The sequence below is a fragment of the Mucilaginibacter dorajii genome (assembly GCF_024808255.1).
Taxonomy (GTDB): Bacteria; Bacteroidota; Bacteroidia; order Sphingobacteriales; family Sphingobacteriaceae; genus Mucilaginibacter; species Mucilaginibacter dorajii.
Window position 1 is genome coordinate 57,672 of the sequence record NZ_JANTYS010000017.1, and the last position, 89,693, is coordinate 147,364.

The window sequence follows — 89,693 nt, forward strand, 5'->3', positions numbered from 1 at the left end:
GTTTAATAATGTGCCCGATACTGTGATTTCCCGTTGCTCATAACCCAGGCCGCGGAATAACAATACGGCTCCATTGGCCGCTTTAATAGAAAATTTACCGTTAGCATCTGTAGCGGCACCCTGGGTAGTGCCTTTAACCAGCACCGAGATGCCGGGCAGTGCGGCGCCATCGTCTTTAGCGGTTACGGTGCCCGTAACAGTTTGCTGGGCATAAACACCAGAGATGGATAAGGTTAGCAGGATAAAAGCCAGCCAACAAAATCTTCTCCAAAATTGGAAAGTAGCATTTTGCATATGTATAAGTTTAATTGGTTTGAAAAAAAACTTTTCCTGGTTTAAAAGAAAAGCCATTGGTTTATTTGTACAAATGACAGATAAAAAGCACAAGCCGACTTGTCCAAATCATCATACTTTTGGTGCAAACTGTTATACTTTTTAAGCAAACGATGCTTACCGGACGTTTATAGCTGTATTTTTAACATTTATTAATTATCATTGTATCAGCCAAAAGAAAACCGGTTTTACCAGCCGGTTAAAAATCAATTGTACTGTTACTCATGTTAAAAAAACACCCCGCCCTTTTTAAAAGCGTGGCGATATTAAGGCTTAGCACTTTAATGTTATTGGTAACGTGCGCCGTTTTTGGGCAGGTACCCAAACTTAAATTCAGCCATATTAATAGTTTTCAGGGCTTATCAAACAGTACCGTTGAATGCATTTACCAGGATAGCCGGGGCTTTATATGGTTTGGTACGCGTGATGGCTTAAACCGTTACGATGGTTACCAGATCACTGTTTTTAAAAACAACCCTGCCGATGCCGGCAGTATCAGCGATAATTATATCCGCTGTTTATATGAGGATAAGCGGCAACGGCTATGGGTGGGCACCAGCAACGGGTTAAACCTGTTCAATCCGTTTAAAAACACTTTTGCCCGGTATAAATATGCCGCCACAAACAAGCAAAGCATATCCGGCAATATTATCAATTGCATTTACAACGATAAACGGGGTAACCTTTGGATTGGCACTACCGATGGCTGTTTAAATCTGTATCAGCCTCAAAATAATTCGTTCAGTCATTTTTACAGCACTATCACCGGGGCTGTAAACTGTGTTTTTGAGGATAGCAAAAACACGCTGTGGGTAGGTACCGAAAAGAGCTTAAAACAATTTGACCGGCGTACCCACACGTTTAACACCGCTATTAATTTACAAGATTATAATGAGCTAAACCTGCCGGTAAATGCCATACAGGAAGATCACGCCCATAACCTTTGGCTGGGCATTGAAAACGGCGGCTTAATGACGCTTGATTTTAAATCAAAAACGGTTAAACGCTATCACCACCACCAGGATGCAGATGGCAGCCTGGGTAACGACCAGGTTAAATGTTTACTTATAGATAGAAAAGGAAATATCTGGGCTGGCGGTATCAATGGAGGCCTTAACCTGTTTAACCCACAAAACGGCTTGTTCAGCAACTATCAAAACGTATCTGAAAACCCCAGCAGTTTGTCGCAAAGAACGGTATCCGCCATTTTTGAGGATAACCAAAGCAACTTGTGGGTGGGCACTCACAGGGCAGGCGTTAATTTATATACGCCCAAAGCCAATAAATTTAAGCTACTGCAAAACGAACCCGAGCACAACAGTTTAAGTTATAATGATGTAAGAACATTTTGTGAGGATGAAGCGCACCAGGTTTGGATAGGTACCGATGGCGGCGGAATAAACGTTTATAACCCCGAAAAAAACACCTTCAGGTATTACCGCAACAACCCCAATAACAATCAAAGCCTGGCCGCCGACGCCGTATTAGATATTTACAAGGCCGCAGAGGCTAAAGTGTGGGTAAGCACCTGGGGAGGCGGCCTCAATTGCCTTGACAAAGCCAGTGGAAATTTTAAACGTTTTACAAACAATCCAGCTGATAAAACCACTATCACGTCCAATTATGTGCAGCAATCTTTTAAAGATAGCGAAGGCAATTTTTGGGTGGCCACCTATTACGGCGGACTAAATGTGTTAAACGGGCAAACCCTGCAATTCAGCAGGTTTACCGAAGCGTCCGACAAGAAAACCAGGCTACAGGGCAACAACATAGTAGCATTAAATGAAGACCATAACAAAAACCTTTGGATAGGTACCGATGACGGCGGCCTAAACTGCTATAACCTGCGCAGCAAGAAAATAAGTCACTATTTTAACAACCAGGAAAAACTGCCCGATCTGCGGGTAATTTTCATTGATCACACGGGCAGGGTTTGGCTTGGTCAAAACGGGCTTTACCTGTTCAATCCGGCTAAAAATAAGTTTGAAATTTATACCGATAAAGCCGGACTTGGGACCGACATCGTAAAGGCGATACAGGAAGACGGAGCCGGCAACCTCTGGATCTCGGGATCAAACGGGCTAACCAAATTTAACCCGGCAAGCGGGGCGTTTACGCGGTACAATATTGCAGATGGTTTGCAGGGACAGGAGTTTGAAGCGGGCTCATCGCTTAAAGCAAAAAATGGCAACTTGTATTTTGGTGGCGTAAACGGGTTTAACGTTTTTAACCCCGCTGCTATTAAGGCCAACCCTTATATACCCCCGGTGTATGTTACCGGCTTGCAGGTGTTTGATAAAATTATCAAACCCAATACACAAGGCTCGCCACTCACTGACGACATCAGCCTAACTAAAAAGGTTAAACTATCTTACAAACAATCAAGTATCGGCCTTTATTTTGCCGCGCTTAACTATACCGCTACCGAAAACAATAAATATCAATACCGCTTAGATGGATTTGAAACCGGCTGGCATTTTACCAATGATGGCAAAGCATCTTACACCAACTTAGCCCCTGGTGATTATACTTTTATAGTAAAAGCCGCCAATAACGATGGCTTGTGGAATAACCAGGCTACCTCATTAATTATCGCTATTGCCCCACCGTTTTGGGCAACCTGGTGGTTTCGCGGGTTGGTGGGTTTGCTTTTTTTAGTAACGGTTTACCAGCTACTCCGCTTTAAAAAGAACCAGGACCTGCGTAAACTGGAAGAATCCCGCAGAGAGGAAATGCACCAGTTGCAGTTACAGTTTTTTACCAATATCTCGCATGAGTTCCGTACGCCGCTGTCGCTCATATTAGGTCCGCTGGAGGCCTTGCTGCAAAAAGGCAGGTCAGAGTCGAGCCAGTTTTACGAGGTGATGTACCGCAATGCCAACCGATTGCTGTTGCTCATTAACGAACTCATGGATTTCAGAAAGGTAGAAACAGGCACCTTACAAATAAAGGTGATGGAAGGTAACCTCAATAGTTTTGTGGCCGAACTTGCCGCGGAGTTTAACGAAGTCGCCGGTCAAAAAAACATCAGCCTGAAAATACTGCCGGGTAAACATGCTGCGGCCGATACCTGGTTTGACAGGCAGATACTGGAAAAAATAGTACTTAATTTACTCAACAACTCCATCAAATATACACCCGAAGAGGGCTGTGTAACCGTAGAGGTATTGGATAACCTGCAATCCTTCAAATCACCTCATGAAAATGAATTGATCCTGAAAAACGGCTTCCGCGCCGCCAGGTACGCTTACATTCGCATTTCAGATAACGGCATAGGAATCTCCAAAGAATCTATTCAGCACCTTTTTGAAAGGTACTACCGCATTACCGAAACGCATTTGGGATCGGGCATAGGGCTGGCGTTTGTTAAAAGCCTTACATTACTGCATAAAGGCGATATTTATGTATACAGCCAGCGCCACGCGGGTACCGATATCATCATAGGCTTACCTATTGCCCAAAGCGATTACCATACTAACGAAAAATGGACAGCGGCTTCCCGGCCCGGTGGTACCCGGTTAGAGAGCATCCAGATGGAGCCGCCCCTACCCACAGGACCGCTATACCCATCAAAAGCCGGGCCCGCCGGCAAGCATAAATACAGAATATTGGTTGTGGAGGACAATGACGAGATCCGCGCGTTTATCAAAAACTCGCTTGAAGAACATTACACCATCAGTGAAGCCATTGATGGCAACGCCGGACTGGCAGCTGCCAAAAGTGAATTTCCCGACCTTATCATCAGCGATATAATGATGCCGGGGATGAACGGCATAGATCTTTGCCAGGCCATTAAACAGGATATTGATACCAGCCATATCCCCCTTATTATGCTTACCGCCAAAACCAATTTACAGGCCGAAATAGAGGGAATTGATTCTGGAGCCGATATGTATTTGCCAAAACCTATCAGCATCAATTTGCTTACCCTAAGCATCCGCAACATTTTTGAGCAAAGGCAAAAACTGAAAGACCGTTACCAAAAAGACCATCACATTGAAGCGCGGGAACTTGTACATTCATCAAAGGATAAAGAATTTATTGATAAACTATTGGCCATCATCGACAAAGAGCTTAGCAACCCCGATCTGGATGTTGACAGCCTTTGCGAATCCATTGGCATGAGCCGCACCAAACTTTACCATAAAATTAAAGAGATCTCCGGCCAGGCCCCAAACGAGTTTATCAGGAGCATCCGGCTAAAAAAGGCCATTGAGATTATGACCCATGAGGATGTATTGCTTACCGAAGTGATATACCGGGTAGGCATCCAAACCCAATCATACTTTACCAAAGCTTTTAAAAAGGAATTCGGAAAAACACCCACGCAGTTTTTGCAGGAGCTTTCAACAGAGAGTGGAAAATAGCGGGGCAATCGCTTTTAAAGATTTGCATAGCAAAAGGTAGCTCCTATGGAGCAAAAAAGCATAAATTACTTGTTCTACAAATAGGTAGCCGCTATGCGGCACTCTTCCCGCTTATTAAATATTCGATGCCGCATAGCGGCTACCTGTTTGTAGAAAGAAAGAACCAGGCAAGATGCCGCATAGCGGCTACCTATTGCGCTCATTGAATGATGTTGCCTTATGCCAAAATGTTAAACGCGATTTCCATGCGGAAAGTAGCAGCAGATTGAAACATTAGGGAATTTTTCCTAAAAATAGCGGGAAATAACGAGTGGTAAGATATCCTATCCAAAAAATTCGCCAAAATGCCACAAAATGCCCGATGGATCATGCAAAAAGCACTCTTTGCCCCATTGTTCTACCCGTATCGGGCTTAGTTTTACGTTTTTATAACGGGCGGTAAGGTTTAAGGCTCCAAGCTCTTTCCAATACCGGTCAACATCATCTACCTCTAAAAAGATCATGGTATTATCTACCCAATCTTTCACGTAGGCATCCTGTAAATAAAACGCTATTGCCCCTGTTTTAAAAACCGACATATTATGCGTTAAAACAGTTTCTTCAAAACCCAGGTCGCGGTAAAAACCGCGGGAAGTTTCAAAGTCTTTAGCACCAATAAATGGCCTTATCGATTTAGCTTTATGTTTCATAATACTGTGTTTAGCAACTGTTGGCAAAGCCTGGGATAAGCTATGCTAATGTATATATTATTCAAAGATGCTTTTTAAATTCTTTTGTAGAGACGCAATATTTTGCGTCTCCCGCATGCAAATCGTATTTGCAAGTCAGATTATTTAAATCGAATATGTAAATCGCGTTAGCAAAGCCGCCCTGTATAGCGGGAGACGCAAAATATTGCGTCTCTATATAAAACAAATTTAAACCCATTATCATCTATTCTTCCCTACCCCTTTAAACACTAATGATAGATGTTTGTTCTTGTAGTAAACAATACCCCATCACCCTACATCTTTAAACTCAAAGGATTGGGGTAATTATCGCTTTGGTCTTCGGCTACATTATCAAGGCATTTAAAGTCTTTTTCAATAAGCAGGTACATCTGGCTGTTGTTGTTTTCATAGCCTACCCTATCTGTGCTTGTCCACTCAATGGCCATAGCAGCAGGCATATACATGGTGATAGTATTATCATTAAATTCTGCCGTTAAAACGTTGGTTTTTGAACGTTGCAGTGCGTATTTAAATACCTGCGCACCAAAACAGCTGGTTTCTTCCAGGTAGCCGTCCCTGTCAAAGTTTTCCACATCGGTTTTTGTTAAGCGATAGCGTAATGAATTGCCTTTGATCCTGATTTTCATAGCTTTTTTTAATTTTTAACGTTCACCACATCGCCTATAATAATAATGGCGGGATAAGTAAGCTGATGGTCGGCAGCAATGGTAACCAGGTCTTTCGCCTTTCCCTTTGCCGATTTTTGATTAGGTAACGACGCATGTTGTATAATAGCCGCCGGGGTATCGCCTTTACCGGCTTTTACATAGGCCAGCGCAATCTCGGCCAGTTTTTTCATCCCCATATATATAACAACCGTTGCGTTGCTGTGCATGGCGCAGGTTAAATCGGCAGATAGGCTGCCGTCCTTTTTGGTACCGGTAACCATCCAAACACTTTCACTCACCAGGCGGTGCGTTAAAGGAATATCTTCCAGCCCTGATGCCTGCATGCTGGTTACCCCCGGTATATAATGTGTGGTGATACCCTGCTGGCGGGCGTAAAGGATCTCTTCAAAGCCACGGCCAAATATAAACGGATCACCGCCTTTTAGCCTTACCACATTACCTTTAGTAAAAGCATAATGCTTTATCATTTCATGAATGGTTTCCTGGGGGGTATAATCGCCATAGGGTTGTTTGCCAACATAAACTTTTTCGCAATCCGGGCGGCTAATGGCCAGCAACTCCTTATTGGCTAGGTTATCATATAATATCACATTTGCCTGCTGTAATACCTTATATCCCTTCATTGTCATCAGCTCAGGGTCGCCCGGACCAGCCCCAAGTACAAAAAGTTCAGGATTTTGTATGTTTTTTTGCATATTTTTAAAATTAACGTCAAAAAATCAAGTTATGAGTCATTTTATTTTAGTGATTTTATAAAAATGACAAAATCAATAACATTTAAACATTAAAATAATGATATAAATTATATTAATAACACTAATTTATGAAATAAAACACCAATAAACATGATTTATTTAATATAAAACTAAAATTAAATTTTTATTTGATGTTTTTTTGAGTTATAATTGTGATATAAATGAAATCAGGGTCGCATTTGATTCATTTTAGTTTGAAATTGCTTTAACACTTAAAAAATTCCGACATGTCAAAACCAACCATCATTGTTGTTGGCAACGGTATGGTAGGTTACAAGTTTTGCGAAAAACTTTTAGCCCGATCATCACAGTTCCAAATAATTGTTTTTGGCGAAGAGCCCCGTCACGCTTATGACAGGGTACATCTTAGCGAGTATTTTAACGGCAAAACAGCCGACGATCTATCGCTTTCCACATTATCGTGGTATGCTGATAACGACATCGCGCTACACCTTGACGACCCTATCCAGGAAATAAATCGCGGCGAAAAAACCATCCACTCCTTAAAAGGCATTACCCTTAAATACGACTACCTGGTTTTAGCCACCGGCTCATCGGCTTTTGTGCCCGATATTCCGGGGATTGAAAAAGAAGGCGTATTTGTATACCGCACCATTGAAGACCTGGAATTGATAAAAGCCTGCGCCGCCAATGCAAAATGCGGCGCGGTAATGGGCGGCGGCCTGCTTGGCCTGGAGGCCGCCAAAGCTTTAATAGATTTGGGCATTACAGAAACCCATGTAATTGAGTTTGCACCACGACTGATGCCGCGGCAAATAGATTCGGCAGGGAGCAGCATGCTGCAAATGAAACTCAGTCAGCTTGGTTTACATATCCATTTAAATAAAAGCACCGCGGCCATTGTTGGCGATAAAAAGATTAGCTCATTAAAATTCAATGACGATAGCCTGCTGACAGTTGATATGCTGGTAATATCTGCCGGCATCCGCCCGCGCGATGAACTGGCCAAACTGGCCGGCCTGCACGTAGGCACCCGCGGCGGCATTATGGTGAACGAAAAAATGCAAACCAGCGATGAGCACATTTACGCCATTGGTGAATGTGCTTTATACGAGGGAATGATATATGGTTTGATTGCGCCCGGTTATGAGATGGCTGATGTAGCAGCCGCTCATTTAACCGCGGCCGATAAAGGTTTTTACGGGTACGATATGAGCACCAAGCTAAAGCTCATTGGGGTTGATGTAGCCAGCTTTGGCGACGCGTTTATTACCGAGCCCGATTGCCGCACCATTTTATTTGAAGACACCCACAAAGGCATCTACAAACGCATTAACATTACCAATGACGGAAAAAACCTGTTAGGCGGTATTTTAATTGGTGATGCAGAAGCTTATAATATGCTACTGCAAACCGTTAATAATAAAATTGTACTTCCGCCCGATCCTGAAGATCTGATCTTAGGGTCAAGAGGCGGCGAGGCAAGCGCCGGCGCGGGTGTAATGAGTTTGCCAGATGACGCGCTCATCTGCTCATGTGAGGCGGTTACCAAGGGGGCTATTTGCTCGGCGGTGAACGATGGTGGCGTAACCAACGTCGATGGCATGAAAAAATGCACTAAGGCCGGTACGGGTTGTGGCGGTTGCGTGCCGTTGGTGAAGGATTTGATTGCCGGCACTATGAAGGCAAATGGCCAATATGTTAAAAATGTTATCTGCGAACATTTTGATTACTCGCGCCAGGAGTTGTTTGACCTGGTAAAAATAGGCGGCTTAAAAAACTACGATCTGGTACTTGATCATTATGGCAAAGGCGATGGTTGCGAAGTTTGCAAGCCGGTTGTTGCCAGCATCCTATCCAGCTTATGGAATGATGTTATTGTAAAACAGGAGGTGATACAGGATAGCAACGATCGCTTTTTGGCCAATATTCAAAAAGGCGGCACCTATTCGGTAGTGCCACGTATTCCCGGGGGCGAGATTACGCCCGACAAGCTCATTGTAATTGGGCAGGTGGCCAAACGCTACGGCCTATATACCAAAATAACCGGCGGACAACGTATTGATATGTTTGGTGCGCATCTAAGCGATCTGCCTTTAATTTGGGAAGAGCTTATTGATGCCGGCTTTGAAAGTGGCCATGCCTACGGCAAAGCGTTACGTACCGTAAAAAGTTGCGTAGGCAGCACCTGGTGCAGGTTTGGCTTACATGATAGCGTAACATTTGCCATTGAGATAGAAGACAGATACAAAGGCATCCGCGCCCCGCACAAAATAAAAGGCGGTGTTAGCGGCTGTGTACGCGAATGCGCCGAAGCGCAATCAAAAGACTTTGGCATTATAGCCACAGAAAAAGGCTGGAATTTATATGTATGCGGTAATGGCGGCTCCAAACCACAACACGCCCAGCTATTGGCTACAGATATTGACAAAGAAACACTGGTAAAATACCTGGATAGGTTCCTGATGTTTTATATTAAAACCGCCGATCAGCTAACCCGCACCGCAACCTGGCTCAACAAACTGGATGGCGGCATGAGCTACCTTAAAAACGTAATTGTAAACGATAGCCTGGGCCTGGGCGAACAACTGGAGGAAGAAATGCAAACACTGGTAAACACCTACCACTGCGAGTGGAAAGAGGCGGTAAACAACCCGGCCATGCGCAAGCGTTTTGCCCACTTCATAAACGCCCCTGAAGAAAAAGACCCTACCGCACGGTTTGAGCCAATGCGCGAGCAGGTGAAGGCCAAAGAGTGGTAGGTTTTAAATTCAAAAGTTAAAAATCAAAATTCAAAAAAGGAACATGCGAGCTATCTTAGAGAGGTGCTCGCATGCTTAAATCAATTACAACATGGAAACAGTTATAGCAACAGAATGGATCATGGCATGTTATGTTGATGACGTACCTGAAAACGGAGGCTCATGTATTAAACATGGCGATGAACAAATAGCGATATTTAATTTTGCCCGCCGTAATGAGTGGTATGCAACTCAAAACCTTTGTCCGCATAAACAGCAAATGGCAATTTCTCGTGGGATGATAGGCAGCACCGGCGAAAATTGCGAACCAAAGGTAGCATGCCCTTTTCACAAAAAAGCATTCTCTTTACTTACCGGTGAGTGTATTGGCGAAGAAGAACTGACCATCAAAACCTACCCCGTAAAAATAACCGACGGGATGGTGTTTATCGGTATTGCTTAATTAAGACTGGCTTCCTGGGCAAGTGCAAATAATTTATCATTATCAACAATGCATATCTTTTTTCCATTGGTGGTAACTATATTTTCCTGTAAAAGCTCATTCACTACCCTAAAAACAGTTTCGTAGGTTGCACCGGCAAACGACGCAAGATCCTGCCGGGTAAGTTCAATATCTATATGACCTTCCTGGTTAATACCAAACTGATCTTTTAAGGCAAGCAAAGCATGAGCGACCCTGCCTTTTACCGGCATATGCGCCAGGTTGCGCATCTTATTTTCTGCTTCATGAAGCTCATCGGCAAAAAACAACATGAGCTGATAAGTGAATTGAGGATTAACTTTTAGTGTAGCCTCAAAAAACTCCATATCTATATAGCATATAATGCCGGCCTCTAAGGCGGTGGCCGAAATGGGATAATGCGTTGCATGCTTGCCCAATACCCGGTGACCAAATATAGCGCCCTTGTTTGCAAAACGAATGATCAACTCTTTATCCGCTCCCCATTTTTTGTGAACCTTTACGTTACCCTCATACACAAAGTAAATTCCCGTAACCGGATCGCCTTCGCTGAAAATAACCTGCCCTTTTTTAACGGAAAAGTTTTTTTTGTTGGCAGCAACGGCCGGCAACCACTCTTTAATGCAGCTTTTGCATAAAAAACAAGTCTGATTATCGCACTGAGCGTTTTTTTTCATTTTTTAGATCCAGATTCTCTGATTTTTTAATAAAATCAAAGATATAAATTATATTTTTTACTCAATTGAGGGAATTTTTCTATTTACAATTCAATTGTTTTTGAATTTAAGCCGGCTTTATTACAAAATATTCATTTTAAATCAAGTAAAAAATTATCAAAAACATATTTTGGTAATTTTTATAGATGTAAAATTGAGTTTTTGTTAAAAAATAGAGATTTACATGATTTTAATCATAAAAATTAACTTTAAAACTACATTATTTGCACTTAATCATTAAATAAGTTATATTTATGGTAATTAAATGAATAATTAAATTAAAAAGATACAGCCTATGATGAAAATCAAAAAATTATAAAAAAAGCCCTGCCGGGAGGTCGCATTCCCAGACAGGGTTAAACAGTTTTTAATCGCTTTAACAAATAAAAAACCAACTCAAATGTACAAAAATGTATGTAATCAATACACTATTGGCAAAATTCTATTAATTATATCATGTTTTGTTTCCTACAATGCTTCGGCACAGCTATCTGTAACGGGTCAGCTAAAAACCAGGGGCGAATTACGTGATGGTTATGGAACTTTAGAACCAATAGGTAACAAAAATGCCGCCTTTGTATCGCAACGAACGCGACTTACCTTCAATTACAAAAGCAGCAGGCTTATTTTCCAGGCAGCTGTACAGGATGTAAGGCTTTGGGGCCAGGATGCATCAACTATCACCATTAATGACGGCAACCGTTTAGGTTTACATGAAGCCTGGGCCGAACTCATCTTATCAAACAAAAAAGATACTTCTTTCAAATCATCACCAGTAGATTATTTTGCTATTAAAGCCGGAAGGCAGGAAATAAGTTACGACGATGAACGCCTGCTGGGCGCAACCGACTGGATTCAGCAAGGCCGCCGTCATGATGCTATTGTACTTAAACTAATTCAATCTGGCTGGCAGGTTGATCTTGGTTTCGCGTTTAACCAAAGTTCAGATGCCATTAATTATAATGGTACGTACTATACGCCTGCAAACGTACCTGCCACGATAAAAGATAGCAAAGGCAACCTGGCTAATACCCCGGCAGGCTTTATCCCACTTATTAACGCCGCCGGCATCAGTTCAAAAACTGGCAGCCCTGCATTTTTAAACCCACCCGGCACCAACGGTTTAACTCAAAACTACAAATCGCTACAGTATTTATACTTTGCTAAAAAGATCAATAAAACAAAGATATCCGGCCTGTTCCTAGCCGATCAATTTGGCAAGTATAAACTCGACTCGGTAAAAAATGTATCGGGGACCGATGAGGGTTATATTTATGGCCGTCATTTTAACCAACCCGGCGTAAATACCAGGTATACAACGGGATTATTGGTAAACCCAACCTTTGGCGATAAAGATCAATGGGGTATAAACGGTGGCTTTTACTACCAGGGCGGCCATGATAAAGACGGGCTTGACCTAAGCGCCTATACTTATACCGCGGCCTTATTATATAAAGGTAAAAACTGGGGCTACACAGCAGGCTGGGATTACCTTTCAGGAAATGACGCGCTATCAACCTCAAAAACCAATCACCGGTTTGACCCTTTGTACGGCACCCCACACAAGTTTTGGGGCCTAATGGATTATTTTTATGCAAGCACCGGATCGCCAACGGGTGGCCTGAGCAATCCATACCTTAAAATTAAATATCTATCAGATAACAAACGCTTTAGCACCGAATTGAGCAACCATTATTTTCTATTGGCTAAAGATCAAAAAGGGGCAGATGGGCAAGCTATTGACAAATACCTGGGTACCGAGTTTGATTTAACCAACAACTATAAGCTTAACAAGTTCACCATGGTTGAGTTGGGCTTATCATACATGGCGGCAACGCACAGCATGGAATATGCCAAAGGTTTAACACTGGGAGCCAACAAGCTGCACCCCATGTGGGCATACCTTCAATTGAACATTAAACCCGAATTTTTGAATAAGTAATAGGTGAGCTAAAAGCTGAAGGCGAAAAGCCTAAAGCCATAAAAGATATTATTTAATGACCTGCTTTTAAATTAAACTGATCATGGAAAAACAACTTACTAAACTCAATATATTTTCATTAAAAGGCGTGCAGATGCGCACCTTCCATATTACCTGGCTCATGTTTTTTGTGTGCTTTTTTGGCTGGTTTGGCCTGGCACCATTGATGCCAACCATTCGCGCCGAATTGCACCTAACCAAAGGCCAGGTAGGTAATACCATCATCGCATCGGTGGCGGCAACCATTATTGCCCGCCTTATTATAGGTAAACTTTGCGATACCTGGGGGCCGCGCAAAACCGCGGTTAGGTTACTGCTGGTAGGTTCATTGCCGGTATTTTTAGTTGGGCTGGCACATGACTACACTTCGTTTTTACTTTTCCGCCTGGCTATTGGAGTAATTGGTTCGTCGTTTGTAATTACCCAATTCCATACCTCAATGATGTTTGCGCCTAATATAAAGGGGACTGCCAACGCGGTAACCGGCGGCTGGGGTAACCTGGGGGGCGGGGTAACCAACATGGTAATGCCTTTAATATTTGCTGCCATAGTAGGCGCCGGTTTTACCAAAGCCGAAGCCTGGCGCTATGCCATGATTGTACCCGGTGTACTGATGCTGATAATTGCCTTATTATATTGGAAATATACCAAAGACACCCCCAACGGCAACTACGACGAAGTGGGCTATGCCAAAACCAACCCATCCAAAACCGATTGGTCGATATTGGCCGACTGGCGTGTGTGGGCACTTACTATGGCCTATGCCATGTGCTTTGGCATGGAGATCACCTTTGATAACGTGGCCTCGTTGCACTTTGTTGATACGTTTCACCTGTCACAAAGTTCCGCGGGTTTTTGGGCGGGCATATTTGGTTTCATGAACATTTTTGCCCGTGCATTGGGCGGCATTGTATCTGATAAGGTTGGTGGCAAATTTGGCATGCGGGGCAAAGGCTTGTTGCTTGCCGGCGTGCTGTTGTTAGAAGGCGCGGGGCTCATCCTGTTCGCGCAATCGGGCAACCTTACCGCGGCTATTATTTCCATGTTATCCTTCGCGCTGTTCCTTAAAATGTCAAATGGTGCGACATACGGTATAGTTCCGTTCATCAACAGTAAGAATGTGGGTATGGTAAGCGGTATAGTAGGTGCGGGCGGTAACCTTGGCGGGATGATGTTCGGGTTTCTATTTAAATCAAGCACCATTACTTATGTGCAGGCATTTACTTATATCGGTATAACTGTTATGGTGGTATCCCTGATTGTATTGATCACCCGTTTTCAAAAACAGGCAGAAACAAAAAAGGCAGAAGAGTTGGTGTTGGCGTAAAAGCCTCACCCTGCCCTCTCCAAAGGAGAGGGTTCTGATTAGCATGGTGGTTATTCAAATGCGCTTTTCAAACAAGCAAATCAAAGTCCTCTCCTTTGGAGAGGATTTAGGTGAGGCTAAATATATAATACAAAGCCCTCTCCCCTGGAGAAGATTTAGGTGAGGCTCTCTTAACAATGGCTAACAAACGCGCTCAAAATACAATAAAAAGTACCTGCTGCTATTGCGGGGTGGGTTGCGGCGTGGTACTTAACAAAGAAAAGAACGGCAGCATTACACTTGAGGGCAATAAAGATTATCCTGTAAACAAGGGGATGCTGTGCAGCAAGGGTCTTAACCTGCACTACACAGCAAATGATAAAACAGACAGGCTGCTGTACCCACAAATGCGCTATAACAAAAGCATGCCACTGCAAAGGGTAAGCTGGGATGATGCGTTGGAGCGTACAGCGGCCGTTTTTAAAACTTTCATTAATAAATACGGACCAGATTCTGTAGCGTTTTATGCTTCCGGTCAATGCCTTACCGAAGAGTATTATGTGGTAAATAAGCTGATGAAGGGCTTTATCGGCAGCAATAATATTGATACCAACTCGCGCCTGTGCATGAGCAGCGCGGTTGCCGCGTATAAAATCGCGCTGGGCGAAGATACCGTACCGCTTTGTTATGATGATATTGAACTGGCCGATTGCTTTTATGTTACCGGTGCCAACCCTGCCTGGTGCCACCCTATTTTATGGCGACGGGTGGAAGCGCATAAAGCAGCTAATCCCGGGGTGAAAATTATAGTGGTTGACCCGCGGGTTACCGATACCTGTAGCAATGCCGATTTGCACCTGCAGTTAAACCCCGGTACCGATATCACCCTAAACCATGCCATTGGCAGGGTATTGATAGAAAACGGGGATATCGACATTGATTTTGTAACCAACCACGCCGATGGGTTTGAACAGTACAGCAAACTGGTATTTGAGCGTACGCTGGCCCAGTCATCGGCTATTTGCGGTGTGAGCGAAAGTGATATCCGCCTTGCAGCCAAATACATTGGCGAAGCTAAAGGTTTTATTTCCATGTGGACGATGGGGCTTAACCAAAGTTCTGTTGGGGTAAACAAAAATTTAAGTTTGATAAACCTCAATTTAATAACCGGTAATATTGGTAAGCCGGGTGCAGGCCCGCTATCATTAACAGGGCAGCCCAATGCCATGGGCGGGCGCGAGGTGGGTGGCCTTGCCAACTTGCTGCCCGCCCATCGCAACCTGGCCAACCCGGTACACCGGGCCGAGGTGCAAAAGTTTTGGGGCGGAACAGAAATAGCCGCCAAGCCTGGGCTTACGGCTACCGAAATGTTTGAGGCCCTGAATGATGGTCGCCTTAAAGCCATCTGGATCATGTGTACCAACCCGCTAACCAGCCTGCCCAACGTACGCCTGGCCGAAGAAGCTTTGAAAAAAGCAAAGTTTGTAGTGGTACAGGAAATTAGCAACAAACCCGAAACGTTGGCTTATGCCGATGTGATATTGCCTGCCGCGGCCTGGGCCGAAAAAGAAGGCACCATGACCAACTCCGAAAGGCGCATCAGCTACCTGGGCAAAATACTGGATGCACCCGGCGAGGCTATTCCCGATAGTGAGATCATTTGTCGCTTTGCGCAAAAAATGGGTTACAAGGGTTTCGACTTTAAAAACGCGGCCGAAATTTATGCCGAGCACGCCAAACTTACCGCCAAAACCAATATAGATATCAGCGGATTAAGTTATGAGATCATCAAGCAGCAGGGATCGGTACAATGGCCCTATAAAAAACGGAATACAAGTATAGGCACCCCGCGTTTATTTACAGATAAGCAGTTTTATACCCAAACGGGGAATGCCCAAATAAGTGCTGTACCAGATGCGCATACCAGCGAAATTACTGATAATGATTATCCTTTTATTTTAACCACCGGCCGCATTCGCGATCAATGGCATACCATGAGTAAAACCGGTAAGGTAAACAAACTTAATCAGCACATTAAGCAATCGTTTATGGAGATTAACCCCATTGATGCTGATAACCTGCAAATTAAGGAGGGCGATGTTACTATAATTACCTCGCGCCGGGGCGAAGTACACGTTAAGGCAAAAATTACGGAGCAGATTAAACAGGGCGTTGTTTTTGTGCCGATGCATTGGGGCAAAATCCTCAACAACGATTTACATCGCATTAATAACGTTACCAACAACGCTGTTGACCCCATATCAAAAGAGCCCGATTTTAAGTATTGCGCTGTAAGTGTTCAAAAATATAAAAAGCCTTTTCAGCGGATTATAGTGGTTGGGGCCGGCGCAGGGGCACACGGCTTTGTACGCTCATACCGGGAGTTGAACAAAGATGACGAGATTACCATTTTTAGTAAGGAAGACCATCCTTTCTATAACCGCGTAATGCTGCCCGATTATATTAGCGGCGAACAACGCTGGGAACAACTGGTAAAAATGACCGATGACGAAGAGCCCGAACTTAAAATAAGGCTATTACGCGGGGTAAGCATTGAAAAGATAGACCGCGCCAACAAATACGTACTGGACAGCCGGGGTGTAAAAACGTATTATGATGTGCTGCTGCTGGCCACGGGCAGCCGGGCAGCTATCCCCAAAAATGTGCCAACGTTACAGGGCATCTTTAGCATGCGCAGCCGCAACGATGCCGATAATTTTAAAAAGCACGTCCCCAAAAACGGCCATGTGGTTATTGTGGGCGGCGGCTTACTGGGTTTAGAGATGGCGGCTTCCCTGCGCGAGATTGGGATTACCATCACTATCATTCAGCGTACATCGAGGTTTTTAAACCGGCAGCTTGATGAATTAGGCAGCAGGTTATTGCACGAAGAAATGGTTGACCAGGGGTGTGATATTTTTTATGACGACGAGGTACAGCTGTTTTATGGTCGCAGCAAACTGACCGGCATCGGCCTTAAAAGCGGGCGCAAAATTAATTGTGATGCCATGATATTGGCTATTGGTACCACGCCCAACCTGGAAATTGCCAAAGATTGCGGCCTGGATATCAAACGTGGCGTAATTGTAAATGAACGCCTGCTTACCAGCGACCCAAACATTTATGCCATTGGCGAAATTGCCGAATTTAATGGCACATTATACGGCATAACCGCCGCCGCCGAACAACAGGCCGCTGTAGTTGCCGGCTATATGAACGGCGATATTGCCAGTTACTATAAGGGCAGCCTGTTCATGAACATCATTAAAATTCATGGTTTTGATTTGTGCAGCATAGGTTTATCCGATTGCCCGAATGATAAAGACTATGAAGAAATTGTATTTATAGATAAAGCCAAGCGCTATTATAAAAAATGCATCATACACCAGGATAAGCTGGTGGGCACCATTTTAATTGGCGACAAAGGCGAGTTCCAGGAGTTTAGAGAACTGATTGCCAACAAAACCGAACTAAGTGATAAGCGCCTTAAACTACTGCGCAGTGGTAAAACTGCCGAGCCTGTTTTGGGCAAACTGGTATGCAGCTGCAATAACGTAGGTGCCGATAATATCCGCAATAAAGTAGCTGGTGGCTGCACCCAACTGGCCGATGTTTGCAGCCAAACCGGTGCCGGTACAGGTTGCGGATCATGCAAGCCCGAGGTAAAACGCCTGTTGGAAGAAGTACTTCAACAGCAATTAATGAAAGTATAACAGATGGAAAAGAAGCAGGTTATCAAAATAAACCTTCCCGGCGGCGTAGCTTCTGCCGGTGATTTTTATGAGATGCTCATCATAGCGCAAAACGCGGGTGCCGGGCAAATCCGTTTTGGCAACAGGCAGCAGCTTTATTTTGAAATTGATGCCGGGCAACTGGAAGATCTGGAATTTGACATGTTAGGTGCCGGCATTGATCATGAGATTAACCAGAATGTTTACCCCAACATCACCAGTTCATATATAGCCGATGGTATTTTCAACCAGGAAAACTGGCTTAAAGAAGGTGTTTATAAAGATATCTTCGACCTGTTTGCCTATCAGCCCGAACTAAAAATAAACCTGGTTGACAGCAACCAAACCTTTGCTCCTTTTTTTACGGGTAATCTTAACTATATATCTTCGCCGGTAAGTAATTACTGGTACCAGTATATCCGGTTCCCTAAAACCAATATCCTGTATTGCTGGCCGGTACTGGTTTACTCGGATGATATCCCGACTATGAGCAAAGCTATACAACAGGTGATATTGGCCAACAAGTCGTTGTTTTATGATCAGCCTGAAGTTAATACCGATTTGCTTTACCAACTGGTTACGGCTGGCAATCAATTTGTAATACAGGAAATAGATCAGCCCCTGGCAATACCCGATTTTCAGCTACCTTATTACGAGGGCTTTAACAAACAAGGCAATAAATACTGGCTGGGTATTTACCGCCGCAACGAGCTTTTTGATATCGAATTTTTAAAAGATATTTGTAACCTGTGTATGCAAACCAGGGTAGGGCAGCTATACATCAGCCCATGGAAATCGCTACTTGTTAAAAACATCGAAGCTAAACACCGCCCATTGTGGGGTAACCTGCTCAATAAATACCGCATCAACATCAGGCATGCCTCAAACGAACTTAACTGGCAGGTTGAAGACCTCTGCAGCCAGTGCCTTGAACTTAAGCAGCAACTGGTGCGTGAGTTTGAGGAGGCCGATTTGCGCACATACCGTTTAAGCTTCGCCATCAAGCGGTCGCCAAAATCGGGCATTTACGGTTCTGTTATGATCCGCGAACGTAAACCCAATGAGTTTGAAATTATCCATACCCGCGACTTTAATCACAACACCCGCGAATTTGTAGTTTATAAACAAGGTGTCGCCAAGGCCGATTTAAGCCGACACCTGATAACCCTGTGCGATATGTTTTATGAGCAGCAAAGCAATAATCAACTCCCTTTAAATACTGCTAAAAGCAAAGAAGAAACCAGCGTATCTACCCCAAAAACGGTGCACCAATGCAAAAGCTGCTTCACCATTTATGATGAGCTTTATGGCGATGAATTCAATGAAATAGCCCCCGGAATATCGTTCAGTAATTTGGCCGTTTATGAATGTCCTACCTGTGGCGCTGCAAAGGAAAATTTTGATGAACTCATATTTTCGGCGGTTTAATCGGCCTTAAACATGCAACTGGGATTGATGGATATGAGCTTATTTTTATAGCTTTTAGGTCTGCTACACCCGTTAGTTGTGGGGTCAACCGTCTAATGTTGCAGAAATCATAATTTTATAGGTAAACAACCCATAAAAAATTGATTTCCCCTTTCAAAAGTGCATTTAAAATACTATTATTGCAATAACATCGGTAAGATCTCTTCTTACCAATTGTGATAAGGTTTAGGTTTAAGTCCCCGGCGGCGAGCGCTTAGGGGACTTTATTTTTTTAAAACCATAAATCACTAAAAATTCAAACGTCAAACAACAACAATCTTCCTGAATTAATGAGCAAAATCAAACAAAAGGGTACCTTTCACCGGCTCGCCATTGGCATGGTTTTTCTGGCTTTGAGGCCCCATTACATCTGCCGACTGGAACTTTGTACCGATAGGACTTATCGCATTTAAAAACCCGATGCTACCTTCGGGAAATGCGGGCTCCACATTGTTATTTTTTAGCGCGTCCTGCTCCCGGGCCGGGTGCAGCATTTGCAGGTATGTGTTTTTATCGGTAGTATAAACCGTAAAAGGCGCTTCTTTATTTTCAATTGTCACCCAGTTAACTTCGGCATAGTAGCCTTTAAATTCGGGATATCCCCAGGTTTCGCCGGTGATGGAGTTATTGTAAGCCTTATGCCAAACACCAAACTGCTGGCCTTTTAGCCTGTTTTTCCAAACCCGGTACGGGCCACGGCCAAGCCATTTCATGCCGGTAATTTTTTCTTCAGGATAATTGAACGTGATGCCGGTAAAATCAACATCGCCCGGCTGTTGATATTGGTATTCCAGCTTAACGGGATGCCCGGGGCTAAAAGTCCATTTTATGTGTAATGATCCTGCGCCTTCGTAGTCGGCCTCTACTACATATTGTTCTTTAATCGCTTTATAAGTAAACTGTTTAAGCGTGGTGTTAACGCCCGCTAAAACAGGTCCGCCGGATAAGGAAATCGTGCCGGTTGGCTTAACTACCTTTTGAATGTAACCGGTAGTTTTATCAAAGTAGTAGCTTATGCCATCGCATTTAACGCTAATAGCGCTCCCTTCTTCATTGGCTTTTATTGCAGTTTTAGGCGATGATAGGGCTATATGATTAGCCGGGGCCGTTGGCGATTGGATAGCCCAGCTCCAGGTAAAAATTTCTTTTTTATCGGGGCCGTAAGCAGTTATGTACAAAGCGCCGTTTTTGCGCCATGTTGCGGGTAAGTTTAATTTAAAAATCCCCTTTTCGCCCGGTTTAAGATTGGGCACCACAGGTACACCTCTTGCCTTTACTATTGCACCTGTGGTTTTGTTTTGTGCCGATGGAAAATCGACCAGTTTCCATTTAAATGTGCATTGGCTAAGATTGGTAAACGCATACCTGTTCTCCACTGGAATTTCGCCATTAAAACCGGCACTCAACGGCTGCGGATCAATATATACCGGCGACCAAATCTCTTTTATCGCGTAAAAACTACCCTCCTTTTCGCGGTGCGGACCAACTATGCCATCCGGCGCGTGGTTGCCGTCGGAATCGTAGATCCCGTTTTTATCCGTACGGATCACAGCCTCATCCAGCAGTGCCCATATAAAACCGCCGCCGCCGTGGGGGTGCTTCATCATCTGCGCCCAAAAATCATCGAGCGCGGCACCTGCGCCGCCGTCATAAAGCCCGTGCATAAACTCGGTAGGGAAAAACACTTCCTGCCCGGTAGCAGCTGCTTTAACCATGTAATTATAATCGGGATAATGTTTGGTATCGGTGCCGTTAAACTTTTCCCAGGGATGTAATACGGTACGTTTTTGTGGATCGTATATGGCATAGTCATTATCCAGTCCCCGGTTAAAGCCGCCTTCGTTGCCATTATCCCAAAACAGGATAGATGGATGGTTTACATCCCGTACAACCAGCTCTTTCACCAGCTTACGCCCTACCACGGTATCGTACTTAGCCTGCCATCCGGTTAGCTCATCCAACACGTATACACCCAGGGAATCGCAAACATCCAAAAAATCGGCATCGGGCGGGTAGTGCGACATCCGTACCGCGTTCATGTTCATTTCCTTCATTAACTTTACATCCATCAGGTGTACGCCGTGACTAAGCGTACGCCCACTCTCGGGCCAAAAGCTATGGCGGTTGCAGCCATTCATGATTATTTTAGCACCGTTTACGTAAAGCCCGTCGTTAGTGCGTAGCTCAACGGTACGGAAACCAAACTTTTGTTTAACCTGGTGAATGACGCCCCGCCTGCCTTTTATGCTGATCACAACCTGGTACAGGTTGGGGAATTCGGCGCTCCATAGCAGTGGGCTTTTAAAATCAGCTTTTAATTGCTGGTACTCGCGGGAGGTATCAACTTTAACAGAAAATGGTTTACCCACCTTTTCACCGCTTAGTTTTTGTACCTGGGCTTCAATGGTTTCATTGCCTTTTAAATTGCGGGTATAAATATCGGCAGCAAAAGAGCCATCGGCTTTGGCGTTTATGGCTAACCGATCAATAAATGTTTCGGGAACAATCTCCAGGTAAACCGGTCTGTAAATACCTCCGAAGACCCAGAAATCGCTGTTCCGGCGTTCGGCATCATTTACTGATGAATTTGCCGATGTTTTATCAACGGTAACCTCTAACAGGTTTTGCGCATTGGGTTTTATCAGCCCTGTAATATCATATTTAAAGCGATAAAAGCTTCCCTGGTGAACCGGCCCGGCTTGCTTGCCATTAATGAGCACTTTAGTATCGGTCATTGATCCTTCAAAAACGATATAAACCTTTTTACCCTGCCAGCTACCGGCAGCAAACTGGTGTTTATATAGCCCTTGTTCGTTGCCTTTAACTTTATCGTGCCCATAATTATAAATGCCAAAGCCCTGTAGCTCCCAGTTAGACGGCACAGCAATTTTTGTCCACTTGCCACTATTGCGGCCAGCGGTGCAATAAAAACCCCATTGTACGGTATGATCCTTATCAGTTCCCGATAGGTATTTAACCACAGTTTCCTGCGCAAACGCGCGGAGGCTTATCACCAGGAATAGCAGTTGAAGAAGTATTTTTTTCATAGCAGGCTTGGTTATTGGGTACCAGAAAAGGTTTAATTAACCCGTTAATACAAGATTACCTACTACAACACTACAAAAAAAGGATGTGATTAACTAAAGTTACTTCATCGTTGTAGCAAAACGGTTATACCTGATAGCCCGCAATTAAAATAAGCAATTATTAATTCCAGCCTCTGTCACATTTTTATATCATTTCCCTGCATTAACAATTTGCTAATATCGGCAGGGTAGTTTGGCAGCAACATTTAACTGCAACTACAAATGATTACACATCAACCCCTAAAAACAATTTTCAGGAGTGCGCTAACAATACTTGTCATATTCGGCATCAGCAATAACGTCTCAGCACAATCAACGCACACCAATCCCTGGGAAGTTACGGAGCTTGGTGTATTGCCTCCTATTGCCAGCATGACCGATGGCGTATGGTTAAAAGGTGAGCTGCATGTACACTCCAGGCACAGTAAAGAATCATCAAACAACTCCATAGCCAAGATCATCGCTTTTTCAAAGGCTGTTGGGATAGATTATGTGTGCATTACCGACCATGACAACCACGTAAACGGCGATGTAGCGCATAACACCTGGGCCGATCCGGAATTTAAATCAAATGATGTATTGCTGCTCTATGGTGGCGAATGGACAACCACACGCGGCCACGGCAACGTATTCTCGGCTCGTCCCTATGATCACCAACGATTATATGACGTGCGCGACCAACGCGACGTGGTGATAGGCGCTGTGAAGAAGCAACTAAACATCCATTTATCGGCCAACCATCCCAGTGGTAAAGATCATTTTGGATACTCTTATGATATGGTTAACTCCATTGAGGTATGGAACTCGGCCATATGGTCAAAAAATGCCAATGCGATTATGATTTGGGACGATATGTTATCATCGGGCCGTAAGCTTACCGGCAGGGGCGGTAGCGATGCCCACCATGGCACCCCCGAAGGCGCCGAGCAGCCAACCAAAAACACGTACCAGGCCAAGGCCAATTATGTGGGCACACCAACTACCTGGGTATTTGCCACATCCAAAACTTCGCAGGCCGTTGTTGATGCCCTTACCAACGGCAGGGTTTCTATCAGCTCGAACCCGTATGCGCCGCGCGTTGAGTTTTATGCCGATATTAACCAGGATGGCAAAATGGATATGATGATGGGCGATAACGTAAAGGCCACAGGCAAGCCTGTTAAATTCAGGGTGCAGCTTAGCGGTAAAACCGTTTCAGATTCTACCTATACCATTAACGTTGTAAAAGATGGTAACCCTTTTGGCACTTACCAGGCCAAAGGCAAGCAGCCTGTGGTTGAGTTTACTGATACGCCGGCTTTAATTGGCCGTACGTATTACCGGGTAACGGTTGAAGGCCCATCAACTCCGTATCCGCAGGTGCCTTTGTCCGAAAAACTAAGTGGTAATATGGTAGGGCTTTCTAATCCTATCTTCTTTAATTTTGATCCTAATTTTTAGGGAAGACGAAAGACTTACGAAGTTTTTTAAACTTCGTAAGTCTTCGGTAGTAAAGCCAACAATTCCAACTGAAAGCTTTCGCCTTTATCTTCGTTATACCATTTTTGGAGGGCAATTTTCTTTTGCTCCATCTCTACATGGTCTTGCAGCAATTGATTGCACAACAGTTGGCAGCCGGCTGGTCGAGGGCCCCATATAACAAGGTCAGTTTGGTTTTTATCGGCAATAATCAATTTCGGGATAGATCGGCTTACACCGTTGGTCAAATATTGTTCAATCAAAAATGGCGGCGAATCGCGCAGCTGGTAATCAATAGTAATTAATGGGTTAAGTGCCGAGAGCATGTGCATAAAGGGCAGGGAGTGTGCCGCATCGCCACACCAGGGCTCGGTAATGATAGTCCATAGTTGTGGCTCATTAATATCGGCTATAGCTTTAGCTAAAGCGCTATTTAATACCCCGGTTTTAAACCATCGATGCTGGCGCGACCAGTTGAGCCGCGTGTAATTCAAATAATCGGGATTGCTGTAAAAGCCCTTGGGTTCGGGGTCATTTAAAATATCCTGAAAAGCCTGCTCATACGCCGTAAAATCCATAAATCAGTATTTGCCTGTTTGCTGCCCATTTACAGCGAAACCTAAAAATACAGGAACATTGGCATTTATCCTAAATTAAATAGTGTTACAACAATAGGACGACAAATCAACGTGTTTTAGCTAAGCGTTAGGCATATCAAACCTATCAATAGTGTTCCACCGGAACGGGTGGAACGCTTGGAACACCCCGAACACCTACCCAATTGATAACCAATCAATTAAGCATTGTTAAAAAATCAACAACGTGAAACACCTTAGCGGCTGTATACCAGCCAATTACAACAAAAAACATCATTCCTTTATCTAAATTCGCTCAATTACTGACAAAATAATGTCACCACTATTGAACACGTTTCGGGCAATATTAAAGCTTGTATCGTCCTGCAAAAAGTTTACCCTTTTATTGATTAGTCCTGCGCCTGGTTTACACTTTCTACATCCGTATTTGTAGCAGAAAATACTGTTATTTAATTCCCTCGCCATATATAAATTAAGAACCTTAATTTTGCACCCCATGGAAGAGCAGGTAATATTGGTGGATGCCGATGATAATGTGATAGGGACGATGGAAAAGCTACAGGCGCATCAATTGGGCAGGCTGCACAGGGCATTTTCTGTATTTATTTTTGATACCAAAGGCCGGCTGCTTTTGCAGCAACGCGCCATGGAAAAATACCACTCGGGCGGTAAGTGGACCAATACCTGCTGCAGCCATCCCCGTTTACACGAAACCAATATCGACGCCGCCAACCGCCGCCTGATGGAAGAAATGGGATTAACCTGCACATTAACCCCCGCCTTCAATTTCATTTACCGCTCAGATATCCTCCCCGGTTTAACCGAGCATGAAATTGACCACGTATTTTTCGGCATCAGCGATACCGAGCCGAAACCTAACGCCGACGAGGTAATGCATTTCAAATACATCGGCATGGCAGATTTGGCCGCCGAACTAAAAGCTAATCCCGATACCTACTCATCATGGCTTAACATCTGCTTTGATCAACTGATGATCCATTACAATCAATTTTTTAAAGATCAGGTATAATTGTACAACGTTTTTGGTAGAAACATGAGTTAGAAATCCTGCCTGCAATAACATAATAATTTTTAAAGATTAGGCTAATATAGATTGTGGATCTTTCATCGAAATATGAAAAAACTGATCCTCTTATCCTTACTATTGATAGCTGCCAACCTTACCCAAGCCCAGCAGGCCGACCTGGTATTAACCAACGGTAATATCATCACCCTTAAACAAAAAGGCAACCGCGCCCAGGCCATCGCCATAAAAAACGGCAACATACTGGCCGTGGGCAGCAATGCCGAAATCTCGAAATACTTCGGCAAAACTACCCGCAAAATAGACTTAAAGGGCAAAACCGTAATGCCGGGTTTTAACGATGTACACCAGCACCCGGCGCCCGTTTACGCTTTCAGCGCACCGTATGCAGTGCTTAAACTGGATACGGTAAGTTCCATGAAAAACCTGTTAAGCTTACTTAAACGCAAAGCGGCCATCACCCCAAAAGGCATGCTCATCCGTGGGGTGGGCTATAACGAAACCAAACTGGGCGGACAACCGATCAAGGACAGTTTGGATAAAGCATCTTCAAATCACCCCATCCTCATCTCGCATGTAAGCGGGCACCTATCGGCAGCAAACTCTTACCTTATGGACCATTGCGGCATCACCGAAACCACTAAAGACCCCGCCGGCGGCTTGTTTGAACGTTACCCAGGCAGCAATAAACCCGATGGTATTTGTAAAGAAACCGCGGCAAGCTACCTGCGCAAGGCCAAAAATATTTTATACCCTCCAGAGCCAACACCCACGCAGGAAATGGATGGCTACCGCTTATATTTTAACCAGGTACTGGCAAGCGGGGTAACCAGCATTGGCGATGCCTGGACCACACCCCAAAAAGTAAAGATCTACCAAAAGCTTACTGCCGAAAAATTCCCCATGAGGCTTAACCTTATCATCGGCGTTGATTACCTTAACCAGGTTTTGAGTGGTAAAATCCCCCAAATAAATACTGATTTCCTAAGGATCTCGACCATTAAAGTGATCCATGGCAATTCGTTAAGCGGCAAAACCTGCTGGTTGTATGATCCTTATGATATGATTAACCCGCTTACCGGCAAAAAGGATTATTATGGCATTCCGCCGGCGCGCAGCCAGGCCGGCCTGGATAGTTTGTTTTTAAAAATCCATAGCGCCGGCTGGCAGATAGCCTGCCACTCCAACGGCGACCGCGAGATAGATATGGTAATAGCGGCTATTGAAAACGCCCAAAAAGTAGCCCCGCGCCCCGATGCGCGTCATCGTATTGAGCATTGCAGCATCACCAATCAAGGCATCCTTGACCGCATAAAAAAGGATAGCATTATCCCTGTTTTCCATTGCTATATGTATGAGCTTGGCGAAAAGATGGCCGTTTACGGGCCTGAGCGTTTAAAAATGCTGCACCCAACCCAAACCGCGCAGCAAATGGGTATTGTTTACGCCTTACATTCCGATGCCCCTATTTCGCCATACCCGGCCATGATCAGGCTGGGGAGCGCCGTTACCCGTAAAACCAAAGAAGGGGTTGTTATTGGCGCCAACCAATGTATTGATGCCGAAGACGCCATCAAAGCCTATACCTATGGCGGTGCCTATACCACTTTCGAGGAAAATAAAAAAGGGTCGTTATTGCCCGGCCAGTTTGCAGATATGGTAGTGCTTGATGCCGACCCGACAACTATTAACCCCGATGATATCATGAACATCAGGGTAAATACAACCATTGTTGGCGGCAAAATTGTTTACCAGGCCGGTCGTAAAAAATAGACACTCTTCATTCTTATTATAAAAATTGATACCTTCAACCTGTATAAGCCCCTTTCGTTTTTGAATGGGGCTTAATTTTTGTATGCTTTGCTGTATCACCGTACATTAATAACACGTAATTACACCTGCCATGGATAACGAAAACATTGACGACCTGTTTGATAAGCCGCTAAGTGATGATCCCGAAGAAAACCTGAGGATGGAAAACGAGCTGCTGCACCTGAAATTGCAGGCCGAACTGGGTGTTGATCCGCAGATCATCAATCCCGTTGATCCGCAGATAGAGAACGAGTTTTTGAAAAACATTTTTGATTTTGAGCATAATTATGCCTCATCGAAAAGAGTTAAACTGTTTGAATTACTTGGCGAACCCGATTTTATACCAGCCAATGAACTAAGCGATGACCTATTGGATATTGCTTTGGAGGAACTACACACGCTGATGCAAAGCAAAAGCATTACGGTTGATTATAGCGGCGAATACAACAACCGCACCAAGTACACTTTTATTACCGAGGAATTGTTTGAGCAGGAAGCCAATGATTTTACCATCCCCGGCATGGTGATGCACTTTCATTACGAGGAGTTTCACCCAAACCATAAAATTGATATTGAGGATAGGGCGCAGGAGTTTTTATCAGAATGGTTTAAGCAAAGCTTTAGCGAATTAAGCTGGGAGCTGGGGCGTAGTTTTGTATCGCCAGATAGAAAAACTTATACTAAGGACGAAATTGTGGCGCAGCTTAAAAATATTTTCAGCGCATTTCCTTCTTTTAAAGATGAAGAATATACTATTCACGATATTGGCTTTGAGTTGCAGGAAGGCGGCGGCTTGGGCCATGCCGAGGGCATGGTTAAATACAACGCCGTGTTAGAAAATAACGAGGTGATTCGCTTTGAGGGTCCTTTTAAAATTTACTTATCCCTTGAGCAGGAATGGTGGAGCATTTTTCATATCGTTTTCCCTGGGTTTAGGTATCCGTAGCCAATGAGTTTTTATGTAGAGACGCAACATCTTGCGTCTCCCGCATGCAAATCAAACCCGTTCAAATTCGCTCCTCTTGTTGGAGACGCAAAATATTGCGCCTCTACATAAAGATTTTAAAAACCCCACCTTCATCAAGTATTTCCCGTACTTCATGTAAAATACTATAGCAAAGCATATTGTTTATTTTTTTTTGTGGTGTAATTCAAAAAATCACTAAAAAGATAACAGCATGAAAAATCCTTTTCACCATCATCATGATGATCATTTAGATAACGAAACCAGTGCCGACGGCATTGACCGCCGGGGCTTTTTGGAATGTATGGCCTGGGCCGGTACCGGGGTACTTTGGATGATGACGGGCGGTGTTTTAAAATCATATGGCATGAGCCAGGTGATAGATCAGACTACCGGCGGCATCAAAAAAGACCTGCTGGTACCCAAGTCTGATTTTGGCTTTGTGCAGATCAGCGATAGCCATATCGGCTTCAATAAGGCGGCCAATCCCGATGTTGTGGGTACGTTGAACGCCGCTATTGCCAAAATCAACAACATGCCCACCGCCCCATCATTTGTACTCCACACCGGCGACCTTACCCACCTGGCCCAGGCCGATGAATTTGATACCCTGGAGCAATCGTTAAAGGGCGTAAAAACTGAGAAAATATTTTATGTTCCCGGCGAACATGATGTTACCGATAATGGCAAATTGTACCTGGAACGATATGGGAAAGGAACCCTTGGCGATGGTTGGTATAGCTTTGATTCGCACGGGGTACATTTTATAGGCCTGGTAAATGTAACCAATCACGTAGATGGTGGCTTAGGTTATATCGGCGCGGCCCAGTTAAAATGGTTGGAGAATGATCTGAAACCATTAACCAACAGTACGCCGATAGTTGTTTTCGCACACATCCCGCTTTGGGCCATTTACCCGCAATGGGGCTGGGGAACCGATGATAGCGCCCAGGCTTTGGCGCTGCTAAAACGTTTTGGTTCGGTATCTGTTTTAAACGGGCACATTCACCAAACCATACAAAAGGTGGAAGGTAATATTACTTTCCATACGGCCAACTCAACCGCTTTCCCGCAGCCGGCACCGGGTGCTGCCCCATCGCCAGGCCCGATGAAAGTACCCGCCGAAAAGTTACGCGGACTATTGGGTTTAACCAGTGTAAATTATGTGGAGCATAACCACACCCTGGCCATTACTGATACGCCATTAATGGAAGCAGATAAAACAACCGGTCAGCAATAATGAAAAAGATCATATTACTGGCGCTCATGATTTGCGCCGTAAAATACAGCCACGCGCAGTACAAACCGGTTGAGGATGGCTCGGTACTCAAATTCACTATAAAAAATCTTGGTTTTGGGGTTGATGGTACATTCGGTGGTTTCCAAGGAAATATTAATTTCGATCCTCAAAACCCTGATAAAAGCAGTTTTGACGTAACTGTTAATGCATCTACCGTAAATACAAGTAACAGCTTACGCGATGAACATTTGCGTGCGGAGAACTATTTTGATGTAAAGAATAATCCGCGCATCCGCCTGTATTCCACCAGGATTATCGCCAAAAATGGGGCGTATAGTTTCACGGGGGATTTAACCATCAAGGGCAAAACCCAATTCATCACCTTTCCATTCACTGCGGCGGCTATAACAGATGGTTTCCTTTTTAAAGGATCGTTTAAAATAAAGCGTAAAGACTTTGGCGTGGGCGGCACCAGTACTATTGCCGATGAACTGGAGGTAAGCCTGAGCGTGATCGCCAAAAAGGGATAAACCATGAAGATCAACCGAAAACTGAAGGTGATTGTAGTGCTCGCCGCCGTTGTAAGTATCACGGCGGGTGCCACCATCAACAAGCCCGGGCCGCGGCTTTACACCAATTTAAAAGTGCTGCCCAAAAACATCACATCGAAGGAGTTGCAGGGCATTATGGCCGATGATTTTGAGGATGGCCTGGGTGTAAGCTGCGGCTTTTGTCACGCAGCCAATAAAGACGGGCACGGACTTGATTTTGCCAGCGATGCCAAACCCGAAAAAGAGATCGCACGCGCGATGATGCGGATGACCTTAGGCATCAACAAAAAATACCTGAAGCTAAAACATCCCAAAATTGGCGATGCCACACTTGTAGTATCCTGTACCACCTGCCACAAAGGGCAGGCATTTCCGGATGGTACCGAGCCGAAATAGCTGTTAAAAAAATACTTTATCATACCTTTATGCATAATAACGGAACAATCACTCCAGATCATTGAAAACCAATAAACTCATATACCATATTGCATTTTGGGCACTGGCTTACCTTTTCTGGATCTTTATTTTCAGGAACGGTACGTTGGTTTTAACCCATGCCATCACCATACAGTTTTGTTACCTGGTGTTCATATCGGCCAATTACTATTTTAACGCGTTGTATGCCATTCCGCAACTGCTTAACAAAAAGCGTTACATAAAATTTGGCTTGTGTTTTTTAGGGGGTATTGTTGTTACCGCAGCCATGAGGGTGCCGGTATCAATGGCGGTTATTACCTATGTTTTTAAAATTAAAAACACACAGTTTAATTACTCCGGTATTTTTTACGATTCGTTTGTCAACATTTTTTTCTGGGTTGCCTGTATATTGGCCGCGCACCTGGTTATCGAAAGAATACACTCGCAGATCTATATCGAAAAGATAGAAAAAGAGAAGGCCACCAACGAGCTTAATTTTTTAAGGGCTCAGTTTAACCCGCATTTCCTGTTCAATTCCATCAACTCCATTTACGGGCATATTGATAAATCAAACAAGGATGCCCGCGAAATGCTGCTGGTATTTTCTGAAATGCTGCGCTACCAGTTGTATGAATGCAATGTAGAGCAGATTAGTTTGGATAGCGAAATCAACTACATCCGCAATTACATAGCCATACAAAAAGGGCGCATTGATGATCGCATAGCAGTCTCTTTTTGTGCCGACAATGTAAGCGGGCAAATTAATATTGCCCCACTGCTGTTCATCACCTTTGTCGAAAACGCCTTTAAATTTGTGGGTGTTAACGACTGTAAACAAAACTACGTAAGCATCAACCTTAAATATGATAATGGCAACCTGGTTTTTTATGTTTTTAATACCAAGGACTCCTTTATAAATCAAACAGAAAAATCATCAGGCCTGGGTATTGCCAATACCAAACGCCGGCTGGAAATTTTGTACCCGGGCAAACACCTGCTCAACATTATCAATAACGATGACAATTACCAGGTAACCTTAACCCTGTTTAACGTATGATTTTGAATTGCCTTATTATAGATGATGAACCTATAGCACGCAAACTGTTGCAGGAGTATATTGACGAAATAGATTTCCTGACCCTTGCGGGTATGGCCGAGAATCCGCTAAAGGCAACCAACCTGCTCAACGAATTGGATATTGACCTGGTATTCCTGGATATCAATATGCCCAGGATGAATGGACTACAATTTTTACGCTCGGTAGCCAACCTGCCCATGGTGATCATGACAACAGCTTACGGCCAGTACGCGTTGGATGGCTTTGAAATGGCCGTAGTTGATTACCTGGTGAAACCTTTTTCTTTAGATCGCTTTTTAAAGGCATCGCAAAAAGCATTGGAGTTAAAAACGTTAAGATCAAAACAAGCTGCACCTGCAGAAACATCGCCGGAATATTTTTATGTGAAGTGCGATGGTAAAATAGAACGGGTATTATATGAAGATTTGATTTACGTGGAAGCCATGGCCAACTACGTGGTGCTTTATACCATCCCCAAAAAACTGGTGGTTTACCTCACCATTAAAGGCATCCAGGAAAAGCTACCTGCCGATAATTTTTTGCAGGTTCACAAAAGCTATATCGTGAATACAAAAATGATCAATACCATTGAGGGCAACATGCTTAACCTGGGCAGTGCCAAGATCACCATGGGTACAAGTTTTTATGATGAGGTGATGGAGAAAATTTTAAAGGGCAGATATTTTAAAAGATAAGGCTTTACCGGCTATTTAATTTGTTCTTTATGTAGAGACGCAATATTTTGCGTCTCCCGCTATACAGAGCGGCCATATGACGCAACTTGCAGAACTCAACCTGCGTACCAATTTGCATGTTTGATTTGCATGCGGAAGACGCAAAATATTGCGTCTCTACATAAAAAATTAAATGGTTTCTTAGCGGCTTTGCGTGAAAAAAAACGACCGATACGACTATTTTTATGCCCGTTGAGGCTATTTTAAGTTCATGAGCCTGCCGACATTTGTTATGCAAAAGCAATTAAAAAAAGCATATCATGAACAATATCATATTAGATCCTTACCAACAAAAAGGACTTCAACTAAAAAACCATTTAGTAATGGCCCCAATGACACGCAGCCGCGCCATTGGCAATATCCCCAACAATTTAATGGCCCAATACTATGGCCAGCGTACCGGCGCGGGCTTAATAGTTACCGAAGGTACATCACCATCGCCAAACGGCCTGGGTTATGCCCGCATTCCCGGTATTTTTAATGCCGAACAGGTTGAAGGCTGGAAAAAAATCACAACCGCTGTACATGCCGGCAACAGCAAAATATTTGTACAATTAATGCACACCGGCCGCATAGCCCACCAGGCAAACCTGCCTCAAGGCGCCCAGGTAGTTGGTGTATCAACCATGAAAGCTGCCGGGCAAATGCATACCGATAGCATGGGCATGCAGGATTATCCCACCCCAGTTGCCTTAAGTACCGAAGCTGTTAAAACAACCATTGCCGAATATGTACAAGCGGCCAAAAATGCCGTAGCAGCAGGTTTCAACGGTGTTGAAATTCACGGAGCCAACGGGTACCTGGTTGAACAGTTTTTAAACCCACACATAAACAACCGTACCGATCAATACGGTAGCGACTATAAAGCCCGCGCTTCTTTCGCGCTGGAGGTGGCACAACAAATTGCCGATGCTATTGGTAAAGATAAGGTGGGCATCCGGTTTTCGCCCTTCTCAACACTGGGCGATCTGCAGGAATACGATGCTAAAGAAGTACACAACACCTACGTTTACCTTGCACAAGAGCTAAACAAAATAGGCATCACTTATATCCACATTGGTTTTTCGCCCAAAATTCCGCAACAAACATTTGATGCTATCCGGCAGGCATTTACCGAAACCATTATTCTGTGTAACGGCAACACGGCCGAAAACGCCGCCGATACTTTGGCTAAAGGTTTTGCAGATGTACTTGCATTTGGTCGCCCGTTTTTGGCCAACCCCGATTTTGATATCCGCATCAGTCAAAACGCGCCATTAAACGAAGTTGATTTTAAAACTTTATATACACCAGATGCGCACGGCTATACCGATTATCCTGCTTTAGCCGTAGCTGTTTAATTATTACAAAACATTATCTTTCAATTATCTATTTAAAACTATTTAAAACATAATGGAAAATTCACAGAAAACAGCAACGTTTGTTGGTCCGGAGGATGGACAGGGTATTGCCATGGCCGGCGGCTCGTACCGGGTGGTGATATCGGGCAAACAAACCGATGGTAAATATGCCCTGATAGAAATGATGGTGCCGCCGGGTGGTGGCCCAATTCCGCATTCACATGCGGATGTGCAGGAAAGTTTTTACGTGGCAGATGGCGAGGTTGAAGTAAAATCAGAAGCAGGCAATTATACCGCCAGTAAAGGTTCATTTGTAAACATACCCTACGGGGGCCTGGTACACTGTTTTAAAAACAAAACCGACAAAACGGCCCGGCTGCTTTGTACGGTGATGCCTGCAGGCATGGAAGATTTTTTTGCTGAAGCTGGGCAGCCTGCACCTTTCGGAACTTTTTTACCGCCGCCGGTAATGACCGATGAGCTGAAGCAAAAGATGGGTGTGCTTTCAGAAAAATATGGGCAGAAGCTTTTTCCGCCGGATTATTTGGGTTAACAGGGGTATATCACAATATAAAACCATGTTATTGCGAGTTGTAAAATCCGCGGACCGTGAAGGGGAAAATGACCTAAAAGATTTGTCATCCTGAGTTATAAAATTTCGCGAAAATCTGAAGGTGAAATGACAATATAAAGCTATGTCATTGCGAGGAACGAAGCAATCGCAAACTGTGCAAATTCGCCCTGTAAAGCATGAGATTGCTTCGTTCCTCGCAATGACATGTGGTGGACTTGCCATGGGTAGGAACGAAGGATCTTCTTCGCCCAGCCCATCGCAGACTTTTATAGCGAAGAAGATCCTTCACTATGTTCAGGATGACAAACGTTTTTTACAATACATCATAGGTGGATACGAAGCAATGACGGTCTTTTCTTCCTACATTAACATTAACCATTTATGCCGATAGAATTTGAGTTTGAAATAGATAAAGGTTTTCATTTTGCTGAAGCCTTTGCCGCGCGTTTTGATGCCAATGTAGCCCACAACCGCGCTGTATTACCTAAAGCGCTTGGTGAAGGTTTTATACAGGAGGTTTTCCTGAGCAACGGCCTTTTCCTGTGTATCCACCACTACTGGCTTAACGATGAACTTATTTTACGGAGGATGCCAACATCTTCTTCTGCAATGCTTACCATGAAATTTGATTGCAGGCGCATCCCGGTTGATCAGGCCGAACTACCTCATGAACCTTTGTTTGCCGGTAGCAATGGCTGCGAGGTTGAACTGGGTACAGGCAACTTTTTTACCGAATTGATCGTCCCCGCAAAACAGCATATTAATTTCCTGGTGGTTGGCGCATCGCGTCAAACTATCCTTGGGATACTGGATTTACAGGAAGAGGGATGCCCTATTGAATCATTGCTAAAGGAAAGTCCATCATTTGTACTGCACGAGGTAATGACCCAGGAAATGGAACGCACCTTAAAGCAGTTGAGCCAGGTTGACCAAACCGCTCCATTAGCGGCTCTCCTTTACAAAAACAAAGCCGAAGAACTGATATACCTGTTATTTTCCAAACTGATGCACCGTGCCGAAACGGCCTCTATTACTGTTGACCAGGCCGATGCACAAAAGATCTATAAGCTGCGGGCGGCCATGTTAGCCGATTTGAGTTTAGCACCCGAATTATCAGAACTATCAAGCATGGTCGGCATTAGCCTTACCAAAATGAAGCAGCTTTTCAGGCAGATCTTTGGCGATAGCATTTATAACTATTACCAATCGGCACGGATGAACGAGGCTGCCCGGTTATTGGCCGTTCAGTCCGTTTCAGAAACAGGTTACCAGTTAGGCTTTACCAACCTGAGCCATTTTGGGCGTTTGTTTGAAAAGCATTTTAACATCAAACCCAAAAAGTATAAGGATGGGTTGGAGTTGAGGTGAAATTTGTAATCCAGTCAGCTTACAACTTAAACTCAGTCATTATCCGTTCCTTCACCCTATCCCGGTTTAGTTTAGATACCGGTATTTTGGTACCATCGGTAAGCAACAGTGTGCCCCCATCCTCTTTCAGTAAACTTTTAATGTAGGCGATATTTACCAGGTGCGATTGATGGGCGCGTAAAAAGCCGTAGTTGAGCAGCATATCGGCATATTCCTTTAGTGTTTTTGATACCACCACCTGCTCGCCGTTGCTTAGCACAAAATGGGTGTAGGTATTATCTGCTACACAACGCACAATATCTTTAATATCTACATAGCGGGTTTCGCCAAATAGCGGGAGTGCTATGCGGGGCTGACTTTTGTTGCCGTCTTTAAGGTATTCGAGCATGTATGTTATACGCTCGTTATTTTGTTTCAGATCTATGGCCTTGCGGGCTTTATCAACCGCTGCTTTTAGCTCATCGGTATCAATTGGCTTAAGCAAATAATCTAATGCCGAAAACTTTACGGCCTGGATGCCATACTGGTCATAGGCTGTTACAAATATCACCTCAAAATCAACCTGCCCCAGCTGCCGCAACAGGTCAAACCCCGATTGCTGATGCAGCTGTATATCCAAAAAAACCAACTGAGGCCGATGCTGCGTTATCGCTTTAACGGCATCAGCCACATTACCGGCGGTAGCGCAAACCTGCACATCGGGTGTGTAAACCTGCAACAGTTGTTGCAGGTTCTCCAGGTTTGATAACTCGTCATCTATTAGCAGTGCCTTCATTTTTACAACCAGTTTTTAAGCTCGATGGTAATTAAAGTACCGTTATTTTCGCGCCCTTTATGCAGCAATATAGTGGTATTTTTGTAGATGCTATTGAGCAATTGAATCCTTTTTTCGCATAGCTTAATGCCCATACCAGTAGTGGCGGCGGCTTCAAACCCATTTCCGTTATCCCAAACAGTTAACAACAGGGTGTTATCATTTTTAACAACATCTACCCTGATCATACCAGCATCCTTCATGGCAGATATGCCGTGTTTAACCGCGTTTTCTACAAAGGGCTGTAACAGCATGGCCGGTATTTCTACCTGCTGATCAACAGCAGCAGCATTGGTATTTATGCTGAAAGCAAAACCAAAGCGCATTTGTTCCATCTCCAGGTAATCCTTTAGCAGGTCCGTTTCGTGCTGAATAGAGGTAAGCTCCTTATTCCCTTCATCCAGTACATTGCGGGTAATGCGGGCAAAACGCACCAGGTATTTGTTGGCTTTTTCCATCTCGTTTTTATTTACCAGGTTTTGGATGCCGGCCAACGCGTTAAATATAAAATGCGGATTCAACTGTGCCCTTACCGAACCTAATTGCAGGTTAATGATCTCCTTACTCTGCGCCTGCTGCAACAAGATATGCTTTTGACGGCTGCGGTAATAAACTATTACCAGTGCGGCTATTAATAACACACTTGCCACTATGATTACAAGCCAGGTTACTGATACCACGTAGCGCCTATCAGCCGGAGGTAAAACCGTAAAACTAATGCTTGTAGCCAGGTTTCTTAACAAATAAATGGGCTCCCCCCCATGGCGGTGTATTTTAGGTGTAAAGGTAATCTGGTATTTACCGGGAGTTTTCCAAAATTCTTTGTAGAGTTCAAAGCTACTGTTGCTTTCGCCAAGATTAATACTGTCTTTAAGTCCGGTCGCATTCCTTTTCAGTGAAACTTTATAGTTGTATATGCGTTGGCCGTTGTCAATAACAAACGTCATCTTTTGCAGGGAATCTGCAAACCTTAACCTCAGATCCTTTGAGGAGATCGACTTAATGAAGTCTAAAGCCGGTGGAATAATAGGCACTTCCTTTCCCTTCACCAAGGCGGTATACTTTTCCATCGGGTAAAATGGTCTTGAAACCGCTCCGTTATCTGCAATAGGAAAGCCACGGCTCCAATAATCAACCGTTGCCGAAACCTTTGCAGCTACAACTTTTCGCCAGTCGATAGTTACTGCATCCTGTTCATTATACTTTTGTGTATTATAAATCTCCACGCGTAGTATTTGCTCTGGCTGATAGGCAAATTTACCCAGCCAGGCATACTGATATTTCCCATCAGCAGTTGTTTTAAATTGCGATGGCTTCGTCCAGCCCACCAATTCGCGCTCGTTATTTTGAATAACCCTGTACAAATAATTGTTAGCATTATGGGCGTTTACCTCTTGCGCTATAAACTCCACAGATGCTTTGCCATCAATTAATATGCTGGTAAAATCCTGGTCTGGTATTTTGTCTCTCAATCCCTCATATAATTCGCTTTTTTTATCAAAACGGACGCCCAGGTTCTGCACTCCCATATCATTTAACAAAAAGTGTTCGTGGCTTAACTGCTTAATGCGTTCAAAACGGATAAAGTAGCCTCTCATTTCGGGTGTTAAAGGCGTTTTTGTGGTGTCTATTGCTTTCTCCTTAAAAATAACAATATGAGGATACAAGTGTCTCCATTGTCCGGTTTGAGCCTGCGCCGTCATATAGGATAATATATACAAAAGGGCTATAAAAGCTGATCTGATAAAGGTTGTCATGATGTTAAAATTATACTTTAAATCGGTTTATTTGATTTAAAGTTGCATCGGTTTACATCCCTAATCAAGCATCAAACAGTAAACAGCCTTATTGGCTTAGTATGTGGATGATATTGAAGCTGGTTGAAAATATCGACATAACTGAAACAGCATAAAAAACGCCGCCGGGATTCCAAACCGGCAGCGTAACCAATATATTTCAATTTTAAACAAGAAACGTTTTATCTGTAGTTCTCTTTCGAAAGACTACTTGTGGTGTTAAGAATTACTTCTTATTGAACAAATAAGTATTAACATTATATATTATGTACAAACATAATATATCAATAATTAAAATGCAAATTTTCCGGCAATTTTATTTCAATAAAATTGTTACCATTCGAAGCAACGACCGCCACATAATTTAACCTTACGTTAACATAGCGTCATTTGCTATTCGATATCTTGGTGCTTTTAATTAGCCCCCATGAAACGCAGAGACTTTGTTAAAAACGCCACACTTACCGCTTTAGGTGCCACTCTTATTAGCCCTTTAGAGGCTTTGGCCGCCGATAAGGTAACTCATTTTGAAAGTGATGATCTGTCGCCAAGCGCATCGTTAAAAGACGATTACGCGGTGCACTTTTTAGCTATTGGCGATTGGGGCCGCAACGGCGAATATGACCAATTGGAAGTAGGCAAACAAATGGGCCAATGGGCTGCAAGCCACCCCAACGATTTTGTGATCTCGGTAGGCGATAATTTTTACCCCCGCGGCGTGGTGAGCGAAATGGATCCGCTTTGGCATTATTCGTTCGAGAACGTTTACACCGCCCATTCACTTCAATGTGATTGGTATCCCGTTTTAGGCAATCATGATTATGGCTCGGACCCCGACGCCCAGGTGCGTTACAGCAAAGTTAGCCGCCGCTGGAACATGCCTGCCCGTTACTACACCAAAGAGGTTGCCTTAAGCAAAAGCACTAAAGACAAGGTACTTTTTGTGATGATAGATACCGACCCTTTCCTTTTTGAAAGCCATAAAGATTACTGCGCCAAACAAATGGAATGGCTAAACACCACGCTAAAAAACGCATCGGCAGATGTAAAATGGAAGATTGTAGTTGGCCATCACCCATATTACACGGTTGGTCCGCGTGTTGCCAATATTGATACGCTAACCATGCGTGCTGCGTTCGGTAAAACTTTTGAGGATCATAAGGTAGACATTTATCTGTCTGGCCATGACCATTCCCTGCAGCACTTAAAGCCCGAAGGTTTTACCCACCAGTTTATTTCAGGTGCAGGGTCGGAGTTGACAGGAATAACCAAAGGCATAGCGTATAGCAAATTCGAAGCTTCGGAACACGGCTTTATGTACTTTTCGATAAACCCTGATAAGCTGAACGTTAAAGCCATTAATTTAGATGGAACGGTATTGTATGATACGGTGTTGAGTAAGTAATTCGGCATAAATTACTCCCTTTTCAGCGCAATAAAAGCGGCAGTTTCCACACGGGGCTGCCGCTTTTTTATTGTTAACAATTTGCATTACTTTCGCGTAAACTAAACCAGCAATATAAATTTCAGATTTTTTGTAAGGTAATTGTCGTTCCTGCTACTAAGAAGCAAAACATAGATAGCTATTCTTTTTTTTTATATATCGATATGCTTTAAAAAACATAACCAAAATACATGTTAAAAAAACTACTCCTTTTTACTGCCGCCACGGCACCATTTTTTATTTCGGGCATTAAAGCACAGGCACAAACCAAACAAAGCATTAAAGATACCACCCTTAGTTTAGATAGTGTTGTGGTGCGCGATAGCCGCTCAAAACATTTACCAGATGTTATCGGCACCTACATTTTTGCGGGCAAAAAAACCTTTGTGATATCGCCCGATGCAGGCAAGGCCAATTTATCAAACAGTAATATCCGTACCATATTTGGCACTATACCGGGTGTTAACGTTTGGGAGCTAAGTGGAAACGGTTTCCAGGTAAATATCGGCACCAGGGGCACCGATACGCACCGCTCCAATGAAACTAACGTGCGCCAAAACGGGTACAACACCAATTCAGATCTGTTTGGCTACCCCGAGGCCCATTATGTACCGCAGTTTGCCGCGGTAGAGCAAATCCAGATCGTTCGCGGATCGGCGGCTTTGCAATTTGGCAGCCAGTATGGCGGCATGGTAAATTATAAAGTAAAAGAAGGGGATACCAGCAAGGTATTCAGCATTCAAAGCGAGCAATCGGCAGGGTCAAACAACTATTTTAACTCGTTTAACGCTGTAGGCGGCAAAAGCGGTAAATGGACTTATTACGCTTACTTTGCCAATCGTACCGGTGATGGCTACCGTAGCAATTCGGCATTTACCGGGCAGTGGTTTTATGCCAACGTTAAATACCAGTTTAGCGCCAAAGGCAGCCTGGCCCTGCAGTTTTCGAGAGTGAATTTTAAAGAGAAAGATGCCGGCGGTTTAAACGATGCCCAGTTCAATGCCGATAGCAGGCAGGCTACCCGCACCCGTAACTATTTCGATCCGGAGATCAACATCCCCGCCCTATTGTTTAACTATAACCTAAGCAATCGCACTAAGCTGGAAGTTACATCGCACGTAATATCCGGTCAGCGCAACAGCGTACAGTTCCTGGCCAATCCCGGCGTGGCCGATACCGTGAATAAAAAACTCAACACTTTTAACCCACGCCAGGTTGACCGTGACTTTTATCTTGGTTTTACCACCGAAGCCCGCCTGCTTACCCGTTATAAACTGGGCAATTTAACCAGCACCTTCACATCGGGCTTAAGGTATTTTACCGAAACCACCACCCGCGACCAGAAGGGTACCGGCTCAACAGGTTCCGATTATGATTTGCGCCTTACTATTCCTTATGGCATCGCCCTTAAATTGCGCACCCACAACTACGCCGCCTTTGCCGAAAACTCTTTTCAAATAACGCCCAAACTGTCCATTACACCAGGGGCCAGGTATGAGATCATCAACACCAATCTTGATGGGGTTATTGATAACGCTAAAGACCATGTATCGTACGGCAACAAACGCCACTTCCCGCTTTTTGGAACGGGCATTCAATACCAGCTTACCAATAGCAGCCAGTTTTACGGCAATATTTCGCAGGCGTACAGGCCTTTTTCTTACGCCAATATTATACCGGGCAATGATCTGGCCGTGGTTAACCCAAATTTGAAAGATAGCCGCGGTTACAGTACAGATCTGGGTTATCGTGGTAACATTAGTACTGTTTTTAATTACGATCTCGATTTTTATTATGTTTATTATGGCAATAGGATAGGCAACTTAACAGAACTTAACTCGGCTAAGCAAACCTATATTTATACCACCAACATTGGCAATGCGTCAGCCAAGGGTATCGAGCTTTATACCGAGGTTTCGTTGCTACGGTCGTTTGATAAAACATCGGTAAGCGACATCCGGTTGTTTAACTCCTTCAGTTATGACCATGCCCGTTATACCAGCGGCTCGTTAAGCGCCGGCAATTCCAATATCAGCCTTAAAGGAAACTGGCTTGAAGGTACTCCCCAATGGATCAACCGTACTGGCTTAAGCTATTTAAACGGCCATATAACCACTACGCTGCAATACAGTTACGTAGGCAAAAACTTTACCGATGCAAATAATACCGTTTTTAACCCAACCGGTTTAAGCGGCATTGTTCCGGCTTATCATGTGTTCGATTGGTCGCTTAATTACAGCTTTTTGAAACAGTATCATATTTTTGGCAGCATTAACAATGTGCTGAATGCCAAGTATTTTACCAGGCGCATTACTATTTTGCCCGGCCCCGGCATATTACCTGCCGATGGCCGAACGTTTAATGTAGGTTTCGGTATTAAAATATAGTTATACCCCTTTAAAGAAAAATGTCATTTCGAGCGAGCATGCGTAGGGGATAGTAGGGATGCGAGGAGAAACTCTCTCTTGAGCGCAGCGAAAAATCTTCGCCGCCATGCAAGTCCGAATGTCCACTTTTACAAGATTTCTCCTCACCACCAACGCACAATCCCCTTAGGGTTCGTTCGAAATGACAAACATTTTTATTTCAATTGGTTTAAAAGGATATCAAACCCTACGGATCTAAAGGCTCCAGCGGGTTGATCTGTAAGGATGCGATATTAGGCATTATCTCCTGCTCGGTATTTGACAAGCGCCGGCCAAGGGTATAAGGCACATAACCCAGATCGGCCTCGCAGCGTTTTTGCATGTAGGAAATATAATAGCTTTGAATTTTATTGGTTGATACGATAAATGGCTTGTTAAATGGCATCCCATATCTGAAAATGAGTCGGGCACAATTGCGCAGATTGGTGGTGGTATGTCGGGCCTGGGGTTCAATCAAAATAGCATTTTCGGGGATACCTAATTGGTTCATCAAATACTTCTTCATTTGTTCGGCCTCGCTAAAGTTAGTTTTAAAAGGATGTACCTTACCGCCCGATGCCATCACGAAAGGAGCTACACCTTCTTTAAATTTTATCGCGGCTATTTTACACCGGGCTATGCTCCCCGGACTAATGGAAACGCCGGGTCTATCAGGCCCTTCACCAGGGATCAATATAAGGGTGTACATATACTTTTTCCAATCGATGGTTTTTATCCTATTGTAAGCGGCTTTATTGGCATTTAATTGCATCGGCTCGTCGTTACCGGCATCGTTGCGGCCATTAATATCCAGGCTGTGCAATGCGTAGCTTACCGATGGTAAAAAGAAAAGCCTGGTTGCGCCATATCGCTTAACAATATCATTTGCCCCATCGGTAATCGCTTTGGAATACGTTTTACTGTAAATATTAAAATTGATAGAATCTATATCCGGGAAACCGGGCTTTTTTCCATCAGCATAAATTTCGATGGTATGGTTGATGGCATGGGCATCCTGCTCCCAGGCCTTTACCAATAACTTAACATTCGAAAGGTTATCGTATTGAATATAAAAACCCGATGGAATGAGATGTTTTGTTACTAATACACCCAGAACATTGTTAGGCTTGTACAACGAAACAAGCCGTGCACCGGCGGTTTTTATTTCTGCCGCGCTAAACTTAAGCGATCTGGTGATGCTCATGAACCCTTTGTTAGCTTTAAGCGAATCCTGTACCGTTTTCATTTTAGCTTGTGCCAGTTTTGTTAAAATAGGATCGCCGCTTACCAGTTTACTTGCAGCGGGGTAATTTTGTAGCAGGTTTAACAGGTAATAATTTTTGATGAGCACGTAGTTGTTCCCTAACTGTTGATAGCGCTGATTGGCAGTTTGTGCCCGTAAATAAAGTGTTGCAAAGCTTAAGAACAGGATAACAAGAACTCTCTTCATAAATAGACAATAGGGATGCGCCGGGGGTAAATTTCAAATACTGTTTTGTGCGAAGTTATTTCGGCTCAAATTTTGATCAATCCGCTATTCTCCTCCAAAAAACTATTAAATTTTTGCTGAAACAATTTAAACTGTTCAATGGCCTGTAATCCTTTTGGGGTAAGCTCGGCACTACCTCCTCCTTTACCCCCACGGTGCGATATTACTACCGGCGAGCTAAAATGCTCGTTCATGTAGCCCACCATATCCCAGGCTTGCCGGTATGACATTTTCATTTGCATAGCGGCCTGCCTTAATGATCCCGAATCTCTTATTCGTTCCAACAGTTCTACCCTCCCATGCCCCAATAGTTTGCCATCGGCGGTTTCAAACCAGATTCTGCCGTTTAAGTTTACCGCCTTATCCATTGTTTTATAATCATATAGCTAATGATGCACAAATATATTACTAACAAGGGCTTAACGCTGCCTGTTTAAAAGGTTAGTTTCAATCATCAACATCCTCTGGCAGCTAAAAATAAAAAAGACGTAAATAAGCATCCCCGTATCAAATACAGGAATGTTCATTTACATCGTATAATAAAGGGGGTAATGCTATAATGCTAAGTCCTTGGCCTTTTAGGGTTAAAGGCTACCAGGTAATTCAAATCCTCGGTTAAAGGGTTCCGTTCATCAATTCTTACCGCTTCTTTCTGAAACGATTGGTTGAGCCTTGTTTTAATGGTATGGAATACCTGCAACAAAATTTCGGGACCAATTTTGCTGGCAATGGTTGGGAAGTAATCCCGTTGCAATTTGATCCTATCGGTATTGGTAACCATGCTCAGTTCCCAGCTGTCTTCGGCCTTAAAACCAAACTCTTTGGCGGTGTTCAGCAGGTCGTACATATACATACGGGTTTCGGTTTCAATGGCGTCTTTTGCAGCTATCATTTGATTGTTTTTTACGGTTGTTGCAGCCTGTAGCAGGCTGGTATTATGTTAAAGCTTAACTATCACCGTGTAAGAAAATGGCAATGCCTAAGGTATGCGGTATTGTTTTGGGATGGAATTTCTTAAAGATACCCTTAATTTACCGTAAACCACTATCTGTTAAATAATAATTAAAAACCGGTGGTGCGTTTAGTGGTAGTTGATCGCGCTTTTGCCCATAAAAAATGCGCACCGGTTCTCACCCGGTGCACATCAGCACAATTATAATTAAAAAAAACAATATTAAAGAGGTATAAACTTAAAGCTGTGGATCACTATTTCCATACCCTTACCATCTGATGGTGCCTGGCCGTTATACAACCAAAGGTTTATATACACCGGCATCGGTTCGGTACTGATAGATGATGCCGGGCTTTTAAATGTTTTGGAATCGAAAACATTATTATCATTATCAACAAAGCCGTATAAGCTTTTAAAGGTCACACTTTTTGCCTTGCGGATAAAGCGCTGGGTAGTATAAGTACCGCCGGGCATGGTAAAATTGGCTGTATAATAAGCTTTGTTCGTTCCTTTATCAACCGGCCATATGGTGTAATTTAAATGCGGGTTATTGCTATCGCCCCATTGGGCAAATTCCATATCCATTTCATCAAACCCATCCCTGCCCGAGTAATTAAATAAGCCCAGCACTATGTTTTTATCCAACGTTGCCAATGGCCCTTCTACCTGCCATTGGTAAGTACCTTCGCCAAATTTCTCGTTGGTTGAAACTTCGGCGCATTCCCATTTACCGGTTGCCGCGTTTTTTGACAGTTTAAGGTGCAGGGAACCTTCGTTATCTACATAAACATTAGCCGCGCTCCATACATTAGGCCCCGGTCCCTGGGGTTGTTCTGGGGCTTTAACATTCCAGGTATACCCGCTGAAAGATATGGTTGCTGCAATTTGCTTTTTTGAAATAACTATTCCCGAATCGATACGGACAGTTGCCAAACAATTGTTACTGTAAATTGCGGCAAGTGCTGTAAAAGTTATTAGGTGATAGATCTTTTTCATCGTTATCATTTTTTAAAGTTCAAACAATACCATCCCCTGCCCTAATGTGTTAATCGTTTTAAACAGTTAACACATCGGGGACAAAGAATCGTATTTAAAAAAATTGATTAGTTATTTAAGGGTATTATAAATGGCTGCTCCTAAAGAACTGGTACCTGTAGCATCGTAATCTGCGGCCCAAAGGTATGCGCCTTTGAAACCGTTGGCTTTAAGATAGGCAGCTTTTTTGGTTACCAGCGGTACACCATTAAAGTATACGCCCTGGGCAATGGCAGCTTTCTCTTTGCCCGCATTTGCAGGGTCGGCGGCTATAATATCTTTGTAAGTCATGTAATCATATGACCCCCAGCTGGCGTTATTGCCTGCCGCGTTCAATGCGTTATAACGCAAGCCAAAAGCAGGCATACCAACTACCAGTTTATTGGCCGGCAGGTGAAAGTTTGTCCAGATCTGTGTACCTGCTACCATAAAATCGTAGCTCGATGACTGTCCAACCGGTGCATCCGGACCAATATGGATATTATCCTCAAAAGCGTGAATATTTACCCACGATGCGGCCGAAAGATCGGGGTATTCCCAATGCTGGTAGTTTACTGTAGCGGTTACTGTAACTAAAGCCGTGGCGGGTAAAGCCGCTTTTAACGCGGTCAAAAACGGACCAATCGCATGAATATTTGCAGGGGCATTATCTGAGTTAATATCTTCCATATAAATATCTACCCCATCCATTTTTTTGGCGGCTACATAAGCCTTCACACTTGCCACCAACGATGCCATTGCTGCCGGGGTGCGGATGGCTGTACCAAAATCATCGCTGCCATAAAGCGCCCAACCGTCAATGCCAGATAGGTGACCTGTAAGGCCCATGATCACCGGTACGCCGGCAATGTGCGCACGGGCAACAATTTCATCGGCATGCTGGGCAACAGTTCCTTTTGAAACATCAAGGCTGCCATCGGCAGATACTTTGCCTACCTGGTATTCCAGGTGTGTAATATTACTCCAAACCACATCGGCAGCGGTACCATCTTCAGTTAAGTTAGCCAGCACCACACGAGTATAGGGTTTAAAGGTATAGGTTGATGGATTAACCAATACCTTGGTTTGCCTTGAGGTGGAATCGCCGTTGTAGGTAACATCTACTTTAATGGTGTACTCGCCACCGGCAGTTGGTTTAAAAGCAAAGGCCGTATCTGTCGACATTTCTTTCCCGTTCACTTTCCAGCTGATCTTTACTTTACTGGCCGGCGAAAACTGCAAACCATTAAAGTTTGCTGTTGCCCCTTCATTAATGATTTGCGGTGCCGATAGCTTACGCAGGTTATCAAATATGCGCGGAAAGTACGGGTTGGCATCCTCCTGGGTTTTAACCTCATCCTTTTTACAGCCCGCAAATACCATAAGCATAACCAGCACCGGTAGTGATGTGTATTTAATCTTTTTCATGTTTAAATATTTTAATTGTTTTCAATTGATCAATTGGTATGTGATTGTATCACCGTGTTGATGGTGCCCAATAATGAGTTTGGCCCTTTGGCATCCTGGCGCAATTGCCATATCATAATGCCGCCGGCTTTTTCAAGCGCCAGCTGGGTTTTACTTTTTATTGTGGGGATGCCGTTGTAATAAACAATACCGCCGCCGGGCACGGTCACCTGGTCCTGGTTTTCAGCCCCCGGGTAGGCCGCCACTATGGCCGAAAAGGTAAGGTCGGCAGGTGCGTTGGTACCAAAACCATAGCCATAAAAAGGTACGCCCAGGCTCAGCTTTTCTTTGGCAATGCCACGTGTACCGCTCCAATAAGCCAAGTCCTCAACCGCCATAGTATAGGGCGAATGCTGACCGGGATTCTCCGGTTTCCAAGGCCCCGTTTTATCGTACGACATTACGTTGATAAAATCAAGACTGGCCAAAGCTTTATCCGTGTAACTGGTGGCATAAACCGTGGCAATAGCAGCAGTGGTAAGTTTTCCTTTGGCTTTTAGGGCCGCAGCTAAGCCGGTAACAAATGATTCGTAATTGCTATTGATAAGGCTTTGCTCAATATCCACATCTATACCATCCAGGTAATTATCCTGTGTAAACTTTACCAGGTTGGCTATAAATTTTGCCTGCATGGCCGGCTCCATCAGCTTGCTAAAATAAGTCGGCGGTAAACCACCTGCAATAGCCGCCAGGATTTGCACTTTATGGCTGTGCGCTAATTGGGCTACCTTTTGCAGGTTGGCATCGGCAGCAAAATTGCCGTCGGCATCGGGATTGATAAAGGCCACGTTAAGGTGAGTTATTTTACTCATATCAATGGCGTTTGCCTCATCAAGCAGGTTATCTTCATAACGTAAATAACCCACCACCCTGAATTTGGCAGCTGTTGCAGTTTGCGTGCTATCAATCCCTTCGGCCTTAACCGTACTTTTTTTGCAGCCAACTATGGTTACCAGTATAAAAACGGTAAGTGTTAACAGTGCCTTATTTTTAAAGATCTTCATTTGTTATTGTATAGCTTGTTATTGTTTATCCCACCAAACATGTGCTGTCCAGGTATCTTTACCGCCAAGGGCCGCAATAGCTACCGCTATATTGGTCGAGTTTTGTTCGCGCTCGGTTAAAGGATACTCAAACCTGCGTGGTATAGTTGTCACGTCCGATTCGGCAGTTACTCCCGGTACCAATACAGGAAAACCCGTACGACGCCAGGTTGAATAAGCCTCGGGGCCATTCATCAGCTGGGCAACCCATATCTGCGTATCAATTTGCTGTAACTCCTTGCCCGGTGCAAGCTGGTTATCCTGTTTAAAATTCTGTATTTCGGTTGCCGATAAAGTAGGCCCGGTTGGGTACAGTGCCAGTTGCTGGCAGGCCGCCTCCAAACCGTTCTCGTAATGTTGTTTGGCAGTACCACCAAGGGCTAAACCCCAACGGGTATTGGCTTCGGCCAATAAAAACTCTACCTCGGCGTAGGTCATGTGGAAGTATGGGGCATCGCTGCGCACTATAAAATCGGCCAGTTGCACTTTTTGCCCACCGTTTGGCACAGATAGCGTACCACGACCGGGGTAATCAATATTGATAGCGCCTAAAAAGTCATCATAATTATATTTACCCGGACCAACGCCTATTATCCCAACCTGAGCCTTTACCTGCGCGGTAACATCAAGCCTGTCGGTCAGCTTATCGGGGTTCACCCAGTAATCCCGGGCAATGTAATTTAAACGCGGATCATTAGATGCCTTCATCTGGTTAATCAACGTTGAGCAAATGCGTGGACGGCCATCATCCTGGTATTGGTTAATCCCCACCGATACACCATTGCCACGAATTTCTGCATAACCATTGGTGATGTTGGTATAATCCAGCTTGCAGATATCGTCATTACTGGCAATCAAACCGGCGTTAAAGGCATCTGTAGCTTCGGCTTTGGCAGTAGCTTCATCAATTTTAATTAAACGCATAGCCAGGCGCAAGCGCAAGGAGTTGGCAAACTTTTTCCACTTGGTTAAATCGCCATGGTAAAAAAGCTCGGTACTTACGGCGTCTTTTGATGCATCAAGCTGGGCAGTTGCTGCTTTTAATTCCTTAAAAAAATCGGTATAGATATCCTTCTGGGTGTCAAACTTGGGGCGTACCGTACCGGCAATGTACGCTTTACCTGCTTCTGTGTAAGGGATATCGCCATACATATCGGTAAGGCGGGCAAATACGTAAACCTTCATAATGCGGCAAATGGCATTCAGGTTGGGCTTGGCGGTGGTACGGGCAACAGCGTCAACAATGTTTAAAACATCGTTAGGGTAGCCCAGTTCCCAAAGCTCGCTCATGTATTGCCTGTCTTCAATATAAGCGCTGCCGTAGCGGGTGTAATACGCGCCGCCTATTTGCTGCGCCATAGGCATGGTGAGTATAATACTGGTACGCTCATTAATGGTTACATCGCCGCCAAAGCGTAACTCCACATAATTGAGTTGGTTAATGGGATCAAGGTTTGCCGATTTGGTTGGATCGGTGTTTACATCTCCAAACTTTTTGCACGAAAACAGCAGTAACGGCATCAGGAGTGTAACCAACTTATATTTATTTAAAGTTCTTTTCATCTTGTTCGTTCTAAAATTATACATCCTATTAAAATCTGAAGTTTAAGTTAAAGCCCCAGCTTTTTCTTGATGGCAATGAGCCATACTCCAGTCCCTGTCCGTTACCATTGTTATAGTTGGAGTCGGGGTCAACATTCGGAACGTTTTTGTGAATAATAAAAGGGTTACGGCTTACCACGGCAATGGTTAGGTCTTTAATCCCCAGTTTTGAGGTTGAACCTGCCGGGAAACGGTAGCTTAAAGTGATCTCACGCATTTTGATATAGCTTGCATCATAAATGAATGGGGTAGCTACACCATTACCATCGCTGTAAAACTGCGACCAATAATTTGATGGATCAACCGCGGTTGTATTTTTTGTATAGATAGGGTTTCCGTTGGCATCAGTACCAGTCTGTACCACACCTTGTGGCGTATAACCCTGTACTTTACCGGCTGCACGCCAGGCCTCAATAGTAGCACCAGCACTTTGGCGTTCCTCTTCAGATTTTATCCACTCGGCCCTGCCGGGTAGGGTTGATACATGGCTGCCACGGATAATGGCAAACATATTGGTCATCGAAAACAGATCGGCACCATGTTTAATATCAATTACGGTGCTTAAGCCCCAGTTTTTGTAATGGAAGTTGTTGGTTAAACCGCCGGTCCAGCTCCAGGTACCTTTGCCTAACACGCTACGCTCTTCGGCTTGCTTTGGGGCTAAGGTTTGCGGATCAAGTACGATATTGCCCTGCGTATCGCGCTGGTAATCGAACCCTAAAATAGCGCCATATGGCGAACCTGGTTTAGCCACAACAGATACACCTAACCAGCGGGCATCTGATAGTGACAGATAAGGAATCCCCTCGGCTAATGAAATTACCGTATTGGTATTTTTAGCAAAGTTTACGTTAACATCCCAGCCAAAATCTTTGGTTCGTAGGGGCGATCCGTTCAGTGCTATCTCCACACCTTTGTTGCCAATTACACCGGCGTTAACCAGTTGTTGTGCAAAGCCCGATGAAAGCGGGGCAGGCACCAGGTTAATCTGGTCGCGCGATTTCGAGGTGTAGTAAGATACATCCAGGCCTAATCTTTCGCCAAAGAATTTCAACTGCGTACCAATCTCGTATGATTTGGTGCGGGTTGGCTTTAAATCTTTATTAGGCAAAATGGTGCTGGCAATGCCGCCCACCGATGTACCGTTAAAAGTTTGCGGATACAGGTTATAGTTTAAGTTTAACAGGTATGGGTCGGTATCGTTACCAACTTCGGCGGCAGATAACCTTAATTTACCAAACGATAATATCGATGGATCGATCTTGAAAAAGTCGCTGAATACAAAGCTGGCTGCCACCGATGGATAAACATAGGTATTATTGTTTGCCGGCAGGGTTGAAGAAGCATCTTTACGCACACTTGCATCCAGGTACAAGTATGATTTATAGCCGATGCTCAACAAAGCATAAGCACCGTTATTGCGTTTGCGGTAATGGTTTTCAACTACCGATTTATCCGAAAAGCTATTTGGGCTAATTACATCCGGTACGTTCAGGTTAATAAACGTAGATGTTGTACCAGGGTTATCAACGCGCGAAAAACTGGCACCCACCCTTAAAGCTAAATTAAGCGATGGCGTTACCTGTTTTTGAGCGGTTAACAAAGCGTCGCCCTCGGTAGTGCCCAATTTTTGATCAAACTGGTCAAGTTCACCGGCTAAAGCACCCGGGGTAGTACGCGGACTGAATTTGCTATAGTTTAAGTAAGTAAAATCGGTTGAGATCCGGGCTTGCAAATTAAGCCAGCTGGTAATTACATAGTTGCCCTGTAAATTACCGATAAACCTGTTTTTACGGGTTTCGTTCTTCATTTCGTTAATTACCCAATAAGGATCTAAACGGTACTGGCCGCCGCCCCAATCAACATAATTCCCCTCCGAATCTTTGTAACCGTTTTTAAAGTAAGACTGATCAACATTATTTGCCAGGCCAACAAACGCATTACCAATGTTACCCGGATCATCGGCCAGCGCGGGGCGGTTAATCACATCCTCATTAAGGTACATCACCTTGGCCGATATGGTAATCTTACTGCCAAATTTGGAACTGCCGTTAAAGTTGAAAGTACTGCGCCGCATGTTACTGCCCGGTACAATATCGCGGCTGCGTAAATCGCCTATGGATAAACGGAACGATGATATATCGTTTGAGCTTGCAAATGCCACATTATTGGTGGTGGTTGCTCCTGTACGAAAAAAGTTATCGATATTGTTTTTTGCCAAGGCGTATGGGCGGTATTTACCGTCAAAGCCAATTACCTGCAAATTAGGATCAAGCCTTGGGCCAAAATTATTAAACAGGGTATTTTTTGCCTGCGATGGATCAACCACCAATTGCTCGGCAGTACCCTGGCCGTAAATGTACTGGTAATCGTTATAGTGGGTAAGCTGGTTTTCTATCGATGTGGTACTGTTTACCTCAATACCCAATTCCTTTTTGGCATTGCCCTTTTTAGTGGTGATCAATATTACACCGTTACCCGCACGGCTGCCATAAAGCGCCGATGCCGAAGGGCCTTTTAGCACCGAGATCTTATCGATATCATCGGGGTTAATGGCCGATATCGCGTCACCAAAATCAAAACCGCCAGAGTATTTATCACCGCCCACCTGGCCGTAGTTGGAGTTATCAATAGGCACACCATCAACCACATAAAGCGGCTGGTTATTACCGGTAATACTGGTATTTCCCCTGATAATTACTCTTGACGAGCCGGCAGGGCCGCCCGCTGTACTATTGATAATTAAACCCGGCACTTTACCCGCCAGTGAATTGATCACATTGGTTTCGCGGGCTTTTTTAAGGTCGTTACCATCAACTTCGGCAGTGGCGTAGCCTAATGAGCGCTCTTCCCTTTTAATGCCCAAAGCAGTTACCACTACGGTATTCAGTTCAGTAGCTTTGGTTTTAAGAGTGATCTTTACCGTTTTGGCTTTATCTGTAGCAATGATGGAGGTAGTTTCATAACCTATCATGCTAAAGGTGATCACATCGCCATTGTTGGCTAATATTACAAAGCTGCCGGTTTCTGTAGTGGCAGCGCTACGGTTTTTGGTGGTGTTAACAATGGTTACGCCCGGCAATGGCAGGTTCTGATCATCGGTAACCTTGCCGGTAAGGTTAAAATCATCAACCACCTGTGATGTTACCTTGGCTGCCGGCTTTTGCGACTGGATCATTACCGTTTCGCCAACAATTTTGTATTGGGCATGCAGCTCCTTGGTAATAAGGTCAATTACTTGCTGCAGGCTTTGTTTGTTAATTGTTAGACTGATCTTTTTTTGCAGGTCAAGATCCTTGGGGTTGTATGAAAAATGCACATTGGCTGCTTTTTCAATCTGGGTAAAAACAGCCGGAACCGGGGTATTTTTCCAGCTGAATGAATACACGTTGGGGGTTGATGACTGCGCGTACCCGGATAACGACATGATCAACAATACCGACGGAATCATCCGCAGCAGTATCCATGATCGTAATCGTGAACTAAGTAATAGTTTTTGCATATAGTTTTGGTTTTGAATAGTTTAAAAATTAGAGCCTGTTAATATTTTAAAATTGTAGCTGCACGGTGCTGCCGCTTTGTTTGTAAGTGAAATGATTGGTGAAGCCTATGGCATCCAACACCTCTGTAAGATCTTTTCCAATAAACTCGCCGGTAAAGGATACCTCGTCACCTGTTTTATCTTTCGGAACGATGATCACACCATAAACTGTTTTTAGTTTAGCCGCGATCTCTTTCAGGTCGGCACCTTTGAATACCAGTTTCCGGTCTATCCAGTTTTGCAGGTCTTTGGCGTAGAAAGTGGTTTGGGTAAAGGCCTTATCGCCATTATATAAAGCCGCTTTTTGCCCGGGGATAAGCATTACGTCTTCTACCTTCAAATCGGGCTGGGTGCACTCTACTTTAACTTTACCGGTTGAGAGCATTACACTGGCAACCTGGGCGTTGTTATAGCTTTCTACCTTAAATGAGGTACCAAGCGCCGTGGTGGCTGTTTTTCCGGTGATCACCACAAATGGTTTATGCTTGTCTTTGGTAACCGAAAAGAAAGCCTCGCCGCTTAACAACAGGTGGCGGTTGTTTTCATTATAGTCTTTAGCTATTTTAAGGGTGCTTGATCCGTTAAGGAGTGCCAAACTACCGTCGGGCAATTTGATCAGCTTACGGTGACCAAAATCTGTTTTGCCTATCAGCTTATAATTGGCATCGGTAGCAGCACTGTACAAAGCGGCTCCGCTTGGGTTGGTATTGTTGATTTTGTAAACCGCGAAGGCCCCCGCCATGATAAGCAGCGACGCCGCGATAGCTACCCATTTGGTGAAATAATTACGAATACTGATGATCCTGCTCTCCGGCTCAACATCACCGACAGCAGTGATGGCCTGTTTCAGCCGCTCCAGGGCGATTGCCTTTTCGGCCGGACTTACCTTGATAGCCAACAGCAGGCAAAGCTCGCGGGCTTCACTCATTTTGGGAGCCAATGCCGGGTTTTCGGCAAGGATATTTTCCCATTTTGTAACGGCAGCATTATCATCGTTATAGCAATAAGCAATAAAGCTGTCGTCGGTTAAAAAATCTTCTATTTGGTATGAAGAATAGTCCATGTTAAGTATATATTGAAACTTTTATACACAAGTGCAGTAGATTATTCTTTTTTACCAATGTTTTTCCAAATAAATTTCACTTTTTAATTTTTAACTGTATTATTGTATAATTCAATAAGTTACAGTTAGTTTTAAAATTATTTTAAAAAGTAACCACATTTTGTAATTGCCCTATTAATTGCCAATCTTTAATGGAAGTGTCAAAAACAGTATTCATGGGTCCTAAAAACAAGGACATCAATAAAAACTGGCGATTGCTTGCGGAAGGCGACAAGCAGGGACTTTACGAGTGCTTTAATCTTTTTTATAACGACCTGTACCGCTTTGGCCTTTCGCTTTACAAAAACCCCGAGTTGGTTAAAGAAGGCATCAACAATTTATTCCTGGAGCTGTGGAAAATAAAGCACAAACTGGCCGATGTGCAAAACGTGCAGCAGTACACGCTTACCATTTACAAACGCATCCTTTATAAAACTTACCTGCAATTATCAGAGGCCACCCAAACCGGTGGATTGATTGATGATATTAGCGTCGGAGATACGCCTATAGAGCCCTCTTATGAGTCGATATTGATTGCCAGTCAGCATGATGAGCATATGAAAAAGCGGCTTCAAAAGGCCCTTAACCAGCTATCGCCCCGCCAAAAAGAAATCATCCGCCTGCGCTATTTTGATACGGTGGCCTTTAAAGATATTGCCGACCAAACCGGACTGAGCGAACGCACCGTTTACAACACCCTGCACAATGCCATTAAGGTATTAAGGGATGTAATTTGCGTAACTGTATTTTTCAGGCTTTTGGGCGAGGGAAAATAAGTTTCCAATTCCCACCTATCCTATCTCTCAAACTTATTCTGTTTCAAAAGGTTTATGTATTACCATGGCCAAAAAACCATTACTTGAATTTACGGATAGGGGCATTTACTGCGCGCAGGGCAAATTTTATATTGACCCCTGGAAACCGGTAGACGACGCCGTAATTACCCATGCCCATGCAGACCATGCCTATGTTGGCCATAAGCATTACCTGGCGCATTATTTATCCAAGGAAGTATTGCTGTACAGGCTTGGCGAGATCCAGCTGCAAACGGTAGCGTATGGCGAAACGGTCATGAAAAATGGTGTTGCTATATCGTTGTACCCGGCCGGCCATGTAATCGGTTCGGCACAGATCCGGGTAGAATATAAGGGCGAGGTTTGGGTAGTATCCGGTGATTACAAGGTAGAGGATGACGGTATCTCCACGCCTTTTGAGCCGGTACAATGCCATCATTTTATATCAGAATGCACCTTTGGCATGCCTGTTTATACATGGAAACCACAAGTTCAAATTTTTGAGGATATCAACAACTGGTGGCGTTCTAACCTGCACAACGGACTGGCTACTGTTTTGGTAGGCTACTCATTGGGCAAAGCGCAACGCATCCTCCAAAACCTCGATCTGTTTAACGGCAAGGTTTATACCCATGGCGTAATTGAAAACACCAATGAGGCTTTGCGCCGTAACGGGGTGATATTAAATCCCACAGAAAGGATTACCCAGGATTCTGTAAAAGAAGAAGTGCGTAAAGGCATCATTATTGCACCACCTTCATCGGTAGGTACACCCTGGATGCGCAAGTTTGGGCCGTATAGCTTTGGCTATTGCTCGGGCTGGATGGCTATCCGTGGTGCCAAACGCCGCCGCGCCGCCGACAGGGGTTTTATCCTCTCAGACCATGCCGACTGGGACGGCCTCGTCAGCGCCATTGACGCCACGGGCTGCGAAAGCGTTTACCTAACGCATGGTTACACCGCCACCTTTGCAAGATATTTAAACGGAATTGGGTTTGACGCGCATGAAGTGCATACGCTGTATGGCGGCGAGGAAGAGGCCCCCTCCCAACCTCCCCCGGAAGGGGAGGAGTTAAAAGAAACCGAGGAGAAAATTTTTGAAGTCTCCCCTACCGGGGGAGATTTAGAGGGGGCTGGGACCACCTCATGAAAGCCTTCGCCCAACTCTTCCTTTCTTTAGATGAAACCAACAAAACCAATGAGAAGGTTAAGGTTTTAAAGGAGTATTTTAATGCCGTACCCGATACTGATAAGATGCACATGTTGGCCCTGTTTACCGGGCGCAAGCCTAAGCGGCAAATCAACTCCACGCTGGTGCGTACCTGGGCTATCGAGGCATCTACTATCCCGGCATGGCTATTTGAAGAAAGCTACCATGTAGTGGGCGACCTTGCCGAAACCATGGCCCTGCTGATGCCGCAAAGTGATGTGAGCAGCAGCAAAACTCTGACTGAATGGATAGCCGAGATCAACAACCTCAACGATAAAACCGAAGAGCAGAAAAAGGAATGGCTGTTAGCTTCATGGGCCATGTTAGATAACCAGGAACGCTTCGTTTTTAACAAACTGCTCACCGGCAGTTTCCGAGTTGGGGTATCGCAAAATTTAGTGATTAAGGCTTTGGCCGATATTTCGGGTTTGGAAGCGGCTGTATTGACCCACCGCATTATGGGCAGCTGGCTGCCCGAAACTTTCCAGTTTGCACAACTGATGGAGGAACAGGACGCTGCCGAAAATATTTCAAGACCATACCCTTTTTTCCTGGCCTACCCTATCCAGGAAACATCCGAGAAACAAAAAACACCTGAGGAAGTAGGTGCCACGCTTGGCAATGCTGCCGACTGGCAGGCCGAGTGGAAATGGGATGGTATCCGTGCCCAAATGATTAAACGTAATGGCGAAATTTTTATCTGGAGCCGAGGTGAGGACCTGGCTACCGAAAAGTTCCCCGAGTTACACCCCTTTTTGAAAGCCCTGCCGGATGGTACCGTGATAGATGGCGAGATCCTGAGTTTTCAAAATGGTTTGCCCATGCCTTTTAATGTGCTGCAAACCCGCATCGGCAGAAAAAACCTGAGTAAAAAGATATTGGAAGAAAGTCCGGTTGCAGTCATCGCCTATGATTGCCTGGAATATAAAGGCCAGGACATTCGCGCCAAAACACAAAGTGAAAGGCGGCTGATATTAGAAGAGTTACAGGCCGCTACTGCTTATCCCGAAGTCTTCCGGATTTCGGCATTGATTAAATTTGATACATGGGACGAATTAGGGCAAATCAGGGAACAATCGCGTGCTATGATAGCCGAAGGAATTATGCTTAAACGCAAAAGCGCCGCTTACCAGGTTGGCCGGAAGCGGGGCGATTGGTGGAAATGGAAAATTGACCCGCTATCGGTAGACGCCGTGATGATCTACGCCCAAAAAGGCCATGGACGCCGGGCAGATCTCTATACCGATTACACTTTCGCCGTTTGGGATGGCGATAAACTGGTACCCTTTGCCAAAGCTTACTCGGGCCTGACCGATGCCGAAATCAACAAGGTAGACTACTTTATTAAACGTAACACCATCGAAAAATTTGGCCCGGTGCGCACGGTAAAACCCGAACTGGTTTTTGAAATAGGGTTTGAAGGGATCAATAAATCTACCCGGCATAAATCGGGCATAGCCTTGCGTTTCCCACGTATCCTGCGCTGGCGGCAGGACAAACCCAAAGAGGAAGCCGATACACTGGAAAGTTTGAAGGCTTTGTTGGGCGAATAAGGGTAAAACATCTAAATTGGGTTAACATAACTTAACACATTTCAAACAAATAAGCATGTAAATATTTGAAAATCAATATTTTATATTTTAACATGGTTAACACTAAACTGGTTGTTTTAGTAATTTAAATGCATCTAATATTTATGCCTGTTGTTGGCTAAATAGGTTCAGGAGAGAATTGATTTTTAACCATGGCAAAATTCCGTTTGATGTTATTTATACGCGTTTGCATTGATCGGGAGAATGAGTGCAGTAATGCTGCAAACCTAAAAAATTGTAACTTCGCCATCTTTAACAATAAACTGACCATCAAATGTTAACCATTAATAACTTCGCGGAATTTGAAGCACAGGTAGGTAATGACCTTGGCGCTTCGTCATGGTACAAAATAACCCAGGAGCAGATCAATAAATTTGCCGATGCAACTTTAGATTACCAATGGATTCACACCGACCCGGAAAGAGCTAAAACCGAAAGCCAGTTTGGTGCTACCATCGCCCACGGCTATCTTACCCTATCGTTGGTACCCTATTTATGGAAAGAAATTGTAAAGGTTGAAAACTTGAAAATGGAGATCAATTACGGCATCGAAAACCTGCGTTTTGGCCAGGCGGTATTGGTTGATAGCGAAGTACGCCTGAAGGTAAAATTAGCCGGTCTGGTAAATTTGCGTGGCAACATTAAAGCCACCATGGCAACCACCCTTGAAATAAAAGATCAAAAGAAACCTGCGTTTACAGGTGAGATTGTGTTTATATATAATTTTACGGCGTAACTCCTAACGTAGAGACGCAATATTTTGCGTCTCCCACCAGACAAGCGAATTTGCAACAGCGATTTGCAAAAGTGATTTGCAAGAGTGATTTGCATGCGGGAGACGCAAAATATTGCGTCTCTACATAGACCAAACCTTATTTTTTATGGAGGAGAAATTCAATAATAAATTCCGAATTCCGGCAGCCCGCTTATCAAACTGGGATTATGGCTCTAACGGTTTATATTATATTACCATCTGCACAAAACAAAGACTCCATTATTTTGGCGATATCGTTGCATCAGTCGACGAAAATCAAGTTTCATTAAATAAAACCACTATTGGTGAAATAGCTTATACTAATTGGATTGAAATTCCCATCCATCACCCATTCATAGAATTAGATGAATTTATATTGATGCCCAATCATCTGCACGGAATTATTTTCATCAACAGGCCAGATAAAATTGACTGGCAGCTTAATAAATTTGGCGCGCAAAGTAAAAATTTAGCTTCGGCCATGCGCGGTTACAAAGCATCGGTAAAAACCTATGCAACAACTAATGAAATAGAGTTTTCATGGCAGCCACGATATTTTGATCGGGTGATTCGCAATGAAAAAGAATATCAAAATGTAAGGGAATATATCTTTAAAAATCCGGAAAACTGGCTGGCTAACGGAGATAACGAAGACAATTATTTCCCAATGTAATTGGGTTTCCATAAACGTAGAGACGCAACATTTTGCGTCTCCCGCTGTACAGAGTCGCTTTGCCGAGGCAATTTTTGAGGTTTTCCACAAGTAGAGACGCAACATTTTGCGTCTACTGCTGTACAGAGCGATTTTACAGAGATGATTTAAATTTGACGGCGAAATTTGCATGGGTGATTTGCATGGGTGATTTGCATGCGGTGATTTGCATGCGGGAGACGCAAAATATTGCGTCTCTACAAAAAATACTCATAAAACAGCAAAGGCCTCATCACTGAGGCCTTTGCTGTTTTATCATGTTCCGTATTCCGGGGTGGTTACTTCGCTTTCTTCAAACTCGTAATCGGTTAATGGCGGGCATGAACATATCAATGTTCTATCGCCATAGGTATCATTAACCCGGCCTACTGATGGCCAGAATTTGAATGCGGCCACGTATGGTAGCGGGAATGCCGCTTTTTGGCGGGTGTATGGATGCTCCCAATCGTTGCCGGTAATTACGGTTACGGTGTGTGGTGCATTTTTTAAAGGGTTATCTGTTTTATCTAACACACCGCTTGCCACATCAGCAATTTCATGGCGGATAGCGATCATCGCGTCGCAGAAACGGTCAAGCTCATGCTTAGGCTCAGATTCTGTTGGCTCAACCATTACGGTACCCGCAACCGGGAACGATACAGTTGGCGCGTGGAAACCATAATCCATTAAACGTTTTGCAATATCGGTAACTTCGATGCCGAATGATTTAAACGAGCGGCAATCCAGGATCATTTCGTGAGCACAACGACCATTGGCACCGGTGTATAATACCGGGAAGTGATCCTGCAAACGGGTTTTAATATAGTTGGCATTCAGGATGGCGTAACGGGTTGCATTAGTCAAACCTTCGCCGCCCATCATGGCTATATAAGCGTGTGAAATGATCAATATAGATGCCGAACCCCATGGAGCAGCAGATACCGCGTGGATAGATTTACCCCTGTCGATATCAACCACAGCATGGCCTGGCAAATAGGGAACCAGGTGCTTAGCCACACCAATCGGCCCCATACCCGGGCCACCGCCACCGTGAGGGATACAGAAGGTTTTATGCAGGTTAAGGTGACAAACGTCGGCACCAATATTGGCCGGGCTTGTTAAACCAACCTGCGCGTTCATGTTGGCACCATCCATATAAACCTGGCCACCATTTTCATGAATGATTTCGCAAATTTCGATGATCGATTCTTCAAACACACCGTGGGTAGATGGGTAGGTAACCATTAAGCATGAAAGCTCATTTTTATATTGCTCTGCCTTGGCTTTCATATCGGCAACGTCGATATTGCCGTTGTCGTCGCATTTAACTACCACTATTTTCATACCGGCCATAGCTGCAGATGCAGGGTTGGTGCCGTGTGCTGATGATGGGATTAAAGCGATGTTACGGTGGGTATCTCCCCTATCATGATGATACGCGCGGATCACCATTAAGCCCGCGTACTCGCCTTGAGCGCCTGCATTTGGCTGTAAACTCATGGCCGCAAAGCCGGTGATCTCGCTTAACCAGTTGTTGATCTCATCAAACAGCTGCATGTAGCCACCAACCTGGTCGGTTGGTGCAAAGGGGTGAATTTTACTGAAATGGCTCCAGGTAACCGGGACCATTTCTGTAGTGGCATTCAACTTCATGGTACATGAACCCAAAGCAATCATTGAGTGGCAAAGTGAAAGATCTTTTGCCTCTAATGATTTAATATAACGCAGCATTTCATGCTCTGAATGGTGCGAGTTGAACAGCGCGTGTGTTAAATAAGCAGATGTACGCTGCAATTCAGTTGGAATAACAGTTTCCAAACCGGCTTTCAATCCGTCGAAATCAACATCATTAACGCTTTTGCCCAATACTTTGGCAAAAAACCTTACTATGGTTTTGATATCCTCGGCCGAGGTGGTTTCATCAACAGAAATAGTTACAACAGAGCCATTGTAACTAAAGTTCATTTCGTTGTTTAACGCCTCTGAATGAATCGGGCCGGCTAAATGTGCTACGTCAAACTTCAGGGTATCAAAATAGCTTTCATTCAGTTGCTCGTAACCTAATTCGCCAAGGGCTTTAGCCAATAGTATAGTTAAGCCATGAATCCTTTCGGCAATTAGTTTAACTCCCTGCGGACCATGATACACCGCATACATACCGGCCATAATAGCCAATAAGGCCTGCGCGGTACAAATATTTGAGGTTGCTTTATCCCTGCGGATGTGTTGCTCGCGGGTTTGCAAAGCCATACGCAAAGCGTAGTTGCCCGCGCTATCAATAGTTACACCAATGATACGACCCGGGATGGAGCGTTTGTATTCTTCTTTAGTAGCAAAAAATGCCGCGTGCGGACCGCCAAAGCCCATTGGTACACCAAAGCGCTGAGTGGAGCCAACCACAATATCGGCGCCCCACTCGCCCGGGGGCGTTAGCAGCACCAGGCTCATGATATCGGCAACAACGGTTAGTTTAATGCCTTTTTCGTGGCCCTTAGCGGCAAAATCTGTATAGTTATAAACAGCACCATTACCGGCAGGGTATTGAACTATAGCACCAAACATACTGTCGGTGAGTTCAACAGTGCGGTGGTCGCCTATTTGAAGTTCGATGCCATAAGGCTCAGAACGGGTTTTTAAAATATCGATAGTTTGCGGGAACAGTTCTTCAGATACAAAGAACACGTTAGCAGCCGTATTTTTGCGTAAGCTGTATTGCATAAACATAGCTTCGGCAGCGGCTGTACCCTCGTCTAATAATGATGCGTTGGCAATTTCCATACCGGTAAGGTCAATTACCATGGTTTGGAAATTTAATAAGGCCTGTAAACGTCCTTGGGCAATTTCGGCCTGGTAAGGCGTGTATTGGGTATACCATCCCGGGTTTTCGAGGATGTTACGCTGAATAACCCCAGGCACAATCACGTCATAATAACCCTTGCCGATGAATGATTTAAAAACCTTGTTTTTTAAAGACGTTTGCTTTAAAGTAGTAAGGTAATCAAACTCGCTTTTTGCGGGAGGTAAATTGAGTGGTTTTTTAAGCCTGATCCTGTCTGGTACAGTTTGCGCTATCAATTCATCAAGTGAGTTAACACCGATGGTTTTTAACATTTTTGCCGTATCGGCCTCATTTGGAGCAATATGCCTCGATTGGAATTGTTCCTGGTAATCTGCGTTAAGCTTCATGAAGTAGTCGTCCCCTTAAATTTACCGCAAAGGTACGGTTTTACAATATGAGTAACAATTGCGTAATATGATATTGACAAAGCGTTTACAGGAAAAAAATGTATTTTAGTTGCTAACTATTATGTACCGTTCACTACTGCTGGCCTTATCCCTATTATTTATCATAACTACCACAAAGGCAGCTGTGTTTGTAGTAACCAGTAATGCCGATAGCGGGCTGGGCACTTTACGAGAGGCTTTGACTTTGGCTGCGGCTAATGGTAGTGCAGAGAAAGATTATATCAACTTTAATTTACCGGATTTAAGTGAGACGGGAAGGACAATAACAATATTGACAGACCTACCGGAACTTTCATCTAATTTAATTATAGACGGAAGCACACAGCCCGGTGAAAAAATAGGAGTTAGTGATGCCAAAATCACCTTAAAAACGTACCGCAGCACGCAAAAATTAATTTTATTTAAAGGCAGCGGGTTAAAACAGGTGGAGTTTTATGGATTTTACTTTTTTGACACCACAGATCCTTGCATTTCAGACCCTGATGGTGCTGAAAAAATTGGGATACAAATCACTAATTCAGAAGATATAATATTTGGAGCCTTTGGCAAAGGCAATATAGACAATGGATACAAAAATAATTTTATAGACTTTGACAATGTAAAGCGGGTTACTATTGCTGGCAACATATTTGGGCAATTCCCAAAACTTTTAGAGCCAGTTTGTAGCGGTTTCATATCGTTAACTAATGCCATTGATGTTACTTTAGGAAATGCAGCGGCAGGTAATACATTTTTCTCGGGCATTGAGATAAGAGTTGCCGATGGAGATCAACCTAACACTATTACTGTAACAAATAATAATTTTGCGGTTGCAACCGATGGCGTAACAGTAATCCATTATATTTCAGGCAACCATTTAACAATACTTTCAAATGCCACTGATCCTTCATCGCCCAAGCCCAAACCCAAGATCACGTTAAATATTTCCGACAATTTGTTTTCTCATTATGGCGAATCATTTGGGGGATTGATTATTTCTTCAATTGCCGGCGCAGTCAACATTAAGCATAATTGGTTTGGAACCGACAGAGCAGAAACCCTTGCACTAAATTTGAAGCAGGCACATCCTGGAGATGGTACATGTATATATCTTGAAAACATTACCGGCGATGTAGTTGTGGGCGATGCCGACCCTGCACTCGGCAATAAATTTGCTTACTCAACAACTGGAATTTCTGCAAACGGCTGTCAAAATGTTAAAGTTATCAGGAACTCTTTTAAGTGTATTAGCAGTAAAGAATTCACAACTAATTCGTCTATTCCTCAAATTGCCGTAAATTCAACAACCACGCAGTATATTCAAGGCACTTCTACACCTAAAGCGCTTGTTGATTTATTTGTGAGCGACGATTGCGTAAACTGTTCTCCGCAAACCTATATAGGTTCAACAAATTCAGACGAAAACGGCAACTGGAAGTATACGTTTACCAAGCAATATACAAATAGTATTATTGCAAATGCGCATGTTGGCAAACAATCATCTGATTTTACCAAACCTCAAATTAATTTATCAAACCTTCAGGTAATGGGCGTTGATTGCGGTCATGGCGGAAAAATATCCGGGGTAACTGTTATAAATACGGAAACTTTCAAATGGGTAGATGATCAAGGCAATATTGTATCTACCGAATTAGAATTAAAGGATGCAAAACCGGGGAGATATAAACTAATAGTTGGTAAGTATTGCACTGTCGAATCTGATTTTATAAGTTTAGACGATCTCAGTCCGCATATTTACGATGACTCTAAGAATATAATTAATCCATCATGTAATGAAAGCAATGGCAGTATATCTAACTTATTTGCTTACACTTTAAATAATCAAAGTTTAACTTATTTATGGACGGATCAGAATCAAAAAGATGCAGGTCATTCAATCAATGTAACGGGTTTACCGCCTGGAAAATACACTTTAAAAGTGACGTCAACTTCGGGTTGCTCTGCTTATTATGGTCCAATAAGTTTAGCAAGTGCAGCCAGCCCTAAAATAGATGATTCAAAACCAGCTATCACCAATACCACCTGTGCCCAGTCAACGGGCTCTATAAAAAATATCATAATTACCGGCGGCACTGGCACACGCCACTTTACCTGGAAAAATGAGCAGCAACAGGAAGTAGCCTACACACAAGATTTAACCGGGCAGCCAGCCGGCAAATACACCCTACAGGTAACCGATGATACACAATGCGGACCTGTTTACAGCAAAGAAATTGAAATAGCGGAAGTTAACGGCATAACCCTTACAGAATCTACCACGCCCACAACACCGGCCAGTTGCGGCAAAGCAAATGGAGCAGTAAGCGGCGTTACAGCAACCGGAGGTGTTAAATACGAATGGCGCGATGTTAACGGCAACGTGGTGGGTAACAACATTGATTTAACAGGTGTGCCGGGTGGTGGCTACCAGCTAACGGTATCCAATGCTTTTTGCCAAAAGCAATCGAAGGTTTACCAGGTTTTGGAGCAATCGGGCACCGTGTTCCCATCAACCTATACGGTCAATCACATAGATGCCTGCTATGGGGTACCCGATGGCGCATTACAGGTAAACCAGGATGTACTCATCAAAGCTGTACGCTGGGTAAATAGCGCAGGTGTGGATGTAGGTATGCACAACGGGATAACCGGTTTACCGGTGGGCAGTTATAAACTCTATTTAACAGATCAAAACGGTTGCGAAAGCTATTATAACACCTACCAGGTTGCACAACTGCCTGAGTATACCGTTGCAGACCGGGGCCAAATTAACGATGAAACATGTGGCCTCAAAAATGGCTATGTACATAATGCAACCATTACCGGCGGCCTGCCGCCCTATACCTATAAATGGCTTAACGCCAACGGGGAACAGATAGGATCAACCAACAGTATCTCAAACCTTGCCGCCGGCGATTATACATTAAACGTTGTTGATAGTCGTTGTGGCGACGTTTATATACCTTATACCATTCAAAATATCCCCCAGGACCTGCCCACGCCATCGGTAAGCGACCTGCAGGTTTGCAGTCCGGGCGATGCTTTGTTTTTTGTGAATAGCCCGGTATCCAACGGGACTTACCGTTTATATGACCAACTAAACAGCCCATCCCCATTGGCAGAACAAGCCGGCGGCAGTTTCAAAATTGGCGTAACCAGTAACCGAAGCTTTTTTGTAAGCCAGGTAAACGGCACTTGTGAAAGTGCCCGAAGCGAGGTAAAAGTATCCGTAGGTTTATCTGCCATCAACATAGCCAACACCTTTAGCCCCAATGGAGATGGGCATAATGATTACTGGAAAATTGATGGGATAGAAAGCTATCCGCAAGCCGTGGTGCAAATTTTTAACCGCAATGGGCAAAAGCTTTTTGAATCAAAGGGGTACGGTACACCTTTCAACGGCACGTATAAAGGAAAGCCCCTGCCAACAGGCACTTATTTTTATATCATAAATCTTAACAAAAATTGTAACTTGCTATCGGGCAGTTTAACTATCATCAGATAATACCAATTAGCTGCGCCAAATATTCATTTTACTATTCTTCAAAGCAATTGATGAGCCATGTGGTGCAGGCAATTTATGCTTACTTTGTTTTTGGCGTTAGCCTGTTGCTTAAAGGCCTTGCCCGCGGTATTTGTGGTAAGCAGTAATGCCGATAGCGGCAACGGCACCTTGCGCGATGCTTTGACCCAGGCGGCAGCCAATGGTAGTGCCACCCAGGATGTTATCAATTTTAACTTGCCCGGCTCGGGTACACAGGCGCTCACTATAAAACTATTTACCCAACTGCCCGAGGTTACCTCAAACTTAATTATAGATGGCAGCAGTCAACCGGGGCCAAAACTGGGCAACAGCGATGCTAAGGTTTATATCATCCCCGATGTAAGCTACACCTTCCCTGGCACAAAGGCAGCCGCCCTACTCATGACCGAAACATCAAATGTTGATATTTATGGGCTTTGCATTAAGGGGTACGATAGTAAGCTTGCCAACTTTAACGGCAACCTGCTTTTTACAGCTATATCGGCCTATGATTGTGTTAATGTTACTATTGGCAGTCCAGGCAAAGGCAACGTTTTTGCTGATAACATTTATGGCATTTACGGGGGTACAGCCTCGTTAACCGATTCAAAAAACAACACAAATTTTATCATCGAGTCGAATTTTATAGGGTACGATGAATCGGGTACCAATGTAGTTGAATTGGGTTATGCCATTGATCTTACAGCCGATAATTCTTTTATAGGAGGCCCTGATCCGCTCGACAGGAACTATTTCGCAAAAAACATCACCATCACAGGATCGGGCAACAGCCTCGTAAACAATTCATTATCGCTCGATATTCATCAACATGATATGAGGGAAAGCGGGGCATCGGTGTTAGTAAAATTCAACGGCTCAAATGCGCAGGTAAGAAACAATGATTTTTGCGCTACATTATTCCAATTCATTTCGGTAAGCCAATTTTCCTTTACCGGCAACAGGCAAAGTACCATACCCGGTAGTTGTTCTCTATATATTTCAAATTGCAGTTCGGGCTATATTGGTGGTGATAACGATGCTGATATGAATTATTTCAACAATGATGGCGGAGCGATATATTCCACAGAGTCATCAGGTATCCGGGTTCTAAAAAACAGTATAGCTTGTAATAACAAAGCTTATACCATATCAAACGGCTTTGGCTTACCGGATATTAATGTGTTAGTTAACACCAGTACCGAATTTTCGGGTACAGGATCGCCGGGGGCTAAAGTTTATATCTACAACGATAATACCGGTTGCTCAATTTGTAACCCGGTGGAGTTTTTGGGCACCTTAACTATTGACCCTACCGGAAACTGGAAAATAACAGGAGATTTCAGCAATAAAAAACTGGTAGCTAATGCCTTGTTAAATGGCTACTCATCAGAGTATACCCAACCTGTTATATCATCAGAGGAGGCCGATCATGATATTGTGCAACCCAGTTGCAACCTTAACAACGGATCTATCACACTTAAAAACCTGAAGAATATAAACCAGGTATCCTGGTACAACAACAACGACCAGTTTATAAAAAATGGCAATAGCTTAGATGGTGTAGGTCCGGGTGTATATTATGCAAAATGCTTTAGCGGCTCGTGCAGCGCGCGATCAATGAATTTTACACTGACCAATTTCGACCTGGAAATTTCTGATTATAACCTTAGCAAAAAAAATGCCCATTGTGGTTTAAAAAATGGCAGTATTAAAGGCCTTGCGGTACCTAATGTTCCTGGTGCCACTTTTAACCCGGTATGGACTAATCAGGATGGAACTATAGTAGGCAACACCATGGATTTGGATAACCTTGGCCCCGGCACCTATATGCTATCGCTTAATGTAAACCAGTGCAAAATCCCTTACGGACCCGTTGTAATTACAGATGCCCCTCTTGTAATTCCCACACCATCAATAAATAACACCAGGTTATGCGCACCCGGCGAGGCAAGTATCGTAGTTAAAAACCCTTCTGCCGAAGGCGTTTACCGGCTTTATGACAGTGAAAACACGATGAGTCCGCTACAGGAGCAAGCGGGTGGAATATTCAAGGTAGAACTAACTAAAAACACAAGTTTTTATATAAGTCAATACATTGACGGCTGTGAAAGCGATCTCACAAAAATTGATATAACCGTTGGCTTATCGACCCTGAATATTGCCAATGCAATTACGCCAAACGCCGACGGAGTTAATGACTACTGGCAAATTACCGGCATAGAGAATTACCCGAAAGCTGCAGTATCCATATTTAACCGCAACGGGCAGTTGGTTTTTGAATCAAAAGGGTACGCCAAGCCATTTAACGGCACGTACAATAACCAAAAGTTAGCCTCGGGCGTATATTATTACATCATCAGCCTTATTGCCGGCTGTGCTGTGCTTTCGGGCAGCTTAACCCTGATCAGATAGGGCAAGTTGCCTTAAATAAAGCTGAATGGTATTCTCCAGTCCATAATATAAAGCATCGCTAATCAGGGCGTGCCCTATGCTCACTTCATCTAAACCGGGAACATTTTGAGCAAAATATTTGAGGTTATTCAGGTCAAGATCATGCCCGGCGTTTATACCCAGGCCTAAACTTTGGGCTGTTTTTGCAGCTTCAATATAAGGTGCAACCGCCAGTTCTTTTCCCTGGTGATAGTGCGTGGCATACCCCTCGGTATAAAGTTCAATCCTATCGGTACCGGTTTTGGCCGCACCTTCAACCATGGCAACAACAGGATCAACAAAAATGGAAACACGGATGCCGGCCTCTTTAAAAACAGCTATTATATCTTTTAAATAATGATAGTTGGTGATGGTATCCCAGCCATGGTTTGAGGTAATCTGCCCTAAAACATCGGGTACCAGGGTAACCTGCTCGGGCTTGTTGGCCAATACCAGGTCAATAAACTTTTGCTCCTGGCAATTGCCTTCAATGTTAAACTCGGTTGTAACAATCTGCTTCAGGTCAAAAACATCCTGGTAGCGAATGTGACGTTCATCGGGCCGCGGGTGCACCGTGATTCCCTGCGCGCCAAAACGTTCGCAATCTTTAGCAACCTGTACCAGGTTAGGATTATCGCCCCCGCGCGAATTACGCAGCGTAGCTATTTTATTGATATTGACAGATAAACGGGTCATTACTGATAATTACTTTTACTTCGGCAAATATCACTATTTACTTAGCTAACATTAAAACAATTATTAATTGATTTATTTGCAATAATTATGAAAATAACTCTCAAAGTACTATTGCTCAACTTTATACTATTAGCGATATCTCACTCCATGTTTGCCCAGGCCAACTATCGTAAAATAGAAAACTACAAAGTGTTTTATGGCTGGGCGCATCATTTTCCGCAGGATTGGATGATTTTGCGCCAGTTTGAAAACGAGGGCAAAGCATACTATATGCTGCTGAACCCGCAAACGCTGGCAACCAAAATTGATGAGCGCAGTTTTTACGAAGTAAAGCCCATGAGCATCACCGAAGCACGAAACTATTTCAGGAATACGCCCTACCAAAAAGCCATTACCAGGGCTGAAAAGCAGTCCCTATCCATACAGGACGCGGGGATTGAAAGCGGTGTTCCTAAAGAAACCGGAATTAGCTTAACGGCAGATCTTTGTCCTTCGCACCGGCCGCTGGATAAGCGCATCTTTACCGATATTTTTAACGAGTTTAAAAAGGTAGAGCAACCTGTACCCGTGGCCTTATCGGTAACCGGCATCTGGATGCGCCAGCACCCGCAGGATTTGGAATGGCTTAAGCAGATGCAGGCTAAACATGAGATCTACATCACTTGGATAAACCATTCGTTTAACCATCGCGTGAGCTTAAAAGCGCCCCTTAAAGAAAATTTTTTACTGGAACCGGGTACCGATATCAGTTACGAAGTATTGGAAACCGAGAAGGCCATGCTCAAAAACGGGTTGTTACCCTCGGTATTTTTCAGGTTCCCGGGCCTGGTTTCAGACCAGCAATTGGTTTACAAAATAACCGATTTTGGGCTGATCCCCGTTGGTACAGATGCCTGGCTGGCCAAGGGGCAACAGCCGCAAGCAGGTAGCATTGTGCTCATCCACGGCAATGGCAACGAGCCTACCGGCGTAAATGATTTTATTAAACTGCTGCAATCAAAAACCCAATCCATAGCCAAAAAGCAATGGCTGCTATATGACCTGCGCGAAAGTGTGGATGAGGAATTTCAAGGACAATAAGTTTATCCATGTGAAATTTTCAAAAAGGATAAAAGTCTTTTGTCCAAAAGTCCTTTATCTTTTATCCAAAAATCTTTATTCCGCTTACCTTTGCCGGTATGGAAACCATCACCTGGCAAAATTTTGAACAAGTAGAACTACGGGTAGGCACCATTTTGGAAGTCATCGACTTTCCCGAAGCCCGCAAACCGGCGTTTAAGGTGAGCGTTGATTTTGGCGAATATGGCATCAAATGGTCGAGTGCGCAGATCACCAAACACTATACAAAAGAACAATTAACAGGCCGGCAGATAGTTGGCGTCATCAACTTTCCTAAAAAACAGATAGGTAAGTTCATGTCGGAGTTTTTGGTTACCGGCTTTGCCGATGAAAATGGCGATATTGTTTTGGCCGCTGTTGATAAACCCGTGCCAAACGGCAGTAAACTGATATAAATGAGGTATATAAATTTCGAAAGCGAGCCGGAAATATCGCCGGATGATTTCTTTATGAACGAGGCGCTAAAAGAGGCCCGCTACGCGCTGGAAGAAGACGAGATCCCGATAGGTGCTATTGTAGTACACGGTGGCAAGATCATCGGCAGGGGGCATAACTTAACTGAGCGACTGAGCGATGTATCTGCCCACGCCGAAATGCAGGCCCTTACGGCTGCAGCAAACTCTATGGGGGGTAAATACCTGCAAGGCTGCACATTATATGTAACGATGGAACCCTGTGTAATGTGCGCTGGTGCATCGTACTGGTTCCAGGTGAGCCGGATAGTTTTCGGCGCTTATGATGCCAAACTTGGTTTTGGCAGGCTCAATCAAAAGATAACCCACCCTAAAACCGTAATAACCGGCGGCATCAAAGAAAACGAATGCTCAGAGCTGGTGAAGAATTTTTTCAGAAGTAAGAGGAAATAGGTTAATAGATCATGGTTCATGGCAGCCGCAATAAAGAATGTTCATAGTTAATGGTTCATAGATCATAGCAGCTGCAAAAGATTACTGACATGGTAAATCCAGCCATGATCTATGAACCATTAACTATGAACTCCTTTCTATGAACCATCAACCATGATCTATGAACTTCTAACTTCCTACACAAACTTGACATTAAATTAGAACAAAAAGCAAATTCTACTCTTATATTTGTTCATCACAATCATTAAACTTTAAAATTGTAATTATGGCATTTACACTACCGGCGTTATCCTACGCTACCGATGCATTGGAACCGCACATTGATAAACTGACTATGGAAATTCACCATGGCAAACATCACCAGGCTTACGTTACTAATTTAAATAAGGCCCTTGAAGGTAAACCAGAAGCTGACAGCAGCATCGAGGATATCATCAAAAATATTTCAAAATTCGCACCTGCTGTACGCAACAACGGCGGTGGTCACTACAACCACTCCTTATTCTGGACTTTGTTATCACCAAATGGTGGTGGCGAGCCTACAGGTGCTTTAGCAGCAGCTATCACCAGCACTTTTGGTTCAATTGCCGATTTAAAAACCAAGATCAACGAAGCCGGTGCAACCCGTTTCGGATCGGGCTGGGCATGGTTGGTTGTTACTGCCGATAAAAAACTGGTTGTATCATCAACCCCTAACCAGGACAACCCGTTAATGGACATCGCCGAAGTAAAAGGTACCCCAATTTTAGGTATCGACGTTTGGGAGCACGCGTATTACCTGAAATACCAAAACCGTCGTCCTGATTACCTTGCGGGTATCTGGAGCGTGATCAACTGGGCGCACGTAGCCGAACTTTATACAAAAGCTATCGCTTAATTCAATTAAGCTTATAAATTTGAAGCGGCAGGATGCAACCCATTCTGCCGTTTTTTTGTAATATATATGACTGCCGGGATACTCAAACTAAAGCTCGAAAACATCAAATGGGAAACGCCGCATACGGCTACCTTTTACCTGAGTAATACAGATAATGAACCTATTAACTACAAAGCCGGGCAGTTTATCACCCTGATATTCAACCACCGTAACGAGGAGATCCGCAGGTCGTATTCCCTAAGCTCATCGCCGGACGAGGGTTTGCTTGCCATCACCATCAAGCGCATCAGCAACGGCGAGATCTCCCGCTTCATGCTCACTAAGCTACAACCCGGCGATATTCTTACTGCCCTGCCTCCCGCGGGTAGGTTCACCATAGCTAACTACCAGAAAAACAAGGATATACTACTTTTTGCCGGTGGCAGCGGCATTACCCCAATATTCTCGCAGATCAAGTATATATTGAACCGGTCGGGCAACAGCAGGCTTACGCTTATCCATAGCAACCAGGATGCAGCATCCATACTATTTAAGACTGATCTTGAGCAACTTACAGCGCAACATCCCGACAGGCTCACCATTCATTACCTGCTCAGCAGCGAGGCTAACCGCCTTAATCCCGACCGGGTGGAGGCCATTACCAGGCAGACTGTCAACAACTTAAGCACCGCCGAATTTTACCTGTGCGGACCATTCCCCTACATGCGCATGATCCGTTTCGCGCTGGTGTATATGGGCGTTGACCCGGGACAGATCCGCAGGGAAAACTTTGTGATAGAGACAGTTGCAGTAACAGCCAGCACCATTAACTTCCCGCCCCGGAACATCAGGATCACCCATGCCGGGGAGGTGCACAACCTTGTGGTGGGCGAAAACCAAAGCATCCTACAGGCGGCATTACAGAACAATGTGCCCCTGCCTTACAGCTGCCGCAACGGGGTATGCTCAACCTGCGTGGCAAAGTGTACTAACGGCAAGGTAGAGATGGTAAAAAACGACGTACTCACCGACGCCGATATCGCCGAAGGCTGGGTGCTCACCTGTACCGGTCACCCGGTAGATGACGGGGTACAGATCAGTTTTTGATCAGCATAAATTATTGGCAAAAAAGAAGCAATCAACAGAGAAAAATCAGAGAACTTTAAGATATTTTTTAGCGAGTAACTGATAAATTCTGATATATCCTCCCTAATTTGCTTTTCGACAAGCCAAAATGCCGGGCCAATCACCAGAAAAACCAACCGGTATTTTTCAAATTGACAAATGTTCTCACCTCTTCCCATCTTATCGTGTACCTATCTTTTTTATTAGAGGAAATGTCATTTCGATAGAGCGAAGGTAGGATACGAGCGTGGTGCGAAAGAGAAATCTTCGACGCCCTGCATGGTCGAATGTCCGCTCTTACAAGATTTCTCCTCCCCCGGCACGCAATCCCACCCCTTGTTCGTCGAAATGACAATTGTTTTTATTGGGAGAGTAAGTTTAACAAGATATGGGTACACAGTAGCCCTCACTCCGGTTTGGCCGACATCCACAGTTCCAGTTTACCGCCTTTTACAATATCTTTAAAACTGATGAACCGCTCCTTCAAAACCTTGCCATTCAATTTGGCCGATTGGATGTAAATGTTCCTCGCCGAGTTGTTGTGCGCCTGGATCACAAACTGCCTGCCTTTAAAGTACCGAGGGTTAAGGTTGATACGGGCCGACGTAAACAGCGGACTTGTCAGATCAACCCTTAAATCGGGCGAGGTGCCGCCATTCATCTCGAACAGGCCCAGCGAGCTCATCACAAACCAGGCGCCCATCTGTCCCTCGTCCTCGTCGCCATTCCAGCCCACGTAGGGCGATGCGTCGTAAAACACATCCAGGATGCGGCGGGTGTAGTACTGGGTAAGCGAAGGCCTGCCTGCGTAGTTAAACAGGTAGGCCGCCTGCATGTTCACCTCGTTGCCCTGGTTAATGTAGTACTCGGCCGATTGGCCCATGGTCCTATCCAACGCGTGGGCGGCAAACTTTTGGGTTTCGGATTTCTGGAAGCCGGTTTCCAGCCGCTTCAAAAACGTTTCGCGGTGTAGAAAGTTTACCAGGCCTGGAATATCATGCGGTACGTAAAACGAATACTGCCAGGAATTACCCTCCACAAAATGGCTTACCGAAAACAGGTCGAAATCCGAAATTAGATCGCCATTCTCCTTCTTAGGCACCACGTAGCGGCTCACCGGGTCGAAAACGTTTTTCCAGCTGGATGACCGTTTTACAAAAAAATCATAATCCTTATCCTTGTGCAGCAGGCGGGCCATCTGGGCCACGCACCAGTCGTCATAAGCATAGTCGAGGGTTTTGGAGGTGGCACCTTTTTCAACAGGCACGTAACCCAGGCGGGCATACTCGCTGATCTGCGGGTTACCGGGATAACCGCCGCAGGCCGTGCCGGGCTCCACCTCCACATTTTTTTTCATGGCGGCATAGGCTATATCGGCATCTTTGGTAACAATGCCCTTAAGGTAAGCGCTGGCCATCAAAGCCATTTCGTGTGAACCTTCCATAATGCCCGAGTACTCAATACCCGCCGGCCCTTTGGATAGCCAGCCCGTTTTCTCGTACATTTCCAGCTGGGTATCTATTAGTTGCTGCACCACATCCGGCGCGGTGAGGGTCCATAACAGGTTGAGGTTCCAAAAGCTGTTCCAGTAGGCATCGCCCCCAATCATCACTTTCCTATCGGCCGGCAGTTGCTGCACCTGCTCGCAGGCATCGGTGTATTTGCCGTTGGCATCGCTCATGATCATTTTGGCGGTAAAGCAGCGGTAAAAGTTGGTGTAAAACTTTTTCTTATCGGTTTCGCTGCCGCCGCTTACGCTGATGGTGCTCAGGGTATTGTTCCACAGTTTGCGGTTGGCGGCAACCAGGGCGTCAAAGTTCCAGCCGTATGGCTTTAGCTCGGTTTGCAGGTTAAGGCGGGCCTGGGCTATGCTCACAAACGAGATGCCCGTGCGAATCAGCACCTGCTCGGGCTTATTGGTAGGATAAGTTACATAAGCCCCAATCTCATGGCTGCCCTTTACCTCGGTATGATCATGCGTTTCGGCCTGGTTAAGGTAGCCGTTAAAATCATGAAAGGGCTTGTTAAACTGCATCACAAAATACAGGCAGTAATCATTAAAATTGGCCGATGTTGATTTGGCATATCCCTCAATTTCAGTATCGCTCACTTTGGTGATCCGGGCATCTTTCAAATCCACTCCATACTCCGATGGCAGGTTAAGCTGCACCATTACCCGGTTGCTGCTATCGGCCGGGAAACTGTAACGCTGCAGGCCCGTGCGCTCGGTAGCCGTAAGCTCTACCTTAACCCGTGGATCAAGCAAATAAACCGAATAATAACCCGGCGAGGCATGCTCGTCCCGGTGATCAAACCTGGCATGGAAACCCGCCCCCGCCCCTTTAAAAGGCTCATCAGGGGCGCCGGGCGAAAGGGTAAGATCGCCGTTGGCAGGCATCATGAGCAGGCCGGCCATTGTCCACCCGTGTAAAAAGCTAAAGCCGTGAATGCTGCCTGTTGAATATTCATAGCCCCCCTGCCAAACACTCCGCTGGTTATCCGGACTAAGCTTTACCATACCATTGGGCCGCGTAGCCCCCGGGAACAGCATCCACCGCGAGTTGGAGGTACCAATAAAGGGATCAACATAATCAACCGGCTGCTTTTGCTGCCCGTAAGCCACCCCAACCAGCAAACAGCCGGCAAATATCATTTTAAAAAGTTTCATCATGGTTAGGTATCGGTATTTGAGCGGTAATGTAATTTATGTATTTCTATTGGTTGTTATCAAGCTATGTCATTGCGAGTAATCATCAATGGCAACCCTAAAAAAATAGTGATGATGATATTTATTGAATCGTCATTGCGAGGAACGAAGCAATCCCCAATAAGCAGGTGCGCCTGCAAATCCGCTCTGTAAATCGGGGATTGCTTCGTTCCTCGCAATGACGATTTTTTTATATTGACACAAACATTGGCTTCGAACGCTGGTTAAGACTCACCCGGTCTACGCTTCGCTGGACCACCCTCTCTCCGGCTGAGCCGCAAAGAGGGTTGAAAAAGCTTTTTTAGCCCTCTTTGCAACGAAGTTGGAGAGAGGGCCGACGGGCGAAGCCTCGTCGGGGTGAGTCGTCTGCACCCAGTTTACGTCATGTTTTCCTTCAGAGGCCACGGATTTTACTGCTCGCAATGACGTGGTGAAGATTTTCATCCTATTTTTCATTATTTGTACATACATAAATACATATTTTAATTTAGAAATGAAATTTTTTATAAAAATATTGAAATCATGGCCAAAAAAGTCCCTACTCCTTTATCCAAAAGTCTCACAGTCCGCCAACCCTTACTCCTTTATCCAAAAATCCTTGCTCCCAACATGGGCGTTGCCTGCGGCCGTGCTTTTTGCTCATACGCGCACAAGGCATTAGGCGCGGGGCCGGTATCCGCGCCAATCACTAACACTAAAAAACGGATACAGCCACCACATCAGCCAGTCCTTGTTCCTTTGTCCAAACATCCTTGCTCCCAAAGTCCTTGCTCCTTTCCAAACATCCTTAATCCATTAAAAATCCTCTACTGACAAAACAGTGTCACCACTTGTTATTTTTTTGTATAGTATCTTTGTTGTGTTAGCTCATAACACCCATGTTTTATGCCGGCGCAAGGCCGGTTACCACACGTTATGGTGCACCGGCCGGGCATCATTTTAAGTTTCACTTTTTTATTAAAACAAGGTATTGTCATTAAGTTAAGGTTTTTCATCCCCCATAGGGGGTAAAGCTTTGTAGCAATAAAAAGAAACGAAGCCCGTGCCGTAGGTACGGAACCCGTATAGCGTACCTACGGCACGCAAAAATCTTAATTTTCATATACTACAAAGCTTCTGCTCCGATGCAGCAATCCTTCAGGCTCTTAACTTAATGGTATTGGGGAAGGAGAAGGAAGGGGTTTGATGAGCTATTCGTCGCGGCATTTCCCGTCGCCTTTACAAACCCCTCCCTGCATTCGCGCGCATTTACAATCACAGCCCCCCATAACAACAAATACCAACAAAAGCGCAACCCGCATCAGCTATCAAAAACAGTACTATTTATTAACCAAAAATTTTTTATCACCAAATGAAAAGAATTATTCTTTTGGCAGGTGCCGCATTATGCGGCTCCCTGCTGTGCTTTGCCACCCTGCCCGATTTGAGCGGCAGGTGGACAGGCTCGCTTAAAAAAGCCGACAGTACCTTGTACCCCCTAAGCTACCAGCTTACCCTCATCGGCGATTCTGTTGCCGGTACGGCCAACTGCCCGCTGGGCAATTTCCCCATCGACAGTGGCAAGCTGGATACCTCCGGTCTGCACTTTATTGTAACTGTAAACGGGCTTAACGTGTACCACCAGGGAACGGTATATGCCGATTCGATAGGTATGGACATTAACCTCAACGGCTCCAAGGTGCATACCACGCTGGGCCGCGCCACCAATTAACCCTTTTATTAAATTTTACATACAAGCATATGCATTTTAAAAAATTAACCATCCCGTGGTGCCTGCTGTTTGTTATCGCCTTTTTAACAACAGTAAGCGCGCAAACGCCGCCACCACCCTATGTGCCGAACGTTTTTCCGCCCTCGCCCAACGCCGCCAGCCTTATGAAGTTTGCCGATGTACCGGTAAGCCCGTACACCGGCACCTCATCCGTATCGGTACCGTTTTACACCATACAGGCCAAAGGGCTCAACATTCCTATTAGTATAGACTACCACACAGGCGGCATCCGCGTGGCCGAAGACGCAGGCGTTGCAGGCCTGGGCTGGACGCTTAACGCGGGCGGCATGATCTCGCGCACGGTAAGGGACAAGGACGACCTGACCAGCGACTACTTTACGGGCATATTACCGGTTAAGCCGGGCGACCTGACCGCCTATCAACCGGCAAATAAACTTACCGACACCACAAACAGCGGCCCAACTTTTAATACTACCAAGTATCTTTTTGTGTTCAATTGCAGCTACCTGGTTAACCTGGCATTTGGCCAAACTGCCGATTATTCGGGTGTGCTTGGAGGTGCTTCAAATGGCACGAGCAATTCTGATACCGAACCCGATAGCTATAGCTACAATTTTTTGGGGATGAGCGGCAAGTTCATCATCAGGCCCGATAAAAGCATTGTGTTGGAAAAGCAGGACAATATCCGCATTCAATTTACCAGCGCGTATAAGTTTGTTATTACCGATGACAGTGGCAATAAATATTATTTTAATGACGTGGAGTACGGGGGCACCTTATCTGACCCCACGAGTACCATGAGTTCCTGGCATCTTTCTAAAATTGTTACCCAGCAAAACGATGTGATCACCTTTCATTATGTTCAAACGGGTGTTATACAAAACCACCAGGGCAATGCCGAAACCTATCAGGGCTTTTGTTACGGTACAGGTTACAGTTACGCGCCTGATATTACCGCTGTTTACGCCAATTATAAGCTCAACAGCATTGATTTCACAAACGGGCAGGTACAATTTGTGTATGACGATACGAGAGAAGATACCAATGGTGGTTCGAAACTGAGTGCGGTAAAAGTATACTCCAAAAGTACAGCCGGCCTCAGCTATATTAAGGAGCATGACCTTTACTACTCTTATTTTAACGGGAGCACACCGGCAGATTCAAAGGTTGAATATGAACGGCTAAGATTGGATAGTGTTAAGGAACTTAGCGGCAGCAATGCAATTAAGCCCTACCAGTTTATTTATAGTTCAACGCCAACCTACAACGCCGGCAAGCACAGCTACGCTATTGATCATTGGGGTTATTACAATGGCGCAGGGAATGCCACGCTTATCCCATCACAGCAAATTACGCTTGCAAACAGCGGCGATGGTATCTCCCATTTTTTGTCGTTTTCGGGAGCTAACCGTGAAGCGTCGACTTCTTTCATGTCGGCATTTTCACTTCAACAGGTAACTTATCCAACCGGCGGGCATTCAACGTTTGATTACTCGCCCAATTATTATGATTACTACCAGTCGTTGAGGGGACCGGTAGAATACCCCCAAATGGAAATAGTAACGGTTGATACCGTTTTAATTATTAATGGCTACGGGTCACATTCGGGCACCATAACTATAAAGAACGCTATTGGCAACACAAATGCAACCGTTAATGTCGCTTTTGTATCGAAATACAGCAACGGTTGGCCCAGTGCAGACAGAGGCGGTTACGGGCGGTTATCGTATACCTTTCTTACTAATACAACCGATCTGTCTGACAGCAACCTGGATTGTGTGGGCATGGCCTGCAGCACCTCTTTCCCGGTAGCCTTGGGCACGTCGTCAAGTGGCACGTTTGGGTGGACGGCCTATGTGGATCCGGCCATCCCGGCGGCCGACTTTTCGCTCATTCATGTTACGGTTTCCTACCAGGCCTACAAAGTAAAAGTACACCAGGCAGCAGGTATTAACCAGGAAATTGCCGGTGGGCTGCGCATTAACAGCATTACCGATTACAGTGATGCCACCACCATTGTTAAAAAACGGGTTTGGGATTACGGCTACACATCGGGCGGCAGCCAGTACACCTATGGCAAGCTGATGTCTATGCCATCGTACGTAAGGCAAGAGACAAAATACGGGGAGTCAACAGGCATGGGTACATGCGCAGCACTGATGCTTTTCGGCAGCAGCAATACCGCTATCACCAGCGTGATACAGGGTAATATTGTTGGGTACAGCAAAGTAACCGAACGTACGGTTGATCCGGTTACCAATGCCGATATAGGCAAAACAGTTTATAGTTTTTTCAACACGCCCGATTCTACCAATATTTATAACGGGTATCGCATGCCGGGTACCCTCAATACCGGATATCACTTAAACGGCTCCATGTTATCAAAACAGGTATACCGCAACACCGGCGGTGCCTACTTTAAAGTGAATGAAACCTACAATTATTACCATACGGCAAATCGCGTTGATTATTACGGACTAAAATATGAACTTACCCATCCAGACTACCAGCCGGGCGTTTGCGGGCCTGGTTTGGCACAGGGTGTTCCGGTACAGCTTTACGGCTTCTTTTATCCTTTACTAAGATCCGAGCGCATTCTCCAGGATTCCACCCGGGAAATAGTGTACGACCAAAACGATACCACCAAATACCTGCAGAGCAGCAGCAAGAGCTATTACGATAACCCGGCACATTACCAGGTAACGCGCAGCGTAAGTACCGATAGCCGGGGCAACACGCACGTGAGCAAGGTTACCTATCCGCAGGATTACATCAGCGGCAGCAATACGGGCAATGCCGTGCTTGACAGCCTCATCGGGCGCAATATGGTGGCTTCGGCCATCGAGAAACGCGACAGCCTGTATTACAGCGGCTCATCAACCGGTTATGTAACCGGGGCCTCGTTAAGCAGGTACCGCCAGCTAACATCGGGCACTATGGTGGCCGATAAGCAGTACAAACTGGATGTACCTAACCCGGTAAATAACTTTGCGCCCATGAGCGTAAGCGGCAGCACTGTAAACCAGGATAGCCGCTACCGCCAGCTCATCAGCTTTGACGCTTATGACGCCAAAAACAACATCGCCCAGTACACCGTAACCGGGCAATTGCCGGTATCTATTTACTGGGATTACCGCGGCATGCTGCCGGTAGCGCAGGTAAAAAATGCCGATACGCTATCCTTTGCCTATACCTCTTTTGAGGGCGAAAGCATGGGGCATTGGTCGGTAGCCTCGGCGCTTCGGGACAGCCTGACCAAAACCATCTCGGGCATTAAATCTTATAACCTAAGCAATGGGGCTATCAGCAAAAGCGGCCTTACATCAACCACCACCTACATTATATCGTACTGGACCAAAAGCGCCACACCGCTAACCATTACCGGTACCGTTACGGGCTACCCGGTAAACGGCACGGCCATACAGGGCTGGTATTACCACGAGCACCGGGTAACCGGCCTAACAGCGATAAGCTTAACCGGCACGGGCAATATAGACGAGGTACGGCTGTACCCGCTTAACGCGCAGATGCAAAGCTATACCCATACGCCGCTGGTAGGTGTAAATGGCACTGTAGATGCCCGGAACGGGTTGAGCTTTTATGAATATGATAGCCTGCAGCGATTAATGAATGTGAAGGATCAGGACGGCAATATCCTGAAAAATTACGATTACAATTACGCCCCACAGTGGGCCGCGTGGACTAATACAGGGTCGCCTACCTGTGTACAGGGGTCAAACGGAAATACCGGTTATCAGCAGGTGCAGCAGCAGGATACCAACCCCTATAGCCCTACTTATAACCAAACCCGGATATATACGCTGGGGATGAATACCACAGCCTGCCCAATCCCGGTTGCGCCAACAATATACGTAAAGCAAACGGTAGGCAGTACCAGTACCAGTAACGGCCTTACCTACAATACGCTGTTGTTTAAAACCTACAGCGACGCCAACTGCACCATACCTGTGAACGTATCATCAAACCTGGTGGTGAATTACCAGTATGTGACTACCGCCAGTTATGCCGATGGGCGGACGCCGAACCCGGTAGCCACCACAACTACTGTCACCATTACCATAACATCCGGCACCGGCCAGGCAACCAGCGGTTCTATCATTATCTCGGGTTGCTACGGCATAGGCACCAAGCAAATTTGCTACACGCCATCAACGCAGGTTACCGTGCTTGCGGGCACGGGGTATATACCGGTTAATCCCGAAATTTAATTATTCCATCATTCAATATCATAACTTATTTAAACAGAAAAATGGAATCACATCAAAAAACATATTATAAATGGTTACTGCTGGCCGGCATGGTTATAACCGGCAACGCCACGCAGGCACAAACCACTATGCAAAACTATGTACGCACCCGCGTACCGCGGGTAGCCATTACCCGCAATACCCGGCTCGATTCGCTTACGGGACTGAAAGACTCGGTAATGACCAGCATCCAGTACGTGGATGGGCTGGGCCGCCCCCTGCAAACCGTGCAGCAGCAGGCCAGTACAGTGGGCAATGACATCATCCTGCCATCGGCTTATGACAGCTACGGGCGCGAGGCCGTGAAATACCTGCCTTATGTAAACACCTCAACCAGCTACGGCAGCTACCGCGGCGATGCCCTTGGGGCTACCACCGGGGTGAAGGCGTATTACAACCCCACAAGCGGCACCGTTGAGGGCAAACAGACCAACGGCGTAGTACTTACGCAGTTTCCCTTTGCCGTTACGGCTTTTGAAGCCTCGCCCCTGGGCAGGCCGCTGGAGCAGGGAGCGCCCGGCGCTGCCTGGCAGGTGAATGGTACACCTTCAGACACCAGCAGCAACCACACCGTAAAAAGCGTGATGACGATTAACGATCAAAGCGGCTTTAGCAGCACCAATATTACCACCAATACGGGCAGCCGCAAGGTGGCGCTGTATACGGCCCCTATTAATGCCAATGGCAGCCGGTCGTTAATCCGGGCGGGCGGCAATACGGCTACCTATCCCAATAACCAGCTGATGGTAACCATCAGTCGCGATGAAAACTGGAAACCCAGCGACGGCTGTTTTGGTACCACCGAGACCTATAAGGACAAGGAAGGGCACGTAGTGCTCAAACGCAGCTACAACATTAACGGCGCTACTGCCGAAATGCTGAGCACCTATTATGTGTACGACGATTTGGGCAACCTGTGCTTTGTGCTACCGCCGGGGGCCAGTCCCGATATTAGCGGCACGGCCATCAGCCAAACTACCATAGATACCAAATGCTATCAGTACCGCTACGACGCGCGGGGAAGATTGTTTCAGAAAAAAGTACCCGGCAAAGGCTGGGAGTTTATGATCTATAACAAGCTGGACCAGCCGATAGCCACCCAGGACTCGGTGCAGCGGATGAAATCGCCCCAGGAATGGACGATTACCAAGTACGACGCCATGGGCCGGCCCATACTAACAGGCGTTTATTATTTTGGCACTACCGGCAACATTGACTACCACGTGGGTGTACAGGCCGCGGCTGATACTGTTACCGCGTTGTGGGAAAACCCCGTAACTACCGGCAACGGCTATACCGGCAATGCCTGGCCCAAGAGCTTTTCCATCACGCTCAGCGCTACTTACTATGATGTGTACTCGGGCATACCCGGCCTGTCGGGCGTGTACAACCAATCTGCCAACGCATTGTACAGCAGCCATAACACCGGGCTGGTTACCGCCACCAAAACCCTGGTGCTGAACACCACAGGCGATTACCTGTGGAGTGCTTTTTTCTACGACAAGGAGGCCAAAGTGATCCGCACCTTTAGCCAGCACTACCTAGGGGGCTCATCGGCGCTAAGCCAGTACAACTATGACGATGTGAGCACCGTGTATAGTTTTACCAAACAGGTATTATCCAACGTGCGGCTGCATTACTATTCCAATGCGGGCAAAACGGCGGCCATCCGGAAACTCCAATCGGTAGAAGCTTTTTCTTATGACCATATGGGCAGGCGGAGATCGACGTCCAGTCAGCTGCGCGACAGCACCAATGCCCTCCAGGATCCTGTGCGGATCTCGCTGGCCATTTATAACGAATTGGGACAGCTCACCAGGAAGGGACTGCACTCCATCAACGGCACATCCAACTTTTTGCAGGTGGTTGATTACCGCTACAACGCCCGCGGCTGGCTCACCAATATCAACAACGGTAGTCTGAGCAACGACCCGCTGACCAGTACCGATACCAACGACCAGTTTGGCGAGGACCTCAAGTACGACGATGCCGCAACACCGCAGTACAACGGCAACATCGGCAGCGTAAAAACGCTCACAGGGTCCGTGGCCGGTGCAAGCTACCCCGCCCTTACCTACAATTACAGCTACGACAAGCTGAACCGGCTGCTGAACGCCATCAGTACCACCACAACGGCTAACGACGGCTTTTTTAACGAGAAGCTGAGCTACGATAACATGGGTAATATTCAAACCCTGTACCGTTATGACAGGCCCGGCGGTATCCGTACAGCTATTGACAGCCTGAACTATACCTACATTGGGAACCGGGTGGACCGCATTGATGACGCCGGCACAACAGCCGGTTTTACCAACGGCGCAGGCCAGACCGGCGAGTACCTGTACGACGGCAACGGCAACCAGGTTACCGACCTGAACAAGGGCCTCACCCAGCAGTACAACATGCTTAACCTGCCGCAAACGGCCGTGAAAGGCAGCACCTCGCTGGCTTATATTTATGATGCCGGCGGCCGCAAACTGCGTAAATTGACTACTACTGGCAGTACCACTACCGTTACCGAGTACATTAACGGCATTGAGTATGATTACACCGGCAGTACCCCGGTACTCTCCTTCATCCAAACCGAAGAAGGCCGGGCCAGGAAAAAGGGTACAGTATACAAATATGAGTACGACCTGAAAGACCACCTGGGCAATACCCGCGTAACCACCACCTGGGATAGCACCAACACCAACCAGTTGGTACCTTACAATATCGGCAAAAATGATTATTACGCTTTTGGGTTTACCATTGCCTCAACGGCATATTCCGGTAATCCAAAAAACTTGTATCTTTATAATCATAAAGAACTACAGGACGAAACAGGCCTGTATGACTATGGCGCGAGGCTGTATGATCCGGTTGTTGGGAGGTGGACGAGTGTGGATCCGTTGGCGGAAAAATATCCAACACTGTCTTCGTATGCGTATGTGGCAAATTCGCCTGTAATCTTGAATGATAAAGACGGACGAGACTGGGAATGGAATTGGACAAGAGATAAGAAGGGAGCAATCAACGGTTTAAACTTGACGCTTAACGGGAAAATCTTGGATAGAACTGGTTCTTATTCCTCAAAGCAATTGGGAACTTTAAAAAGCGATTACGTGAATGGGATACAAAGCATGCTTAAGGGAAGTATTGGTAAGGGGTTTTCGATAACCACAACAGCAAATCTGTCTGTAGTAACATCAACGTCGGACGTCAAGGCCACCGATCACCTTATCAACATAATAAGCAATGCTGATATGGCGGCTAGTCAGGGGGCGGCAGCGAATGGCCTCGGGGAAGTCGGCGGATTAAATATCTGGATGACCCAAAGAAGCGTCGACAATACGCTTAAAACCGGTTCGGCAAGGGAAATAGGTCACGAGTTAGGTCATACGGGCGGATTGATGCATCCCGACGAGCAAGGGCCTCACCCCCAGGTTTTTTTACCGAATGACGGTTATGATTTCGGTCCGAACGTTAACAATTTCATGTGGGGGTCACAAGCACAAATGACTAATTATTACGGCATGAACCCACAAGATAGAAGCAAGCCAGCTGCCAATTTCGGAGAAAACAACACCTACGTCGACCCAAATCAGCTGTGGTCGGGGATATTTAGCAATTTAATTAATCATAAACTAAATCAACAATATGGCAGGCCAGCAGTCCCTGATAAAAAGTCTAATCAGTAGTTGTCTGATCGTTTTGGGGGCTTGCACCCCCAAACAACAGTACAGCAATTCCGTATATATCAACATATACGGCAAATACGTAAACAAAGAGAGAGTCGTCGTGAAAATCGACGATGATGTCATCTACAACGAAATAAGCAACACAAGGCAATTTTCGGAAGTTACCCAAGGGCCACTGACCTTAAATAAACGACAAATTAAAATTTATTTTGCAGTAAATGGTAAAGATACATCCTTGGTGTTTCCGCTTAAAAAACAAAACTATCTTAACATCGGATATTCAGATATTAAGCATCAGTTTCAGTTTTATTCACTCGATTCAACCCACTTTTTTAATTCTAAAACGGACTGATATTTAAGTTGGCCCACGCGTGTCGCGTGTGCCAACTTAGCACAAGTCTTGTGTTGGAGGTAAGAGCGATGGCGACCTTGTGACGTGAATATATAGAAGCTTATCCACCCTTTAGCGCAAGGTACTGTACTGTGGGCTTTGGGGTGGCTGACTTGTGACTTGAATATATAAAAGCTTATGCAACACCCGGATGCCTCAAAACATCCGGGTGTTTTTGTTTAACGGCAACCGATAAGCAATGATTAGTATTATATTTATGGATGTTGCAAATAACAGGTATTGAAATAACAATTTTGATACACGCGGCAAGCGTGCGCCAGCATGGGAAAACCATTAATCGACAATATGAAAATGCAGAAAGACCAGCAGCACCTAAGGGTGGCTCAAATAGGTAGTATAATCCTATCAATGATATTATTTTTGCTAAGTTGTACAAACACAACATCAAAGAAAATCCTCAATATTGACATTTATGGGAATTTAAAAAACGCAAAGGTTAAATTAGCTTTAGATGACGAGGTTGTTTTTGATAAGGTTGTTGATGAGGATCATTTTACAGATAGAAAAATAGCCTGGCCCACGGCTAATAAACATCCAGTGAAAGTGTTTTTCTCTGCCCGAAACAAGGACACTTCATTCTATTACACTTTAAAAGACAAAAATTATTTATTATTAACTGTAGCAAAAGCAAATAATCAATTTATTATTTCTTCAGTTGATTCTGCCACCTATGCCAAGGAGACTAAAGACTGGGTGGAATAACCTAAGCAGGGCAGGTGCACGTCCCTAAGCTGGCGCACGCGTGTCGCGTGTGCCCTGCATGATAGGTTATAATTATTGCAATACCCGGATGCCTCAAAACATCCGGGTGTTTTTGTTTACCCGCTGCTTCGCGTAAAGGATAGGAACGGATACCGGCCTGTGGTTAAGGCCTTGTGCAGTATGAGTGGATAGCCTGGCGCCGCTTCTACCGGCGGCGGACGCCATTATTAATTCAAAAGGAAAATTCAAAAGTCAAAAAAAAGCCCGCTTTGTTGTTGTCCCCAGCAGGCACCCTATAACCTGCAAAGGAATGATTATTATGCTTTTGGCTATACCATTGCTTCAACTGCATATGCCGGTAATCCAAAAAACTTGTATCTTTATAATCATAAAGAACTACAGGACGAAACAGGCCTGTATGACTATGGCGCGAGGCTGTATGATCCGGTTGTTGGGAGGTGGACGAGTGTCGACCCGTTTGCAGAAAAGTCGAGAAGGTGGTCTCCGTATAATTATGGTGAAAATAATCCGATAAAAAATATAGATTTAGAAGGAGATTCTATCATAATAAGTACCTCGTCTACATACACTAAAACTGCAAATCCCACGAAAATGAGTGATTTAGGAAGTACCAACGCTACAGGGGTTAACGTAACTGGCGCTACGAGTACAAATGTAAATATTGAGATACCTGTATCCATCGAATATTCCGCAGCATTTAAAGGAACAACACCTGAAACAAATATAGAAACGCAAAATCCGGGATTGGAAAATGAAGTTAAAACGCATGAGAAAATACACGTAGACCAAATAACTGCTGCAGCCAATTTACCGGTTACCGTGACTATAGACATTAATGGTAAAGCAACGCCATTTACAGGTACAGCAGATCAGGTTATTGTTAATGCAACATCTGCTTTTAATGGGTCTGACGAAGCTAAAGGCATGACTACTGCTCAAAAAGGCAATTTCGTTAATAGCAGTATTGGTATACCTGCCATTACAGCTGTAAGTAATAATATTGATAAAAATGTTACTAATAACCCTAATGTTGAGACTGATGCTGTTAATAAAACTAATGCTAAACTTGGAAGCTCAGCTAAATATAGCAATGGCTCAACCCCTGTTAAGTTTAAAGGTAAACCACTAACAAATGACCAACAATGAAAATAAAGATGCTCTTATTTTTTATAGTGATATTCAAAGTGCAACTTTTGTTTGCACAAGAAGTTAAAGATACAACTCAAAAAGTAACTGTTAAGGTCGGCCTTAAAGTAGATTTGATAAAACAAAGGCATGATAAAATAAATGCTTACGCAGATAGTATCAATAGTTATATAAGTGGTAAGTTGCCTGATTTTCTTTTTGATGAATGTTTTGATTGGCAAAAATCTTTTTGGCCAGATCTTCATTCTGCGGTTTCTGTACGTTGGGAAATTTTAGAAAAGGTACATAACCAACGAGCATTAAAGGCGATATTGAATACACGAAATAAAAAGTTGAAAAGAATATGCGATCATAAATCTGATAAAGTTTATCCGTATCTTTCAGTTCCAATGATTGAAAAATCTTTTTACCAGTTAATACAACGACGGTACAAGCAGATTTAGGCGCACGTATGTCGCGTGTGCCCCAGTTGTTTGTAGTCTTCCGCTGTTCGAATGTCTCCGACTTCGAACGACTACGCCTATAGGTTATAACTACCAGCCGCAGCAAGGTAAACAAAAACACCCGGATGCCTCAAAGCATCCGGGTGTTTTTGTTTACCCGCTGCTTCGCGTAAAGGATAGAAACGGATACCGGCCTGTGGTTAAGGCCTTGTGCAGTATGAGTGGATAGCCTGGCGCCGCTTCTACCGGCGGCGTACGCCATTGTAATTCAAAAGCAAAAACTGCGTTGCTATCTTGAACACCATAAAGAATTAATCACTTTGTGAAAAATTCAAAAGTCAAAAAAAAGCCCGCTTTGTTGCTGTAGGCAGCAAATCGTGGTTATGCGAGGGCTTTAATATTAACCGGAAACCGTTTTTTTTTCGACTAATATTAGACTTGTTGGCAGCAACATGCAACAAGGGCGCAAACACTTGTACCAACTAAATAAGTTCAAAACTCAAACTACATTATAGGCAACCTTTGGAGAATTTTATTTCAAAACGTAAAGCATTTGTAACAATAGGTGAGGCATTTAATCTTATTGGCAACTTATAAACCGATACTTTAGGCAATGATGAGGAAATATGCAGTTTTAATAGGGATAATTATTTCTTCTGTTTTAATGGCGATAGCCATTTGGGTGTACCCGGACGGCTCCATGTACGATGATACTGCTGTTGGCTTTAGCTGGAGCAAAAATTTTATTAGCAACTTATTTCAACCCAGGGCGCTAAATGGTGCCGAAAACCCTTCGGTAATTTGGGCATACGCGGGCATGATCCTCTTCCCGGTTAGCTATGCCATTTTTTTTATTAATATGGCCCAAAAAATACCCGACAGAAATGCGGGCTATATTATAAAATATGGCGGTTTAGCCAATGTTCTTTTTACGTTTTTAACCGTAACCCGTCTGCACGATTTAATGTTGATTATTTCAACCTCCGTGTTTTGGACCTGTATAATTATTATTACTGTTTTCGTTTTAAAAACAAAGCTCCAGCTGTTTAAATTGCTGTGTGTAATTTGCCTTTTGTTTTTTTATTATAGTGTATACTTATGGGCCACAAGCAATTGGGATTTATTACCCATAACGCAAAAGGTGAATTTGGGCACTTCAACCTTATTAATTTTAGGCCTGGAGTATTTTAGCAAAAAGGAAGATTTTGCCGGTATTAAAACCGGGAAGACGCGGGAAACTCTTTAATTAAAAAGCCAGCCCCGGCCACAGACTACGAAGGGGGAATTAGCGCAAAAAGTTTGTCTTCTTTACCCTGTTATGCTGAGTTGTAAAATTTTGCGGACTGTGGAAGCGGGATGACATGCAAAATGGGCTGTCATCCTGAGCCCGTCGATGGATAGCGAGCAAAGGCCTCTACGCTCAGCCCTTCGACAAGCTGCCAATGACACATATCTTAATGTATTGATTTTAAACCAATTGCATATTGTGTTTTTTAGCTAACCTTTTTAACGAAGCCAGTTCCTTACGTTT

Annotated in this window: 61 protein-coding genes (1 of these 61 only partly in view); 40 read left to right on the plus strand and 21 right to left on the minus strand. The window is 44.6% G+C overall.

Translation table 11 applies throughout. From position 1 onward, the window contains the following. Positions 1 to 294, minus strand: partial view of a SusC/RagA family TonB-linked outer membrane protein gene (locus FHS10_RS20755; protein ID WP_259094217.1) — the start only. Its footprint begins 2,823 nt before the window's first position; the window shows 294 of its 3,117 coding nt (coding positions 1-294); it begins with the start codon at positions 292 to 294; its stop codon lies off the left edge, out of view. A gap of 263 nt (positions 295 to 557) precedes the next feature. On the opposite strand from FHS10_RS20755, the gene FHS10_RS20760 reads away from it, so the two are divergent. Next, positions 558 to 4,700 (plus strand): hybrid sensor histidine kinase/response regulator transcription factor, encoded by a 4,143-nt coding sequence (locus FHS10_RS20760; RefSeq protein ID WP_259094219.1) that lies wholly within the window; start codon positions 558 to 560, stop codon positions 4,698 to 4,700. 323 nt (positions 4,701 to 5,023) lie between these two features. Here FHS10_RS20760 and FHS10_RS20765 read toward each other — a convergent pair whose 3' ends face one another. The 3 genes from FHS10_RS20765 to cobA form a co-directional block, all read right to left on the minus strand. Next, on the minus strand, positions 5,024 to 5,389 hold the full coding sequence (locus FHS10_RS20765) for a VOC family protein (RefSeq protein ID WP_259094221.1): 366 nt from the start codon (positions 5,387 to 5,389) through the stop codon (positions 5,024 to 5,026). 314 nt (positions 5,390 to 5,703) lie between these two features. After that, complete coding sequence (locus tag FHS10_RS20770; protein WP_259094222.1) at positions 5,704 to 6,057, minus strand: DUF7009 family protein; 354 nt, start codon at positions 6,055 to 6,057, stop codon at positions 5,704 to 5,706. Between the two features lie 8 nt (positions 6,058 to 6,065). After that, positions 6,066 to 6,794, minus strand: a complete 729-nt coding sequence (gene cobA / locus FHS10_RS20775; RefSeq protein WP_259094223.1) for a uroporphyrinogen-III C-methyltransferase — start codon at positions 6,792 to 6,794, stop codon at positions 6,066 to 6,068. Between the two features lie 287 nt (positions 6,795 to 7,081). On the opposite strand from cobA, the gene nirB reads away from it, so the two are divergent. Both nirB and nirD read left to right on the plus strand, forming a co-directional pair. Continuing rightward, entirely contained in the window at positions 7,082 to 9,577 is a 2,496-nt protein-coding gene (nirB, locus tag FHS10_RS20780) for a nitrite reductase large subunit NirB (RefSeq protein ID WP_259094225.1), read from the plus strand. Positions 9,578 to 9,668: 91 nt separating this feature from the next. After that, positions 9,669 to 10,019 (plus strand): nitrite reductase small subunit NirD, encoded by a 351-nt coding sequence (gene nirD, locus FHS10_RS20785; RefSeq protein ID WP_259094227.1) that lies wholly within the window; start codon positions 9,669 to 9,671, stop codon positions 10,017 to 10,019. Here the strand turns inward: nirD and FHS10_RS20790 are convergent. Continuing rightward, the gene (locus tag FHS10_RS20790; RefSeq protein ID WP_259094229.1) at positions 10,016 to 10,714 is read right to left on the minus strand and encodes a Crp/Fnr family transcriptional regulator; all 699 of its coding nucleotides are present in this window, start codon (positions 10,712 to 10,714) and stop codon (positions 10,016 to 10,018) included. The two genes, nirD and FHS10_RS20790, sit on opposite strands and share 4 nt — an antisense overlap. Positions 10,715 to 11,153: 439 nt before the next feature. On the opposite strand from FHS10_RS20790, the gene FHS10_RS20795 reads away from it, so the two are divergent. The 4 genes from FHS10_RS20795 (at position 11,154) to FHS10_RS20810 (ending at position 19,199) form a co-directional block, all read left to right on the plus strand. Beyond that, positions 11,154 to 12,695, plus strand: a complete 1,542-nt coding sequence (locus FHS10_RS20795; RefSeq protein WP_259094230.1) for an alginate export family protein — start codon at positions 11,154 to 11,156, stop codon at positions 12,693 to 12,695. A gap of 82 nt (positions 12,696 to 12,777) precedes the next feature. Further along, the gene (locus tag FHS10_RS20800) at positions 12,778 to 14,061 is read left to right on the plus strand and encodes an MFS transporter (RefSeq protein ID WP_259094232.1); all 1,284 of its coding nucleotides are present in this window, start codon (positions 12,778 to 12,780) and stop codon (positions 14,059 to 14,061) included. A 176-nt stretch (positions 14,062 to 14,237) separates the two neighbouring features. Then, positions 14,238 to 17,753, plus strand: coding sequence for a nitrate reductase (locus FHS10_RS20805; protein ID WP_259094233.1), 3,516 nt, complete (start codon positions 14,238 to 14,240; stop codon positions 17,751 to 17,753). Between the two features lie 3 nt (positions 17,754 to 17,756). Continuing rightward, a complete protein-coding gene (locus FHS10_RS20810; protein WP_259094235.1) occupies positions 17,757 to 19,199 on the plus strand; it encodes a rubredoxin in 1,443 nt (480 codons plus the stop codon). A gap of 326 nt (positions 19,200 to 19,525) precedes the next feature. Here the strand turns inward: FHS10_RS20810 and FHS10_RS20815 are convergent, their stop codons facing one another. Then, positions 19,526 to 22,285 carry a glycoside hydrolase family 2 protein gene (locus FHS10_RS20815; protein WP_259094237.1) on the minus strand — a complete coding sequence of 920 codons (2,760 nt, stop codon included), beginning with the start codon at positions 22,283 to 22,285 and terminating at the stop codon, positions 19,526 to 19,528. A gap of 261 nt (positions 22,286 to 22,546) precedes the next feature. Here FHS10_RS20815 and FHS10_RS20820 point away from each other — a divergent pair, with 261 nt between their 5' ends. Next, positions 22,547 to 23,764, plus strand: coding sequence for a CehA/McbA family metallohydrolase (locus tag FHS10_RS20820; protein WP_259094239.1), 1,218 nt, complete (start codon positions 22,547 to 22,549; stop codon positions 23,762 to 23,764). 26 nt (positions 23,765 to 23,790) lie between these two features. On the opposite strand, the gene FHS10_RS20825 is transcribed toward FHS10_RS20820, so the two are convergent. Continuing rightward, on the minus strand, positions 23,791 to 24,360 hold the full coding sequence (locus FHS10_RS20825; RefSeq protein WP_259094240.1) for a thioredoxin family protein: 570 nt from the start codon (positions 24,358 to 24,360) through the stop codon (positions 23,791 to 23,793). 514 nt (positions 24,361 to 24,874) lie between these two features. Here FHS10_RS20825 and idi point away from each other — a divergent pair. The 11 genes from idi (at position 24,875) to FHS10_RS20880 (ending at position 35,501) form a co-directional block, all read left to right on the plus strand. Continuing rightward, positions 24,875 to 25,408, plus strand: a complete 534-nt coding sequence (idi, locus tag FHS10_RS20830; protein WP_259094242.1) for an isopentenyl-diphosphate Delta-isomerase — start codon at positions 24,875 to 24,877, stop codon at positions 25,406 to 25,408. Between the two features lie 105 nt (positions 25,409 to 25,513). Continuing rightward, positions 25,514 to 27,196 (plus strand): amidohydrolase, encoded by a 1,683-nt coding sequence (locus tag FHS10_RS20835; protein ID WP_259094244.1) that lies wholly within the window; start codon positions 25,514 to 25,516, stop codon positions 27,194 to 27,196. A gap of 130 nt (positions 27,197 to 27,326) precedes the next feature. After that, the gene (locus tag FHS10_RS20840; RefSeq protein ID WP_259094247.1) at positions 27,327 to 28,181 is read left to right on the plus strand and encodes a hypothetical protein; all 855 of its coding nucleotides are present in this window, start codon (positions 27,327 to 27,329) and stop codon (positions 28,179 to 28,181) included. A 232-nt stretch (positions 28,182 to 28,413) separates the two neighbouring features. Then, on the plus strand, positions 28,414 to 29,439 hold the full coding sequence (locus FHS10_RS20845) for a metallophosphoesterase family protein (protein ID WP_259094248.1): 1,026 nt from the start codon (positions 28,414 to 28,416) through the stop codon (positions 29,437 to 29,439). Then, the gene (locus tag FHS10_RS20850) at positions 29,439 to 29,969 is read left to right on the plus strand and encodes a YceI family protein (RefSeq protein WP_259094249.1); all 531 of its coding nucleotides are present in this window, start codon (positions 29,439 to 29,441) and stop codon (positions 29,967 to 29,969) included. Before FHS10_RS20845 ends, FHS10_RS20850 begins: the two co-directional genes overlap by 1 nt. Before the next feature lie 3 nt (positions 29,970 to 29,972). After that, a complete protein-coding gene (locus FHS10_RS20855; RefSeq protein ID WP_259094251.1) occupies positions 29,973 to 30,386 on the plus strand; it encodes a c-type cytochrome in 414 nt (137 codons plus the stop codon). Positions 30,387 to 30,447: 61 nt separating this feature from the next. Next, on the plus strand, positions 30,448 to 31,464 hold the full coding sequence (locus FHS10_RS20860; RefSeq protein ID WP_259094252.1) for a sensor histidine kinase: 1,017 nt from the start codon (positions 30,448 to 30,450) through the stop codon (positions 31,462 to 31,464). Next, positions 31,461 to 32,180: a LytR/AlgR family response regulator transcription factor gene (locus FHS10_RS20865; protein ID WP_259094254.1), complete on the plus strand. Its 720-nt coding sequence runs from the start codon at positions 31,461 to 31,463 to the stop codon at positions 32,178 to 32,180. Before FHS10_RS20860 ends, FHS10_RS20865 begins: the two co-directional genes overlap by 4 nt. A 299-nt stretch (positions 32,181 to 32,479) precedes the next feature. Beyond that, the gene (locus FHS10_RS20870; RefSeq protein WP_259094256.1) at positions 32,480 to 33,559 is read left to right on the plus strand and encodes an alkene reductase; all 1,080 of its coding nucleotides are present in this window, start codon (positions 32,480 to 32,482) and stop codon (positions 33,557 to 33,559) included. A gap of 52 nt (positions 33,560 to 33,611) precedes the next feature. Then, the gene (locus FHS10_RS20875) at positions 33,612 to 34,112 is read left to right on the plus strand and encodes a cupin domain-containing protein (RefSeq protein ID WP_259094258.1); all 501 of its coding nucleotides are present in this window, start codon (positions 33,612 to 33,614) and stop codon (positions 34,110 to 34,112) included. Positions 34,113 to 34,514: 402 nt separating this feature from the next. Next, positions 34,515 to 35,501 (plus strand): helix-turn-helix transcriptional regulator, encoded by a 987-nt coding sequence (locus FHS10_RS20880; protein WP_259094260.1) that lies wholly within the window; start codon positions 34,515 to 34,517, stop codon positions 35,499 to 35,501. A gap of 19 nt (positions 35,502 to 35,520) precedes the next feature. Here FHS10_RS20880 and FHS10_RS20885 read toward each other — a convergent pair whose 3' ends face one another. Further along, on the minus strand, positions 35,521 to 36,276 hold the full coding sequence (locus FHS10_RS20885; RefSeq protein WP_259094262.1) for a LytR/AlgR family response regulator transcription factor: 756 nt from the start codon (positions 36,274 to 36,276) through the stop codon (positions 35,521 to 35,523). Positions 36,277 to 36,278: 2 nt separating this feature from the next. Then, positions 36,279 to 38,072: a sensor histidine kinase gene (locus tag FHS10_RS20890; RefSeq protein WP_259094264.1), complete on the minus strand. Its 1,794-nt coding sequence runs from the start codon at positions 38,070 to 38,072 to the stop codon at positions 36,279 to 36,281. Between the two features lie 466 nt (positions 38,073 to 38,538). On the opposite strand from FHS10_RS20890, the gene FHS10_RS20895 reads away from it, so the two are divergent. Together FHS10_RS20895 and FHS10_RS20900 are read left to right on the plus strand one after the other, a co-directional pair. After that, complete coding sequence (locus FHS10_RS20895; protein WP_259094265.1) at positions 38,539 to 39,516, plus strand: metallophosphoesterase; 978 nt, start codon at positions 38,539 to 38,541, stop codon at positions 39,514 to 39,516. Between the two features lie 230 nt (positions 39,517 to 39,746). Beyond that, entirely contained in the window at positions 39,747 to 41,942 is a 2,196-nt protein-coding gene (locus FHS10_RS20900) for a TonB-dependent receptor family protein (RefSeq protein ID WP_259094266.1), read from the plus strand. A 226-nt stretch (positions 41,943 to 42,168) separates the two neighbouring features. Here the strand turns inward: FHS10_RS20900 and FHS10_RS20905 are convergent, their stop codons facing one another. The 9 genes from FHS10_RS20905 to FHS10_RS20945 all read right to left on the minus strand — a co-directional run bounded on the left by FHS10_RS20905 (position 42,169) and on the right by FHS10_RS20945 (position 54,131). Further along, the gene (locus tag FHS10_RS20905) at positions 42,169 to 43,410 is read right to left on the minus strand and encodes a YdcF family protein (RefSeq protein WP_259094268.1); all 1,242 of its coding nucleotides are present in this window, start codon (positions 43,408 to 43,410) and stop codon (positions 42,169 to 42,171) included. A 65-nt stretch (positions 43,411 to 43,475) separates the two neighbouring features. Then, on the minus strand, positions 43,476 to 43,817 hold the full coding sequence (locus FHS10_RS20910) for a winged helix-turn-helix domain-containing protein (RefSeq protein WP_259094270.1): 342 nt from the start codon (positions 43,815 to 43,817) through the stop codon (positions 43,476 to 43,478). A gap of 194 nt (positions 43,818 to 44,011) precedes the next feature. Beyond that, positions 44,012 to 44,341: a hypothetical protein gene (locus FHS10_RS20915; protein WP_259094272.1), complete on the minus strand. Its 330-nt coding sequence runs from the start codon at positions 44,339 to 44,341 to the stop codon at positions 44,012 to 44,014. A gap of 282 nt (positions 44,342 to 44,623) precedes the next feature. After that, on the minus strand, positions 44,624 to 45,397 hold the full coding sequence (locus FHS10_RS20920; RefSeq protein ID WP_259094274.1) for a glycoside hydrolase family 16 protein: 774 nt from the start codon (positions 45,395 to 45,397) through the stop codon (positions 44,624 to 44,626). 111 nt (positions 45,398 to 45,508) lie between these two features. Then, positions 45,509 to 46,843, minus strand: coding sequence for a glycosyl hydrolase family 18 protein (locus FHS10_RS20925; protein ID WP_259094276.1), 1,335 nt, complete (start codon positions 46,841 to 46,843; stop codon positions 45,509 to 45,511). A 29-nt stretch (positions 46,844 to 46,872) separates the two neighbouring features. Then, complete coding sequence (locus FHS10_RS20930; protein WP_259094278.1) at positions 46,873 to 47,886, minus strand: glycosyl hydrolase family 18 protein; 1,014 nt, start codon at positions 47,884 to 47,886, stop codon at positions 46,873 to 46,875. A gap of 18 nt (positions 47,887 to 47,904) precedes the next feature. After that, entirely contained in the window at positions 47,905 to 49,488 is a 1,584-nt protein-coding gene (locus FHS10_RS20935) for a SusD/RagB family nutrient-binding outer membrane lipoprotein (protein WP_259094280.1), read from the minus strand. 28 nt (positions 49,489 to 49,516) lie between these two features. Continuing rightward, positions 49,517 to 53,029, minus strand: coding sequence for a SusC/RagA family TonB-linked outer membrane protein (locus FHS10_RS20940; protein ID WP_259094282.1), 3,513 nt, complete (start codon positions 53,027 to 53,029; stop codon positions 49,517 to 49,519). Between the two features lie 46 nt (positions 53,030 to 53,075). Next, the gene (locus FHS10_RS20945; RefSeq protein WP_259094284.1) at positions 53,076 to 54,131 is read right to left on the minus strand and encodes a FecR family protein; all 1,056 of its coding nucleotides are present in this window, start codon (positions 54,129 to 54,131) and stop codon (positions 53,076 to 53,078) included. Positions 54,132 to 54,346: 215 nt separating this feature from the next. On the opposite strand from FHS10_RS20945, the gene FHS10_RS20950 reads away from it, so the two are divergent. From FHS10_RS20950 to FHS10_RS20970, 5 genes are all read left to right on the plus strand, one after another. Next, on the plus strand, positions 54,347 to 54,946 hold the full coding sequence (locus FHS10_RS20950) for an RNA polymerase sigma factor (RefSeq protein WP_259094286.1): 600 nt from the start codon (positions 54,347 to 54,349) through the stop codon (positions 54,944 to 54,946). Positions 54,947 to 55,010: 64 nt separating this feature from the next. Continuing rightward, positions 55,011 to 56,114: a ligase-associated DNA damage response exonuclease gene (locus tag FHS10_RS20955; RefSeq protein WP_259094288.1), complete on the plus strand. Its 1,104-nt coding sequence runs from the start codon at positions 55,011 to 55,013 to the stop codon at positions 56,112 to 56,114. Beyond that, on the plus strand, positions 56,111 to 57,727 hold the full coding sequence (locus FHS10_RS20960) for an ATP-dependent DNA ligase (RefSeq protein ID WP_259094290.1): 1,617 nt from the start codon (positions 56,111 to 56,113) through the stop codon (positions 57,725 to 57,727). Before FHS10_RS20955 ends, FHS10_RS20960 begins: the two co-directional genes overlap by 4 nt. Before the next feature lie 313 nt (positions 57,728 to 58,040). After that, a complete protein-coding gene (locus FHS10_RS20965) occupies positions 58,041 to 58,502 on the plus strand; it encodes a MaoC family dehydratase (RefSeq protein ID WP_259094292.1) in 462 nt (153 codons plus the stop codon). Between the two features lie 145 nt (positions 58,503 to 58,647). Continuing rightward, positions 58,648 to 59,193 (plus strand): transposase, encoded by a 546-nt coding sequence (locus FHS10_RS20970; protein ID WP_259094294.1) that lies wholly within the window; start codon positions 58,648 to 58,650, stop codon positions 59,191 to 59,193. Between the two features lie 294 nt (positions 59,194 to 59,487). Here FHS10_RS20970 and gcvP read toward each other — a convergent pair whose 3' ends face one another. Continuing rightward, on the minus strand, positions 59,488 to 62,397 hold the full coding sequence (gene gcvP / locus FHS10_RS20975) for an aminomethyl-transferring glycine dehydrogenase (protein WP_259094297.1): 2,910 nt from the start codon (positions 62,395 to 62,397) through the stop codon (positions 59,488 to 59,490). Between the two features lie 121 nt (positions 62,398 to 62,518). Between gcvP and FHS10_RS20980 the strand changes: the two genes are divergently transcribed. Both FHS10_RS20980 and FHS10_RS20985 read left to right on the plus strand, forming a co-directional pair. Next, on the plus strand, positions 62,519 to 65,941 hold the full coding sequence (locus FHS10_RS20980; protein WP_259094299.1) for a T9SS type B sorting domain-containing protein: 3,423 nt from the start codon (positions 62,519 to 62,521) through the stop codon (positions 65,939 to 65,941). 57 nt (positions 65,942 to 65,998) lie between these two features. Continuing rightward, the gene (locus tag FHS10_RS20985; RefSeq protein WP_259094302.1) at positions 65,999 to 68,371 is read left to right on the plus strand and encodes a T9SS type B sorting domain-containing protein; all 2,373 of its coding nucleotides are present in this window, start codon (positions 65,999 to 66,001) and stop codon (positions 68,369 to 68,371) included. On the opposite strand, the gene FHS10_RS20990 is transcribed toward FHS10_RS20985, so the two are convergent. Beyond that, positions 68,354 to 69,085 carry a pyridoxine 5'-phosphate synthase gene (locus tag FHS10_RS20990; RefSeq protein WP_259094305.1) on the minus strand — a complete coding sequence of 244 codons (732 nt, stop codon included), beginning with the start codon at positions 69,083 to 69,085 and terminating at the stop codon, positions 68,354 to 68,356. The two genes, FHS10_RS20985 and FHS10_RS20990, sit on opposite strands and share 18 nt — an antisense overlap. A gap of 87 nt (positions 69,086 to 69,172) precedes the next feature. Between FHS10_RS20990 and FHS10_RS20995 the strand changes: the two genes are divergently transcribed. From FHS10_RS20995 to FHS10_RS21015, 5 genes are all read left to right on the plus strand, one after another. Next, positions 69,173 to 70,165, plus strand: a complete 993-nt coding sequence (locus FHS10_RS20995; RefSeq protein WP_259094308.1) for a polysaccharide deacetylase family protein — start codon at positions 69,173 to 69,175, stop codon at positions 70,163 to 70,165. 98 nt (positions 70,166 to 70,263) lie between these two features. Next, positions 70,264 to 70,599 carry a tRNA-binding protein gene (locus FHS10_RS21000; RefSeq protein WP_259094310.1) on the plus strand — a complete coding sequence of 112 codons (336 nt, stop codon included), beginning with the start codon at positions 70,264 to 70,266 and terminating at the stop codon, positions 70,597 to 70,599. Next, complete coding sequence (locus FHS10_RS21005) at positions 70,600 to 71,070, plus strand: nucleoside deaminase (RefSeq protein ID WP_259094312.1); 471 nt, start codon at positions 70,600 to 70,602, stop codon at positions 71,068 to 71,070. Positions 71,071 to 71,335: 265 nt separating this feature from the next. Further along, entirely contained in the window at positions 71,336 to 71,947 is a 612-nt protein-coding gene (locus FHS10_RS21010; RefSeq protein ID WP_259094314.1) for a superoxide dismutase, read from the plus strand. Positions 71,948 to 72,013: 66 nt separating this feature from the next. Continuing rightward, complete coding sequence (locus tag FHS10_RS21015; RefSeq protein WP_259094316.1) at positions 72,014 to 73,033, plus strand: ferredoxin--NADP reductase; 1,020 nt, start codon at positions 72,014 to 72,016, stop codon at positions 73,031 to 73,033. 424 nt (positions 73,034 to 73,457) lie between these two features. On the opposite strand, the gene FHS10_RS21020 is transcribed toward FHS10_RS21015, so the two are convergent. Then, entirely contained in the window at positions 73,458 to 75,722 is a 2,265-nt protein-coding gene (locus FHS10_RS21020) for a GH92 family glycosyl hydrolase (RefSeq protein ID WP_259094318.1), read from the minus strand. 1,387 nt (positions 75,723 to 77,109) lie between these two features. On the opposite strand from FHS10_RS21020, the gene FHS10_RS21025 reads away from it, so the two are divergent. The 7 genes from FHS10_RS21025 to FHS10_RS21055 all read left to right on the plus strand — a co-directional run bounded on the left by FHS10_RS21025 (position 77,110) and on the right by FHS10_RS21055 (position 89,408). Next, positions 77,110 to 77,469 carry a hypothetical protein gene (locus tag FHS10_RS21025; protein WP_259094319.1) on the plus strand — a complete coding sequence of 120 codons (360 nt, stop codon included), beginning with the start codon at positions 77,110 to 77,112 and terminating at the stop codon, positions 77,467 to 77,469. A 29-nt stretch (positions 77,470 to 77,498) separates the two neighbouring features. Further along, positions 77,499 to 81,719, plus strand: a complete 4,221-nt coding sequence (locus tag FHS10_RS21030; protein ID WP_259094320.1) for a hypothetical protein — start codon at positions 77,499 to 77,501, stop codon at positions 81,717 to 81,719. A gap of 41 nt (positions 81,720 to 81,760) precedes the next feature. After that, entirely contained in the window at positions 81,761 to 85,438 is a 3,678-nt protein-coding gene (locus FHS10_RS21035) for a DUF6443 domain-containing protein (RefSeq protein WP_259094321.1), read from the plus strand. A 697-nt stretch (positions 85,439 to 86,135) separates the two neighbouring features. Further along, positions 86,136 to 86,552, plus strand: coding sequence for a hypothetical protein (locus FHS10_RS21040; RefSeq protein ID WP_259094323.1), 417 nt, complete (start codon positions 86,136 to 86,138; stop codon positions 86,550 to 86,552). A gap of 300 nt (positions 86,553 to 86,852) precedes the next feature. Next, positions 86,853 to 87,719 (plus strand): RHS repeat-associated core domain-containing protein, encoded by an 867-nt coding sequence (locus tag FHS10_RS29375; protein WP_259094326.1) that lies wholly within the window; start codon positions 86,853 to 86,855, stop codon positions 87,717 to 87,719. Then, positions 87,716 to 88,162, plus strand: coding sequence for a hypothetical protein (locus tag FHS10_RS21050; RefSeq protein WP_259094324.1), 447 nt, complete (start codon positions 87,716 to 87,718; stop codon positions 88,160 to 88,162). The genes FHS10_RS29375 and FHS10_RS21050 overlap by 4 nt, the downstream gene beginning before the upstream one ends. Before the next feature lie 613 nt (positions 88,163 to 88,775). Then, on the plus strand, positions 88,776 to 89,408 hold the full coding sequence (locus FHS10_RS21055; RefSeq protein WP_259094325.1) for a hypothetical protein: 633 nt from the start codon (positions 88,776 to 88,778) through the stop codon (positions 89,406 to 89,408). Positions 89,409 to 89,693: the final 285 nt, after the last annotated feature.

Excerpts from the sequence above, each read along its gene's own strand:
- FHS10_RS20760 (WP_259094219.1), top strand. The coding sequence starts at position 558 with ATGTTAAAAAAACACCCCGCCCTTTTTAAAAGCGTGGCGATATTAAGG.
- FHS10_RS20765 (WP_259094221.1), bottom strand. The coding sequence starts at position 5,389 with ATGAAACATAAAGCTAAATCGATAAGGCCATTTATTGGTGCTAAAGAC.
- FHS10_RS20770 (WP_259094222.1), bottom strand. The coding sequence starts at position 6,057 with ATGAAAATCAGGATCAAAGGCAATTCATTACGCTATCGCTTAACAAAA.
- cobA (WP_259094223.1), bottom strand. The coding sequence starts at position 6,794 with ATGCAAAAAAACATACAAAATCCTGAACTTTTTGTACTTGGGGCTGGT.
- nirB (WP_259094225.1), top strand. The coding sequence starts at position 7,082 with ATGTCAAAACCAACCATCATTGTTGTTGGCAACGGTATGGTAGGTTAC.
- nirD (WP_259094227.1), top strand. The coding sequence starts at position 9,669 with ATGGAAACAGTTATAGCAACAGAATGGATCATGGCATGTTATGTTGAT.
- FHS10_RS20790 (WP_259094229.1), bottom strand. The coding sequence starts at position 10,714 with ATGAAAAAAAACGCTCAGTGCGATAATCAGACTTGTTTTTTATGCAAA.
- FHS10_RS20795 (WP_259094230.1), top strand. The coding sequence starts at position 11,154 with ATGTACAAAAATGTATGTAATCAATACACTATTGGCAAAATTCTATTA.
- FHS10_RS20800 (WP_259094232.1), top strand. The coding sequence starts at position 12,778 with ATGGAAAAACAACTTACTAAACTCAATATATTTTCATTAAAAGGCGTG.
- FHS10_RS20805 (WP_259094233.1), top strand. The coding sequence starts at position 14,238 with ATGGCTAACAAACGCGCTCAAAATACAATAAAAAGTACCTGCTGCTAT.
- FHS10_RS20810 (WP_259094235.1), top strand. The coding sequence starts at position 17,757 with ATGGAAAAGAAGCAGGTTATCAAAATAAACCTTCCCGGCGGCGTAGCT.
- FHS10_RS20815 (WP_259094237.1), bottom strand. The coding sequence starts at position 22,285 with ATGAAAAAAATACTTCTTCAACTGCTATTCCTGGTGATAAGCCTCCGC.
- FHS10_RS20820 (WP_259094239.1), top strand. The coding sequence starts at position 22,547 with ATGATTACACATCAACCCCTAAAAACAATTTTCAGGAGTGCGCTAACA.
- FHS10_RS20825 (WP_259094240.1), bottom strand. The coding sequence starts at position 24,360 with ATGGATTTTACGGCGTATGAGCAGGCTTTTCAGGATATTTTAAATGAC.
- idi (WP_259094242.1), top strand. The coding sequence starts at position 24,875 with ATGGAAGAGCAGGTAATATTGGTGGATGCCGATGATAATGTGATAGGG.
- FHS10_RS20835 (WP_259094244.1), top strand. The coding sequence starts at position 25,514 with ATGAAAAAACTGATCCTCTTATCCTTACTATTGATAGCTGCCAACCTT.
- FHS10_RS20840 (WP_259094247.1), top strand. The coding sequence starts at position 27,327 with ATGGATAACGAAAACATTGACGACCTGTTTGATAAGCCGCTAAGTGAT.
- FHS10_RS20845 (WP_259094248.1), top strand. The coding sequence starts at position 28,414 with ATGAAAAATCCTTTTCACCATCATCATGATGATCATTTAGATAACGAA.
- FHS10_RS20850 (WP_259094249.1), top strand. The coding sequence starts at position 29,439 with ATGAAAAAGATCATATTACTGGCGCTCATGATTTGCGCCGTAAAATAC.
- FHS10_RS20855 (WP_259094251.1), top strand. The coding sequence starts at position 29,973 with ATGAAGATCAACCGAAAACTGAAGGTGATTGTAGTGCTCGCCGCCGTT.
- FHS10_RS20865 (WP_259094254.1), top strand. The coding sequence starts at position 31,461 with ATGATTTTGAATTGCCTTATTATAGATGATGAACCTATAGCACGCAAA.
- FHS10_RS20870 (WP_259094256.1), top strand. The coding sequence starts at position 32,480 with ATGAACAATATCATATTAGATCCTTACCAACAAAAAGGACTTCAACTA.
- FHS10_RS20875 (WP_259094258.1), top strand. The coding sequence starts at position 33,612 with ATGGAAAATTCACAGAAAACAGCAACGTTTGTTGGTCCGGAGGATGGA.
- FHS10_RS20880 (WP_259094260.1), top strand. The coding sequence starts at position 34,515 with ATGCCGATAGAATTTGAGTTTGAAATAGATAAAGGTTTTCATTTTGCT.
- FHS10_RS20885 (WP_259094262.1), bottom strand. The coding sequence starts at position 36,276 with ATGAAGGCACTGCTAATAGATGACGAGTTATCAAACCTGGAGAACCTG.
- FHS10_RS20890 (WP_259094264.1), bottom strand. The coding sequence starts at position 38,072 with ATGACAACCTTTATCAGATCAGCTTTTATAGCCCTTTTGTATATATTA.
- FHS10_RS20895 (WP_259094265.1), top strand. The coding sequence starts at position 38,539 with ATGAAACGCAGAGACTTTGTTAAAAACGCCACACTTACCGCTTTAGGT.
- FHS10_RS20900 (WP_259094266.1), top strand. The coding sequence starts at position 39,747 with ATGTTAAAAAAACTACTCCTTTTTACTGCCGCCACGGCACCATTTTTT.
- FHS10_RS20905 (WP_259094268.1), bottom strand. The coding sequence starts at position 43,410 with ATGAAGAGAGTTCTTGTTATCCTGTTCTTAAGCTTTGCAACACTTTAT.
- FHS10_RS20910 (WP_259094270.1), bottom strand. The coding sequence starts at position 43,817 with ATGGATAAGGCGGTAAACTTAAACGGCAGAATCTGGTTTGAAACCGCC.
- FHS10_RS20915 (WP_259094272.1), bottom strand. The coding sequence starts at position 44,341 with ATGATAGCTGCAAAAGACGCCATTGAAACCGAAACCCGTATGTATATG.
- FHS10_RS20920 (WP_259094274.1), bottom strand. The coding sequence starts at position 45,397 with ATGAAAAAGATCTATCACCTAATAACTTTTACAGCACTTGCCGCAATT.
- FHS10_RS20925 (WP_259094276.1), bottom strand. The coding sequence starts at position 46,843 with ATGAAAAAGATTAAATACACATCACTACCGGTGCTGGTTATGCTTATG.
- FHS10_RS20930 (WP_259094278.1), bottom strand. The coding sequence starts at position 47,886 with ATGAAGATCTTTAAAAATAAGGCACTGTTAACACTTACCGTTTTTATA.
- FHS10_RS20935 (WP_259094280.1), bottom strand. The coding sequence starts at position 49,488 with ATGAAAAGAACTTTAAATAAATATAAGTTGGTTACACTCCTGATGCCG.
- FHS10_RS20940 (WP_259094282.1), bottom strand. The coding sequence starts at position 53,029 with ATGCAAAAACTATTACTTAGTTCACGATTACGATCATGGATACTGCTG.
- FHS10_RS20945 (WP_259094284.1), bottom strand. The coding sequence starts at position 54,131 with ATGGACTATTCTTCATACCAAATAGAAGATTTTTTAACCGACGACAGC.
- FHS10_RS20950 (WP_259094286.1), top strand. The coding sequence starts at position 54,347 with ATGGGTCCTAAAAACAAGGACATCAATAAAAACTGGCGATTGCTTGCG.
- FHS10_RS20955 (WP_259094288.1), top strand. The coding sequence starts at position 55,011 with ATGGCCAAAAAACCATTACTTGAATTTACGGATAGGGGCATTTACTGC.
- FHS10_RS20960 (WP_259094290.1), top strand. The coding sequence starts at position 56,111 with ATGAAAGCCTTCGCCCAACTCTTCCTTTCTTTAGATGAAACCAACAAA.
- FHS10_RS20965 (WP_259094292.1), top strand. The coding sequence starts at position 58,041 with ATGTTAACCATTAATAACTTCGCGGAATTTGAAGCACAGGTAGGTAAT.
- FHS10_RS20970 (WP_259094294.1), top strand. The coding sequence starts at position 58,648 with ATGGAGGAGAAATTCAATAATAAATTCCGAATTCCGGCAGCCCGCTTA.
- gcvP (WP_259094297.1), bottom strand. The coding sequence starts at position 62,397 with ATGAAGCTTAACGCAGATTACCAGGAACAATTCCAATCGAGGCATATT.
- FHS10_RS20980 (WP_259094299.1), top strand. The coding sequence starts at position 62,519 with ATGTACCGTTCACTACTGCTGGCCTTATCCCTATTATTTATCATAACT.
- FHS10_RS20985 (WP_259094302.1), top strand. The coding sequence starts at position 65,999 with ATGTGGTGCAGGCAATTTATGCTTACTTTGTTTTTGGCGTTAGCCTGT.
- FHS10_RS20990 (WP_259094305.1), bottom strand. The coding sequence starts at position 69,085 with ATGACCCGTTTATCTGTCAATATCAATAAAATAGCTACGCTGCGTAAT.
- FHS10_RS20995 (WP_259094308.1), top strand. The coding sequence starts at position 69,173 with ATGAAAATAACTCTCAAAGTACTATTGCTCAACTTTATACTATTAGCG.
- FHS10_RS21000 (WP_259094310.1), top strand. The coding sequence starts at position 70,264 with ATGGAAACCATCACCTGGCAAAATTTTGAACAAGTAGAACTACGGGTA.
- FHS10_RS21005 (WP_259094312.1), top strand. The coding sequence starts at position 70,600 with ATGAGGTATATAAATTTCGAAAGCGAGCCGGAAATATCGCCGGATGAT.
- FHS10_RS21010 (WP_259094314.1), top strand. The coding sequence starts at position 71,336 with ATGGCATTTACACTACCGGCGTTATCCTACGCTACCGATGCATTGGAA.
- FHS10_RS21015 (WP_259094316.1), top strand. The coding sequence starts at position 72,014 with ATGACTGCCGGGATACTCAAACTAAAGCTCGAAAACATCAAATGGGAA.
- FHS10_RS21020 (WP_259094318.1), bottom strand. The coding sequence starts at position 75,722 with ATGATGAAACTTTTTAAAATGATATTTGCCGGCTGTTTGCTGGTTGGG.
- FHS10_RS21025 (WP_259094319.1), top strand. The coding sequence starts at position 77,110 with ATGAAAAGAATTATTCTTTTGGCAGGTGCCGCATTATGCGGCTCCCTG.
- FHS10_RS21030 (WP_259094320.1), top strand. The coding sequence starts at position 77,499 with ATGCATTTTAAAAAATTAACCATCCCGTGGTGCCTGCTGTTTGTTATC.
- FHS10_RS21035 (WP_259094321.1), top strand. The coding sequence starts at position 81,761 with ATGGAATCACATCAAAAAACATATTATAAATGGTTACTGCTGGCCGGC.
- FHS10_RS21040 (WP_259094323.1), top strand. The coding sequence starts at position 86,136 with ATGAAAATGCAGAAAGACCAGCAGCACCTAAGGGTGGCTCAAATAGGT.
- FHS10_RS21050 (WP_259094324.1), top strand. The coding sequence starts at position 87,716 with ATGAAAATAAAGATGCTCTTATTTTTTATAGTGATATTCAAAGTGCAA.
- FHS10_RS21055 (WP_259094325.1), top strand. The coding sequence starts at position 88,776 with ATGATGAGGAAATATGCAGTTTTAATAGGGATAATTATTTCTTCTGTT.